The organism is Pseudomonas sp. GV085 (assembly GCF_003050925.1).
Taxonomy (GTDB): domain Bacteria; phylum Pseudomonadota; class Gammaproteobacteria; order Pseudomonadales; family Pseudomonadaceae; genus Aquipseudomonas.
The window spans coordinates 1-115,343 of the sequence record NZ_QAOV01000009.1 but is presented as its reverse complement, the minus strand read 5'-3'; the positions used below and the strand labels follow the sequence as shown (position 1 = coordinate 115,343).

General features: G+C 59.3%; 98 protein-coding genes, 3 tRNA genes and 1 pseudogene (1 of these 102 running past the window's edge). 41 read left to right on the top strand and 61 right to left on the bottom strand.

The genetic code is table 11. The features are described from left to right. The 7 genes from lptA to C8K63_RS19555 all read left to right on the top strand — a co-directional run. A protein-coding gene (gene lptA / locus C8K63_RS19585) for a lipopolysaccharide transport periplasmic protein LptA (RefSeq protein ID WP_108218203.1) crosses the window boundary here: on the top strand, positions 1-12 show its end. Its footprint begins 537 nt before the window's first position; the window shows 12 of its 549 coding nt (coding positions 538-549); the start codon falls outside the window, past its left edge; its stop codon occupies positions 10-12. Further along, entirely contained in the window at positions 12-737 is a 726-nt protein-coding gene (lptB, locus tag C8K63_RS19580) for an LPS export ABC transporter ATP-binding protein (RefSeq protein ID WP_008054366.1), read from the top strand. Before lptA ends, lptB begins: the two co-directional genes overlap by 1 nt. Before the next feature lie 184 nt (positions 738-921). Continuing rightward, positions 922-2,415, top strand: coding sequence for an RNA polymerase factor sigma-54 (locus C8K63_RS19575; protein WP_108218202.1), 1,494 nt, complete (start codon positions 922-924; stop codon positions 2,413-2,415). A 74-nt stretch (positions 2,416-2,489) separates the two neighbouring features. Beyond that, positions 2,490-2,798: a ribosome hibernation-promoting factor, HPF/YfiA family gene (hpf, locus tag C8K63_RS19570; protein ID WP_108218201.1), complete on the top strand. Its 309-nt coding sequence runs from the start codon at positions 2,490-2,492 to the stop codon at positions 2,796-2,798. A gap of 12 nt (positions 2,799-2,810) precedes the next feature. Further along, positions 2,811-3,275 (top strand): PTS IIA-like nitrogen regulatory protein PtsN, encoded by a 465-nt coding sequence (gene ptsN, locus C8K63_RS19565; RefSeq protein WP_108218200.1) that lies wholly within the window; start codon positions 2,811-2,813, stop codon positions 3,273-3,275. Positions 3,276-3,277: 2 nt separating this feature from the next. Beyond that, the gene (rapZ, locus tag C8K63_RS19560) at positions 3,278-4,135 is read left to right on the top strand and encodes an RNase adapter RapZ (protein ID WP_108218199.1); all 858 of its coding nucleotides are present in this window, start codon (positions 3,278-3,280) and stop codon (positions 4,133-4,135) included. A gap of 15 nt (positions 4,136-4,150) precedes the next feature. Continuing rightward, positions 4,151-4,426 (top strand): HPr family phosphocarrier protein, encoded by a 276-nt coding sequence (locus C8K63_RS19555; protein WP_108218198.1) that lies wholly within the window; start codon positions 4,151-4,153, stop codon positions 4,424-4,426. Positions 4,427-4,487: 61 nt separating this feature from the next. On the opposite strand, the gene pmbA is transcribed toward C8K63_RS19555, so the two are convergent. After that, entirely contained in the window at positions 4,488-5,834 is a 1,347-nt protein-coding gene (pmbA, locus tag C8K63_RS19550; RefSeq protein WP_008018721.1) for a metalloprotease PmbA, read from the bottom strand. A gap of 108 nt (positions 5,835-5,942) precedes the next feature. Here pmbA and yjgA point away from each other — a divergent pair, with 108 nt between their 5' ends. Next, a complete protein-coding gene (gene yjgA / locus C8K63_RS19545; RefSeq protein WP_108218197.1) occupies positions 5,943-6,467 on the top strand; it encodes a ribosome biogenesis factor YjgA in 525 nt (174 codons plus the stop codon). A gap of 60 nt (positions 6,468-6,527) precedes the next feature. Here the strand turns inward: yjgA and tldD are convergent, their stop codons facing one another. From tldD to mreB, 8 genes are all read right to left on the bottom strand, one after another. Beyond that, a complete protein-coding gene (gene tldD / locus C8K63_RS19540; protein WP_108218196.1) occupies positions 6,528-7,970 on the bottom strand; it encodes a metalloprotease TldD in 1,443 nt (480 codons plus the stop codon). Positions 7,971-7,982: 12 nt separating this feature from the next. After that, a complete protein-coding gene (locus C8K63_RS19535; RefSeq protein WP_108218195.1) occupies positions 7,983-8,837 on the bottom strand; it encodes a carbon-nitrogen hydrolase family protein in 855 nt (284 codons plus the stop codon). Between the two features lie 70 nt (positions 8,838-8,907). Continuing rightward, positions 8,908-12,711 (bottom strand): YhdP family protein, encoded by a 3,804-nt coding sequence (locus tag C8K63_RS19530; RefSeq protein ID WP_108218194.1) that lies wholly within the window; start codon positions 12,709-12,711, stop codon positions 8,908-8,910. A 75-nt stretch (positions 12,712-12,786) separates the two neighbouring features. Further along, positions 12,787-14,244 (bottom strand): ribonuclease G, encoded by a 1,458-nt coding sequence (rng, locus tag C8K63_RS19525; protein ID WP_007970246.1) that lies wholly within the window; start codon positions 14,242-14,244, stop codon positions 12,787-12,789. A 57-nt stretch (positions 14,245-14,301) separates the two neighbouring features. Further along, positions 14,302-14,898 (bottom strand): nucleoside triphosphate pyrophosphatase, encoded by a 597-nt coding sequence (locus tag C8K63_RS19520; protein ID WP_108218193.1) that lies wholly within the window; start codon positions 14,896-14,898, stop codon positions 14,302-14,304. A 32-nt stretch (positions 14,899-14,930) separates the two neighbouring features. After that, positions 14,931-15,422, bottom strand: a complete 492-nt coding sequence (mreD, locus tag C8K63_RS19515) for a rod shape-determining protein MreD (protein ID WP_007970244.1) — start codon at positions 15,420-15,422, stop codon at positions 14,931-14,933. Beyond that, a complete protein-coding gene (mreC, locus tag C8K63_RS19510; protein ID WP_108218192.1) occupies positions 15,422-16,579 on the bottom strand; it encodes a rod shape-determining protein MreC in 1,158 nt (385 codons plus the stop codon). Before mreC ends, mreD begins: the two co-directional genes overlap by 1 nt. A 143-nt stretch (positions 16,580-16,722) precedes the next feature. Then, complete coding sequence (mreB, locus tag C8K63_RS19505; protein ID WP_002555108.1) at positions 16,723-17,760, bottom strand: rod shape-determining protein MreB; 1,038 nt, start codon at positions 17,758-17,760, stop codon at positions 16,723-16,725. 211 nt (positions 17,761-17,971) lie between these two features. Between mreB and gatC the strand changes: the two genes are divergently transcribed. From gatC to C8K63_RS19475, 6 genes are all read left to right on the top strand, one after another. Further along, positions 17,972-18,259: an Asp-tRNA(Asn)/Glu-tRNA(Gln) amidotransferase subunit GatC gene (gene gatC / locus C8K63_RS19500; protein ID WP_007976465.1), complete on the top strand. Its 288-nt coding sequence runs from the start codon at positions 17,972-17,974 to the stop codon at positions 18,257-18,259. A 16-nt stretch (positions 18,260-18,275) separates the two neighbouring features. Then, positions 18,276-19,727 (top strand): Asp-tRNA(Asn)/Glu-tRNA(Gln) amidotransferase subunit GatA, encoded by a 1,452-nt coding sequence (gene gatA / locus C8K63_RS19495; RefSeq protein WP_108218191.1) that lies wholly within the window; start codon positions 18,276-18,278, stop codon positions 19,725-19,727. Between the two features lie 10 nt (positions 19,728-19,737). Continuing rightward, positions 19,738-21,183 carry an Asp-tRNA(Asn)/Glu-tRNA(Gln) amidotransferase subunit GatB gene (gene gatB / locus C8K63_RS19490; protein ID WP_108218190.1) on the top strand — a complete coding sequence of 482 codons (1,446 nt, stop codon included), beginning with the start codon at positions 19,738-19,740 and terminating at the stop codon, positions 21,181-21,183. Positions 21,184-21,388: 205 nt separating this feature from the next. Then, complete coding sequence (locus C8K63_RS19485; RefSeq protein ID WP_108218189.1) at positions 21,389-21,763, top strand: septal ring lytic transglycosylase RlpA family protein; 375 nt, start codon at positions 21,389-21,391, stop codon at positions 21,761-21,763. Between the two features lie 50 nt (positions 21,764-21,813). After that, positions 21,814-22,875 carry a calcium/sodium antiporter gene (locus tag C8K63_RS19480; protein ID WP_108218188.1) on the top strand — a complete coding sequence of 354 codons (1,062 nt, stop codon included), beginning with the start codon at positions 21,814-21,816 and terminating at the stop codon, positions 22,873-22,875. After that, positions 22,872-23,252 (top strand): carboxymuconolactone decarboxylase family protein, encoded by a 381-nt coding sequence (locus C8K63_RS19475; RefSeq protein ID WP_108218187.1) that lies wholly within the window; start codon positions 22,872-22,874, stop codon positions 23,250-23,252. The genes C8K63_RS19480 and C8K63_RS19475 overlap by 4 nt, the downstream gene beginning before the upstream one ends. A 100-nt stretch (positions 23,253-23,352) precedes the next feature. On the opposite strand, the gene C8K63_RS19470 is transcribed toward C8K63_RS19475, so the two are convergent. From C8K63_RS19470 to C8K63_RS19425, 9 genes are all read right to left on the bottom strand, one after another. Next, on the bottom strand, positions 23,353-24,294 hold the full coding sequence (locus C8K63_RS19470) for an AEC family transporter (RefSeq protein ID WP_108218186.1): 942 nt from the start codon (positions 24,292-24,294) through the stop codon (positions 23,353-23,355). Positions 24,295-24,490: 196 nt separating this feature from the next. Then, positions 24,491-26,044, bottom strand: coding sequence for a galactarate dehydratase (gene garD, locus C8K63_RS19460; protein WP_108218185.1), 1,554 nt, complete (start codon positions 26,042-26,044; stop codon positions 24,491-24,493). An 11-nt stretch (positions 26,045-26,055) separates the two neighbouring features. After that, entirely contained in the window at positions 26,056-27,426 is a 1,371-nt protein-coding gene (locus C8K63_RS19455) for an MFS transporter (protein WP_108218184.1), read from the bottom strand. A gap of 169 nt (positions 27,427-27,595) precedes the next feature. Continuing rightward, positions 27,596-29,041 carry an aldehyde dehydrogenase family protein gene (locus C8K63_RS19450; protein WP_108218183.1) on the bottom strand — a complete coding sequence of 482 codons (1,446 nt, stop codon included), beginning with the start codon at positions 29,039-29,041 and terminating at the stop codon, positions 27,596-27,598. A 73-nt stretch (positions 29,042-29,114) separates the two neighbouring features. Next, the gene (kdgD, locus tag C8K63_RS19445) at positions 29,115-30,026 is read right to left on the bottom strand and encodes a 5-dehydro-4-deoxyglucarate dehydratase (RefSeq protein WP_108218182.1); all 912 of its coding nucleotides are present in this window, start codon (positions 30,024-30,026) and stop codon (positions 29,115-29,117) included. A 450-nt stretch (positions 30,027-30,476) separates the two neighbouring features. Beyond that, entirely contained in the window at positions 30,477-31,226 is a 750-nt protein-coding gene (locus C8K63_RS19440; RefSeq protein WP_177413290.1) for a FadR/GntR family transcriptional regulator, read from the bottom strand. A 205-nt stretch (positions 31,227-31,431) separates the two neighbouring features. After that, a complete protein-coding gene (locus tag C8K63_RS19435; protein WP_108218181.1) occupies positions 31,432-33,159 on the bottom strand; it encodes an ABC transporter ATP-binding protein/permease in 1,728 nt (575 codons plus the stop codon). Positions 33,160-33,256: 97 nt separating this feature from the next. Beyond that, entirely contained in the window at positions 33,257-33,817 is a 561-nt protein-coding gene (locus tag C8K63_RS19430) for a response regulator transcription factor (RefSeq protein WP_007973041.1), read from the bottom strand. Next, positions 33,810-35,072: an ATP-binding protein gene (locus C8K63_RS19425; protein WP_108218180.1), complete on the bottom strand. Its 1,263-nt coding sequence runs from the start codon at positions 35,070-35,072 to the stop codon at positions 33,810-33,812. The genes C8K63_RS19430 and C8K63_RS19425 overlap by 8 nt, the downstream gene beginning before the upstream one ends. Positions 35,073-35,399: 327 nt before the next feature. Between C8K63_RS19425 and C8K63_RS19420 the strand changes: the two genes are divergently transcribed. The 9 genes from C8K63_RS19420 to C8K63_RS19380 all read left to right on the top strand — a co-directional run bounded on the left by C8K63_RS19420 (position 35,400) and on the right by C8K63_RS19380 (position 47,373). Next, positions 35,400-36,116: an SIMPL domain-containing protein gene (locus C8K63_RS19420; RefSeq protein ID WP_108218179.1), complete on the top strand. Its 717-nt coding sequence runs from the start codon at positions 35,400-35,402 to the stop codon at positions 36,114-36,116. Between the two features lie 475 nt (positions 36,117-36,591). Then, on the top strand, positions 36,592-38,217 hold the full coding sequence (locus C8K63_RS19415; RefSeq protein ID WP_108218178.1) for an ABC transporter substrate-binding protein: 1,626 nt from the start codon (positions 36,592-36,594) through the stop codon (positions 38,215-38,217). A gap of 303 nt (positions 38,218-38,520) precedes the next feature. Further along, positions 38,521-40,122: an ABC transporter substrate-binding protein gene (locus C8K63_RS19410; RefSeq protein WP_108218177.1), complete on the top strand. Its 1,602-nt coding sequence runs from the start codon at positions 38,521-38,523 to the stop codon at positions 40,120-40,122. Between the two features lie 173 nt (positions 40,123-40,295). Continuing rightward, positions 40,296-41,729, top strand: a complete 1,434-nt coding sequence (locus C8K63_RS19405; protein WP_108218176.1) for an OprD family porin — start codon at positions 40,296-40,298, stop codon at positions 41,727-41,729. A 78-nt stretch (positions 41,730-41,807) separates the two neighbouring features. Further along, positions 41,808-43,403: an ABC transporter substrate-binding protein gene (locus C8K63_RS19400; RefSeq protein ID WP_108218175.1), complete on the top strand. Its 1,596-nt coding sequence runs from the start codon at positions 41,808-41,810 to the stop codon at positions 43,401-43,403. A gap of 72 nt (positions 43,404-43,475) precedes the next feature. Next, complete coding sequence (locus tag C8K63_RS19395) at positions 43,476-44,486, top strand: ABC transporter permease subunit (protein WP_108218174.1); 1,011 nt, start codon at positions 43,476-43,478, stop codon at positions 44,484-44,486. A 16-nt stretch (positions 44,487-44,502) separates the two neighbouring features. Then, the gene (locus tag C8K63_RS19390) at positions 44,503-45,414 is read left to right on the top strand and encodes an ABC transporter permease subunit (protein WP_108218173.1); all 912 of its coding nucleotides are present in this window, start codon (positions 44,503-44,505) and stop codon (positions 45,412-45,414) included. Between the two features lie 10 nt (positions 45,415-45,424). Beyond that, a complete protein-coding gene (locus tag C8K63_RS19385) occupies positions 45,425-46,393 on the top strand; it encodes an ABC transporter ATP-binding protein (RefSeq protein WP_057716450.1) in 969 nt (322 codons plus the stop codon). Then, complete coding sequence (locus tag C8K63_RS19380; RefSeq protein ID WP_108218172.1) at positions 46,393-47,373, top strand: peptide ABC transporter ATP-binding protein; 981 nt, start codon at positions 46,393-46,395, stop codon at positions 47,371-47,373. Before C8K63_RS19385 ends, C8K63_RS19380 begins: the two co-directional genes overlap by 1 nt. Positions 47,374-47,565: 192 nt before the next feature. On the opposite strand, the gene C8K63_RS19375 is transcribed toward C8K63_RS19380, so the two are convergent. Further along, the gene (locus C8K63_RS19375; RefSeq protein ID WP_108218171.1) at positions 47,566-48,009 is read right to left on the bottom strand and encodes a hypothetical protein; all 444 of its coding nucleotides are present in this window, start codon (positions 48,007-48,009) and stop codon (positions 47,566-47,568) included. Positions 48,010-48,154: 145 nt separating this feature from the next. Continuing rightward, complete coding sequence (locus C8K63_RS19370; protein WP_108218170.1) at positions 48,155-48,409, bottom strand: hypothetical protein; 255 nt, start codon at positions 48,407-48,409, stop codon at positions 48,155-48,157. A gap of 267 nt (positions 48,410-48,676) precedes the next feature. Between C8K63_RS19370 and C8K63_RS19365 the strand changes: the two genes are divergently transcribed. Beyond that, positions 48,677-49,330, top strand: a complete 654-nt coding sequence (locus C8K63_RS19365) for an HD domain-containing protein (protein ID WP_108218169.1) — start codon at positions 48,677-48,679, stop codon at positions 49,328-49,330. Positions 49,331-49,377: 47 nt separating this feature from the next. Continuing rightward, the gene (locus C8K63_RS19360; protein WP_108218168.1) at positions 49,378-49,746 is read left to right on the top strand and encodes a DUF4440 domain-containing protein; all 369 of its coding nucleotides are present in this window, start codon (positions 49,378-49,380) and stop codon (positions 49,744-49,746) included. A gap of 236 nt (positions 49,747-49,982) precedes the next feature. Here C8K63_RS19360 and C8K63_RS19355 read toward each other — a convergent pair whose 3' ends face one another. Next, positions 49,983-51,566 carry a peptide chain release factor 3 gene (locus C8K63_RS19355; RefSeq protein WP_108218167.1) on the bottom strand — a complete coding sequence of 528 codons (1,584 nt, stop codon included), beginning with the start codon at positions 51,564-51,566 and terminating at the stop codon, positions 49,983-49,985. Positions 51,567-52,097: 531 nt separating this feature from the next. Here C8K63_RS19355 and C8K63_RS19350 point away from each other — a divergent pair. From C8K63_RS19350 to C8K63_RS19320, 7 genes are all read left to right on the top strand, one after another. Next, entirely contained in the window at positions 52,098-52,814 is a 717-nt protein-coding gene (locus tag C8K63_RS19350) for an ABC transporter permease (RefSeq protein ID WP_108218166.1), read from the top strand. Positions 52,815-52,834: 20 nt separating this feature from the next. Next, a complete protein-coding gene (locus tag C8K63_RS19345) occupies positions 52,835-53,728 on the top strand; it encodes a glycine betaine ABC transporter substrate-binding protein (RefSeq protein WP_108218165.1) in 894 nt (297 codons plus the stop codon). A gap of 12 nt (positions 53,729-53,740) precedes the next feature. Further along, on the top strand, positions 53,741-54,394 hold the full coding sequence (locus C8K63_RS19340; protein WP_108218164.1) for an ABC transporter permease: 654 nt from the start codon (positions 53,741-53,743) through the stop codon (positions 54,392-54,394). Continuing rightward, positions 54,391-55,548, top strand: coding sequence for a betaine/proline/choline family ABC transporter ATP-binding protein (locus C8K63_RS19335; protein WP_108218163.1), 1,158 nt, complete (start codon positions 54,391-54,393; stop codon positions 55,546-55,548). Before C8K63_RS19340 ends, C8K63_RS19335 begins: the two co-directional genes overlap by 4 nt. Before the next feature lie 814 nt (positions 55,549-56,362). Next, positions 56,363-57,526: a type III PLP-dependent enzyme gene (locus tag C8K63_RS19330; RefSeq protein ID WP_108218162.1), complete on the top strand. Its 1,164-nt coding sequence runs from the start codon at positions 56,363-56,365 to the stop codon at positions 57,524-57,526. A gap of 281 nt (positions 57,527-57,807) precedes the next feature. Next, positions 57,808-58,989, top strand: a complete 1,182-nt coding sequence (locus tag C8K63_RS19325; protein WP_108218161.1) for an alpha-xenorhabdolysin family binary toxin subunit A — start codon at positions 57,808-57,810, stop codon at positions 58,987-58,989. Between the two features lie 59 nt (positions 58,990-59,048). Further along, a complete protein-coding gene (locus tag C8K63_RS19320; RefSeq protein ID WP_108218160.1) occupies positions 59,049-60,062 on the top strand; it encodes an alpha-xenorhabdolysin family binary toxin subunit B in 1,014 nt (337 codons plus the stop codon). 99 nt (positions 60,063-60,161) lie between these two features. On the opposite strand, the gene C8K63_RS19315 is transcribed toward C8K63_RS19320, so the two are convergent. Both C8K63_RS19315 and C8K63_RS19310 read right to left on the bottom strand, forming a co-directional pair. Then, complete coding sequence (locus tag C8K63_RS19315; protein WP_108218159.1) at positions 60,162-60,929, bottom strand: tetratricopeptide repeat protein; 768 nt, start codon at positions 60,927-60,929, stop codon at positions 60,162-60,164. Next, positions 60,930-61,610, bottom strand: a complete 681-nt coding sequence (locus C8K63_RS19310) for a Fe2+-dependent dioxygenase (protein ID WP_108218158.1) — start codon at positions 61,608-61,610, stop codon at positions 60,930-60,932. 207 nt (positions 61,611-61,817) lie between these two features. Between C8K63_RS19310 and C8K63_RS19305 the strand changes: the two genes are divergently transcribed. Then, positions 61,818-64,142 (top strand): TonB-dependent siderophore receptor, encoded by a 2,325-nt coding sequence (locus C8K63_RS19305; RefSeq protein WP_108218157.1) that lies wholly within the window; start codon positions 61,818-61,820, stop codon positions 64,140-64,142. Positions 64,143-64,407: 265 nt separating this feature from the next. Then, entirely contained in the window at positions 64,408-66,936 is a 2,529-nt protein-coding gene (locus C8K63_RS19300; RefSeq protein ID WP_108218156.1) for a sulfite reductase flavoprotein subunit alpha, read from the top strand. A 137-nt stretch (positions 66,937-67,073) separates the two neighbouring features. Here C8K63_RS19300 and C8K63_RS19295 read toward each other — a convergent pair whose 3' ends face one another. The 4 genes from C8K63_RS19295 to ptsP all read right to left on the bottom strand — a co-directional run bounded on the left by C8K63_RS19295 (position 67,074) and on the right by ptsP (position 74,311). After that, positions 67,074-68,615 carry an alkaline phosphatase gene (locus C8K63_RS19295; RefSeq protein ID WP_108218155.1) on the bottom strand — a complete coding sequence of 514 codons (1,542 nt, stop codon included), beginning with the start codon at positions 68,613-68,615 and terminating at the stop codon, positions 67,074-67,076. A gap of 142 nt (positions 68,616-68,757) precedes the next feature. Then, positions 68,758-70,497 (bottom strand): PTS fructose-like transporter subunit IIB, encoded by a 1,740-nt coding sequence (locus tag C8K63_RS19290; RefSeq protein WP_108218154.1) that lies wholly within the window; start codon positions 70,495-70,497, stop codon positions 68,758-68,760. A gap of 11 nt (positions 70,498-70,508) precedes the next feature. Then, positions 70,509-71,450: a 1-phosphofructokinase gene (pfkB, locus tag C8K63_RS19285; RefSeq protein WP_108218153.1), complete on the bottom strand. Its 942-nt coding sequence runs from the start codon at positions 71,448-71,450 to the stop codon at positions 70,509-70,511. Beyond that, positions 71,450-74,311 (bottom strand): phosphoenolpyruvate--protein phosphotransferase, encoded by a 2,862-nt coding sequence (gene ptsP, locus C8K63_RS19280; RefSeq protein ID WP_108218152.1) that lies wholly within the window; start codon positions 74,309-74,311, stop codon positions 71,450-71,452. The genes pfkB and ptsP overlap by 1 nt, the downstream gene beginning before the upstream one ends. A gap of 289 nt (positions 74,312-74,600) precedes the next feature. Between ptsP and cra the strand changes: the two genes are divergently transcribed. Together cra and C8K63_RS19270 are read left to right on the top strand one after the other, a co-directional pair. Continuing rightward, positions 74,601-75,596 (top strand): catabolite repressor/activator, encoded by a 996-nt coding sequence (cra, locus tag C8K63_RS19275; RefSeq protein ID WP_108218151.1) that lies wholly within the window; start codon positions 74,601-74,603, stop codon positions 75,594-75,596. A 3-nt stretch (positions 75,597-75,599) separates the two neighbouring features. Further along, complete coding sequence (locus C8K63_RS19270) at positions 75,600-76,376, top strand: TatD family hydrolase (RefSeq protein WP_108218150.1); 777 nt, start codon at positions 75,600-75,602, stop codon at positions 76,374-76,376. Here the strand turns inward: C8K63_RS19270 and C8K63_RS19265 are convergent, their stop codons facing one another. The 4 genes from C8K63_RS19265 to ampD form a co-directional block, all read right to left on the bottom strand. Then, positions 76,377-76,766: a hypothetical protein gene (locus tag C8K63_RS19265; protein WP_108218149.1), complete on the bottom strand. Its 390-nt coding sequence runs from the start codon at positions 76,764-76,766 to the stop codon at positions 76,377-76,379. 186 nt (positions 76,767-76,952) lie between these two features. Beyond that, entirely contained in the window at positions 76,953-77,657 is a 705-nt protein-coding gene (locus C8K63_RS31270) for a methyl-accepting chemotaxis protein (protein WP_371920781.1), read from the bottom strand. A 1,502-nt stretch (positions 77,658-79,159) separates the two neighbouring features. Beyond that, positions 79,160-79,996 carry a regulatory signaling modulator protein AmpE gene (ampE, locus tag C8K63_RS19255; protein WP_108218147.1) on the bottom strand — a complete coding sequence of 279 codons (837 nt, stop codon included), beginning with the start codon at positions 79,994-79,996 and terminating at the stop codon, positions 79,160-79,162. Continuing rightward, the gene (ampD, locus tag C8K63_RS19250; protein WP_108218146.1) at positions 79,993-80,553 is read right to left on the bottom strand and encodes a 1,6-anhydro-N-acetylmuramyl-L-alanine amidase AmpD; all 561 of its coding nucleotides are present in this window, start codon (positions 80,551-80,553) and stop codon (positions 79,993-79,995) included. The genes ampE and ampD overlap by 4 nt, the downstream gene beginning before the upstream one ends. Positions 80,554-80,805: 252 nt before the next feature. Here ampD and nadC point away from each other — a divergent pair, with 252 nt between their 5' ends. Next, on the top strand, positions 80,806-81,654 hold the full coding sequence (gene nadC, locus C8K63_RS19245) for a carboxylating nicotinate-nucleotide diphosphorylase (protein WP_108218145.1): 849 nt from the start codon (positions 80,806-80,808) through the stop codon (positions 81,652-81,654). Positions 81,655-81,785: 131 nt separating this feature from the next. Here the strand turns inward: nadC and C8K63_RS19240 are convergent, their stop codons facing one another. The 17 genes from C8K63_RS19240 to rlmE all read right to left on the bottom strand — a co-directional run bounded on the left by C8K63_RS19240 (position 81,786) and on the right by rlmE (position 97,860). Continuing rightward, on the bottom strand, positions 81,786-82,091 hold the full coding sequence (locus C8K63_RS19240) for a DUF6388 family protein (RefSeq protein WP_108218329.1): 306 nt from the start codon (positions 82,089-82,091) through the stop codon (positions 81,786-81,788). 132 nt (positions 82,092-82,223) lie between these two features. Continuing rightward, a tRNA-Thr gene (locus tag C8K63_RS19235) sits at positions 82,224-82,299 on the bottom strand. Positions 82,300-82,503: 204 nt separating this feature from the next. After that, on the bottom strand, positions 82,504-84,609 hold the full coding sequence (gene pnp, locus C8K63_RS19230; RefSeq protein WP_108218144.1) for a polyribonucleotide nucleotidyltransferase: 2,106 nt from the start codon (positions 84,607-84,609) through the stop codon (positions 82,504-82,506). 216 nt (positions 84,610-84,825) lie between these two features. Further along, positions 84,826-85,095 (bottom strand): 30S ribosomal protein S15, encoded by a 270-nt coding sequence (gene rpsO, locus C8K63_RS19225; protein ID WP_015093441.1) that lies wholly within the window; start codon positions 85,093-85,095, stop codon positions 84,826-84,828. A gap of 143 nt (positions 85,096-85,238) precedes the next feature. Further along, complete coding sequence (gene truB, locus C8K63_RS19220; RefSeq protein ID WP_108218143.1) at positions 85,239-86,156, bottom strand: tRNA pseudouridine(55) synthase TruB; 918 nt, start codon at positions 86,154-86,156, stop codon at positions 85,239-85,241. 3 nt (positions 86,157-86,159) lie between these two features. Then, positions 86,160-86,561: a 30S ribosome-binding factor RbfA gene (gene rbfA / locus C8K63_RS19215; RefSeq protein WP_007973108.1), complete on the bottom strand. Its 402-nt coding sequence runs from the start codon at positions 86,559-86,561 to the stop codon at positions 86,160-86,162. 159 nt (positions 86,562-86,720) lie between these two features. Next, positions 86,721-89,246 carry a translation initiation factor IF-2 gene (infB, locus tag C8K63_RS19210; RefSeq protein ID WP_108218142.1) on the bottom strand — a complete coding sequence of 842 codons (2,526 nt, stop codon included), beginning with the start codon at positions 89,244-89,246 and terminating at the stop codon, positions 86,721-86,723. Between the two features lie 27 nt (positions 89,247-89,273). Continuing rightward, positions 89,274-90,755, bottom strand: a complete 1,482-nt coding sequence (gene nusA / locus C8K63_RS19205) for a transcription termination factor NusA (RefSeq protein WP_008057419.1) — start codon at positions 90,753-90,755, stop codon at positions 89,274-89,276. Between the two features lie 59 nt (positions 90,756-90,814). Beyond that, the gene (gene rimP / locus C8K63_RS19200) at positions 90,815-91,273 is read right to left on the bottom strand and encodes a ribosome maturation factor RimP (RefSeq protein ID WP_007993601.1); all 459 of its coding nucleotides are present in this window, start codon (positions 91,271-91,273) and stop codon (positions 90,815-90,817) included. A gap of 138 nt (positions 91,274-91,411) precedes the next feature. Next, positions 91,412-91,488: transfer RNA gene (locus C8K63_RS19195), tRNA-Met, on the bottom strand. A 97-nt stretch (positions 91,489-91,585) separates the two neighbouring features. Next, positions 91,586-91,671, bottom strand: a tRNA-Leu gene (locus tag C8K63_RS19190). 22 nt (positions 91,672-91,693) lie between these two features. Then, a complete protein-coding gene (gene secG, locus C8K63_RS19185; protein WP_017336473.1) occupies positions 91,694-92,077 on the bottom strand; it encodes a preprotein translocase subunit SecG in 384 nt (127 codons plus the stop codon). A gap of 4 nt (positions 92,078-92,081) precedes the next feature. Then, entirely contained in the window at positions 92,082-92,837 is a 756-nt protein-coding gene (gene tpiA, locus C8K63_RS19180; protein WP_108218141.1) for a triose-phosphate isomerase, read from the bottom strand. Positions 92,838-92,903: 66 nt separating this feature from the next. Then, positions 92,904-94,241, bottom strand: a complete 1,338-nt coding sequence (gene glmM / locus C8K63_RS19175; protein WP_108218140.1) for a phosphoglucosamine mutase — start codon at positions 94,239-94,241, stop codon at positions 92,904-92,906. Positions 94,242-94,257: 16 nt separating this feature from the next. Continuing rightward, positions 94,258-95,109 (bottom strand): dihydropteroate synthase, encoded by an 852-nt coding sequence (gene folP / locus C8K63_RS19170; protein WP_108218139.1) that lies wholly within the window; start codon positions 95,107-95,109, stop codon positions 94,258-94,260. A gap of 8 nt (positions 95,110-95,117) precedes the next feature. Next, positions 95,118-97,028 carry an ATP-dependent zinc metalloprotease FtsH gene (gene ftsH / locus C8K63_RS19165; RefSeq protein ID WP_108218138.1) on the bottom strand — a complete coding sequence of 637 codons (1,911 nt, stop codon included), beginning with the start codon at positions 97,026-97,028 and terminating at the stop codon, positions 95,118-95,120. 199 nt (positions 97,029-97,227) lie between these two features. Then, positions 97,228-97,860: a 23S rRNA (uridine(2552)-2'-O)-methyltransferase RlmE gene (rlmE, locus tag C8K63_RS19160; RefSeq protein ID WP_108218137.1), complete on the bottom strand. Its 633-nt coding sequence runs from the start codon at positions 97,858-97,860 to the stop codon at positions 97,228-97,230. Positions 97,861-97,965: 105 nt separating this feature from the next. Here rlmE and C8K63_RS19155 point away from each other — a divergent pair, with 105 nt between their 5' ends. Continuing rightward, entirely contained in the window at positions 97,966-98,274 is a 309-nt protein-coding gene (locus tag C8K63_RS19155; RefSeq protein WP_007942889.1) for a YhbY family RNA-binding protein, read from the top strand. A 42-nt stretch (positions 98,275-98,316) separates the two neighbouring features. Here C8K63_RS19155 and C8K63_RS19150 read toward each other — a convergent pair. From C8K63_RS19150 to grpE, 8 genes and pseudogenes are all read right to left on the bottom strand, one after another. Further along, positions 98,317-98,544, bottom strand: a pseudogene (locus tag C8K63_RS19150) (MFS transporter); the annotation flags it as partial. Positions 98,545-98,572: 28 nt separating this feature from the next. After that, entirely contained in the window at positions 98,573-99,049 is a 477-nt protein-coding gene (gene greA / locus C8K63_RS19145) for a transcription elongation factor GreA (protein ID WP_108218328.1), read from the bottom strand. Positions 99,050-99,051: 2 nt separating this feature from the next. Beyond that, complete coding sequence (gene carB, locus C8K63_RS19140; protein WP_108218136.1) at positions 99,052-102,273, bottom strand: carbamoyl-phosphate synthase large subunit; 3,222 nt, start codon at positions 102,271-102,273, stop codon at positions 99,052-99,054. A 117-nt stretch (positions 102,274-102,390) separates the two neighbouring features. Continuing rightward, positions 102,391-103,527: a glutamine-hydrolyzing carbamoyl-phosphate synthase small subunit gene (carA, locus tag C8K63_RS19135; RefSeq protein WP_046038697.1), complete on the bottom strand. Its 1,137-nt coding sequence runs from the start codon at positions 103,525-103,527 to the stop codon at positions 102,391-102,393. Positions 103,528-103,786: 259 nt separating this feature from the next. Beyond that, entirely contained in the window at positions 103,787-104,590 is an 804-nt protein-coding gene (dapB, locus tag C8K63_RS19130) for a 4-hydroxy-tetrahydrodipicolinate reductase (RefSeq protein ID WP_057716481.1), read from the bottom strand. Between the two features lie 10 nt (positions 104,591-104,600). Next, positions 104,601-105,725 carry a molecular chaperone DnaJ gene (dnaJ, locus tag C8K63_RS19125; RefSeq protein ID WP_008047463.1) on the bottom strand — a complete coding sequence of 375 codons (1,125 nt, stop codon included), beginning with the start codon at positions 105,723-105,725 and terminating at the stop codon, positions 104,601-104,603. A 295-nt stretch (positions 105,726-106,020) separates the two neighbouring features. Further along, positions 106,021-107,937, bottom strand: coding sequence for a molecular chaperone DnaK (gene dnaK, locus C8K63_RS19120; protein WP_108218135.1), 1,917 nt, complete (start codon positions 107,935-107,937; stop codon positions 106,021-106,023). 102 nt (positions 107,938-108,039) lie between these two features. Continuing rightward, positions 108,040-108,606, bottom strand: a complete 567-nt coding sequence (grpE, locus tag C8K63_RS19115) for a nucleotide exchange factor GrpE (protein WP_108218134.1) — start codon at positions 108,604-108,606, stop codon at positions 108,040-108,042. Between the two features lie 240 nt (positions 108,607-108,846). Between grpE and recN the strand changes: the two genes are divergently transcribed. After that, positions 108,847-110,520 carry a DNA repair protein RecN gene (gene recN / locus C8K63_RS19110; protein WP_108218133.1) on the top strand — a complete coding sequence of 558 codons (1,674 nt, stop codon included), beginning with the start codon at positions 108,847-108,849 and terminating at the stop codon, positions 110,518-110,520. 75 nt (positions 110,521-110,595) lie between these two features. Here the strand turns inward: recN and fur are convergent, their stop codons facing one another. Continuing rightward, positions 110,596-111,000, bottom strand: coding sequence for a ferric iron uptake transcriptional regulator (gene fur, locus C8K63_RS19105; protein WP_108218132.1), 405 nt, complete (start codon positions 110,998-111,000; stop codon positions 110,596-110,598). 97 nt (positions 111,001-111,097) lie between these two features. On the opposite strand from fur, the gene C8K63_RS19100 reads away from it, so the two are divergent. Beyond that, positions 111,098-111,625: an outer membrane protein assembly factor BamE gene (locus tag C8K63_RS19100; RefSeq protein WP_108218131.1), complete on the top strand. Its 528-nt coding sequence runs from the start codon at positions 111,098-111,100 to the stop codon at positions 111,623-111,625. Positions 111,626-111,776: 151 nt separating this feature from the next. On the opposite strand, the gene C8K63_RS19095 is transcribed toward C8K63_RS19100, so the two are convergent. From C8K63_RS19095 to C8K63_RS19080, 4 genes are all read right to left on the bottom strand, one after another. Beyond that, complete coding sequence (locus tag C8K63_RS19095; RefSeq protein ID WP_108218130.1) at positions 111,777-112,187, bottom strand: hypothetical protein; 411 nt, start codon at positions 112,185-112,187, stop codon at positions 111,777-111,779. A 227-nt stretch (positions 112,188-112,414) separates the two neighbouring features. Continuing rightward, entirely contained in the window at positions 112,415-112,729 is a 315-nt protein-coding gene (locus C8K63_RS19090; RefSeq protein WP_108218129.1) for an RnfH family protein, read from the bottom strand. Continuing rightward, positions 112,722-113,156: a type II toxin-antitoxin system RatA family toxin gene (locus C8K63_RS19085; protein WP_108218128.1), complete on the bottom strand. Its 435-nt coding sequence runs from the start codon at positions 113,154-113,156 to the stop codon at positions 112,722-112,724. The genes C8K63_RS19090 and C8K63_RS19085 overlap by 8 nt, the downstream gene beginning before the upstream one ends. A gap of 7 nt (positions 113,157-113,163) precedes the next feature. Then, on the bottom strand, positions 113,164-114,567 hold the full coding sequence (locus C8K63_RS19080) for a sodium-dependent transporter (protein WP_108218127.1): 1,404 nt from the start codon (positions 114,565-114,567) through the stop codon (positions 113,164-113,166). A 118-nt stretch (positions 114,568-114,685) separates the two neighbouring features. On the opposite strand from C8K63_RS19080, the gene smpB reads away from it, so the two are divergent. Beyond that, positions 114,686-115,168 carry an SsrA-binding protein SmpB gene (gene smpB / locus C8K63_RS19075; RefSeq protein WP_008057382.1) on the top strand — a complete coding sequence of 161 codons (483 nt, stop codon included), beginning with the start codon at positions 114,686-114,688 and terminating at the stop codon, positions 115,166-115,168. The last annotated feature ends 175 nt before the right edge of the window (positions 115,169-115,343 follow it).

Genomic DNA, 115,343 nt, shown 5'->3' with positions numbered 1-115,343 from the left:
AAGGCCCGGTAATGGCAACTCTGAAAGCTCAGCATCTGGCCAAGAGCTACAAGAGCCGCCAGGTCGTGCGCGACGTCAGCCTGTCTATCGACAGCGGTCAGATCGTCGGCCTGCTTGGCCCGAACGGCGCCGGCAAGACCACCTGCTTCTACATGATCGTCGGCCTGGTGCAAGCCGACCAGGGCCGCGTCCTGATCGATGACCTGGACGTCAGCCACCAGCCGATGCACGGTCGCGCAAAGGCCGGTATCGGCTACCTGCCGCAAGAAGCATCGATCTTCCGCAAACTGTCGGTGGCCGACAACATCATGGCCATCCTCGAGACCCGCAAGGAACTCGACAAGGCCGGTCGTCGCAAGGAACTGGAAAGCCTGCTGCAGGAATTCCACATCAGCCACATCCGCGACAACCTCGGCATGAGCCTGTCCGGCGGTGAGCGCCGTCGCGTGGAAATCGCCCGAGCCCTGGCCACCAACCCGAAATTCATCCTCCTCGACGAACCCTTCGCCGGCGTGGACCCGATTTCGGTCGGGGACATCAAGCAGATCATTCACCACCTCAAGGCCAAGGGCATTGGCGTGCTGATCACCGACCACAACGTTCGTGAAACCCTGGATATCTGCGAAACCGCCTACATCGTCAACGACGGCCAACTGATCGCCGAAGGCGACGCTGAAACCATCCTGGCCAACGACCTGGTGAAGGAAGTGTACCTGGGCCACGAATTCCGCCTGTAAGACACCGAGACGCCAGAGCAGTCGACAAGCGCTTGTCTCGATAAAAAATCAACTCTTTTTTATTGTTACAGCGCTCTAGGCAAACCCTTCAGTTTCAGGCATATAATTTGCTTAAGTTTGGCGCCCCGGCGCTCTGTAGTGGATGGCGCGTGTGCGCCGGCGAATAAGGTGTTAAGCCCCTGCCATGAAACCATCGCTAGTCTTGAGAATGGGCCAGCAGCTGACGATGACACCGCAGCTGCAACAGGCTATCCGCCTGCTCCAATTGTCGACCCTGGACCTGCAACAGGAAATCCAGGAGGCCCTGGAGTCCAATCCGATGCTCGAACGCCAGGAAGAAGGCGACGACTTCGATAACACCGACCCCTTGGCCGACAACGCCGAACAGAAGCCCAACACCGACATCCAGGAACCTTCCTACCAGGAAAGCGCCCCGACGGTCGATAACCTCGATGAGGGTGACTGGAACGAGCGCATCCCCAACGAACTCCCCGTCGACACCGCGTGGGAAGACGTTTACCAGACCAGCGCCAGCAGCCTGCCCAGCAATGACGACGACGAGTGGGACTTCACCACCCGCACCTCGGCCGGCGAAAGCCTGCAAAGCCACTTGCTGTGGCAACTGAACCTGGCCCCGATGTCCGACACCGATCGCCTGATCGCCGTGACCCTGATCGACTGCATCAACAACCAGGGCTACCTGGACGAAACCCTCGAGGAAATCCTCGACGCCTTCGATCCGGAACTGGACATCGAACTGGACGAAATCGAAGCGGTCCTGCACCGCATCCAGCAATTCGAGCCCGCCGGCATCGGCGCCCGCAACCTGGGCGAATGCCTGCTGCTGCAATTGCGCCAGTTACCCGCCAAGACCCCTTGGCTGGCTGAGGCCAAGCGTCTGGTCACCGATTACATCGACTTGCTTGGCAGCCGCGACTATAGCCAGCTGATGCGCCGCATGAAGCTCAAGGAAGATGAACTCCGCCAGGTCATCGAGCTGGTCCAGAGCCTCAACCCGCGCCCGGGTTCGCAGATCGAGTCCGCCGAAGCCGAGTATGTCGTTCCTGACGTTATCGTGCGCAAGGACAACGAGCGCTGGCTGGTGGAGCTCAATCAGGAGTCGGTGCCACGGCTGCGGGTCAACGCCCAGTACGCCGGTTTCGTGCGCCGCGCCGACACCAGCGCCGACAACACGTTCATGCGCAATCAGTTGCAGGAGGCCCGCTGGTTCATCAAGAGCCTGCAGAGCCGTAATGAAACCCTTATGAAGGTTGCCACCCAGATCGTCGAGCATCAGCGTGGTTTCCTCGAATATGGCGACGAAGCCATGAAGCCGCTGGTCCTGCATGACATCGCCGAAGCGGTCGGCATGCATGAGTCGACGATTTCACGGGTGACCACCCAGAAGTTCATGCACACCCCCCGGGGCATTTATGAACTGAAGTACTTTTTCTCCAGTCACGTCAGCACCTCCGAAGGCGGCGAATGCTCGTCCACGGCGATCCGCGCGATCATCAAAAAACTGGTTGCCGCGGAAAATCAGAAAAAGCCATTGAGTGACAGCAAGATCGCTGGTTTACTGGAGGCACAAGGCATTCAGGTGGCTCGCCGCACCGTCGCCAAGTACCGCGAATCCCTCGGGATCGCGCCTTCGAGCGAACGCAAGCGGTTGATGTAGGGCCACGCCACAGCGTTCCAGTGGCAGATCATCTGATCTGCCGCTTTATGCACTGGCAACGAAGGAGAAGCTGTATGCAAGTCAACATCAGTGGACACCAACTGGAAGTGACCGAACCTCTTCGCACCTACATCGGCGAAAAACTCGAACGATTGGAGCGACATTTCGACAGGATCACTAATGTGCAGGTCACGATGACCGTCGAAAAACTGAAGCAGAAAATCGAAGCCACGCTGCATATTCCCGGAAATGAAGTGGTCGCCAACGCGGAACATACCGATATGTACGCCGCGATCGACGCACTCACCGACAAGCTGGATAAACAACTCAAAAAGCATAAGGAAAAGACCCAGAGCCTCCTCCAGGGCGCAACCGGTCGTTAACACTCCCAACCCATGATCCGACTTGAAAGTATCCTGACCCCCGGCCGTTCCCTGGTGAACGTGCCGGGAGGCAGTAAAAAGAAAGCCCTCGAACAAATTGCCAATCTGATCGCCCGCGAAGTGCCGGCCCTGGAGATGCAAGATGTCTTCGAGGCGCTGATTGCCCGTGAAAAACTCGGCTCCACCGGTTTTGGCAACGGGATCGCTATTCCACACTGCCGTCTCAAGGGCTGTGTTTCACCCATCAGCGCATTGATGCACCTGGACGCCCCTATCGACTTCGACGCCATCGACGGCGCGCCGGTTGACCTGTTGTTCGTATTGCTGGTCCCGGAGGCTGCCACCGATGCGCACCTTGAGCTGCTGCGACAGATCGCCAGCATGCTCGACCGCAAGGAAGTTCGCGATAAACTGCGTAATGCTGCAAGCAACGAAACCCTGTATCAGGTTGTCCTGGACGAGCAGAACGGTCAGTAATCATGCGCTTGATCATCGTCAGTGGCCGCTCCGGCTCAGGTAAAAGTACCGCCCTCGACGTTCTTGAGGACAACGGCTACTACTGCATCGACAATCTGCCTGCCGGTCTGCTGCCGGAACTGGCCGAACGAGCCTTGATTCATACCGAGCTGCTACAGCCGCTGGTCGCCGTTTCCATTGACGCGCGCAACCTGCCCAGCCACCTGTCACGCTTCCCCGAGCTGCTCGAAGAAGTCCGCAACCGCCACATCCAGTGCGATGTGCTGTACCTGGATGCCGACGAAGAAACCTTGCTCAAGCGCTTCTCGGAAACCCGCCGACGCCACCCCCTGACCAACGCCAACCGCTCGCTGGCCGAAGCCATCAGCGTCGAGAGCGACCTGCTCGGGCCGATTGCCGACCTCGCCGATCTCAAGATCAACACCACCAGCCTGAACCTGTACCAGCTGCGCGACGCCATCAAACTGCGTCTGTTGAATCAGCCCGAGCCGGGCACTGCGTTCCTGGTAGAATCCTTCGGGTTCAAACGTGGCATGCCGGTGGACGCCGACCTGGTATTCGATGTGCGTTGCCTGCCCAACCCTTACTGGAAACCGGAATTGCGCGAGCAGTCCGGGCTCGATCAACCGGTTGCCGATTACCTGGCGGCACAGCCGGATGTCGAAGAGATGTTCCAGGACATTTCCACATACCTGCTAAAGTGGCTGCCTCGTTTTGCCGCCAGCAACCGCGCCTACGTCACCATTGCCATTGGCTGCACTGGCGGACATCACCGCTCCGTCTACCTGACCGAGCGTCTGGGGCAGGCGCTGCAAAAATCCCTGAAGAACGTCCAGGTTCGCCACCGCGACCTCAGCTAAAGGATTCACATCGCGATGCCTGCTCGGGAAATCGAAATCATCAACAAGCTGGGCCTGCATGCCCGTGCTTCTGCAAAATTCGTCGGGGTCGCCGGCCAGTTCAAGGACTGCACGATCAGGGTAGGACGCACACCTGAATCCACAGTAGATGGCAAAAGCATCATGGCCATGATGATGCTCGCTGCCGGTAAGGGCACCAAAATCCACCTGAGCACTGAAGGCGAGCAGGAACAGGAAGCGATGGACGCGCTGGTAGACCTGATCAATCGCTACTTCGACGAAGGCGAATAAACATCAAAAAAAGGCGCGCCACCCGGATGGGTGGCGCGCCTTTTTTGTGTAACGACGAAGTTTAGCTACCCGCCACCGTCATCCGCTCGATCAGCACGGAACCCGTGCGAATGTTGCTGCGCAGTTCCAGATCGTTACCCACGGCCACGATCTGCTTGAACATATCGCGCATGTTGCCGGCGATGGTCACTTCCTGGACCGCGAACTGGATTTCGCCGTTCTCGACCCAGTAACCCGCCGCGCCCCGGGAATAATCGCCGGTGACCATGTTCAGCCCCTGGCCCATCAACTCGGTGACCAACAGTCCGCGTCCCATGCGCCGCAGCAAGGCCGCCTGGTCTTCATCACCATGGGTGACGAACAGGTTGTGCACGCCGCCGGCGTTGGCCGTACTTGGCATGCCGAGCTTGCGGCCGGAGTAGGTACCGAGGATGTACGACACCAACTCGCCTTTTTCGACGAACGGTTTGGCGTAGGTTGCCAGGCCATCGCCATCGAACGCCGCGCTGCCCAAGGCTCGCATCAAGTGCGGACGCTCGTCGATGGTCAGCCATTCCGGAAACAGCTTCTGGCCCAGTGTGCCTTCAAGGAACGACGACTTGCGATACAGGCTACCGCCGGAAATCGCCGACAGGAAACTGCCGAACAGGCCCCCGGCCAACTCGGCGGAAAACAGCACCGGCACCTCGCAAGTCGGCACCGGCCGCGCGCCCAGACGGCTCGCCGCCCGTTGTGCGGCACGCTGGCCGATGCTGACCGGGTCGGCGAGCAGATTGCCCTGGCGGTTCACGTCGTACCAGTAATCGCGCTGCATCTGGCCGTCCGCTTCGGCGATCATCACGCAGCTCAAGCTGTGACGAGTCGATGCGTAACCGCCGATAAACCCGTGGCTGTTGCCATAAACGCGGCAACCCTGATGGGTGCTGAGGGTGGTGCCGTCAGCGTTCTTGATTCGGCTGTCGGCGGCAAACGCCGCGGCCTCACAGGCCAGAGCCTGCTCGATGGCCTGCTCCGGAGTGATGTCCCATTGGTGGAACAGGTCAAAATCCTGAATATCACGGGCCATCAGTGCGGCATCTGCCAGGCCCGAGGCTTCGTCTTCCGAAGTGTGCTTGGCGATGGCCAGTGCAGCGGCGACGGTTTCGCGAATCGCTTCCGGACCACTGGCCGACGTGCTCGCCGAACCTTTGCGCTGACCGACGTACAAGGTGATGCCAAAACCCTGATCGCGGTTGAATTCTACCGTTTCGACTTCACGCTGGCGCACCGTGGTCGACAAGCCCTGCTCCAGTGACACCGCCACTTCACAGGCGCTGGCCCCTTGGCGCCTGGCTTCAGCGATGATCTGCTCGACTTGCTCCTGCAGTGCCGGCAACGCTTGTGGGCCGACGCTTTCAACTGCACTCATGCTGTTCTCCACTCAAATTCTGCTTTCGGTAACGGTCATCGAGCGACCGGGCCGGACAAGCGGCCCCCGACTGGTTATCATGGCGGCGTTTCTTTGCGGACGGCCACCATGGTTGATTCTTACGACGACTCCCTCGATACGGGAGAAAAAAGCAAATCCCAGGTCAAACGCGAGCTGCATGCTCTGGTTGACCTTGGCGAGCGCCTTACAACACTCAAGCCTGACTTGCTGGCAAAACTGCCCTTGACCGACGGAATGCGTCGGGCTCTGGCCGATGCGCCCAAGCACACCGCGAACATCGCGCGTAAACGGCACCTTCAGTTCATCGGCAAACTGATGCGCGATCAGGACACTGCCGCCATTCTGGTTTTGCTCGATCAACTCGATGCCTCCACCCGTCAATACAACGAACGCTTCCATAACCTGGAACGCTGGCGCGATCGTCTGATTGCCGGCGACGATGCCGTTCTGGAAAAATTCGTCGTCGACTACCCGGACGCGGACCGCCAGCAATTGCGCTCCCTGATCCGTCAGGCCCAGCATGAGGTTGCGCAAAACAAACCTCCTGCTGCCAGCCGTAAAATCTTCAAGTACATCCGTGAGCTGGACGAGACTCAACGCGGTCTGCGCTGAGTAACGCCAATCCCCTGTAGGAGCAGCCTTCGGCAGCCCCTACAGAGGATGTCTTCATCCTTATGCGCCCGTGCCACCCACGGTGATCGCATCAATCTTCAGCGTTGGCTGGCCGACACCCACCGGCACCGATTGCCCATCCTTGCCACACGTGCCCACGCCGCTGTCCAGCGACAGGTCATTACCGACCATCGACACCTTGCTCATGGCTTCCGGCCCGTTGCCGATCAGGGTTGCGCCCTTGACCGGAGCGGTGATCTTGCCGTCCTCGATCAGGTACGCCTCGCTGGTGGAGAACACGAACTTGCCGCTGGTGATGTCCACCTGACCGCCACCCAGGTTGGCGCAGTAGATGCCGCGCTTCACCGAGGCGATGATTTCCGCCGGGTCGCTTTCGCCGGCGAGCATGTAGGTGTTGGTCATGCGCGGCATCGGCAGGTGCGCGTAAGATTCGCGACGGCCGTTACCGGTTCGCGCCACGCCCATCAGGCGCGCGTTGAGCTTGTCCTGCATGTAGCCTTTGAGCACGCCGTTTTCGATCAGCGTGGTGCACTCGGTCGGCGTGCCTTCGTCATCGACACTCAATGAACCACGGCGACCGGCCAGGGTGCCATCATCGACAATGGTGCAAAGCTTCGATGCGACCATCTCGCCCATGCGCCCGCTATAAGCCGAACTGCCCTTGCGGTTGAAGTCGCCTTCCAGACCATGACCGACGGCTTCATGCAGCAGCACACCCGACCAACCGGAACCGAGCACCACCGGCAAGGTACCGGCCGGCGCCGGAATGGCTTCAAGGTTGACCAGTGCCTGACGCAACGCTTCACGGGCATAGCCCATGGCGCGGTCTTCGCCGAGGAAGTAACGGTAATCGGTCCGACCGCCACCGCCATGGCCACCGCGCTCGCGGCGACCGTTCTGTTCGACGATCACGCTGACATTGAAACGCACCAGTGGCCGCACATCCGCCGCCAGACCGCCGTCGGTGGAAGCCACCAGAATCCGCTCCCAGACACCGGCCATGCTCACGGTGACTTGCTGGATGCGTGGGTCGAGGGCGCGGGTCGCGGCGTCGACTCGCTTGAGCAAATCGACTTTCTCGGCGCGGGTCAGCACTTCCAGCGGATTGTCCGGCGCATACAATTGTGCGACGTCCTGGCTGGTGAATGCCTGTACGGTGCCATTCTGGCCAGCGCGGGAGATCGAACGGGCGGCCCGCGCCGCCGCGCCCAGGGCTTCAAGAGTAATGGCATTGCTGTAGGCAAAACCGGTTTTTTCGCCCGATTGCGCACGCACGCCGACACCCTGGTCAAGGTTGAAACTGCCTTCCTTGACGATGCCGTCTTCCAGCGCCCAGGACTCGGAGATCTGCCCCTGGAAATACAGGTCGGCCGCATCGATGCCCGGCCCGGCCAGATCGCCGAGCACGCCTTGCAGGCTCTCGATCGTGACGCCACCGGGCGCCAGCAGGTGTTCACTGACTGAGGACAACAACTCGCTCATATGCTTTACGCCTTAAATTCGTCGTTCTGATGCAGGTCGCTGGGCGCCCTGCGAGAAAAATCGCCGGTGACTGGACACCGGCATCCGCGCCCGGATGGACGCCTGTTCGCTGCTGTCGCGTTCGGCCAGCAGTACGGCCTCACCTTGATCCTTTTGCGCCAGCACACGCCCCCATGGGTCGACGATGGCGGCATGGCCAAAGGTTTCCCGCGGCCCCGGATGCGTCCCACCTTGGGCGGCCGCGAGCACATAACATTGCGTCTCGATGGCCCGCGCACGTATCAGCACATCCCAATGCGCCGCGCCGGTCACCGCGGTGAAGGCCGAAGGGGCAGTAATCAGTTCCGCGCCGGCCGCGCGCAATTCACTGTACAGCTCGGGAAAGCGCAGGTCATAGCAGACCGTCAGGCCAACCCGGCCGACGGGCGTGTCCGCCACGACCACTGCGTTGCCATAAGCATAGTCATCGGATTCACGATAACGGCCACGATTGTCCGCCACGTCCACATCGAACAGGTGCAGCTTGTCGTAGCGCGCCACCGTATCGCCCTGGTCATCGACCAGCAACGAACAGGCATGGGCTTTCGCCGCCGGCTGATCCACCGGCGGCAACGGCAACGTGCCGGCCACAATCCATAACTTGAGGTCGCGTGCGGTCTGTTTCAACCAGGGCAGGATCGGGCCTTCGCCCAAGGCTTCGGCGCGCCCGATGTCGGCAACGTCGCGCCGGCCCATGGCGGCGAAGTTTTCCGGCAATACCGCAAGCTTCGCACCACCGGCGGCCGCTTGCTCGAGCAGTCGACGGGCCTGGGCCAGATTAGCCAGCACATCGCTCTGGCTGACCATTTGAATCACCGCTACAGACATGGCGCACTCCTGGAATCGTATGCGGCCATGCTACTCCATAGACTTGCCGAGTGCCTTTTGAAAAAGGACCTCAAAAAGCCTTGTCGAAGGTGATTTTCGGTTCTTTCCACGGCCCTTGGACCGTGTACTTCACACTGGCGAAACGGGAGACCCGGTCGCCGATCAGCTTGTCGATCAGGAACAGTGCCCCGCCGACCGCGGGTGCACCGACGATCAGTGCGGCAATCGGCAGGTTATTGGTCACCGGCAAGGTCACAAGCAGTTTCGCATCGATCTGATCGGCCACCATGTTCAACGTGCCGTCGAGTTCGATGGTGCTCGACGGGCCGGTCAGCCGGATCGGCTCACGGGTGACATATACGCCATTGGTCCCAACCAGCAGCCCCTTGACCCGGTCATAACTCAGACCTTTGCCGAACAGGTCGGAGAAGTCCAGGCGCAGGCGCCGGCCGATGGAGTTGAAGTTGAGCAAACCAAATACCCGCAACGCCTGGGCACTGCCTTCGACCTCGACGAACTGGCCCTGATTGAGCGTCGCATCGAGCGAGCCGGAGAAGCGTTTGGTCGCCACCCAGGCTGGCGAGCCGGGCCAGCGGCCATCGACATCCATATAAAAGTCCCGGCTGGTGACGCTCGGCGCGAACCCCCAGCCCTTGAGCACATCGGCCAGGTTCTTGCCGCTGATGCGTCCCTTGTACCAGCTGTTGCTGGCGCCAGGCACGCCTTCCCAACCACCGCTGCCCACCAACAGTAGGCCCTTGAGGCCCAGGTCCAGCGAGTTGAACACGATGCCCTTGGGCGTAGGACGAATCTTCAGCGACCAGCCCCCCACCAGATCCTGGCCCTGGAATAACTGATTGATGGTGATGTCCATCGCGGGGATTTTCGTCGGGTCCACCGACGCCAGCGGATCCGGCGAGTTTTCATCGGCCAGCACGGCCGGGTCCGGTGCGGGCAGGCGCACGGTTTGCAGATTGATCGTGATTGGCGTGGCTTTCGCATCGGGCAGATTGGCACTGCCCTTGATCTGCTGGCTGTCGAGTTGCAGCGCCCAGGCGGAAGGCTTGCGCGCCAGCTGAATCGAGGCCTGGTCGAGCGTGGTGCCGATACCGCTAAGCTTGTCCACTTTGAAGTCCGCGCCGCTGAGCAATTGCCTGGCGCTGCCGCCGGGATCCTCTCCGGCGTATTTATCCGCCAGATCTTTCCACGGGCCAACGTCCAGTTCCGACAGTACGCCCCGTATCCGCAGGCCTTTGGCGCCAGGCAACACGGCTTCGCCGGAACCGAGGAACAATTCCCCGCGACCGTCAGCGAAATTGCTGGCCGGGGCCGCAAACGTGAAACCCGCCAGGTCCCCGTAGTTGACCCAATAACGCCGTTCGTCGCCCTGCAAGGTCATGCGGAACGTTGTGTCGCGCCCGGCATCGGCGGCCATGCCGAACGGTGCAGGCAAATCGACGGCTACGCCCTTGAGGTTGGAATTGACCAGCAATTGGCTGTCGGCGTCATTGAGGGTCAGTTGCAGTTGATAAGGGATCACGCCACTCACCGGCAGAGGCTGGGTCACCTTCAGCCAGTCGGTCAGTTTCCTGACCTCGACCTGGCCCGACGCGGTCACCCGGGTATTGAGCTTGCCCGGGCTGCCGTCGGCAAAAATCTGTGCGGTGACCGGCTTGTCGAACGCCCGTGCGCTGATGCTCTGTCCACTCAGGCCCTTGGCACTGTCGAAACGGAAATCACCTTTGAGCTGGGTCAGCTCCAGCACAGGTTCAGCCAGTTTCAAGCGTGCCTTGGCGGTCTTGAAATCGACGAGGATCTTCGGCTCCTCGCCTTTGGCCAGCGGGATATCCAGCTTCAACTTGCCTTGCAGATCACCCTCGCCTTCCCACCCGGCAAAGGTTGCCCCGGTACCGATTGGCGCTTCCTGGAGGATTTTCAGGCCATCGCCCAAACCGCCGGCAAATCCGCCATCGAGGAACAAATGAACGTTCTGCCCGGCAGGCACATGGGGAATGTTGACGTAAACATCGTTGACCTGGGTATCGAGCAACTGGCCCTTGCTGGCCAGAATCCGCACGCCACTGTCTTCGACAAACACATCGCCGCTGACCTTGCTGACATGGGGCCAGCCCGGCTGGAAGGCCAGTTCGGCATCGTGAACCTTGAAGTACAGGCTGATGCTGCGATCCTCGTCTGCGGCACCATGGTTGAGCGACCCTTGATACTGGAAGAAGCCTTGGTCCACCGCGCCCTTGAGAATTGCGGTACGCAGCCATTCGTCCAGCGCCGGGCTGAGGACTGTCGGCAAGTACTTGGCGGTGTAGCGACCGTCTCCGTCCACCATGCCAACCCGCAGGTCCATGTAGTCTTCCTGGGTGTGATCGAAATGCAGGCGAATCAGGAAGTCGCCGGCGATCTTGCCTTCCTCGCCCAGCACCTTCAGGTATGGCGCGATCAGGGTGAAACCTTCTTTATCGAGCTTCCAGGTCAGCCGCGCATTGGCCTGAATGTACTGCCATGGCTTGGCGAAAATAGGGTCCAGATGCAGCATGAAATCCTTGCTGTCCATGCGCAATTCGCCGCGCCCCAGGTCACCACTGATGCTGCCGCTGACATTTCGCGCCGCCGGCGCACCGTGATAGGCATCGAAGCCTACCTGGTCGAGATTGGCGGCAAAGCCGAACTTGCTGTCGTCTATGGCATTGGGGCGCAAGTCGACCAGCACGTTACGCAGGCTGCCCGTGACTTTGAGCCGCTCGACGACCGTGGCAAAACCTTCTGGCAACGGCGCCAGAGCGTTGAGCAGCGGGGTCAGCGGAGTGAGATCGACCCGGTCGGCTTGCAAGCGCCAGAGCTCTTCGGTTTTATCAGTGGCCGCGTTTTGCTTGAGTTGCAAATGCGTTTCCCAGCGGGTCTCACCAAGGTTCATCGCCAGGGAATCGAGAATCACCGACGCGCCTTCGGCACTGCGCTGGAAGTAGCCGTTCAGGGCCAGATTGTTGATCTGGATCTGCTTGCGCTCGGCGTAGGCACCCTTGAGTTGTGGTGCATTCAAACGCACCGCAGCACTTTGCAGGGCACCTTTGCCCCAGGTCAGCCAAAACTCGCCGCCGGCTTTGATCTCAGAGAAACTCCACTCTTGGGTCACTCGCTCGGGCAACCATTTCGACCAGTCGCTTTGCGGCAGGCTCAGGTAGACCTCGGCTTCACTGTCCTGCCATTGACTGGCACGAATGCGGGTGCGCAAACTCATCGCCACCGGCTGCCCGTCAGGCAGCGTCAGCCGCGCGTCGAGCCGCTGCCGTGACGCCCCGGTTTTCAGATTGAGGCCGACGTAGGTCAGGGTCAGCGGCGACTGTGCAAACGGCTGCAAAGTCACCTGACTGTCGAGCACCGACAGTTGCTGGATCATCTGCATACGATTGAGCAGCTGTTCCGGATCGGTTGGTTGATCCTGTTGCACGGGCAAACCTTCCAGTGCCCATTGACCGTCGTTACCCTCCTTGACGCTGATCTTCAGGCCGCTGAGTTCCAGATGAGCGATGCGTACCTGTCGCGCCAGAAGACTGGCCCAAAGGTCCGGCACCGCACGCACCTGATCCAGGTGCAAGGCATTGGCGCCCTCACCGACCGTCACGTCGTGCGCCATCAGTATGGGGGCGAATCCACTCCAGTTGCCTTCGAGCTCGCCGATCTGCAACGACATGCCCAAGGCATCGCTGGCTTTGGTTTCGATGTCGGCACGGTACTCGGCGACTAACGGCGTCAGCTCCCGTCCGAGGCTGACGTAGAGCGCCATCAACACCAAAACCAACGCGCACAGGCCCAGACCCCAGCGGGTCAGTGCGGCCAAAATGCGTGTCAGACGGTCCATGTCAGGTGGCCCCCATGGCAAAAGTTTTGCAAAAAGCTGAGGCCAGCCATTCTCGAACAATCAAAACAATAGGCTTCAGAGCAGCACCACGTCGTATTGTTCCTGGGAATACATGGTTTCGACCTGAAAGCGGATGGTGCGCCCGATAAACCCTTCCAGCTCGGCGACGTTGCCCGACTCTTCGTCGAGCAGGCGGTCCACCACTTTCTGGTTTGCCAATACACGATAGCCTTCTGCCTGATAGGCGCGTGCTTCACGCAGGATTTCGCGGAAGATTTCGTAGCAAACGGTTTCCGGGGTCTTGAGCTTGCCGCGCCCCTGACAGGCGTTGCACGGCTCGCACAACACCTGCTCAAGGCTTTCACGGGTGCGCTTGCGGGTCATCTGCACCAGGCCCAGTTCGGTGATACCGATGATGTTGGTCTTGGCGTGATCGCGCTCCAGTTGCTTTTCGAGCGTGCGCAACACCTGGCGCTGGTGTTCTTCATCTTCCATGTCGATGAAGTCGATGATGATGATTCCGCCGAGGTTGCGCAGGCGCAATTGACGAGCGATGGCTGTCGCGGCTTCGAGGTTGGTCTTGAAGATGGTTTCTTCGAGGTTGCGATGGCCGACGAACGCCCCGGTGTTGACGTCGATGGTGCTCATGGCTTCAGCCGGGTCGACCACCAGGTAACCGCCGGACTTGAGCGGGACCTTGCGCTCGAGAGCCTTCTGGATTTCGTCTTCGACGCCATACAGGTCAAAAATCGGCCGCTCGCCCGGGTAATGCTCCAGACGGTCGGCAATCTCAGGCATCAATTCGGCGACGAATTGCGTGGTTTTCTGGAAGGTTTCCCGGGAGTCGATACGGATCTTCTCGATTTTCGGGCTCACCAGATCACGCAGGGTGCGTAGCGCCAGACCGAGGTCTTCGTAGATCACGCTGGGCGCGCTGATGGTTTTGATCTGGGCACTGATCTGATCCCAGAGCCTTCGCAGGTAGCGGATGTCCATGAGGATTTCATCCGCGCCGGCACCTTCGGCTGCGGTGCGCAGAATGAAACCGCCGGCTTCCTTGATCCCTTCCTTGGCCACGCAATCAGTGACCACTTGCTTGAGTCGCTCGCGCTCGGCCTCGTCTTCGATCTTCAGGGAAATGCCGACATGGGCCGTGCGTGGCATGTACACCAGGTAACGCGAAGGGATCGACAGCTGAGTGGTCAGGCGTGCGCCTTTGGAGCCGATCGGGTCCTTGGTCACTTGCACCACCAGGCTCTGGCCTTCGTGCACCAGTGCACTGATGCTCTCGACCGCCGGGCCTTCGCGCAGGGAAATTTCCGACGCATGAATGAACGCGGCACGATCCAGGCCGATATCGACGAATGCCGCCTGCATCCCCGGCAATACCCGCACGACTTTGCCTTTATAGATGTTGCCGACGATCCCGCGCTTTTGTGTGCGCTCGACATGGACCTCTTGCAGGACACCGTTTTCGACCACCGCCACGCGCGATTCCATCGGCGTGATGTTGATCAGGATCTCTTCACTCATGGCAGGGTCTCGTTCAGGCATGTTCACGATAATGGCCGCATCTGTTCAGGACGACGCTTAAAGCGCGTTCCGGGGTTGCCAACAGGGTATGCCGAAATGGCCGAGCAGTTCCGCTGTTTCGCAAAGCGGTAGTCCGACTACCGCTGAATAACTTCCATTGAGTCCGGCGACAAACACCGCACCCAGTCCTTGAATGCCATAACCGCCCGCCTTGTCCCGTGGTTCGCCGCTGGCCCAGTAGGCCGCGGCTTCATCACGACTGATAGCACGAAATCGCACCCGACTGGTGACAACCCGGGACTCGCAGCGTTCGCCATCGAGCACTGCGATCGCGGTCAGGACCTCATGCTCACACCCTGACAACATCATCAGCATGGCGCACGCATCCGCTTGATCAACCGGTTTGCCGAGAATTTTTCCGCCCTGTACCACGGCGGTATCGGCGCCGAGCACGCAGAACGGTTCGTCAGACACGACGACGCCGCGCCCGGCCTCGGCCTTGTCGCGCGCCAGGCGCTCGACATAGGCCGATGGGGATTCTTGAGCTAAAGGAGTTTCATCGATGTCCGCACTCACGGCGGAGAACGGAACGCCGATCTGCGTGAGTAATTCACGCCGACGCGGCGAGCCAGAGGCGAGGTACAACCGTTTCATCAAGACCTCTCCCTGTCTAATGCCTGAGCGAATCAATTGATTTTGTAGCGTCGACGCAATCCGCGCAAACCGAAACTGATCCAGGGCCAGAGCAACGCGCTGACCAGTGCCGGCAGCACCAGCGCCAGCGTCGGCTGACGATTGCCGGTCAAGGCACTGAGCCATAGTTGTACAAGCTGGGCGAGGCCGAAGATCACCAGGATCACCAGGCTCTGTTGCCACATCGGAAACATCCGCAGACGTTGCTGCAGCGCCAGCACCAGGTAGGTGATGAGGGTCAGGATCAAGGCGTTCTGCCCAAGCAAAGTGCCGTAGAGCACGTCTTCAGCCAGCCCCAGACAAAACGCCGTCACCATCCCGACGGTCTGCGGCAGGTTCAACGCCCAGAATGCCAGCAACAAGGCCAGCCACAGCGGGCGCAGGATTTCCATGAATTGCGGCAGAGGCGAAACGCTCAGCAGCAGACCGACGGCGAACGTCAGCCAGACTATCCAGCCGTTTCGGGATGCTTTTACACCGCCCATTATTCTCTCCCCACTGGAGTGGCCGGCGCGGAGACTGGCGGTTTGGCGGCAGGCTTCGCGGCAGCGGGTTGCGCCGCTGGCGGTTTAGCCGCCGCAGGATGCGTGGCCGCAGGCTTGGCTGGCGTGGTGGTTGGCTTGGCTGGCGTGGTGACTGGCTTGGCTGGCGCAGTGGCCGCGGGCGCCACCGTGGCAGGAGCTGCCGGTGCGGCGGCCGGTGCAGCGGGGGCTACCGGGTTGACCAGTTTCGGAACTGTCGCCGGAATGATCGGGCCACCGCCCTGTGCATCCAGGCTTTCCTGAGCCTGGGCGGCATCGTTGGCGCGCTCTTCGGCCGTACGGTTGTCGCTGAACACCAGCAGCAGGTAACGGCTGCGGTTCAAGGCAGCGGTCGGAATGGCGCGGACAATGGCGAACGGCTGGCCGGAATCGTGAATGACTTCCTTGACCGTCGCCACCGGATAACCGGCCGGGAACCGCTGACCGAGGCCGGAGCTGACCAGCAAATCGCCTTCCTTGATGTCGGCGGTATCGGCCACATGCCGCAATTCGAGACGTTCCGGGTTGCCGGTGCCGCTGGCAATCGCCCGCAACCCGTTGCGGTTAACCTGCACCGGAATGCTGTGGGTGGTATCGGTCAGCAGCAAGACGCGGGAGGTGTAGGGCATCAACTCGACCACCTGGCCCATCAGGCCACGGGCATCGAGTACCGGCTGACCGAGGACCACGCCGTCGCGCTCACCTTTATTGATGATGATGCGATGGGTGAACGGGTTGGGGTCCATGCCGATCAACTCGGCCACTTCGACCTTCTCGTTGACCAGGGCCGAGGAGTTGAGCAACTCGCGCAGCCGAACGTTCTGCTCGGTCAGGGCGGCAAGCTTCTGCATGCGCCCCTGCAACAGCAGGTTCTCGGTCTTGAGTTTTTCGTTTTCGGCGACGAGCTCGGTCCGGCTGCCGAACTGACTGGCAATACCTTCCCACAGTCGTCCAGGCAGGTCAGTGATCCAGTAGGCGTCCATCAGCACCAGCGACATCTGGCTGCGTGCAGGCTTGAGCAGACTGAAACGGGCATCGACCACCATCAGCGCGACCGATAGCACGACCAGCACCAACAGGCGCACGCCCAGTGAAGGGCCCTTGGTGAAAAGCGGTTTAATAAGCCGCTCCTTCCAGGCAAAAGTTCTGTTTATTCATGTGGCAGCAATCCGGCCTGGATGCAGACTGACAGAAGATAAACGCGAACAGGCAGCACCGCAAAGTGCCGCCTGCGCGCTCAACAGCATAGAGGCAATCCGGCGACTTATTCGCTGGAAAGCAGGTCCATGGTGTGTTTATCCATCATTTCCAATGCACGGCCACCGCCGCGAGCAACGCAGGTCAGCGGGTCTTCGGCAACGATCACCGGCAGACCGGTTTCCTGGGCCAGCAATTTGTCCAGGTCACGCAGCAAGGCGCCACCACCGGTCAATACCAGGCCACGCTCGGCGATGTCGGAAGCCAGTTCCGGAGGCGATTGCTCAAGGGCGCTTTTCACGGCCTGAACGATGGTCGCCAGGGACTCTTGCAGAGCTTCCAGCACTTCGTTGGAGTTCAGGGTGAATGCGCGCGGAACGCCTTCGGCCAGGTTACGGCCACGAACATCGACTTCGCGAACTTCGCCGCCCGGGTAGGCAGTACCGATTTCCTGCTTGATGCGCTCGGCGGTGGATTCGCCGATCAGGCTGCCGTAGTTACGACGTACGTAGGTGATGATCGCTTCGTCGAAACGGTCGCCGCCAACGCGTACGGATTCGGCGTAAACCACGCCGTTCAGGGAGATCAGCGCGATTTCAGTGGTACCGCCACCGATATCCACGACCATCGAACCGCGAGCTTCTTCAACCGGCAGGCCGGCACCGATCGCAGCGGCCATCGGCTCCTCGATCAGGAACACTTCACGGGCACCGGCGCCAAGGGCCGATTCACGGATGGCACGACGCTCAACCTGGGTGGATTTGCATGGAACGCAGATCAACACGCGAGGACTGGGCTGCAGGAAGCTGTTTTCGTGAACTTTGTTGATAAAGTACTGCAGCATTTTTTCGCACACGCTGAAGTCGGCGATCACGCCGTCCTTCATCGGACGAATGGCAGCAATGTTGCCCGGCGTACGGCCGAGCATGCGCTTGGCCTCGGTGCCGACAGCAACGACACTTTTCTGGTTACCGTGTGTCCGAATGGCCACAACGGAGGGCTCATTCAGGACGATACCGCGCTCGCGCACGTAAATAAGGGTGTTGGCAGTGCCCAGGTCAATGGAAAGATCGCTGGAAAACATGCCACGCAGTTTCTTGAACATGGGGAAAGGACCCTAGGCAACGCGTGGGTAAAAAAGTGCGGCAAACTCTAACAACGACAGGGATTTTGGGCAAGGCGCCAATATGTTAAATTGGCCGCTTTTCTGTGCACCAAGCCCCACAATCGCGGCCTTATGACCGTAGAAGTGCGGTAGTGTTCCGACAATCTAACACACGGACGCGGTCCGTTTTGTTTTCCACTGGAGAATCCCAATGGCGCTTGAACGCTCCGACGTGGAAAAAATCGCTCATCTGGCCTGCCTTGGCCTCAATGATGCCGATCTTCCACACATCACTTCGGCCCTCAACAGCATTCTCGGGCTGGTCGACGAAATGCAGGCGGTCAATACCGACGGTATCGAACCGCTGGCTCACCCACTGGAAGCCAGCCAGCGCCTGCGTGCAGACGTCGTGACCGAGACCAATAACCGCGAGGCCTACCAGTCCATCGCACCAGCGGTCGAAAACGGCCTGTACCTGGTTCCGAAAGTCATCGACTAAAGGGAAAGAGCCTGCAATGCATCAATTGACTCTGGCCGAGATCGCCCGCGGACTCGCCGATAAAAAGTTTTCCTCCGAAGAGCTGACCAAAGTCCTGCTGGCGCGCATCGCCCAGCTCGATCCACAGCTCAACAGTTTCATCAGCCTCACCGAGGACCTGGCGCTGACGCAGGCGAAAGCCGCTGACGCTCGTCGGGCCAATGGTGAGAGCGGCGCCCTGCTCGGCGCGCCGATCGCCCACAAGGACCTGTTTTGCACCCAGGGCATTCGCACCAGCTGCGGCTCGAAGATGCTCGACAACTTCAAGGCACCGTACGACGCCACTGTCGTCGCCAAACTGGCCGCTGCCGGGGCCGTGACCCTGGGCAAGACCAACATGGACGAATTCGCCATGGGGTCGGCCAACGAGTCGAGTTACTACGGCGCGGTGAAAAACCCGTGGAACCTGGAATACGTTCCGGGCGGCTCGTCCGGCGGTTCGGCTGCTGCGGTTGCCGCTCGTCTGCTGCCTGCGGCGACCGGCACCGACACTGGCGGTTCGATTCGTCAGCCGGCGGCCCTGACCAACCTCACCGGTCTGAAACCCACGTACGGTCGCGTTTCGCGCTGGGGCATGATCGCTTACGCGTCCAGTCTCGATCAGGGCGGTCCATTGGCCCGCACCGCCGAAGACTGCGCGATCTTGCTGCAGGGCATGGCCGGCTTCGATCCGAACGACTCCACCAGCATCGATGAACCCGTGCCGGACTACAGCGCCAGTCTCAACGGCTCGCTGCAAGGCCTGCGCATCGGCGTACCTAAAGAGTATTTCAGCGCCGGTCTCGACCCACGCATCGCCGACCTGGTCATGGCCAGCGTTGAAGAGCTGAAAAAGCTCGGCGCCGTGGTCAAGGAAATCAGCCTGCCGAACATGCAGCACGCGATTCCTGCGTACTACGTGATCGCCCCGGCGGAAGCCTCTTCCAACCTGTCGCGTTTTGACGGCGTGCGTTTCGGCTATCGCTGCGAAGACCCGAAAAACCTCGAAGACCTGTACAAGCGCTCCCGTGGCGAAGGCTTCGGGCCGGAAGTTCAGCGCCGGATCATGGTTGGCGCCTATGCGCTGTCCGCCGGTTACTACGACGCCTACTACCTGAAGGCGCAGAAGATTCGTCGCTTGATCAAGAACGACTTCATGGCGGCCTTCAATGAGGTCGACATCATCCTCGGCCCAACCACGCCGAACCCGGCCTGGAAGCTCGGCGCCAAGAACAGCGACCCGGTCGCTGCGTACCTGGAAGACGTCTACACCATCACCGCCAACCTCGCGGGTCTGCCTGGCTTGTCCATGCCAGCAGGTTTTGTCGATGGTCTGCCGGTTGGCGTGCAATTGCTCGCCCCGTATTTCCAGGAAGGCCGCTTGCTAAATGTTGCCCATCAGTACCAGCTGAACACTGACTGGCACACCCGCACCCCAACCGGCTTCTGAGGAGACACACATGCAATGGGAAGTCGTGATCGGGCTGGAGATTCACACCCAGCTCACCACCCGGTCGAAAATCTTTTCCGGTAGTTCCACCACCTTCGGTTCCGAGCCGAACACCCAGGCCAGCCTGGTTGACCTCGGCATGCCCGGCGTACTGCCGGTGCTGAACCAGGAAGCGGTGCGCATGGCGGTGATGTTCGGTCTGGCAATTGACGCAGAGATCGGCCAGCACAACGTGTTCGCCCGTAAAAACTATTTCTACCCGGACCTGCCCAAGGGCTACCAGATCAGCCAGATGGAATTGCCGATCGTCGGCAAGGGCCACCTGGACATCGCCCTCGAAGACGGCACGGTCAAACGTGTCGGCATCACCCGCGCGCATCTGGAAGAAGACGCCGGCAAGAGCCTGCACGAAGAGTTCAGCGGCGCCAGCGGCATCGACCTGAACCGTGCCGGTACGCCGTTGCTGGAAATCGTCTCCGAGCCGGACATGCGCAGCGCCAAGGAAGCCGTGGCTTACGTCAAGGCAGTTCACGCGCTGGTGCGTTACCTCGGAATCTGCGACGGCAACATGGCCGAAGGCTCGCTGCGTTGCGACTGCAACGTGTCGATCCGTCCGAAAGGCCAGGTTGAATTCGGCACCCGCTGCGAGATCAAGAACGTCAACTCGTTCCGTTTCATCGAGAAGGCGATCAACTCCGAGATCCAGCGTCAGATCGAGCTGATCGAAGACGGCGGAAAAGTGATCCAGCAGACCCGCCTGTACGATCCGAACAAGGACGAAACCCGTCCGATGCGCAGCAAAGAGGAAGCCAACGACTACCGTTACTTCCCCGATCCGGACCTGCTGCCGGTAGTCATCGAGAACTCGTTCCTCGACGACGTGCGCGCCACCCTGCCGGAACTGCCACCACAGAAGCGCGAGCGCTTCCAGGAGCAATTCGGTCTGTCGATCTACGACGCCAGCGTCCTGGCCACCAGCCGTGAGCAAGCCGACTACTTCGAACAAGTCGCGAGCATCAGCGGCGACGCCAAACTGGCGGCGAACTGGGTGATGGTCGAGTTGGGCAGCCTGCTCAACAAGCAAGGCCTGGACATCGACCAGTCGCCGGTTTCGGCCGAGCAACTGGGCGGCATGCTGCTGCGCATCAAGGACAACACCATCTCCGGCAAGATCGCCAAGGTGGTGTTTGAAGCAATGGCCAACGGCGAAGGCAGCGCGGACGAGATCATCGACAAGCGCGGCCTCAAGCAAGTGACCGACACCGGCGCCATCTCGGCGGTGCTGGACGAAATGCTCGCGGCCAACGCCGAGCAGGTCGAGCAATACCGTGCGGCAGACGAAGCCAAGCGCGGCAAGATGTTCGGCTTCTTCGTCGGCCAGGCCATGAAAGCCTCCAAAGGCAAGGCCAACCCGCAACAAGTGAACGAATTGCTGAAAAGCAAGCTCGAAGGCTGATCAGGATGGAGCCAGCAATTTTTACTGGCTCCGCGTCCTGTGGCGAGGGAGCTTGCTCCCGCTGGTCTGCGAAGCAGACCCAAATCGGTAACCGCATTTTTTCTACAAGAATGCATTGGCTGATTTTGCGACCGCTTCGCGGCCGAGCGGGACGGGCGGCGATCCGACAAGCTCCCTCGCCACAACTATTTTGGGAGCCTTTGAAATGAAACGTCTATTCGGCGCCTGCGCCCTCCTCTCGCTCCTGGCCGGTTGCGCCAGCACCGACACCGTTGATCCACACGGCTACGACAAAACCGGCGTGGCTTCGTATTACGGCGCCAAACACCAAGGCAAACGCACCGCCAACGGCGAGCGTTTCGACAAGAATTCCATGACCGCCGCCCATCGCCAGCTACCCTTCGGTACACGGGTGAAGGTGACCAATCTGAATAACGACAAATCCTGCGTGGTGCGCATCAATGATCGCGGACCGCACACCCGTGGCCGTCTGATCGACCTGTCCCACGAAGCCGCCGCGCGCCTGGGCATGCTTAAAAGCGGCACCGCACGGGTTCGCGTCCAGGCCCTCGACGACTGACCGATGGAGCCCCGACCATTTTCGGATTAGCCGATTTACCCCTGATCAGCGTGATCGAATTGCTCAGCGGATTGCTCCTGCTGATTGTCGGCGCCGAATTGATGGTGCGCGCCGCCGTACGCATTGCCGCAAGGTTGCACATACGCCCGCTGATCATCGGCCTGACCATCGTCGCCCTCGGCAGCAGCGCCCCGCAGATGGCAGTCAGCCTGCAAGCCACCCTGGCGCACAACGCCGACATCGCGGTCGGCAGCGTGATCGGCAGCAGCATTTTCAACATCCTTGTCACCCTCGGGTTGTCCGCGCTGATCATTCCGTTGAGGGTTTCCCGACAACTGGTGCGTCTGGATATTCCGTTGATGATCGGCGCCAGCCTGTTGGTGTTCGTACTCGCCTGGAATGAAGAACTGACCCGGGCCGACGGCGTGATGCTGATTGCGGCTCTGGCGATTTACCTGGGCTTGTTGCTGCGCCAGTCACGGCACTCGGCACGGCCGGTATCGAGCCATGACCACCACCCGCAAGCGCCATGGCTGAGCAGCCTGCTGATGATCGTCGCCGGACTGGCGATGCTGGTGTACGCCGGGCACTTGTTACTGGGTGCAGCGGTTGCGGTCGCCACCGATTTGGGGTTGTCGGAGCGGATCATCGGCCTGACCATCGTCGCTGTCAGCACCTCACTGCCTGAGCTCGCCACTTCGTTGATCGCCGCAATGCGCGGCGAGCGCGAGATTGCCGTGGGCAACGTGATCGGCAGCAACCTGTTCAACCTCCTGGGCGTGCTCGGCTTTACCGCACTGGTGGCGCCGTCGCCGCTGTCGGTGTCGCCCAACGCCCTGGATTTCGACCTGCCGGTGATGCTCGGCGTCGCGGCGCTGTGCCTGCCGGTGTTTTACTCCGGCTACCGGGTGACCCGCGCCGAAGGCCTGCTGTTTCTGGGTTTGTACCTGGCCTATGGACTGCACGTGGTGTCGTTCACCACCGGCATGCCACTGGCCGGCAAGCTGGAACACTTGATGCTGTTTTTCGTCCTGCCGGCGTTGGTGGCGTTTTTGCTGTTCACGTCGCTACGCGCCTGGCGTCGCCAACACCATAAGAGGGAAGTCCCATGACCGAGAATCAAAAACCCGGCGTTGAAGTCCGCCGCCAAGTGATGGGCGACGCCTTCGTCGACATCGCACTGGGCAACGCCACCGAATTCACCCAGCCGCTGCAGGATTTCGTCAATGAACACGCCTGGGGCGGGGTATGGAATCGCGAAGGTCTGCCGCTGAAAACCCGCAGCCTGATCACCCTCGCGGCCCTGACCGCACTCAAATGCCCGCAGGAATTGAAAGGTCACGTGCGCGGTGCGCTGAACAACGGCTGCACCGTGGAAGAAATTCGCGAGGCGCTGCTGCATTGCGCGGTGTATGCCGGTGTGCCGGCGGCGATCGATGCGTTTCGGGCGGCGCAGGAAGTGATCGACAGTTACCAGAAGCCGGAATAATTTTATTGCTTTGAAAAGATCGCAGCCTGCGGCAGCTCCTACATAGGATTACGTTTTCCTGTAGGAGCTGCCGCAGGCTGCGATCTTTTGACCTTTGCCTTTAAATCCACCCGCCCCACTGCAAGAAGAAGATCCCGATGTTGGTGGTGACAGCCGCCATCAGCGTAGTGATCACGATAATTGCCGCCGCCAACTCGTGATTGCCGTCCGCCGCCCGGGCCATGACGAAACTGGCAGCGGCAGTCGGGCTGCCGAAGTACAGGAACAGAATCCCCAGTTCCGCCCCACGAAAGCCCCACAGCCATGCCCCCAGCGTCGCCAGCACCGGCAGGCCGATCATCTTCAACAGGCTTGAACTCAGCGCCATGTGGCCGCTTTTGCGCAGTGCCGCCAGCGACAGCGTGCCGCCAATGCAGATCAGCGCCAGCGGCAGCGTGGTTTGCGCCAGATACTGGCCGGAGGTCTCCAGCCAGCCGGGCAAGCCGATCTTGAACCAGGCGAACGGCGCCGCCGCAATCACGCTGATGATCAGCGGATTGCTGAACACGCTTTTGCAGATGCTCCAAGGATCGGACTTGATCACCGGACTGTAGACCGCCAGCACGATGGTCGAGAGGGTGTTGTAAAACAGGATCACCAGCGCCGCGAGAATCGCCCCGAGGGAAATCCCGTAGTCGCCGTACATGCTGGCTGCCAGCGCCAGGCCGATGACCCCGTTGTTACCGCGAAAGGCGCCCTGGGTGTAGATCCCGCGATCTTCCCGCGGGCACTTCCAGATCGCCCAGCCCCAGGCAATGGCAAAACACAAAAGCGTCGCCACGGAGAAATAGATCAGCAGCGCCGGCTGCAATGCCGCGTGCAGGTCGGCATGCAGGATGCCCAGAAACAGCAACGCCGGCATGGTGACGTTGAACACCAGTGCCGACGCCGTGTGGATGAAGTTGTCGTTGATCCAGTCGATGCGTTTGAGCAGCACCCCCAGAAACAGCATGGCAAACACCGGCGCGGTGATATTCAGGGTTTCGAGGAAAATTGCCAGCATGCCGGGGGTAACCTTGGTGGGCGTCGTTAGGTGGCTAATGATAAGCCACTGAAGACTTCGGCGCCTGCTAGATCGCCCCTTGAACAGGCAATGAAACACATGTGGCGAGGGAGCTTGCTCCCGCTGGGTCGCGAAGCGGCCCCAAAAAATGGGACTGCTACGCAGTCCAGCGGGAGCAAGCTCCCTCGCCACAGTCTCAGGTAATCGGCGCCGGGTTGAACAGGGTGATGTCGTTATGCAGCTTGTGCTGCTCGGCCCACGTCTGTTTCTTGCCGCTCGCCACATCCAGGTAGTAATGGAACAGCTCCCAGCCCAGTTCCTCGATCGATGCGCGGCCGGTGGCAATACGCCCGGCGTCGATGTCGATCAGGTCCGGCCAGCGTTGCGCCAGTTCCGTCCGGGTCGAGACCTTGACGACCGGGGCCATGGCCAAACCGTAAGGCGTACCACGACCGGTGGTGAATACATGCAGGTTCATCCCCGCCGCCAGCTGCAAGGTCCCACAGACAAAGTCGCTGGCCGGGGTCGCGCAGAAGATCAGGCCCTTTCGCTTGAAACGCTCGCCTGGGCCAAGCACGCCATTGATAGCGCTGCTGCCGGACTTGACGATCGAGCCCAGGGACTTCTCGACAATGTTCGACAACCCGCCCTTCTTGTTGCCCGGCGTGGTGTTGGCGCTACGATCTGCCTCGCCCTTTGCCAGGTAGCGGTCGTACCAGTCCATTTCCCGCACCAGTTCCTGGGCGACGTCCTGGTTTTCCGCGCGGGAGGTCAGCAGATAAATGGCATCGCGCACTTCAGTGACTTCGGAAAACATTACCGTCGCACCGGCCCGTAGCAGCAGGTCCGAGGCATAACCGAGCGCCGGGTTGGCGGTGATACCGGAGAACGCATCACTGCCGCCGCATTGCATGCCAAGGATCAGCTCGGACGCCGGCACGGTTTCCCGACGGCGCTGATCGAGCCTCTTCAAGCGCGTCTCGGCCAGCTCCATGATCTGCTCGATCATCTCGGTGAAGCCGTGGCTGGAATCCTGTAGCCGATACAACCACGGCTCGCTGAGATCCACCGAACTGTCGTTCTCGTGCATCACCTGCCCGGCCTGCAACTTCTCGCAACCCAGGCTGATGACCAAGGCTTCGCCGCCCAGATTCGGGTTACGTGCCAGGTTGCGTACGGTACGAATCGGGATGTAGGCGTCGGTGGCGGTGATGGCCACGCCACAGCCGTAACTGTGGGTCAGCGCCACCACGTCATCGACGTGCGGGTACTTGGGCAGCAACTCGGCCTTGATACGCTTGACCGCATGATCGAGCACGCCGGTCACGCATTGCACGGTGGTGGTGATGCCGAGAATGTTGCGCGTGCCAACGGTGCCGTCGGCATTGCGATAACCCTCGAAGGTGAAACCTTCCAGCGGTGCCTGCGCGGCCGGCACATCGGTGGACAGCGGCAGGCTATCCAGCGGTGGCGCGGTTGGCATGCGCAGTTGATCTTCCTTGACCCAGCTACCGCGGGGAATCGGCTGCAAGGCGTAGCCAATGACCTGGCCGTAACGAATCACCTGGCCACCTTCGGGAATGTCTTCCAGAGTGACCTTGTGGCTCTGCGGCACGAAGTCCAGGGTGACCAGGCCGTCCGAAAATTCGGTACCGGCCGGTACGCCCTGATCATTGACCACGATGACCACGTTATCCCGCTCGTGCAGGCGGATGTAGCGCGGCGAGTCGGAATGTTCAATCAACTGCATGACGCCGCTCCTCAGGAATGCGCTTGAGACAATTTGCCAGGGGCTTCAGTACCGTTCGCGGGCGGCTCTTTGAGTACCACGCGCTTGATCGGGCCCACGATGACCAGATAGCTGAACACTGCGACCAAAGCGTTGCAGCCGACAAACACCAGTGCCCACTTGAACGAACCGGTGGAGCTGATGATGTAGCCGATGACGATCGGGGTGGTGATGGAAGCGAGGTTACCAAAGGTGTTGAACAGGCCACCGCTCAGGCCGGCGATCTGCTTCGGCGAGGTGTCGGACACCACCGCCCAGCCCAGAGCGCCCACGCCTTTGCCGAAGAATGCCAGGGCCATGAAACCGACCACCATCCATTCAACATCCACGTAGTTGCAGGCCACGATGCTGCTGGAAACCAGCAGGCCGGCAATGATCGGCGCCTTGCGGGCGAAGGTCAGGGAATGGCCTTTGCGCAGCAGGTAATCGGAAATCACCCCGCCCAATACACCACCGATGAAGCCGCAGATCGCCGGCAAGGACGCAATGAAACCGGCCTTGAGAATGGTCATGCCGCGTTCCTGCACCAGGTACACCGGGAACCAGGTCAGGAAGAAGTAGGTGATGCCGTTGATGCAGTATTGGCCCAGGTATACGCCGAGCATCATGCGGTTGGTCAGCAACTGCCGGATATAGTCCCACTTCGGACCATCGGTCTTCTTGCCTTTGCCCTTGTCCTGATCCATGTCGACCATACCGCCGTTGTCGGCGATGTGCTTGAACTCGGCATCATTGATCATCGGGTGCTGACGCGGGCTGTGGATAACCTTCAGCCAGATCCCGGAGAAGATGATGCCGATCACGCCCATGACGATGAACACGTGCTGCCAGCCGAAGCTGTAGACGATCCAGCCCATCAGCGGCGCGAACAACACAGTGGCAAAGTACTGCGCCGAGTTGAAGATCGCCGAGGCAGTGCCGCGCTCAGCGGTCGGGAACCAGGCCGCTACGATACGTGCGTTACCGGGGAAGGATGGCGCTTCAGCCAGGCCCACCAGGAAGCGCAGCATGAACAGCGCAACCACTGCCGTGGACATGCCGAACTCGCCGACATAACCCTGCAGCACGGTGAACAGCGACCAGGTGAAGATACTCAACGCGTAGATTTTTTTCGAACCGAAACGGTCCAGCAGCCAGCCACCGGGGATTTGCCCGGCCACGTAGGCCCAACCGAATGCGGAGAAGATGTAGCCGAGGGTAACGGCATCAATGCCCAGGTCTTTCTGCAGGCTGGAGCCGGCGATTGCGATGGTAGCCCGGTCGGCGTAGTTGATCGTGGTCACCAGAAACAGCATGAGCAGGATCAAATAGCGGACGTGAGTCGGCTTTTGGGTCGATTGCATGTAGATGTACTCCCACTGATTATTTTTATGCGCGGGTGAATCTTTGGTGTTTCCTTGTAGGAGCGAGCCTGCTCGCGATGGTGGTCAACGATGACGCGGGGCATCAGGTTTACCGTCGCGACCTCAAGACCATCGCGAGCAGGGCTCGCTCCTACAGGAGGGTGGTGCGTTACGAACCGATGTAGGCAGTCTTCACAACGGTGTAAAACTCTTGCGCATAGCGACCTTGCTCACGTGATCCATAGGATGAACCTTTACGCCCACCGAACGGAACGTGGTAATCCACACCGGCGGTCGGCAGGTTGACCATCACCATCCCTGCCTGGGAGTGGCGTTTGAAGTGGTTGGCGTACTTCAAGGACGTGGTGGCAATGCCCGCCGACAGCCCGAACTCGGTGTCGTTGGCCATGGCCAAGGCTGCTTCGTAATCGGCGACACGGACGATGTTGGCCACCGGGCCGAAGATCTCTTCCTGGCTGATACGCATCGAGGCTTCGCTGTCGGCAAACAGGGTTGGCGCGAGGAAGTAGCCCTCGGTGTCGCACGTCACCAGACCACCGCCGCTGACCAGACGCGCACCTTCGGACTGGCCGATGTCGATGTACTTCATGTCCTGTTCAAGCTGAGCCTGGGAAACCACCGGACCGATATCGGTACCGGCTTTCAAGGCGTGACCGACCTTGATCGACTTCATGCGCTCGGCCATGGCTTCGACGAACTGGTCGTGGATGCCGGCGGTGACGATAAAGCGGCTGGAAGCGGTGCAACGCTGGCCGGTGGAGTAGAACGCGCTCTGTACCGACAATTCGACCGCTTGCTTGAGGTCGGCGTCGTCGAGAATGATCTGCGGGTTCTTGCCACCCATTTCCAGCTGAACCTTGGCCTGGCGCGATACGCAGCTGACGGCGATCTGACGACCCACGCCCACGGAACCGGTGAAGCTGATGCCATCGACTTTCGGGCTGTTGACCATTGCATCGCCCACCACGCGACCGCTGCCCATCACCAGGTTGAACACACCGGCCGGGAAGCCTGCGCGGGAGATGATTTCGGCCAGGGCCCAGGCGCAACCCGGAACCAGGTCCGCCGGCTTGAGCACGACGCAGTTGCCATAGGCCAGGGCCGGAGCGATTTTCCATGCAGGGATGGCAATCGGGAAGTTCCACGGGGTGATCAGACCGACCACGCCCAGGGCTTCGCGAGTGACCTCAACGTTGACGCCCGGACGCACCGACGGCAGGTAGTCGCCGGACAGGCGCAGGCATTCACCGGCGAAGAACTTGAAGATGTTGCCGGCGCGGGTCACTTCACCGATGGCTTCAGGCAGGGTCTTGCCCTCTTCCCGGGCCAGCAGGGTGCCGAGCTCTTCGCGGCGGGCGAGGATCTCGGTACCGACTTTGTCCAGGGAATCATGACGCGCCTGAATGCCGGATGTGGACCAGGCCGGGAACGCGGCACGGGCGGCGTCGATGGCGGCGTGGACCTGAGCCAGATCAGCCTTGGCGTAGTCGCCGATGGCGTCGGTCAGTTCGGACGGGTTGATGTTGGTCGAATAGTCGCCGCCGGCAACCCACTCGCCGTTGATGTAGTTATCGAAACGCTTTGAATCAGTCACTGGACTGCCCCTTGATAAAAAGACCTCACGCAAAAAGCCGCCGATTGCTCAGCGGCCCTGGTTTTATCGAGTGTTACTGCGCGCCCTGCTTGTCGATCAGCGCAGCGAGCATTTCGTACTCTTCACCGGTCAGATCGGTCAGCGGTGCGCGCACAGGACCTGCGTCGTAGCCGGCAATTTTTGCCCCGGCCTTGACGATGCTCACGGCATAACCGGCCTTGCGGTTGCGGATGTCCAGGTACGGCAGGAAGAAGTCGTCGATGATCTTGCCGACGGTGGCGTGATCTTCACGAGCGATCGCGAGGTAGAAGTCCATCGCGGTTTTCGGGATGAAGTTGAACACCGCCGAGGAGTAGACCGGTACGCCCAGGGCCTTGTAGGCGGCGGCGTAGACTTCGGCGGTCGGCAAGCCACCCAGGTAGCTGAAGCGATCACCGAGGCGGCGACGGATCGACACCATCAACTCGATATCACCCAGGCCATCCTTGTAGCCGATCAGGTTCGGGCAGCGCTCGGCCAGACGTTCCAGCAGCGGCGCGGTCAGGCGGCAGACGTTACGGTTGTAGACCACCACGCCGATGTTGACCGATTTGCACACCGCTTCAACGTGGTCGGCAACGCCGTCCTGGCTGGCTTCGGTCAGGTAGTGCGGCAGCAGCAACAGACCTTTGGCGCCCAGACGCTCGGCTTCCTGAGCGTATTCGATGGCTTGACGGGTCGAACCGCCCACGCCGGCCAGAATCGGCACGCTGGTGGCGCAGGTGTCGACGGCGGTCTTGATGATTTCCGAATATTCGCTGGCCGCCAGAGAAAAGAACTCACCGGTGCCGCCCGCAGCGAACAGCGCCGAGGCGCCGTATGGGGCCAGCCATTCGAGACGCTTGATGTAACCCGCGCGATTGAAGTCGCCCTGAGCATTGAAATCGGTAACCGGGAAAGACAGCAGACCGGCAGAGAGGATGGACTTCAGTTCTTGTGGATTCATTATTCGAACACCCTGGATAGCGACGTAGTGTGAGAAAACCGTTCAGCCCGCGCTGAAGTTGTAGGTCATCGTACAACTTAAAATACAACCGTCAACTGCATTTCATCGCCGCGGGTGAAAATTGTTCGACAAAAATGCGTTTAACCCTTGTTTTACAGGGCTTCCATGGAAGGGAGAACAGGGACGATCACACCTCGAAAAATAGGCGCTCAGGAGATACGTTGTCGGAAGATAGGGACAGGAATAACTGGAGTGAGGCCAGTTTTCTGGGCCGAGAAAAGGTTTGTGGAGTGGCGGGTGGCCCCTTCGCGAGCAGGCTCGCTCCCACACTGGATCGGGAGCGAATCCAGGACCCGGGAATATCCACGATCAACTGTGGGAGCGAGCCGGCTCCGGGCGGCGCTCCGACGAAGACGGAATATCAGACTATGAATCGCTGAAACAGAACGCTTAGCCCCGCTGCGCCTCAGCCTCTTCATGCGCATGACGCAACCGCTCACGGCTGTTGGTCAGGTGCAAACGCATGGCGGCCCGGGCCGCATCGGAATCCTGACGGGCAATGGCGTCGTAGATTTCCTCGTGCTCACGGCTCAGGCGACTCATGTAGTGCTGCTGGTCATCATGGGCCAGGCGCGCGGAATTCAGCCGTGTGCGCGGAATGATGCTGGTGCCCAGGTGGGTCATGATGTCGGTGAAGTAGCGGTTGCCGGTGGACAGCGCGATTTCGAGGTGGAAGGCGAAGTCCGAAGCCACGGCGTCACTGGCGTGAGCGACGCTTTCATTCAACGCATCGAGGGCGGCGCGCATGTTGGCCAGTTGTTCCGGACTGCGACGTTGCGCCGCCAGCCCGGCGGACTCCACTTCCAGGCTGATGCGCAGCTCCAGGATCGCCAGCACATCGCGCAAGGTCACCACGGTCGCCGGGTCGATACGGAAACCGCTCGGGCTCGGCGTGTCGAGCACGAAGGTGCCGATACCGTGGCGGGTTTCCACCTGCCCTGCCGCCTGCAAACGGGAAATCGCTTCGCGCACCACGGTGCGGCTGACGCCATGGGCATCCATGATGGCCGACTCGGTGGGCAACTTGTCGCCACGCTTGAGATGACCGTCGCGGATCTGCTCGGACAGCACCGTCACCAGTTCCTGAGCGAGGCTGCGGCGCTTGCGTGGGAGGCGTGGTGCGTCGTTCAGGTTTTCCATGGTGAACATCTGTCTCGAAAAGTTCGGCTGCTGAAAGCACATCATAGCGCAACGCGGTTGTACGATCACCTTGACCTTGTAGGAGCGAGCTTGCTCCGGGCGGCGATCCGACGATGGACTTGAACGCACCGCGTTTATTCAGAATGCACGCGTTATCGTTAGCCTCCATCGCGAGCAAGCTCGCTCCTACAAGGAATCGGGGTGTTCAGGCGGTTACGGCCTGGTCCACCAGATGGCCATTCTCGATACGAATGTGCCGCGGGTGGAAGCGCTTCAAGCTGCTGCGGTGGCCGACGCTGACAATGCTCAGCCCCGGCAACTCATCGATCAGCGCCTGATACAGCGTGGCCTCGTCCTCTTCGTCCATCGCCGAGGTCGCTTCGTCCATGTACAGCCATTGCGGTGCATAAAGCAGCGCACGGGCAAAGGCCAGGCGCTGCTGCTCACCCGGTGACAACATGCGCTGCCAGTGGTTGGCTTCGTCGAGACGGGCAGTCAGGTGCGGCAAGCGACAGGTTTCCAGGACCTGCACGTAGCGTTCGTTCGGATAGATATCGCCAGCCTGTGGATAACTGAGAACATCACGCAGGGTGCCAATCGGCAAATACGGTTTTTGCGGCAGGAACAGATAACGCGCCGCTGGCAGGCGAATACTGCCGTGGCCGGCCGGCCACAGATGGCCCATCGCCCGCAGCAGGGTCGACTTGCCGCTGCCGGAACGACCGCTGAGCATCACACGGTCGCCCTCCTCCACGGTCATGTCGGCGTTGGTCAGCAGGTGACGACCTTCAGCCAGGTCGAGGCCGAGGTTGTGCACCTTCAGCACCGAGCCCGAATTCTGTACGTCGATGGCCGGCGCACGCTCTTCGTTGTCACGCATGGCCTGGTGGAAACTCAGCAGACGATCGCAGGTGGCGCGCCAGGAAGCGAGGCTCTGGTACGCGCTGATGAACCAGCTGAAACTCTCCTGCACATTGCCGAATGCCGAGCTGATTTGCATCAGCTCGCCCAGTTCGATCTTTCCGGAGAGGTAACGCGGCGCGGCAACCATGAAGGGGAAAATGATGGCGGCCTGGCTGTAACCGGCGGTGAAGAACGTCAGGCGCTTGGACACTTTCATGATGTCCCAGAAGTTATGCCAGACCATCCCGAAGCGACTGCTCAACCGACGATTTTCGTTCGGTTCGCCGTTGTACAACGCGATGCTTTCGGCATTCTCGCGAATCCGCACCATGGAGAAACGCAGGTCGGCTTCGAAGCGTTGTTGTTGGTTGTTCAGGCCGATCAGGCGACGACCGATCAAATGCGTCAACCAACTGCCCACCACGGCGTAAACCAGGACACACCAGAACATGTAGCCGGGAATGGTGATGCCGAATACTTCAATGCTGCCCGACACGCCCCACAGAATGATCGAGAACGACACCAGGCTGACGATATTGCGCAGCAACCCGATCCCCAACTCAAGGGTGTTGGAGGTGAAGTTGTTGAGGTCTTCGGAAATCCGCTGGTCCGGGTTATCGGTGTAACCGCCCTGCTCCAGCTGGTAGTAGTTTTTATCACCCAACCAGCGGGCGAAATGCTTTTCGGTGAGCCATGCCCGCCAGCGGATCGTCAGCATCTGCGTCAGGTAGAGCCGATACACCGCACCGACGATCGCCACCGCCGCAATCGCGCAGAAGTACAGGATCAGTTGCCAGAACGCCGCTTCGTCCTTCTTTTGCAGGGCGTTGTAGAAATCCTTGTACCAGGTGTTGAACCACACCGAGATCCCCACGCTGATCAGCGACAATGCAATCACCGCGATCAGCAGTGTCCAGGCCTTGACCTTCTCCTCACTGCGCCAGTAAGGCGTGATCATCGCCCACACTTTGCGAAAAAACTGCCCGCGCACGGCGTCGTTGACCGCGGAGTACTCAGCGTTCTGATTCATGGATAAGGCTCGATAGAGAAAAGAACACAAACGAACCGATCATAGATGATCGGTTCGATTTGTCGCGAGATATGGCCCGCATTCGTTCAGCTCAGGTTCAGCGGCGAACGGGACGCTTCTGCAGTTTGCGCTGCAGGGTGCGGCGGTGCATGCCCAGGGCACGGGCGGTGGCCGAGATGTTGCCTTCGTGCTCGGTCAGCACGCGCTGGATGTGCTCCCACTGCAGGCGGTCCACGGACATCGGGTTTTCCGGCACCAGGCTGTCGAGGTCAGCGTGTTCGGACAGCAGCGCCGCCAGTACGTCGTCGGCGTCCGCCGGCTTGCACAGGTAGTTGCAGGCACCGCGCTTGATCGCCTCGACGGCGGTGGCAATGCTCGAATAGCCGGTGAGGATCACCACGCGCATTTCCGGGTCCATTTCCAGCAATTTGGGCAGCAGCACCAGGCCGGAATCGCCGTCCATCTTCAGGTCCAGAGCGGCGTAATCCGGCAGGTCGGCCTTGGCCAGCTCCAGGCCTTCTTCGGCGGAACCGGCAGTGCTGACACGAAAACCGCGGCGGGCCATGGCGCGGGCCATGACGCGGGTGAACGTGGCGTCGTCATCGACCAGCAGCAAATGCGGCAGTTCTTCGCCTTCGACTTGGATCTCTTCACTCATGTTCGTCTCCTCGGGCGACACGGGGCAGGCGCAGCTCGGTGAGCGTGCCGCCTTCCTCATGGCTGTAGAGTTTCACTGAGCCGCCGGCGCGTGTCACGCTGGCCTTGCTCAAAAACAGGCCCAGGCCGAAGCCTTTGCCCTTGGTGGTAAAAAACGGTTTACCGATTTGCTCGGCGATGGCCAGCGGCACGCCGGCACCATGATCACGAATGCTGATGGTGAGGTTTTCCCAATCCCAGTCCAGCGTCACTTGCAGCCCTTCGGGGCAGGCATCGGCGGCGTTGTTCAACAGATTCAGCAAAGCCTGGGTCAGGTCTGGCGGCGGCGCCATGCGTGGGACCGGACCCTGGCCGAGGCGCTGGAAGCGATAACTGGCTTCCGGGCGCATCAGGTGCCAGCGATTAAGGGCTTCATCAAGCCAATCGGTGACGTCCTGCATCTCCACCGCCAACCGGCGATTGGCCTCGGCGGCGCGCACCAGATGCTGCAAGGTCTCTTTACACAACTTGACCTGATCCTGCAGCACGCTCAGGTCATCCTGCAACATCGGGTCATGGTGGTCCTGACGCATTTCCTTGAGTAGCACACTCATGGTCGCCAGCGGCGTGCCCAGTTCATGGGCCGCACCGGCGGCCTGGGTGGCGACGGCCAGCAGTTGTTGATCGCGCAGGCCTTCTTCGCGACGAATGGCGCGCAGCTCTTCCTGACGGCGCAGCTCTTCGGCCATGCGCGCGGCGAAGAACGTGATCACGGCGGCGGCGAGGGCGAAGCTCAACCACATCCCGTACACCTGCAGGTTTTCCCGAGCGATCGGGAAGGTTTGCAGTGGGTAGAACTGCGCCAGCAACAGCGTGTACATCGTCAGCGCGATACCCGACAGGACCACCGAATAACGCCATGGCAACGTCACCGCGGCAATGGTCAGCGGCACCAGGTAATAGGAGACGAAAGGGTTGGTCGAGCCACCGGAGAAATACAGCAAGGCGCTGTGGATAAACAGGTCGCAGGCCAGTTGCACGGCGTATTCGAGCTCGGTTACCGGCCACGAGGTACGCAGGCGAATCGCCGTGAACAGGCACAACAGCATCGAACAACCGAGGGTCGCAGCCAGTTGAAACCAGGGCAGCGGCAACAATTCGAGCCAGTAGGCCAGGCCCACGGAGCCGGCCTGTGCGGCCAGCACCAAGGTGCGGATGAACGTCAGCCGCCAGAGGTTCTGGCGAGTGGCAGAAGTGATTTGAACGGGGGCGAGCATGAGCTCTCCTGATGAGCGCTCCAGGCGGATCGCAGGGAGTATAACCAAGCGCGGGGGCTGACAGGCAAAAGTGCGGCAAACGGCCACACGCATGGAATGCTTCAAGACGCCTCCTGTAGGAGCTGGCTTGCCAGCGAAGGCGGTGTGTCAGCCAAGATAATTACAGATCGTGATGCCCTCTTCGCTGGCAAGCCAGCTCCTACAAGGATTACAGGTGCCTCGATCTGTATAGAAGTTGTAACTGTGCGAACCGGAGCATAAAAGCTAGAGTCTGATGGTTTCACGCAGGCCCGGACCATACCCCTGCGCACCTTTCAAGGAGCCTTCATGTACAGATTCCGCCGCAGCGCCGCCCTCCTCGCCCTGAGTGTCGGCACCGTCGCCAGCCTCCCGGCCCTGGCCGCCGACGAGCTGCATTACAACCAGATTTCCCTGCGCGCCGAAGTCAGTCAGGAAGTGGCCCGCGACTTGATGATCGTGACCCTCTACACCGAAGAACAGAACAGCGACCCGGCCAAACTCGCCGCCGACGTCAGCACTGCAATGAACAAGGCGCTGGCCCAGGCCAGGAAAGTCAAGGACATCACCCTGCGTCAGGGCAGTCGCAACAGCTACCCGACCTACGATACCAAGGGCCAAAAAATCACCGGCTGGCGCGAGCGCGCCGAATTGCGCCTGGAGAGCTCGGACTTCGCCGCGCTGTCGAAGCTGACCGGCGAACTGCTCACCGACCTGAAAATGGGCGGCATGGACTTCGCCATCGCCACCCCGACCCGCAAAGCCAGCGAAGACGCCCTGCTCAAGGACGCCGTGACCGCCTTCAAGGCCCGCGCCCAACTGGCCACCGACGCCCTCGGCGGCAAGAGCTACAAAATCGTCAACCTGAACCTCAACAGCAACGGTTATCCACAGCCTTACCTGCGCGCGCCGATGATGATGAAAGCCGCCGCCATGGACGCCGCACCGGTGACGCCAGATGTTGAAGCCGGCACCAGCCAGGTCAGCATGACCGCCGATGGATCGATTGAAGTGCTGATGCCTTGAATCGATAGCCTCTGAATAAAAAACGGCGATCACTCACATGATCGCCTTTTTTATTCAGAGGCTATTTTCAGGCATGAGCTATAAATGAAGAGCCCACTGAGAAAAGCCGACAGTTGCACCGGGTGCAACTGAGATTGATTGGCCACTATCGGTGCAACAATAACCACTCTTATTTACGCCATACCCACCTCACAAAACGGGGGTATAAATAAGTAACACTTCGCCCTGATCGGGAGCACCCTGCGCTCAGGACGCACCGTGAAAGTGCGTCGTTTGCACCGTGAAAATGCCGCGCAAACGGTTAAATGCGGCAAGTTTTATACAAATGCGACATTAAGGTACGTTCGTACCACCGTTTCAGGCTTGTAGTCACTCTGGATCTTGCATTGGGTATGGCCCCTGCATAAGTATCCGCAGGCACGACTCACGAGGTCGTCCTCTAATTCCAAAAATGACAACAAATCATGAGGCCACCATGCTTAAACACGCGGTCATTCCGTTTTTAGTTGGCGCAAGCTTGCTAGCCAGCGCACCGTTCGCCCAAGCAGCGACTAACCTGGTGTTCTGCTCCGAAGGGAGCCCGGCCGGTTTCGATCCAGGTCAATACACCACCGGAACCGACTTCGACGCCTCTGCAGAAACCATGTTCAACCGCCTGACGCAGTTCGAGCGCGGCGGCACCGCCGTTATTCCTGGTCTGGCAACCAGCTGGGACGTCTCCGATGACGGCCTGACCTACACCTTCCACTTGCGTGAAGGCGTCAAGTTCCACACCACCCCGTATTTCAAGCCGACTCGTGAGTTCAACGCCGACGACGTGCTGTTCACCTTTAATCGCATGATTAACAAGGATGATCCGTTCCGCAAAGCCTACCCGACCGAATTCCCGTACTTCACCGACATGGGGATGGATACCAACATCACCAAGATCGATAAAGTCGACGACAAAACCGTCAAGTTCACCCTCAAAGACGTTGATGCCGCGTTCATCCAGAATATGGCCATGAGCTTCGCCTCGATCCAGTCCGCCGAGTACGCTGCCCAGCTGCTCAAGGAAGGCAAGGCTGCCGACATCAACCAGAAGCCGATCGGCACCGGCCCGTTCGTATTCAAGAGCTACCAGAAAGACTCCAACATCCGCTACACCGGGAACAAGGATTACTGGAAGCCTGACGACGTGAAGATCGACAACCTGATCTTCGCCATCACCACCGACCCGTCGGTACGTATCCAGAAGCTGAAGAAGAACGAGTGCCAGGTCACCCTGTTCCCTCGTCCGGCCGACCTGAAAGCGCTGCGTGAAGACAAAACCCTGAAGCTGCCTGACCAGGCTGGTTTCAACCTCGGTTACATCGCCTACAACGTGATGCCCAAGGTCAAGGGACAAACCGATGCGAACCCGCTGGCCGAGCTGAAAGTGCGCCAGGCGCTGGACATGGCGGTCAACAAGCAACAGATCATCGACTCCGTGTACCAGGGCGCCGGCCAACTGGCCGTCAACGCCATGCCGCCGACCCAGTGGTCCTACGACACCACCATCAAGGATGCGCCGTACAACCCTGAGAAAGCCAAAGAGCTGCTCAAGGAAGCCGGCGTGAAAGATGGCACCGAAATCGTTCTCTGGGCAATGCCGGTACAGCGTCCATACAACCCGAACGCCAAACTGATGGCAGAAATGCTGCAGTCCGACTGGTCCAAGATCGGCCTCAAGGTCAAGATCCAGAGCTACGAGTGGGGCGAGTACATCAAGCGCTCCAAAGGTGGCGAGAACCAGGCGATGCTGATTGGCTGGAGCGGTGACAATGGTGATCCGGACAACTGGCTGAACGTGCTGTTCGGCTGCGACTCGCTGGAAGGCAACAACTTCTCCAAATGGTGCGACAAGAAGTTTGACGACATCGTCAAGCAAGCCAAGCGCACCTCAGACCAAAGCAAGCGCACCGAGCTCTACAAACAAGCGCAACACGTGCTCAAAGATGCTGTGCCTATGACACCTATCGCTCACTCGACGGTGTTCCAACCCATGCGCGCCAACGTGCAGGATTTCAAGATCAGCCCATTTGGCTTGAACTCCTTCTACGGCGTCAGCGTCAGCAAGTAAGGCATTGCTACGGTGACGTTTCTGACGTCGCCGTAGCTTTATCTACCGAGAAAGCAGGAATTTGCCTACATCCAAATCCGCAGCTGACTACAGCATCGGGGGAGGACGCGCCGCCATTTCCTACGAGCCTTTAGGACTTTTCGCATTTACTGCCGGACCCATGGCTCATACCGTCGGGATCCGACCAGCGCATGCGTGGGTCATCGGTTACTGCTGCGTGCATGGCTTGAAATCAATGATGCCTCTACGTCCGCGGACGGGACGATGGCTCATTGACAACACTTTGAGAGAAAAGGAAGCGTTATGCGCCATACCTTGGTTTTATCCGCATTGCTGGGCACCGGTCTGTTGGCCGCCACTTCCATCAGCCAGGCCGCCAACAACAGCCTGGTGTTCTGCTCCGAAGGCAGCCCCGCCGGTTTCGACACGGCGCAGTACACCACTGCGACCGACAACGACGCCGCCGAACCGCTGTACAACCGGTTGGCAGAGTTTGAAAAAGGCGCGACCAACGTCGTACCGGGCCTGGCCACGAGCTGGGATATTTCCGAGGACGGCCTCAAATACACCTTTCACCTACGCGAAGGGGTGAAGTTTCATACCACCAAGTACTTCACGCCGACCCGCGATTTCAATGCCGATGACGTGCTGTTCACGTTCAATCGCATGCTCGATCCGCAACAACCTTTCCGTAAGGCTTATCCGACAGAGTTTCCGTACTTCAACGGCATGAGCCTGAACAAGAACATCGCCAAGGTCGAAAAGACCGGGCTGCTGACCGTGGTCATGACGCTCAATAGCGTGGACGCCGCGTTCATCCAGAACATCGCCATGAGCTTCGCCGCGATCCTCTCCGCCGAGTACGCCGACAAGCTGCTGGCCGAAGGCAAGCCGAGCGACATCAACCAGAAGCCGATCGGCACCGGGCCGTTCGTGTTCAAGAGCTACCAGAAAGACTCGAACATCCGTTACACCGGCAACAAGCATTACTGGGACCCCAGCCGGGTCAAGCTCGACAACCTGATTTTCGCCATCAACACCGACGCCTCGGTGCGCGTGCAGAAACTCAAGGCAGGCGAGTGTCAGATCACCCTGCACCCGCGCCCTGCCGATGTGACCGCGCTGAAGAACGACCCGGCCCTGCAACTGATCGAGAAGCCTGGTTTCAACCTCGGCTACATCGCCTACAACGTGCGCCACAAGCCGTTCGACCAGCTCGAAGTGCGCCAGGCGCTGGACATGGCGGTGAACAAGCAAGGCATTCTCAATGCCGTTTATCAGGGTGCGGGGCAACTCGCGGTCAACGCCATGCCGCCGACCCAATGGTCCTACGACGACACAATCAAGGATGCCGCCTACAACCCGGAAAAAGCCAAGGAGCTGCTCAAGGCTGCCGGCGTCAAGGAAGGCACTGAAATCACCCTCTGGGCCATGCCGGTCCAGCGTCCGTACAACCCCAATGCCAAGTTGATGGCCGAGATGCTCCAGGCTGACTGGGCGAAGATCGGCCTCAAGGTCAAGATCGTCAGCTATGAGTGGGGCGAGTACATCAAGCGCACCAAGAACGGCGAACACGACATCAGCCTGATCGGCTGGACCGGTGACAACGGTGATCCGGACAACTGGCTCGGCACCCTCTACAGCTGCGACGCCATTGGCGGTAACAACTACTCGATGTGGTGTGATCCGGCCTACGACAAGCTGATCAAGCAGGCCAAGGTCGTCACCGACCGCGACCAGCGCACCCTGCTCTACAAACAGGCGCAGCAGTTGCTCAAGCAGCAAGTGCCGATCACGCCAGTCGCCCACTCAACGGTCAACCAGCCGCTGAGCGCCAAAATCGAAGGGTTCAAGGTGAGCCCGTTCGGCCGCACTGTTTTCTCGGGTGTCAGCATAGAAAAATAACCGATTAGCCAGAAATGCCGGGGGGCGGATTTTCCGCCCTCACGCAGACGCTTTGCCGTCTTTCGCCAATTTGGCCGACAGCAAACGTTTGCGATGCCGTGAATGAGTTCTAAACCAATAGCCGGATCACAAAAAAAGACCGGCATAAAAAAAGAAAGTAAGGAGCTTTACCCATGAAACTGAGCAGCACCGCGCTATTGGCCTTGGCCATCAGCAGCGTAACCGCCACGGCTTACGCAGAAACCCAAAGCCAGGCTTTCACCCCGGTTACCGTGAACGAAAAAAACGCCCAGAGCGAAGCCACCGGTTTTGTCGAAGGCCAGTCGATCACCGGCACCACGCGTAACTGGTACGCCAATGAGCAACTGCATCGCGGTGGCAAGTTCACCTACAAGAAAGACGGTGTTTCGACCCCGACCGATCGCCGGATCAACTGGGTCCAGGGCACCATCCTCAAGTACAACTCGGGCTTCACCGAAGGCACCGTAGGCTTCAGCACTGAAGTCGCCGCCTACAACGCCGTTGCCCTGGACCGGGACCGCAAAGACCTGGCGTCCAACAACGGTGGCGCACCTGGCTCTCGTCCAGGCGCGGGCAACAACCGCACCCTGACCAAGGAAGGCGGCGACGCTCAAGGCCAGTGGAGCAAACTGGGCCTGGCCAACGTCAAGGCCCGTGTCTCCAACAGCACCCTGACTGCCGGCCGCATGAACTTCAGCAGCCCGATGGTCGACGTGATCGGCAACCGTGCACTGCCTTCGAGCTTCCAGGGCGTAGCCATCCACAGCGAAGAGCTGAACAACCTGGCCTTCGACCTGGCCACCTTCGACCGCAACTCGCCGCGTACCGAAGAAAGCCTGCGCAAATTCCGCACCGAATACGCCAACGGCATCGTCGAAACCGACCACGTCCACACCGGCGGCATTACCTATACCCCACTGGCCAGCCTGACCACCAGCCTCTGGGCGACCCAGGCTGAAGACATCTGGAACCAGTACTACTTCGGCGCCTCTCACGTTCTGGGCGACAGCCAGGTACTGAGCCTGACCACCGGCCTGAACTACTACAAAACCAAGGAAACCGGTAAAGCCCTGATCGGCGATATCGACAACGACACCTACTCGCTGTCGTTCGGCCTGACCCACCAGGCCCATACCCTGACCCTCTCGTACCAGGAAGTGAACGGTAACGAGTACTTCGACTACCTGCACGAAACCAACGGCATCTACCTGGCCAACTCCCTGCTGTCGGACTTCAACGGCCCGAACGAAAAATCGTTCCAGGTTGCCTACGGTCTGAACATGGCCGAATACGGCGTACCAGGCCTGAAGTTCAACATTTACCAGGCTCGCGGCTGGGGTATCGACGGCACTCACTACACCGGCAACGGCGGCGTGGCCGGCAAGGGTTACGACGGCATCCAGTCCCAGGATGGCGAACACCACTATGAATACGGCATCGGCGCAACCTACGCCGTGCAGAGCGGCCCGCTCAAGGCCACCACGATCCGCGGCACCTACACCGCTCACCGTGCCAGCGAAAACCAGGCTGACGGCAGCATCAACGAGTTCCGTCTCGTGACCACCGTTCCGTTCAACATCTTGTAATACCGCTGCCGAACGGCTGATTCAATGACGAATCGGCCGTTCGGCTTTTGTCCTTTAACCGATTGCAGAGGGTTCTTGATGAAAATGCTTCCCCTACGTGCGGCCATCGCGGCTGCGTTGCTCAGTGTCGCTGTCGGTGTCTCGGCCAAACCCCTGGTGGTTTGTACCGAAAACAGCCCCGAAGGCTTCGACATGGTCCAGTACACGACTGCAGTCACAGCCGATGCGGTGGCCGAAACCATCTTCAATCGCCTGGCAGACTTCAAGCCCGGCACCACCGACGTGATTCCGGCACTGGCTGAGTCCTGGGACATCAGCGAAGACGGCCTGAGCTACACGTTCCATCTGCGCAAAGGCGTCAAGTTCCACACCACCGAATACTTCAAGCCGACCCGCGACATGAATGCCGACGATGTGGTCTGGAGCTTCCAGCGCCAACTGGACCCGAATCATCCATGGCACAAGCTGTCGAGCGTGGGCTTCCCGTACTTTGAAAGCATGGGTTTCAAGGAACTGCTCAAGAGCGTCGAGAAAGTCGACGACAACACGGTCAAGTTCACCCTGACCCGTCCTGAAGCACCGTTCCTGGCCGACATTGCCATGGCCTTCTCTTCGATCTACTCCGCCGAGTACGCCGACCAGTTGCTCAAGGCGAACAAGACCGGTGACCTGAACAACAAGCCGGTCGGCACCGGCCCGTTCGTCTTCCAGCGTTACAACAAGGATGCCCAGGTTCGCTTCAAGGCCAACCCGGACTACTTCCGCGGCAAGCCTCCGGCTGATGCGCTGATCCTGGCCATCGCCACCGACAACAACGTGCGCCTGCAGAAGCTCAAGGCCAACGAGTGCCAGGTCGCGCTGTATCCGAAACCGGATGACATTCCGAGCATCAAGAAAGACGACAAGCTGAAAGTCGATGAGCTGAATGCGATGACCGTCGCGTACATCGCCATCAACACCACGCACAAGTACCTGAGCGATGTACGGGTGCGTAAAGCCATCGACATCGCCTTCGACAAGGAAGCGGCTGTCAACGCGCTGTTCGGCAAGGGCAATGCAACAGCCGCCGTAAACCCGTTCCCGGACACCCTGCTGGGCTACAACCACACACTGAAGAACCCGGCCCGCGACCTGGAGAAGGCCCGTGCCCTGCTCAAGGAAGCCGGCGTACCGCAAGGCACCACCTTCACCCTGTTCACCCGCAACGGAGGCGGTGCAACCAACCCGAACCCGATGCTCGGTGCGCAGATGATGCAGGCCGACCTGGCCAAGGTCGGGATCAAGATCGACATTCGCGTGATGGAATGGGGCGAAATGCTCAAGCGTGCGAAAAACGGCGAGCACGACATGGTTTCCGCCGGATGGGCGGGCGATAACGGCGATCCGGATAACTTCCTGACGCCTATGCTCAGTTGTGAGGCGGCCAAGAACGGCGAAAACTACGCACGCTGGTGCAATGACAAGTTCCAGGCCCTGATCGATCAGGCCCGGGAAAAAACCGACCCGGCCGAGCGTGCAGCCCTGTACGAGCAGGCCCAGGTTATTTTCAACCAGGACCAGCCGTGGATCAGTTTGGCGCACACTAGAATGTTTACCGCAATGCGCAACAACGTAGAGGGCTATCACATTAGCCCCCTCACCACGAATAACTTCGCCACCACCCAGGTGAAGTAATAAGAAAACTCCCGGCATGCCTGACCCAGGCATGCCGGGCACGCCTAACCGGCTGATGAGGTACAACACACGATGTTTAGTTTTATTGCCCGCCGACTGGGGTTACTGATCCCCACGTTCTTCGGTATCACCTTGCTGACTTTCGCGTTGATTCGCATGATCCCGGGCGACCCCGTGGAAGTCATGATGGGAGAACGTAGGGTCGATCCCGAAATGCACGCTCAGGCAATGGAACGCCTAGGTCTGAACAAACCCCTGTATGCCCAATACCTGGATTACATCGGCAAACTGGCCCACGGCGATCTCGGTGAATCCCTGCGTACCCGTGAAAGCGTCTGGAGCGAATTCACCTCTCTGTTCCCCGCGACCCTGGAACTGTCCTCGGCTGCGCTGTTGTTCGCCGGTGTCCTGGGCCTCCTGGCCGGAGTGATCGCGGCACTCAAGCGAGGATCCCTGTTCGACCATGGGGTGATGGGCATCTCCCTGGCGGGATATTCGATGCCGATCTTCTGGTGGGGCCTGATCCTGATCATGTTCTTCTCGGTGTCGCTGGGCTGGACCCCAGTGTCCGGGCGGATCGACCTGCTCTACGACATCGAGCCACGCACCGGCTTCATGCTGATCGATACGCTGCTGGCCGATGACGTCGGTGCGTTCTTCGATGCCCTGCACCACCTGATCCTGCCGGCCATCGTGCTGGGCACCATCCCGCTGGCGGTGATCGCGCGGATGACCCGTTCCTCGATGCTCGAAGTGCTGCGTGAAGACTACATTCGCACCGCCAAGGCCAAAGGCCTGTCGCCGTCGCGCGTGGTGTTCGTGCACGGTCTGCGTAACGCGCTGATTCCGGTACTGACGGTGGTCGGCCTGCAAGTCGGCACCCTGCTGGCCGGTGCGGTCCTGACCGAAACCATCTTCTCGTGGCCCGGCATCGGCAAATGGCTGATCGAGGCCATTGGCGCCCGGGACTACCCAGTCGTACAAAACGGCATCCTGTTAATCGCCTGCCTGGTGATTCTGGTCAACTTCGTAGTGGACATCCTCTACGGCTTTGTCAACCCACGCATCCGTCATCAGCGCTGAGATCATGACCATGACCATGACCACTCCAATTCCATCGGTAGCAGTCGATCAAAGCCTGCTGTACCCGTCTCCGTACAAAGAATTCTGGCAAGCGTTCTCCAAGAACAAAGGCGCCGTCGCCGGCCTGATGTTCATGCTGCTGGTGATTTTCTGCGCGATCTTCGCCCCGTGGGTTGCCCCCCATGACCCGAGCGAGCAATTCCGCGACTTCCTGCTGACCCCGCCGGCCTGGCTGGAAGGTGGACAGTTGCAGTTCCTGCTCGGCACCGACGAACTGGGTCGCGACCTGCTGTCGCGTCTGATCACTGGCTCGCGCCTGTCCTTGATGATCGGCTTGTCCTCGGTGGTGATGTCGCTGATTCCGGGGATCCTGCTGGGTCTGTTCGCCGGGTTCTTCCCGCGCGTGGTCGGCCCGACCATCATGCGTCTGATGGACATCATGCTGGCCCTGCCGTCCCTGCTGCTGGCCGTGGCGATCGTCGCCATCCTCGGCCCTGGCCTGATCAACACCGTGATCGCCATCGCCGTGGTGTCCCTGCCGTCCTACGTTCGTCTGACCCGCGCTGCGGTGATGGGCGAGCTGAACCGCGACTACGTGACCGCCGCGCGCCTGGCCGGTGCCGGCCTGCCGCGCCTGATGTTCGTTACCGTGCTGCCTAACTGCATGGCGCCGCTGATCGTTCAGGCCACCCTGAGCTTCTCTTCGGCGATCCTCGATGCCGCCGCACTGGGCTTCCTCGGCCTTGGCGTACAACCGCCAACCCCTGAGTGGGGCACCATGCTGGCTTCGGCCCGCGACTACATCGAACGCGCCTGGTGGGTGGTGAGCCTGCCTGGTTTGACCATTTTGCTCAGCGTGCTGGCAATCAACCTGATGGGCGACGGCCTGCGCGACGCGCTGGACCCGAAACTCAAGAACGCCGCCTGAGGAGATTCCCATGTCACTGTTAGAAATCAAGAATCTCAACGTTCGCTTCGGCGACAAAAATGCCACGCCAGTGGTCGATGGCCTCGACCTGCAAGTGGACAAGGGCGAAGTGCTGGCCATCGTTGGCGAGTCGGGTTCCGGCAAGTCCGTGACCATGATGGCGCTGATGGGCCTGATCGAGCATCCGGGGATCGTCACCGCCGACGCCCTGAATTTCGACGGCAAGAACATGCTCAAGCTCAACAACCGCCAGCGTCGACAGATCGTCGGTAAAGACCTGTCCATGGTCTTCCAGGATCCGATGACCGCGCTGAACCCGAGCTACACCGTGGGTTTCCAGATCGAAGAAGTGCTGCGCCTGCACCTGAAAATGTCCGGCAAGGCTGCCCGCAAACGCGCCATCGAACTGCTGGAAAAAGTCGAAATCCCGGGTGCCGCCAGCCGTATGGACGCCTACCCGCATCAACTGTCCGGTGGCATGAGCCAGCGTGTCGCGATTGCCATGGCGATTGCCGGCGAACCGAAACTGCTGATCGCCGACGAACCGACCACGGCGCTGGACGTGACCATTCAGGCGCAGATCATGGACCTGCTGCTGGCGCTGCAGAAAGAGCAGAACATGGGCCTGGTGCTGATCACCCACGACCTCGCCGTCGTGGCCGAAACCGCCCAACGCGTGTGCGTGATGTATGCCGGCCAAGCGGTCGAAGTCGGCCAGGTGCCGCAACTGTTCGACATCCCTGCGCACCCGTACAGCGAAGCGCTGCTCAAGGCGATTCCGGAACACAGTCTGGGCGCCTCGCGCCTGTCGACCCTGCCGGGCATCGTTCCCGGTCGCTACGACCGTCCGCAGGGTTGCCTGCTGTCGCCGCGCTGCCCGTACGTGAAAGACAACTGCCGTCAACAACGTCCGGCACTAGACCAGAAAAGCAACAGCCTCGCTCGCTGCTTCTACCCGCTGAACCAGGAGGTGGCGTAATGGCCGTCGTTCTTACCGCCCGCGACCTGACCCGTCACTACGAGGTCTCCCGAGGCCTGTTCAAGGGTCACGCTACTGTGCGCGCCCTCAACGGCGTGTCATTCGAACTGGAAGCCGGCAAGACCCTTGCCGTCGTCGGCGAGTCGGGTTGCGGCAAGTCCACCCTGGCCCGTGCCCTGACCCTGATCGAAGAGCCGTCCTCCGGCTCCTTGAAAATCGCCGGGCAGGAAGTCGCCGGTGCCGACAAGGCCCAGCGCAAACAACTGCGCAAAGACGTGCAGATGGTGTTCCAGAGCCCGTACGCATCGTTGAACCCACGGCAAAAAGTCGGCGATCAACTGGGTGAGCCGCTGCTGATCAACACCAACCTGAGCGCCGCGGAGCGTCGCGAGAAAGTCCAGGCGATGATGAAGCAGGTGGGCTTGCGTCCCGAGCACTACCAGCGTTATCCGCACATGTTCTCCGGTGGTCAACGCCAGCGGATCGCCCTGGCCCGGGCGATGATGCTGCAACCGAAAGTGCTGGTGGCGGACGAACCGACCTCGGCGCTGGACGTGTCGATTCAGGCGCAGGTGCTCAACCTGTTCATGGATTTGCAGCAGGAGTTCAACACCGCCTATGTGTTCATCTCCCACAACCTGGCAGTGGTACGCCACGTTGCCGACCACGTGATGGTGATGTACCTCGGTCGTCCGGTGGAAATGGGGGCGAAAGAGGACATTTACTCCCGTCCCCTGCACCCTTACACCCAGGCGCTGTTGTCGGCGACGCCAGCCATCCACCCGGATCCGAACAAGCCGAAAATCAAGATCGTCGGCGAATTGCCCAACCCGCTGAACCCGCCGTCCGGCTGCGCTTTCCACAAGCGCTGCCCGTACGCCACCGAGCGTTGCAGCACTGAAGAGCCGGCCCTGCGCCTGCTTGACACTCGCCAGGTGGCTTGCCACTACGCCGAGCAATTCCTCGACGGCGCGGCATAAAAAACTGTAGGAGCCAGCCTGCTGGCGATAGCGGCAGACCCGTCAACATTTCTGTTTACTGGCACACCGCAATCGCCAGCAGGCTAGCTCCCACAGGGATTGAGTTGCTCAGATTCTTGATGCGTTGACCCAACCCCTTCCGCCTCGATTGCGCATCAGTCAGGCAGAGGGGTTTTCTTTCATTTGGCAACTTTATGCTTTCGTTTTTCGGCAATCCTTCAGCAGGTTTCTTGCTTTCAGCGTCCAAGGCATCCTTCCTGAAAAATCCCCCTTCCCCATGACCATTATCACGCCGGTCCCATTTCCTCCTTCCTTGGCAGAAAACCTGAAACCAATCCTCACTTCCTCTTTAACCATGTCTGGCATTATTTCAAGACTGCCCTCCAGCGTTTCCCATGTAAGACTGCCCCTTACGACGTAATACGCGGAGATATCTCCCTCGGGAGCAAGAGAATAGGAGCCCGCCAATATCCTGGCATCCGGAAAATAAAAAACGATGCTTCGGCCTTCATCATCTTCTCCCTGCAACAAGAAATCCCTATCTTCCTTCGATCCCAGAAACTGCACCTTAGTGGTCTCGAAAAACTCTTGTTGCGGCGTTCCCTTAAAACTGGCGCTCAATTTACCTTCAGTCATGACTTCATCCTCGCCTCAGATCTCAGGCGCTCTTTGATATCGTAAAGCGCCGAAGCCCTGTTTATAGCACCCAAAACAAAAGCCGCTACTGTCATATCTGACAGTAGCGGCTCTGTTTGCATAAAACAGGTCGATCAAAGGTCACTCAAGTCTGGCTGTCACCTTCTTCTTCATCGGAGTCCGGCTCGTCGGTGGTCGAGTCATCGTCGTTGTCAGCGCCCCCCTGCCCCTGATCTCCCGGTTCCGATTCGGACTTGGCAAGCATCAACCCCGCATAACCCGCCTGCCCGCTCGAGGCCTGCTCTCCATGATCAATACACTCGGCCCACGCCATCGAGGTTCCGAGCGAGAGCATCACCAACACCTTCAACAGCAGTAAAGCGCGTAACAATCTGTTCATAGCCGATTCCTTCCTTTCGTGGAGTGCCTGTCTGGCGCTGAGTCAAATCTAGTTCCGATCAGTCGGGTTCTCCAGATTGGACGTTGTCGAACCCGCGGAAATGCCCTTGGATTGGAGACTGGTTTGGAATAAAGGTTATGCCGAAAAGATCAAAGCGTGTTCCGCCTTCCAGAACGCTTGTACACCCGCAGAATTCCTCGCAGGATTCGCGGGATATACGCAGGACAGAACTTCCCGCGATCGGCACGTTTAATCAAAGGACACAGCATGATCAGCAGCGCCTTCGCACCGATGCAATCACTCGCCACCACCCTGCTGCCCCACGCCCTGGAACCCTCGGAAGACGGCGCTCACGACCTTTCGCACCTGCAACGGGTCTGGCACAACGCCCACTTGATTCAGGCACAGGAAGGTGGCGATCTTGAGGTGCTGCTGGCGGCGGTGCTGTTGCATGATTGTGTAGCAGTGGAAAAGAACTCGCCGTTGCGCTCGCAGGCATCGCAATTGGCAGCGCGCAAAGCGTCAGGGGTATTGGCGAAGATGGATTGGCGCGAGACAAAAATCGCCGCCGTCGCCCACGCCATCGAAGCCCATAGCTTTTCCGCCAACATCCCGCCGACCTCGCTGGAAGCGAAAATCGTGCAGGACGCCGACCGCCTCGACTCCCTGGGTATGCTCGGCGTCGCCCGCACCTTTTACGTTGCCGGGCGCATGGGCAGCGCCCTCTACGACCCGCAGGACCCACAGGCCAATAACCGCGACTATGACGACACTCGCTTCTGCATCGACCATTTCCAGACCAAGCTGCTGCACTTGGCAGACGGTTTCCAGACTGCGACAGGGCAACGTCTGGCACAGGTTCGTCATAAGCGTTTGAAGGGGTTTCTGGAGCAGTTCAAGGAAGAGATCGGGATTGGCTGATACGCCAGGAGCACTGAACCTGCATAACTCAGGAAAGGACAAGCGCCATGGATCTGTCGCAAACACTGCTGCAACTTGAACGACGCCTCCTGTCACACACGACTCGACGAAATGCTGAAGAAATCTCACGCCTGCTCGCGGATGACTTTATCGAGTTCAGCGCCAGTGGCGGCATCTGGAGCAAGGCCGAAGTGGTCGAGCAGTTGCCCCATGAGTCGTTTATCCAACGGAGCATCAGCCATTTTGCCATCAAGCCATTGTCAGAAGAGACCGCCTTGGTGACTTATCATTGTTACGTCGACAGCCACGGCCATCCCGGCGCAGTCCACAGTCTGCGCAGTTCCATCTGGCGTAATCGGGGCGAGCAGTGGCAGATGGTTTTCCACCAGGGGACATTGATTCCCAGTGAACAATGACGCAGGCATTCATGGCGAATCCGGATCCCTCGCGAGTCAGAGAGTGTTGTGAACGCCCCGGATTACTGTAGGAGCGAGCCTGCTCGCGATGGACGTCAACGATGACACGCGCAGCCTGAATAAATGCGGCGGGTCTGAACTCTTCGCGAGCAAGCTCGCTCCTACAGGGGATTGCGTCAGGTAACAAAAAACCCCGCAGCTTTCGCGACGGGGTTTCTGGCCTTTCAGCTCAGTGCTTAATGGTGTTCACGGGTCGCACGGAATTTAACATCCGGCCAGCGCTCTTCCATCAGGGCCAGGTTGACCCGCGTAGGCGCGAGGTAGGTCAGGTGACCGCCGCCGTCCAGTGCCAGGTTTTCCACAGCCTTGTTGGAGAATTCCTCAAGCTTCTTCTTGTCGCTGCATTCGATCCAGCGCGCGGAATAAACGGTGATCGGCTCGTAGGAGCATTCGACCTTGTATTCCTCTTTCAAACGGCTGGCGACCACATCGAACTGCAGCACACCGACGGCGCCGAGGATGATGTCGTTGCTGCGCTCCGGGAAGAACACCTGGGTCGCGCCTTCTTCGGCCAACTGCTGCAAGCCCTGGCGCAGTTGCTTGGATTTCAGCGGATCCTTCAGGCGTACGCGGCGGAACAGTTCCGGGGCGAAGTGCGGGATGCCGGTGAAACCCAGGACTTCGCCTTCGCTGAAGGTGTCGCCGATCTGGATGGTGCCGTGGTTGTGCAGGCCGATGATGTCGCCGGCGAACGCTTCTTCCAGTTGCTCACGTTCGGAGGAGAAGAAGGTCAGCGCGTCGCCGATCCGCACGTCCTTGCCGGTGCGCACATGGCGCATCTTCATGCCTTTTTCGTATTTGCCGGAGCAGATACGCATGAAGGCGATGCGGTCGCGGTGTTTCGGGTCCATGTTCGCCTGGATCTTGAAGATGAAGCCCGAGAACTTCTCTTCCACCGGCTCCACGGTGCGCTCGTTGGCCACGCGTGCCAGTGGGCGCGGCGCCCAATCAACGACGGCGTCGAGTACGTGGTCGACACCGAAGTTGCCCAGTGCCGTACCGAAGAACACCGGGGTCAGCTGACCGTCGAGGAACTCCTGCTGGTTGAATTCGTGGCAGGCGCCCTGCACCAGTTCCAGCTGTTCGATGAAACGCTCGTACTCGTCACCCAGATGGGCGCGGGCTTCATCGGAGTCGAGCTTCTCGATGATTTTCACATCGGTGCGCTCATGACCGTGACCAGCGGTGTACACGATGATGTAGTCATCGGCGAGGTGATACACGCCTTTGAAGTCGCGGTAGCAACCAATCGGCCAGGTGATCGGCGCAGCCTTGATCTTGAGGACGGCTTCGATTTCGTCGAGCAGTTCGATCGGGTCACGGATGTCACGGTCGAGTTTGTTGATGAAGCTGACGATCGGCGTGTCACGCAGACGGCAGACGTCCATCAGGGCGATGGTCCGTGGCTCTACACCTTTACCGCCGTCGAGAACCATCAACGCCGAGTCCACCGCGGTCAGGGTGCGGTAGGTATCTTCGGAGAAGTCTTCGTGGCCCGGGGTGTCGAGCAGGTTGATCATGTGATCGCGATACGGGAACTGCATGACCGACGTGGTAATGGAGATACCACGCTGCTTTTCCATTTCCATCCAGTCGGAGGTGGCATGGCGGTCGGATTTACGCGATTTCACCGTACCGGCTACCGCAATCGCCTTGCCCATCAGCAAGAGCTTCTCGGTGATGGTGGTCTTACCGGCATCGGGGTGGGAAATAATGGCGAAAGTGCGGCGTTTCGCGACTTCGGCGGCCTGTTTGGTCATGGGAAATCGCCTGGCAGGTGATTCAAAAAAGGGCGGCGAGTATAGCGCAAATGCAGTCTTACGGACCACCGCCCGTAGGACACGATCCGCCGTAGGAGCTGCCGCAGGCTGCGATCTTTTTAGCGATTTAAACCACGCCGAAGATCAAAAGATCGCAGCCTGCGGCAGCTCCTACGGGTGGCCAAATGGTGTGGAACGTGGGAACCTTTTAAAGCTCGGAGACGTCCACTCCCCCGTTACGACCACTCGTCGGGGGTCTGAAACACCTGCAATTCGGCCTGACGAGGCTGTGCTCATGGCTCTATAGCCGTGCGCCTACCTTCTGTAGGAGCGAGCTTGCTCGCGAAAAACGTCCAGACAACGCGTACATACAGGTACCCAGCGTTATCGTTGACGCCCATCGCGAGCAAGCTCGCTCCTACAGTGGAACGCGCTTGGCATGAGCTGCTTCTCGCGAACACTTTTTCGGCCGCCAGGAATGGTGTTGCCACACGAAAAAGTGTTCGCCGACTGAAAAAAAGGAGTCCGCCTGTGGCTATCCACTATGGCAAAGGGCTGATAGGAGGCGCGCTGGTAATCGCCCTTCTGGCCCTGCTGATCCAATGGATCGGCATCGACACGATCGAACACTACCGCGACGATTTGTTGTTTTACCTGCAAGCCCATCTGATTCTCGTCCTCGCTTCCATGCTGGCCGCCCTTGTCGTGGGCATTCCTGCCGGCATCCTCCTCAGCCGCCCTTCCATGGTCGGCCGTGCCGAACGCTTCATGCAGTTCTTCAACATCGGCAACACCGTTCCGCCCCTGGCCGTCCTGGCCATCGCCCTCGGTATCCTCGGCATCGGCAGTGGCCCTGCCATTTTCGCCCTGTTCCTCGCCTCGCTACTGCCCATCGTGCGCAACACCTACGAAGGCCTGAAAAACGTTCAGGGTTCGCTCAAGGAAGCCGCCGTCGGCATCGGCATGACCCCGTTCCAGGTACTGTGGAAAGTCGAATTGCCCAACGCCGTGCCGATCATCATCGGCGGTGTGCGCGTGGCCCTGGCGATCAATGTCGGGACGGCGCCGCTGGCGTTCCTGATCGGCGCCAACAGCCTTGGCAGCCTGATATTCCCCGGCATTGCCCTGAACAATCAGCCGCAGTTGCTGCTCGGTGCCGCGTGCACCGCGTTACTGGCCCTGCTGCTGGACGGTGTGGTCACTCTCGGCAGTCGCCTCTGGCTCGAACGCGGCTTGCGCCTGTCTTAAGCCCCGGCAAAGGAATCGTCATGAAAACATCAAGCTTATTACTAGGCTGCGTCCTGCTGTGCGCAGGATTTGCCCAAGCCGCGGAAAAACCCTTGATCCGCATCGGCGCCCGGGTGTTCACCGAACAGACCCTGCTGGCGGAGATCACCTCACAGTACCTGCGTACCAAGGGTTACGAGGTGCAAGTGACCGGCGGCCTGGGCAGCAATCTGGCCCGCAGCGCCCACGAAAGTGGCCAGCTGGACATGCTCTGGGAATACACCGGCGTTTCGTTGGTCGCCTACAACCATGTCACTGAAAAACTCGACAGCGAACAGTCCTATACCCGGGTAAAAGAACTCGACGCAAAAAAAGGCCTGGTCTGGCTCACCCCGTCGAAATTCAGCAACACCTACGCCCTCGCCCTGCCGAAGAAGGTCGCCGACCAATACCCGCAAATCAACACCATCAGTGAACTGAACACGGTGCTGCGCAAGGAAGCCGAGACCAACAACCTGGTGGCGCTGGATACCGAGTTCGCCAACCGTTCGGACGGGCTCGACGGCATGGTGCAGCTGTACGACATGAACCTCACGCGCAAAAACATCCGGCAGATGGATGCGGGTCTGGTCTACACCGCGCTGCGTAACGGCCAGGTGTTTGCCGGTCTGGTCTACACCACCGACGGTCGTCTCAACGCCTTCCAGCTGAAACTGCTGGAAGACGACAAGCATTACTTCCCGGACTACACCGCCGCACCGGTGGTACGTCAGGCCTACCTCGATGCGCACCCGCAATTGGCCGCACAGCTCAAGCCGCTGGCTGAACTGTTCGACGACAACACCATGCGCGAACTCAACGCGCGGGTCGACGTCGAGCATCAGAGCCCTTCAGCCGTTGCCGCCGATTTCCTGCACCAACACCCGATCAATTAAGGAGGAAAAGTCATGGAATTCCTGAACGCCTTTTCCCATCTCGACTGGCAGCAGGTGATCCACCTGACCTGGCAGCACATCACGCTGGTCGGTATCGCCGTGACCCTGGCGATTCTGGTCGGCGTGCCGCTGGGCATTCTGATGACACGTTTCCCGAGCCTCGCCGGGCCTTTGCAAGCCAGCGCCACGGTGCTGCTGACCGTGCCGTCGATTGCCCTGTTCGGCCTGCTGCTGCCGTTCTACTCAAAGTTCGGCCAGGGCCTGGGGCCGATGCCGGCGATTACCGCGGTTTTCCTGTACTCGCTGCTGCCGATCATGCGTAACACCTACCTGGCGCTGACCAATGTCGAGCCGGGCATCCGCGAAGCCGCGCGCGGCATCGGCATGACGTTCGGCCAGCGCCTGCGCATGGTCGAACTGCCCATCGCCGTACCGGTGATCCTCGCCGGTGTGCGCACTGCAGTGGTGATGAACATCGGTGTCATGACCATCGCCGCCACCATCGGCGCCGGAGGCCTCGGCGTACTCATCCTCGCCTCCATCAGCCGCAGCGACATGTCGATGCTGATCGTCGGCGCCGTACTGGTCAGTGTGCTGGCGATCATCGCCGACCTGATCCTGCAAGTGCTGCAACGCTCGCTGACTCCAAAAGGACTGCTCAAATGATCGAACTTCAAAACCTCAGCAAGACCTTCCAAAGCAACGGCAAAGATGTGAAAGCCGTGGACTCGGTGAGCCTGACCGTCAATGAAGGCGAAATCTGTGTGTTCCTCGGACCATCGGGTTGCGGCAAAAGCACCACGCTGAAAATGATCAACCGCCTGATCAAACCGACCTCGGGCAAGATCCTGATCAATGGCGAAGACACCACCGGCCTCGACGAAGTAACACTGCGCCGCAACATCGGTTACGTGATCCAGCAGATCGGTCTGTTCCCGAACATGACCATCGAAGAGAACATCGTGGTCGTACCGAAACTGCTCGGCTGGGACAAGCAGAAATGCCACGACCGCGCCCGTGAGTTGATGAGCATGATCAAGCTTGAACCCAAACAATACCTGCATCGCTATCCGCGGGAATTGTCCGGAGGCCAACAACAGCGGATCGGCGTGATTCGCGCACTGGCCGCCGATGCGCCGCTGCTGTTGATGGACGAACCCTTCGGCGCGGTCGACCCGATCAACCGCGAGATGATCCAGAACGAGTTCTTCGAAATGCAGCGGGCGCTGAACAAGACCGTGATCATGGTCAGCCATGACATCGACGAGGCGATCAAGCTCGGCGACAAGATCGCGATCTTCCGCGCCGGCAAGTTGTTGCAGATCGATCACCCGGACACGTTGCTCGCGCACCCGGCGGATGAGTTTGTCAGTAACTTCGTCGGCCAGGACAGCACACTCAAGCGCCTGCTGCTGGTGAAGGCGGAAGATGCGGCGGATAACGCGCCGTCGGTGAGTCCTGAGACTCCGGTGGCCGATGCGCTGGAATTGATGGACGAGCATGACCGACGTTATGTGGTGGTCACTTGTGCCGAGAATAAAGCCCTGGGTTACGTACGACGTCGCGACCTGCACCGTCAGACCGGCACCTGCGCACAGTACCAACGCGAGTTCAACGCCACGGCGGCGTACGACGAACATTTGCGCATTCTGCTGTCGCGCATGTACGAGTTCAATCGGGCGTGGTTGCCGGTGATGGATGCCGAACGAGTGTTCCTTGGCGAGGTCACGCAGGAGTCGATTGCGGCTTACTTGAGCTCCGGACGTTCGCGGGGGATGAAAACCAACATCGTGTCGCCTGCCGAGGCAGTGGTCGCCTGATCACTCATATCGCCCGGTAAAAAACCCAAAACCTGTAGGAGTGAGCCTGCTCGCGATAGCGCGATGTCAGTCAACGACGATGTTGGCAGTGAAAATGCCATCGCGAGCAGGCTCGCTCCTACAAGGTTTGTGCATTTTTTGAGTAATCGGCAGGCCGGAAAAAAATATCAACAGCAGCATCTGCAAAAGCCATCCGGAAACACACTCTGAAATAGTCAAATCCCCTCTCAGCCTACCTTTTCGCTGCCAACGTCGCCCATATTGTCGCCATCGTACTTCCTAGTGACTTAGCGTACAAAAGCGTCGAACGTGCAGGTATTTTTAACACTTCACAATTCCTCGGGAACATCTGCCCGTCATCTGTGTCGGTTACAAAGAGTAATGCTCGTAACGCGCGTCAGAAGAGTGCAAAAACGCGACATTTTTTGTTGATCTCAGGCCCCTCACGCCCTAAAGTTCGCGCCGAACGTCCATGCTGGAAACGATCCATCCGGCTCAAGTACTGACGACGAGACAGCAAGGCCAAGGGAAAGCTGCACTTCCCATGGCCTTTTTGCTTTCGGCGACATGCCTTGGGAAGTAGGCGAACCAAAGTGGGGATACGGAGGACGTTCAGGAGGGTGTGTCATCAATGAATTCACGAGTGCGCCGGAGCGCGCGCCATGCTGCGTTGCAGGCCTTGCGAAGGGAGCGGCCATTAGCGGCGGCCTGCGCCTTGCCTGGCACGCGCTCAGGCGCAACGCACTCGCGAATTCATTGATGACACACCCTCGCACCCATTGATAATTTTAGTTTGCCAGTAGGAGTTCCCAGCATGCCGATCCAGGTCGAAGATTATTTCGCGCGCGCCACTTTTGACAAAATGAAGGCGTTCGCCGACAAGCAGGAAACCCCGTTCGTGGTGATCGACACCGCGATGATCAGCCAGGCCTATGACGACCTGCGCGCCGGTTTCGAATTCGCCAAGGTCTACTACGCGGTCAAGGCCAACCCGGCCGTCGAGATCATCGACCTGCTCAAGGAGAAAGGCTCGAGCTTCGACATCGCCTCGATCTATGAACTGGACAAAGTGATGGATCGCGGCGTCAGCGCCGACCGTATCAGCTACGGCAACACCATCAAGAAATCCAAGGACATCCGCTACTTCTACGAGAAGGGCGTGCGCCTGTTTTCCACCGACTCCGAAGCCGACCTGCGCAACATCGCCAAGGCCGCACCGGGTTCGAAAGTCTACGTGCGCATCCTGACCGAAGGCTCGACCACTGCTGACTGGCCGTTGTCGCGCAAATTCGGCTGCCAGACCGACATGGCCATGGACCTGCTGATCCTCGCCCGTGACCTGGGCCTGGTACCTTACGGCATCTCGTTCCACGTGGGTTCGCAGCAGCGCGACATCAGCGTATGGGACGCGGCCATCGCCAAGGTCAAAGTGATCTTCGAACGCCTGAAGGAAGAAGACGGCATTCACCTGAAGCTGATCAACATGGGCGGTGGCTTCCCGGCCAACTACATCACCCGCACCAACAGCCTGGAAACCTACGCTGAGGAAATCATCCGCTTCCTCAAGGAAGACTTCGGTGACGACCTGCCGGAAATCATCCTCGAGCCAGGCCGTTCGCTGATCGCCAACGCCGGCATCCTGGTCAGCGAAGTGGTGCTGGTCGCGCGTAAATCCCGTACCGCGGTAGAGCGTTGGGTGTACACGGATGTGGGCAAGTTCTCCGGCCTGATCGAAACCATGGACGAAGCCATCAAGTTCCCGATCTGGACCGAGAAAAAGGGCGAGATGGAAGAAGTGGTCATCGCCGGCCCGACCTGCGACAGCGCCGACATCATGTACGAAAACTACAAGTACGGCCTGCCGCTGAACCTGGCCATCGGTGATCGCCTGTACTGGCTGTCGACCGGTGCCTATACCACCAGTTACAGCGCTGTTGAGTTCAATGGCTTCCCGCCGCTGAAGTCGTTCTACGTTTAAATTCTGCCCGCTGTACAAAAAAGGCCTGTGAGTAATCACAGGCCTTTTTTTTATTTCCACCATTTCATCTTGAGAGCGATTCCAAAGCGACTTCACAACACATTAAGTTTCGATATCAGAAAGCTGCATTTTATCCAATAGAAACAGCAAAGCGCAGAGTTTCACCCCCTACCCGACACACATTGAAATTCTTCCAGACTTAACTTTAACCACAACCACCATTACTTTCTCAGCGGCAACAACAAGGACCTCCATGACGAAAAAACATAAAAGGGATTTTCATGTTAGCCATTCAAGAACAGACCATTACCGCCGAAGAACTTAACTCACTGACATCAGATTTCATGGGGGCCGTTTCCGGCACCCTCGAAGGTGTCGAGCGTGAACAAGGATTATTGGTTACAAACGACGATATCAGAAAAATCAGACGCTACGTCAATGCCGGACTGGCACTGCCCATCGAAATTGATGAAATAGAACAGATACACAAATACGACCAGCTGAATATTGTCGGACTTAAATCCGCCGATATGCAAAAATTGTATAAATCCATGAGAAATCATGCTGAAACCTGGTCGCCGCTGGAATCAAACATGAAGAGAGTTGGTTCGGATCTTCATGTATTTGCCGACAATTTCACTTCAAGCAGTCAATCCATCATCAACTACCTGATGACACTACCCAGCTACATCAGTGGAATCGGAAAAATCGGCAGCCTGAGCCCGGAGGAAATCGACAATCTACCGAAAATCCAATTGACTGGAGATGAGAAACGAAAAATTCCGGCATTACTGGGACTGGTTGAAGAGCTTAAAGCAGTTATTACCGAACACAGCGCAAGCACGCAGATCACCAAAGCCCAGATCACCGAATTCAAACGGGAAATCAGCAACTCACTGAAACCGGCACTGGGTTTGAAAATAGCCCTGTGCAACAGCCACAACTTCGACGAAAAAATAAAACTGTTCAATCAAAGGATTGAAATTCTCAACCAGCGCATCAACGAAAAACTCGCGGAAATCGAAGAATACACCAAAAGTAAATGGTGGGGACTCATCGGTGGCGCAGTTGGCTTTATCATTGCTTCTACAATATATGGAGACAAGGCCAACAAGGCTCGTAATGAACTGGATCTGCTAACAACCGAACGACGTGAAATCGAAACAAAAATTGCAACCACCAATGCGACCCTCGCATCGTTGCGGGCATTCGAAACCAGCCTACAGGACCTGCATGTCAGGATCGAAGGTGCTGCTGGCAGTTCATCGAACCTCGAAAGTCTCTGGGAGTTGATACAGGCGTATATCGACTCTTCCAGTAAAAGACTCGATGGCGTTACCAATGCCATGTACTTGGTGTCGTTTGTCTCCAGGCTAACCACGATGATGGATAACTGGTCGGCGATAAAAAAACAGGCGGGCGATTTATTGACAGCCTTTAACAACGCCACCCGAAACGCCTGAACTCCGCAAGTGCAAACTCCCCCCTACCATCAATCTTCCTTTTTAAAGACAGGACAATCATGACCGTACATACACTAGACACCTCATTTCAATACCCAGCACCCGACATGAAAAAAATCAAGGAGAACAGGGAAGCACTCAATTATAAAATCCGTACATTGAGCACAATTTATTTACCCGTACTCAGGGAGCAATTAGAATCGCTACAGGAAGAAATAAACTCAACCGACAAGCAGGCACTCAGCACCCTGACTCTGATCCCCACGGTGCTACCCATTAGCGAAATCCAACGCTTTCATACCATCATTGAAAGACTGAAATTAGAAATACCTACACCGGAACAGCAGGAGGCGATAGACAGCTTCTACGATGAGATCAAAACATTAATTGAAAACGGGACATCCGAAGCATTAAAGCTTTCGACTGCACTCAACAACAACCTGACAAACCTGAAAGCAGTGACACTCAGCGACAACCAATACCGAATCAAAGAGCTGGAAACTTCAATCAGCAACGCCACTCCGTATATCCAAGTAGAAGAAAGTGCAATAGCAGGACTACTCAAAGACGAATCAGAACTGAACGAGGCGATAAAACTCATTGAAGCAACAGATACCTTCTCGCTCATCAAGGAGTTTTTTCTAACTACTGAAAAACTCGCCAACCTCAACCTGTCCGCGCCTCAAATCGAACTTGTCAAGGCAGGCATTGCTGCTGCCGGCAAGATCCTCAACTTAATCAGCGACAGAATAAAGTATGACAACTTGATCCAGGCCAGAAGCCAGATTCAAAAACAACTGGATGACCGCCGCCGCAATCTGGCTCGCATCAGTCAAGATATAAAAATTCTACTGGATCAAAAAAATCAGTTGGAGGAATTTCAATCCGTACAAACACCCAGAGAATCCTACATACAAGAATTGAGTGTTCTCGTCGACGTAATTAATAAGTTCCTGAAACTTACCGAACATGACGAGAGCGACGATCTCGAGTCGGTGGTTAAACGCTTCATTGAACAATCAGATATTTTCATGAAGCATATGAAGCCTCTGCGCGGGGAATGGAAGAGCTAAACCGGTTTCGATCCGGTTGTTTGCGGCAACTTCGATTAATGCGAGCGAAAACCCTGAGCTGCCTTTTCGCTCGCCTCAATGACTGTCATACCCACATGCTCATGCCAGCGCCTGATTTTGCAATTGCACGGCACGCTGTTCAAAGCACGGCGCCAATGCCCGCAGATCCGGGTGAGGAGCGTGTAACAGTGCCTGGCCGCTGACGCGCAGGAAGTTCAGGTTCCCTGCCGCCAATGCCTTGTGCAACCACACCAAGGCCTCTTCGATTTTCCCGTCCTGCGCCAGAACAGCCGCATAGCTGAATTGCCCGCGGAAATCCCCACCCTTGGCAGAACGTCGATACCACTCGAAAGCGGCATCCGGGTCGGCCTGGCAAAATCGGCCTTCCTCCAGATAGCGCCCCAGCAGGTTCATCGACTTCGCATGGCCAAGGTCCGCCGCACGCCGATACCAGCTAAGCGCCAGCGCCTGATCCTCGGCTACACCGCGCCCGGTGGCCAGCAGATTGGCGAAGTTGTACATCGCCCAATCCAGCCCTCCTTCAGCTGCGATCCGATAATGCCGCGCCGCAATCGTGGCGTCGGCAACACAGCCCCAGCCATGTTCATGACAACGACCGAGCATGTTGCGCGCCATCAGGTGCCCCTGGCGCGCGGCTATGCCGAACCAGTTCAGCGCCAGCGCCTGGTCCGGCGCGATACCCTGGCCGTCGAGCAGGATCTGCCCGAGCAAGGCCTGGGCTTCGACTTCACCTTCCCGAGCGGCAATCAGGATGGCCTGGGCCGCGCGGGCCGGGCTTTCGTCGAGCATGGACCGCAGGCGCTCACCGTCGAGCAATTCCTCGCGGCGTAAACGAAAATCCGCCACTTACACCTCGACCCAGCGACGCAGCAGATTGTGATAAGTGCCGGTCAGGCGGATCAGTGACGGATGATCGGGCACATCACGGGTCAGTTGCTGGATGGCTCCGTCCATCTCGAACAACAGGGCGCGCTGGCTGTCTTCGCGCACCAGGCTTTGCGTCCAGAAAAACGAGGCGAGTCGCGTTCCGCGCGTCACCGCATTGACCTTGTGCAGACTGGTGCCGGGGTACAGCACCATGTCACCGGCAGGCAGCTTCACCCGTTGGGTGCCGAAGGTGTCCTGGATTTCCAGTTCGCCACCGTCGTAATCCTCGGGCTCGCTGAAGAATAGCGTGGCGGACAAGTCCGTACGCACCCGCTCGATGCCGCCTTTGGGCTGACGCACCGCGTTGTCGATGTGGAAGTCGAAACTGCCACCGGCGGTGTAACAGTTCACTAACGGAGGAAAGACTTTGTGCGGCAGTGCAGCCGACATGAACAGCGGGTTTTTCCACAACCGCTCCAGCATCGCCGCGCCGATCTCCTTGGCCAGCGGATGCCCTTCAGGCAGCTGCAAATTGTGCTTGGCCTTGGCCGACTGGTAGCCGGCGGTGATCTTGCCATCAGCCCAATCGGCGTGTTCCAGAGCTTCGCGAATGCGCTGCACCTCGTCTTTTTCGAACAGGCCGGGAATGTGCAGCAGCATGACAAAGACACCTGAAAACAAAGGGGCGCCAATGGTATTGATTCTTATTGCCCGTGTAAAACACATCTGACGAGTGAGTCAGCAAAAACCGTAAGGGTAAATTGTAAAGAATGTAAATTTAGTGCGAATAGTAATATTTATCAATTGTTACAAATACGTATTTACCCTATATTCCGCCGCCTCAAATCCTTGGGGAGGGGAATTCAAATGTCGCGTCAACAACCACAAGTACCGGTCAGTTCACCACGTTTGCTCGCATCGGCCATCGGCATGGCGATTACTGCCGGCTCTGCGGGCCACATGGTTTTCGCGGCGGAAAAAACCGACGAAAAAGCACCGGACAAAGTGATTTCGCTGGGCGCCACCGCCATCACCGGTGAAGCCCAGGACGAGACGACCTACAACGTCGAGAAAGCCTCCTCGCCCAAGTACACTGCGCCGCTGATCGACACACCGCGCTCGGTGACCGTTGTTCCGCAACAAGTCCTGAAAGACACCGGCTCGCTCAACTTGCAGGACGCGCTGCGCACCGTTCCGGGCATCACCTTCGGTGCCGGTGAAGGCGGCAACCCGCAGGGCGACCGCCCATTCATCCGCGGCTTTGACGCCCAGGGCGACACCTATCTGGACGGCGTACGCGATACCGGCTCCCAGAGCCGCGAGATCTTCGCCGTTGAATCGATCGAAGTCAGCAAGGGCCCGAACTCCGCGATCGGCGGCCGTGGCGCAGCCGGCGGCAGCATCAACCTGGTCAGCAAGAAAGCGCACCTGGGCGATTCGCTCGACGGTGGTTTCACCTGGGGCTCCGACCAGACCCAGCGCTACACCTTCGACGGCAACTATCAGTTCACCGACACCGCCGCTGGCCGTCTGAACCTGCTGAGCCACGAGAGCAATGTCGCCGGGCGTGACAGCGTCGATTACGACCGTTGGGGTGTGGCACCGTCCCTGGCCTTCGGCCTGGGTACGGACACTCGCGTCAACCTCGACTACTACCACCTCGAAAGCAACGACACGCCGGACTCGGGCATTCCGTACTCCATCCCGGCCGCAGGTTCCGCTGCACGCACAAAGGCCAACCCGGACAAGCCGAATGACGGTGGTGACAGCAGCAATTTCTACGGTCTGACCGACCGCGACTTCCGCAAGACCCGCACCGACACCGCGACCTTCGCCATCGAGCACGACCTGAGCGACTCGCTGACCATCAAGAACACCCTGCGTCACGGCTCCAGCATGCAGGATTACATCCTGACCCAGCCGGACGACAGTAAAGGCAACGTCAACAACGGCAGCGTCTGGCGCCGGGCGAACACCCGCGTGAGCAACACCGAGACCACCACCAACCAGACCGACCTGTTTGGCGATGTCTACATTGCCGGGTTCAAGAACAGCTTCTCCACCGGTGTCGAATACACCCACGAGGAAAGCGAAAAGTCCTCGTACAACGTCAACACGGACACCACCCCGGGAACGGCAGCGGTGACCACCAACTGCTCACCGGCACTGATCGGCGCGCCAAGCGGCTTCAACTGCACCTCGCTATCCAACCCGACCCCGAATGATCCGTGGAGCGGTGCCATCTCGCGCAACTATGCCGGCACCGACACCAAGGCCAATACCTATGCGCTGTATGTGTTCGACACCCTGACGTTGTCCGAGCAGTGGCTGATAAACATGGGGCTGCGTTACGACCATTTCGACACCGAATACAAGACCTTCAACGGTTCCAGCGTGACCACGTCCAAGGGCGATGACACCAGCGAATTCGTCACCGGTCAGTTCGGCGTGGTGTACAAACCAGCGGATAACGGCAGCATCTATGCCTCCTACGCGACGTCTGCCACTCCGCCGGGCAACACCCTTGGCGAAGGTTCGGAAGGCAACCCGTTGGGTGGCACGCCGGATCGAAACGGCAACCTGCTGAAAAGCGACATGGAGCCGGAAACCACCAAGAACTACGAAATCGGTACCAAGTGGGATCTGCTGAACAATCGCCTGTCGTTGACCGCCGATATCTTCCGCACCGAGAAAGACAACGCTCGTGTGCAGACCAACACCACCACGTTTGAAAACGTCGGCAAAACCCGCGTTCAAGGTATCGAACTGTCAGCCAGCGGCAAGCTCACCGACAAATGGCAAGTCTTCGCCGGCTACGCCTACATGGACAGCGAGCAAATCGATGGTGGTGACCTGCCGGCCAACAAAGCCAACGATGGCAACGAATTGCCTAACACGCCGAAAAACAGCGCCAGCCTGTGGACGACCTATCAGGTCACGCCAAGGCTGACCATCGGTGGCGGTGCGTTCTATGTCGATGACGTGTTCGGCAGTGCCGCCAACACCACCATGGTTGATTCCTACGTTCGTTACGACGCGATGGCAGCCTACAAACTGACCAAGAACGTCGACCTGCAACTGAACGTGCAGAACCTGACCGACGAAACCTACTACGACAAGGCGTTCTCGACTCACTTCGCCAACCAGGCGGCCGGTCGTACCGCGTTGCTGAGCACCAACTTCCACTTCTAACGGAAATGTGACCAACAACCTCCTGTAGGAGCGAGCTTGCTCGCGATGGACCGGAGAACGACGCGGGGTGTCAGGCTTTACGCGTCATCGTTGACGACCATCGCGAGCGAGCTCGCTCCTACAGGAGGGGTGAAGGTTGAAATCAGCGGTAGCCCCGTTCATCCACATGAATGGGGCCTTTGTGCGTAAAAAAGAATGCTTCTCGACAACCCCACGGCATAATGCGCGCCGTGATGAATCAACTTGAACGAACAAGGCGAGCGACGTGTTGAAGAAAACCCTGTTCCAGTTGCACTGGTTTTTCGGCATCAGCGCCGGGCTGGTCCTGGCCCTGATGGGCATCACCGGGGCGACGGTGTCGTTTCAGGATGAAATCCTGAGCACACTCAACCCTTCCGTGTTGCAGGTCGAAAAACAGGTCGCCGGTGTCCTGCCGCCCGCCGAACTGGTGGAGCACATCGAAGCCGCGTCAAGTAAAAAAGTCTCGATGCTCACGGTGGAAACCGACAGCGGCGATGCCGCCAAAGTGTGGTTCACCCCGCCACCGGGTGAACGCCGTGGCGAGATGCGCTACTTCGATCCGTACACCGCCGAGCTCCTGGGCGACGCTACCGGCCAGGGCTTCTTCGGCCTGATGCTGCAACTGCACCGCTTCCTCGCCATGGGCGACACGGGTCGGCAGATCACCGGCGCCTGCACACTGATTCTGGTGTTCTTCTGTCTTTCCGGGCTGTACCTGCGCTGGCCCCGCCAGTGGAAAAGCTGGCGCGCCTGGCTGACCCTGGACTGGAAGAAAAAGGGTCGCAGTTTCAATTGGGACCTGCACTCGGTGGCTGGCACCTGGTGCCTGGTGTTTTACCTCCTGGCGGCGTTGACCGGGTTGTCCTGGTCCTACGAGTGGTACAACAAGGGCCTGACCCGATTGCTCTCTGACTCACCGCAGAACGAGCGCGTTCGCGGCGGACGTGGCCCGGCGCCGGAAGGTCCTGCACCAACAGCCGATTACTCGGCCATGTGGAGCAGCATCTACAGCGCGGCCGGCCCGCAACTCAGTTCTTATAACGTGCGTATGCCGCCAGTGGCCGGCCAACCAGCGACCGTTTACTTCCTGCTGAAAACCTCGCCGCACGACCGCGCCTTGAACCAGATCACCCTCGACCCGGCCACCGGCGTGGTCAAACAGGTTGATCGCTACAGCGACAAGAGCCTCAAGGCGCAACTGCTGACCAGCATTTATGCGCTGCACGTCGGCAGCTACTTCGGCATCGTCGGTCGGATCATCCTGACCCTCACCGCGCTGAGCATGCCGCTGTTCTTCGTCACCGGCTGGTTGCTGTACCTGGATCGTCGCCGCAAAAAACGCCAGATCAAAGATGCACGCCAAGGCCTTGTACAACCAGGCAGCGATGCATCGGCCTGGCTGATCGGTTTCGCCAGCCAGAGCGGGTTCGCCGAGCAGCTGGCCTGGCAGACCGCCGGGCAATTGCAGGCCGCAGGGCTACCGGTGAAGGTGCAGCCGCTGGCGGACGTCAGCGAGCAGGACTTGCAGGACTCGTACAACGCACTGTTCGTCGTCAGTACCTTCGGTGACGGCGAAGCGCCGGACAGCGCCAGGGGTTTCGAACGCAAGGTACTGGGCCGCACGCCAAGTCTGGAGCACCTGAACTACGCGGTCCTCGGCCTCGGCGACCGGCAATATCAACACTTCTGCGGATTCGCCAAACGCCTGCACGCCTGGCTCGGCGAGCACGGCAGCAAGACCTTGTTCGCCCCGGTGGAAGTCGACAGCGGCGATCCTTACGCGTTGCGCCACTGGCAACAGCAACTGGGCCAACTGACCGGCCACGCCCCCGTCGACACCTGGCAAGCGCCCAGCTACGACAACTGGACCCTGGCCCGTCGTGAACTGCTGAACCCGGACAGCAGCGGATCCCCCGTGTACTTGCTGGGCCTCAGCGCACCAACCACCAGCAGTTGGCTGGCAGGCGACCTGGTGGAAGTGTTGCCGCGCAATTGCCCGTGGGTCATCGAGCATTTCCTCGACGGTCTGGGAATTCACGGTGAGACCAAGGTGCACCTCAACGGCCTGGAGGAAACCCTCCAACAGGCCCTGGCCAGCCGCCAGTTGCCGGAGAACCGCGCCCATCTGGTCGGCCTGCACGCGCAGGCGCTGGCTGAGGCCCTCGTGCCGTTGGCCATGCGCGAGTATTCCATTGCGTCGATCCCGGCCGATGGCATGCTCGAGCTGATCGTGCGCCAGCAAGTGCATGCCGACGGCAACCTCGGCGTCGGTTCCGGCTGGTTGACCGAACACGCGCCTGTAGGCTGCTCCATCAGCCTGCGCGTACGGCGCAACAGTGGTTTCCATCTGCCGGCCCAACCGGCGCCGATGATCCTGCTGGGCAATGGCACGGGGCTGGCCGGGTTGCGCAGCCTGCTCAAGGCGCGAATTGCCGACGGTCAGCAACGTCACTGGTTGCTGTTTGGCGAGCGCCATCGCGAGCACGACTACCTGTGCCGAAAGGAGCTGGAGGAGTGGCTGATCAATGGTGATCTGGCGCGCCTCGACCTGGCGTTTTCCCGCGATCAGGCCGAAAAGATTTACGTACAGGATCGCCTGCGTGAATCGGCAGCCGAGCTCAAGAAGTGGTTGGCGGACGGTGCGCTGATCTACATCTGCGGCAGCCTTCAAGGCATGGCTTCGGGCGTGGACCAGGTGCTCGACGAAGTGCTGGGCGCCGCCGAAGTGGAGCGCCTGATCGAACAGGGCCGCTACCGCCGCGACGTGTACTGATTAACTGATTAACTGATTTCCCTGTAGGAGCGAGCTTGCTCGCGATGAACCTGAGGATAACGCGCTCATCCTGTATGAACGCGTCATCGTTGACGACCATCGCGAGCAAGCTCGCTCCTACAGGGACCCAGAATCATTCAAACCGGTTGCAACTTCTGCTCGAATACAGACACCCCATCCAGGTCCCGCAACACCACGCTCAACTCCCCCGTTTGCCCATCGATATTCACCTCGCCAAAAAACTGAAACCCGGCAAACGGCGAGACGTTCTGCGCCGGCGGCGCCTTCTCGAACACCGCTTCAGGACCAAAGGTTTTATCCAGCGGGTTCGGTCCGAAGCTACCGGCATTCAGCGGTCCGGCGACGAACTCCCAGAACGGCTCGAAGTCCTGGAACGCCGCCCGGTCGGGGTGGTAATGATGGGCCGCGCAGTAATGCACATCCGCGGTCAGGAACAGGAAATTGCGCACCTGCTGCGCCCGCAGAAAACCCAGCAGTTCGGCGATTTCCAGTTCACGGCCCTGGGCCGGGCCGGGGTCACCGTTGGCCACCGCTTCCCAACGCGCGACACCGGGGCTGACCTCGCCGTCGGGCACGCCGAGGCCGATGGGCATGTCAGCGGCGATCACTTTCCATTGCGCGTTCGAGGCCTGCATTTCGCGCTTGAGCCAATCCAGTTGCTCACGACCGAGGAACGGTTTTTCAGCGCCCAGATTGTCATCGTTGGCCCCGCGATAGCTGCGCATGTCCAGCACGAACACATCGAGCAGCGGACCGTAACCGAGCTTGCGATAGATCCGCCCGCCGCCATCGGCGCTCTGCAAACGCATCGGCGCGTATTCAAGCCAGGCCTGGCGTGCGCGGCCCACCAGGCTGTGGATATCTTTGTCCTGATAGCGCGCATCCAGCTGCTTGCCCGGCGACCAGTTGTTCACTACTTCGTGGTCGTCCCACTGCCAGATCTGCGGGACCTCGGCATTGAACCGACGGAGGTTTTCGTCCATCAGGTTGTAACGGTAATTGCCACGGTACTCATCGAGAGTCTCGGCGACTTTGCTCTTGGCCTCGGTGGTGATGTTGCGCCACACCCGTCCGCCTTCCGTGGTGAGCTGCGCCGGGACCGGGCCATCGGCGTAAATGGTGTCGCCGCTGTGGATAAAAAAGTCCGGTAGACGCCGGCGCATCGCCTCGTAGATGCGCATGCCGCCAATGTCCGGATTGATGCCGAAACCCTGGCCGACGGTGTCGCCACTCCAGACAAAACGGAGGTCGCGCCGGGTCTGTGGCACGCTGCGCAAGTGACCGAACCAGGGCTCGCTGGCAACGCCACTCTGGGCGTCTTCAAACTGCACACGGTAGAAAATCGCCTGGCCGGCAGGCAGCCCGGTGAGTTCGACCCTGGCAGTGAAATCGGTGCGCGCATCGGCCAGGGGCGAGACGAAGCGCCGAGGGTTGGGAAACAGGCTACGGGTGTCCCACTCCACCGCCATGCGTGCAGGGCGGTCGCAGCGGCTCCAGATGATCGCCCGGTCGCCCAACAGGTCGCCGGACTGCACGCCGTCGGTGAGTTGTGGCCGATCCTTGACCGAAGCGATCACCGCCGGCGCCAACCCCGGCAACAACAGCCCGGCGCCGACCGCTTGCATCACACGACGGCGCCCGAGGTTGAAATCGCTCATGGTGTTCTCCCTGGAAAAGGAAAAACTAAAGCATGGCTGGATGAAATCGAGGTGACAGAGAAAAGATCGCAGCCTGCGGCAGCTCCCACACTGGCAGATTGTGAACCCCTGTAGGAGCTGCCGCAGGCTGCGATCTTTTGACCTACGCCTTGGCCGGCTCCAGTGCCAGCTCCACCGCCTCCGGCTGTTTCACCAGCGCATACACCACCGCCGTCAACAGGCTCCCCGCCACAATCGCCAACAAATAAAGCAGCGCATGGTTGATCGCATTGGGGATCGCCAGCACGAACAACCCACCGTGGGGCGCCATCAGTTTGCAGCCGAAATACATCGACAGCGCACCGGTCAACGCACCGCCGGCGATGCTCGCCGGAATCACCCGCAGCGGGTCTTTCGCCGCAAACGGAATCGCCCCTTCGGAGATGAAGCACAGCCCCAGCACCAGTGCGGCCTTGCCGGCTTCGCGCTCAGTCTGCGCAAACTTGCGCCGCGCAATGAACGTGGCGATGCCCAGGCCAATCGGCGGCACCATGCCCGCGGCCATGGTCGCCGCCATCGGCGCGTAACTCTGCGACGCCAGCAACCCGACCGAGAACGCATAGGCCGCCTTGTTGATCGGTCCGCCGAGGTCGACGCACATCATGCCGCCCAGCAATACACCCAGCAGAATCGCGTTGGTGGTGCCCATGCTGTCGAGGAAATGCGTGAGCCCGGCGAGCATGCCGGCGACCGGTTTGCCGACCACATAGATCATCACCAGACCGGTGAACAGACTCGCCAGCAACGGAATGATCAGGATCGGCTTGAGCGCCTCAAGACTTTGCGGCAAACGCGCATAGCGGTTGATCGCCTTGGCCGCATAACCGGCCAGAAAACCGGCAATGATCCCGCCGATGAAGCCTGCGCCCAGGGTGCTCGCCAGCAAACCACCGATCATCCCCGGCGCGAGGCCCGGACGGTCAGCGATGGAATAGGCGATATAGCCTGCCAGCAGCGGCACCATCAGCTTGAACGCGGTGTCGCCACCGATCTGCATCAACGCCGCCGCCAGCGTGCCCTGCTCCTTGAATGCGGTGATGCCAAATACGAACGACAGGGCGATCATCAAGCCGCCGGCCACCACCATCGGCAACATGAATGACACACCGGTCAGCAGGTGTTTATAGGCGCCGGTTTTCTCTGATTTGGCTGGGCCCTTGGCGCTGCTCGAAGCGCTTTCCTGCTGGCCTTCGGCCAAGGCTTTTTTCAAAGTCGTTTCAGCTTGCTTGAGAGCGATACCGGTGCCACAGCGGTAGATTTTCTTGCCGGCGAAACGCTCGGTGGCGACTTCGATATCAGCCGCCAGCAGCACCACATCGGCCTCTGCGATCGCTTGCGCGCTCAATGGATTGCGCGCGCCGACCGAGCCCTGGGTTTCCACTTGCAGGTCATAGCCCAGTCGTTTGGCCGCTTGCTGCAAAGCTTCGGCAGCCATGAACGTGTGAGCGACACCCGTCGGGCACGCGGTAACGGCCACCAGTCGCGGCGTGTTCCGGACAACCGCCACCGGCTCGACGACGGTCTCTTCGGCGACGTAAACCTGAGCGTCCTGCGCACCGCGCCGCAACACGGCTTCCACGTCTTGCAGGGCCTGAGCCGGGGTGCTCTGGAACAACCGCTTACCGACAAACCGCGACATGTCCACCGGCGCGCTGGTTACCAGCAGCACCCACTCGGCTGCGTCGAGGATGGCCGCCGACAGTTGTTTTTCGGGATGGGCGGCATCGGTGATTTCGACACTGGTGCTCCAGCCCTGACGCTGAGCCGCGGCATCAAGCAGCCGGGCACACAGCACACTGGTGACCATGCCGCTCGGGCAGGCCGTAATGATGGCTAACTTCATGACAAACCCTCTTATTGTTCTGTCAGGGGACGCACGCGCACACCCTGTTCGAGCAGCGCCAGTTGCGCTGCATCGCCAATGCCGAATCCGATCTGGGTCACTGCCAGCGCGGCAATCGCCGTGGCGGTGCGCAAGGTCTGCTCCGGCGTATCGGCACTGAGCAAACCGTGGAGCATCCCCGCCAGCAACGAATCACCCGCGCCCACCGTACTGGCGACGCTGACCTTGGGCGGAGTGGCATGCAATGCCGAGCCGACGCTGAACCAGTTCACGCCCTCGGCACCATGGGAAATCACTACATGCTCGATGCCCTGGGCGTGCAGGCGCTCCGCCGCTATGGCCTGGGAACTGACCGACACGACTTCGCAGTCCAGCACCTCGGCCAGTTCTTCAGTGTTGGGCTTGATGAGCCAGGGTCCCGCTTTCAGCGCCGCACGCAACGCATCGCCGCTGGTGTCGAGGGCAACGCGCAGCCCCAGGCTTTTCAAACGCAGGATCAACGCCTGCAACCACTGCGCGCTAACGCCCAGGGGCAAACTGCCAGCAACCACCACCGCATCGTGACCCGGCGCAATCTGCTCCAGTCGCTCCATCAACGCCTGCTGCGCCGCCTCGCTGACCTGCGGCCCCGGCCCGTTGATATCGGTGATGCGCCCGTCGCTTTCCGCCAGTTTGATGTTGCTGCGGGTCTCGCCTGGAACGCGGATGAAGGCGTCGACAAAACCGCGCCTGGCGAACAGCGTTTCGAACGCTTGCAGGTTGTCTTCGCCGAGAAAGCCACTGACGGTCAATTGATGCCCGAGATCGGCCAGCACTTGCGCCACGTTCACGCCTTTGCCAGCGGCGTGGGTGTGCATTACTTCGCTGCGGTTGACCTGGCCGGCTTCAAGGCGCGGCAACTGGACGGTCAGGTCCAGCGCCGGGTTGAGGGTCAGGGTGAGAATCCGGGCCATTACAGGGCCTCCACTAATGCGCGCACTTCATTGGCGCTGCCCACGGCCAGGGCCTGTCGGGCAAGGGTTTGAGTCTGAGTGAAGCCCAGTTCGCGTATTCGCGCCTTGACTTCGGCAATGCTGCGAGCGCCGACGCTAAGCTCGTCCACGCCGAGGCCGACCAGCACCGGCACCGCCAGCGGGTCGGCCGCCAGCTCGCCGCACACACCGACCCATTTGCCGTGGGCATGGGCCGCGCGCACGGTGATGTCGATCAGTTGCAGCACCGCCGGGTGCAAGCCATCGGCCTGGGCCGACAGCGTCGGATGGCCACGGTCGATGGCCAGGGTGTATTGCGTCAGGTCGTTGGTGCCGACGCTGAAAAAGTCGACCTCTTTGGCCAGCACCGGCGCCAGCAATGCCGCCGACGGCACCTCGATCATAATCCCCAGTTGCAGGTCGGCAACCGGAATTTCCCGGCGCAAACGTTCGGTCATGTCACGGGCCTGACGCCACTCGTCGACGCTGCCCACCATCGGGAACATGATCCGCAGCGGCCGGTTGTCGGCCGCCCGCAGCAAGGCGCGCAATTGCGCTTCCATGATCTGCGGGCGCTGCAAGGTCAGGCGTATGCCGCGCACGCCGAGGAAGGGGTTTTCTTCCTTCGCAATCGGCCAGTACGGCAGCGGTTTGTCACCACCGACATCGAGGGTGCGCACCACCAGCGGTCGCCCGGCCAGACCGTCGAGGACACGGCGGTACTCGACTTCCTGGGTCGCTTCGTCGGGCGCTTGCGTGTGGGCCATGAAAATCAGTTCGGTGCGCAACAGGCCAATGCCTTCGGCACCCTGCTCCACCGCGCCGGTCACGCCAGCGCTTTCACCAATGTTGGCGAACACTTCTACGGCGTGGCCATCGCTGGTCAGCGCGGGTTCATGACGCCGTTCAGCAGCCGCCTTCAAGCGTTGCTCGCGGGTATCGCGTTCGGCGGTGGCGCGCTGCAAGGTCGCCGCGTCGGCGTCCACATGCAGGCGACCACGCTGGCCATCGAGCAGCAATGGCGTACCCGGCGCCAGCAGCAACACGCCGGGGCCGGCGCCGACCAGTGCCGGAATGCCCAAGGCCCGGGCAACAATCGCACTGTGCGCCGTAGCGCCACCCCGGGCGGTGAGAATCCCGGCCACGCGAGCCGGATCCAGACGCGCGACGTCGGACGGGCCAACCTCGTCCATCACCAGAATGTACGGCTGATCCGGTTCGCTCGGGGTTTCGATGCCACTGAGCTGCATCAGCACCCGACGCCCGATGTCGCGCAAGTCGGCTGCGCGCTCGGCCAGCAAGGCATCCTGCAAGGCTTCCTGCTGCCGGGCCGCCGCTTCAATCACAGCCATCCACGCCGCCTCGGCGCTTTCGCCCTGCTTGAGGCGCGCATCGACCTCATCGGTCAGTTCCGGGTCGTCGAGCATCTCTTGGTGGGTGATGAAGATTTCGCGAATGGCCTTGCTTTTGCTGCGCTCGATCAAGCCCTGAATGTCACGACGCACCTGCGCCAGGGCTTGCTGGAGACGCTCACGCTCGATGCCGGCGGACTCGCCGCGCAACGGGTAATCGATGGTTTGCAGCACTTGAATATGCGCCGGGCCGATGGCAATCCCCGGGGCGGCGGCAATCGCCTGGACCACGCTGCCTGACACCGGGGCGAGGATCACTTCGGCCATATCGGCAACGACTTCGCGTGCCTGGCTTACTGGCGGCAGCGGTTCGACTTCCTCACCGAGGCCCTCTTCGATGGCCGCCAACAGGGCCGGCAACGCGTCAGCCGCGATGCCCGGTTCGGCAATGATTTCCAGAACCTGCCCCCGACGGGCGCCGAGGCTGAGCAACTTGCTCAAGCTCTTTACCGACACCGCGCTGTCGTGACCATCGACAATGCGCACGCGGATGTCACCTTCAAAACTCTTTGCCAGTTGCGCGAGGATTTTCGCCGGCCGCGCATGCAAACCGTGGGCGTTGGCCAATGCAATTCGCGCGCTGGGCCAGTCGGCGGGCACTTCACCACCGAGCACTTCGAGGACTTTGCGGCTGCTGGTGGCGCGCCCCAACTCATGGCCACGCCCTTCGATCAACAACGCGCACAGGCGTTCGAGCAGCACTTGATGGGCCTCACCGAGGCTGGCCAGGCAGAACAGTCCATTGAGCGGCTGGCCGAGATAGCGCAGCGGTTTGTCCGGGGTGACGAAGGCCAGGCCCGGTCGCTTCACCGTCTGCTCGCTGTGCAGCCACCACAGGCCATCGCCCAGGGGCAGCGCTTCAACCTGCTGCAGCACGGCAGAAAAACCATTGCTCACGCAGTCGGCCTGCCGCAGCAAACGTGCGCCGCGCCAGACCAGCTCTTCGAAATCTTCGGCCGCCACACCCAGGCCGATCATCTGTGCGTCCAGCGCCAGTTCTTGCGGCGCGCCTTGCAACAACTTCAGCAAGGCTTCGGCGGAACCGGCGCGGCGCAGGGCCTGGCCCAGATCCGTCTCGCCAAGGGCGCGGGTGAGCAATTGCAACAAGCGCAGATGTTCATCGGATTTGGCGGCAATACCGATCGCCAGGTAAACGATATGACCATCGCCCCAGTCCACACCTTCAGGGAACTGCATCAGGCGCACACCGGTGGTGAACACCAGCTCGCGGGTTTCAGGCGTACCGTGGGGGATGGCAATACCTTGACCGAGAAAGGTCGAGCCCTGGGCTTCCCGCGCCTGCAAACCGGCAAGGTAGCCCTCGGCAACCAGACCGTCGGTGACCAGGTGCCCGGCCAGCAATTGCAGCGCTGCGGACTTATCCACGGCCGACTGGCCCATGGAAATCTGCTCTACAGTGAGCTCGAGCATGCTTTCTCCTTTTTGGCGCCTTGGGGCGCCAGGTATTGTTTTGAATGAGCCAGCTTAGGCGCTTGGTCATCATTTTGGCGGTTTCATGGCAGAACCGGCCAAAGGCGCCTATAACGTAGAAAATACGCTTGCTGAAACGTTTAATCTAGATTGGATGGCACGTTACTCGATAATGTCCCATCCTTGAAGCTCAACTTGTCGGATGCGTTGTGACAATGGTCGCCTGCCTTAATCGGTTAGGATTGACGAAAATGTCGAGGCAATCTCGAAAAAACAAGGAAACAGCGGGTTGAAACTCAGTGATATCGCCCAGTTGGCTGGTGTGTCCGTCACCACCGCCAGCTATGTCATCAATGGCAAGGCCGAACAACAGCGCATCAGCAGCGCCACCGTCGAACGCGTGCGCGCGGTCGTCGAACTGCATGGCTTCACGCCTAATCCACAGGCCGCCGGCTTGCGCAGCCGACACACGCGCACATTGGGCTTCATTCTGCCGGATCTGGAAAACCCCAGTTACGCGCGAATCGCAAAATTGCTGGAGCAAGGTGCGCGAGCCCGGGGCTATCAGTTGCTGATCGCCAGTTCCGACGATGCACCGGACAGCGAACGGCAATTGCTGCAACTGTTCCGCGCCCGGCGCTGCGACGCACTGATCGTTGCCAGTTGCCTGCCGACCGGCGACGACAGCTATCGCCAATTGCAGGCCAAGGGCCTTCCGATCATCGCCATCGACCGGGTCATGGAGCCCGAGCATTTCTGTTCGGTGATCAGCGACGACCGCGAGGCCAGCCAGCAACTGACCCGCAGCCTGCTGGAGCCGCTGCCCAGGCAAATCGCGCTGATCGGCGCCCGCCCGGAGCTGAGCATCAGCCAGGAACGTGCCGCTGGCTTCAAAGAGGCTCTCGCCGGGTTCAATGGCGAGGTGCTGATCGAAGAAGGTGAATCCTTCAGCCGCGAGTGCGGTCAACAATTGATGGACGAGTTGCTGCAGCGCTTGGGCCATTTGCCCGATGCCCTGGTGACCACTTCCTACGTGCTGCTTCAGGGCGTGTTCGATGCGCTGCACGACTTCCCGCTGAGAAACCGCCCGCTGCGCCTCGGCACATTCGGCGATACCCAATTGTTGGACTTCCTGCCACTGCCGGTCAATGCCATGGCCCAGCAACATCAGCTGATCGCCGACAAGGTCCTCGCGCTGGCCCTGGCAGCCATCGAGCAATCGGATTACCGGCCCGGCGTGCAAGCCATCCCGCGCACGTTCAAGCAGCGTATTCTTCAGGACTGAACCGTGGAGCTGATCGACACCCACACCCATCTGGATTTTCCGGACTTCGACGCCGACCGTCAGGCGCTGCTGGCCGAAAGCCGCGCCCTCGGGGTGCGGCGAATCGTGGTGCTGGGGGTTTATCAGGCCAACTGGCAGCGGGTCTGGGAGCTGGTGCAGAGTGATCCCGACCTTTACGCCGCGTTCGGATTGCACCCGGTGTATCTGGACGACCATCGACCGCAACACCTGAGCGAACTCGGTGACTGGCTGACTCGATTGGCCGGCCATCGGCAACTGTGTGCGGTGGGCGAGATCGGCCTGGACTACTTCATCGAAACCCTGGACCGCGACCGCCAGCAGGCGTTGTTCGAGGCGCAATTGCAACTGGCGGTGGATTTCGATCTTCCGGCATTGATCCATGTGCGGCGCAGCCATGCGGCGGTGATTGCCACGCTCAAACGGTTTCGCCCGAAACGGGCCGGCATCATCCACGCCTTCGCCGGCAGCCAGGAAGAGGCCCGCGAATACATCAAGCTCGGTTTCAAGCTCGGCCTTGGTGGCGCCCCGACCTGGCCGCAGGCGCTGCGCATGCACCGAGTGCTCGGTGCACTGCCTCTGGATTCGGTGGTGCTGGAAACCGACTCACCGGACATGCCCCCTGCCATGTTCCCCGGCCAGCGCAACAGTCCGGCACACTTGCCGGCGATCTGCACGGCACTGGCGCAATGGATGGCGATCAGCCCGCAACGACTGGCGGCTGCCAGCACCGCCAACAGCTGCGAAGTGTTCGGCTGGTAATCAGTCGACGTGAGCCCTGGCGGCCTCCAGGATCAGCGTCAGGTGCTGGCGTCGGCGGAAATAACGGACCACCGCAAAGTACACGAATATGACGATCAGCGAAGCATTCAGCTGTTCGATGACGCTGAGCATCCCCAACCACTCCATCACCAACGCCACCAGCAAGGCAGTGCAGACCATGATCCGCAGGCTGGCGCGCAACAGCGAAAAAGAGTCGAGGGACTTGAAGCGCCTGAACTGTTCCGGACAACGTAACTGAACGCGTTTCTGACAGTGAGTACAGGTAAACGCTTCATTGATCGCGATGGCATTGAGTTGCCAGGGTTGAAGCCGCAATGTGCGCTGACAATGCGCACAGCGCCCCTGGATCCCTATTGTTGCAGCAGACATAACCGGGTTTCCTCCATGAAGTAAGCCGCGTAACTCTTCCTTGATTGACATCCAAAATCCAGCGCACGGAGAGAATCAGGAGAACTCCCACCCGTAAAAGGAAAAAGTATTACGAAACTTTCTTACAATACACCAAACCTTGTAGGAGCGGCGGTGCGGCGATCCTACAGAGTCCCCTGGAGTTTTTCAGACCCGGAATGCACTGATCAACTGTTTCAACTCCACGACCTGGGCCGACAACGCCCGGCTGGCATCTTCGGTCTGATGTGCACCTTCAGCGGTACGCTCGCCGGCGCGATTGATCTCGACGATGTTCTGGTCGATGTCGTGGGCTACGGCGGTTTGTTGCTCCACGGCGGCGGCAATCTGCTGGTTCTGGTCGACGATCATGCCGACCGCGCCCAGGATGTTTTCCAGCGCCCGCTGGACCTTCTCCGACTGCCCCACCGTGCCGTTGGCCATTTCATGGCTGGTGCCCATGGCCTTGACCGCCGCGCCGACACCGCCATGAAGCCTGGCGATCATCTGCTCGATTTCTTCGGTCGATTGCTGGGTTCGTTTGGCCAGGGTCCGGACTTCGTCGGCTACCACGGCGAAACCACGGCCCTGCTCACCGGCCCGTGCGGCCTCGATGGCGGCATTGAGCGCCAGCAGATTGGTCTGCTCGGCGATGCTCTTGATCACTTCGAGCACGCGGCTGATGGACTGACTGTCGTTGGCCAGTTGATTGATCACCAGCACCGATTGATCGATCTCGCTGGCCAGCGCGGCAATGCTGCCTTGCTGCGACTCCACCAGACCACGACCACTGATGGTCTCATCGTTGACACTGTGGGCACTGCTCACCGCCGCGGCGGCACTGCGCGCAACCTCCTGGGAGGTGGCCGACATCTGGTTCATGGCCGTGGCCACTTGTTCAATCTGCATGCGCTGCCCGGCGACGGCCTGGTTGCTTTGCGCGGAAACGTTTTCCACTTGCCCGGCCTGACGCTCGACTTCGCTGACGGTCTGCCCCACCCGCTCGATCAGGTCATGGATTTTCTTCACGGTGCCGTTGAACACCTCGCCCAGCTCCCCCAGTTCATCGCGGCTGTGGGCGCTGAATGTCACGGTCATGTCGCCGGCCGCCACCTTGTCCATCACCGCCCCCAGGCGCTTGAGCGTGGTGCGGGTCGAGACATAGAAAGCGCCGTAGAGATAAAAGATCAGCACAAATACGACTGACAGCGCCACGGCCTGCAAGACCATGTGCGTGCGGTTCTGGTCCAGGCGTTGCTGTAACTGCGGGCCCATATACTTCAGGGTCGCCTCGTTGAGTTGGTAAGTCTGGTCCATCAGGGTGCTGACCTGATCGTAAAAGCCCTGCCACGGCGCGTCGAGGGTGTCGGCCATGATCACTTGCTCTTCGAACAGCTCGCTGGCTTTCTTCATGGATGCCCGGCTGCTATCGGCCTGAGCCGCCAAGGTATCGCGTGCGGCATTGCTGGAACCCAGGGCATCCTGCAGTTTCAGGCCATACTCGGCCTGGAGCTTTTCAATCTGCGCCAGCAATTCATCGAAACGGGTACTCGAAGCCGAGTTGATGAAACCCTGCCCCAACGAATAGGAACCCATTGCCCGACCTTCGCCCAGGAGCTGGGTGACCCGTGGCGTGACAAGTGTGATGAGCTCGCTCAACTGACGCATGTCGCTCTGGTTGTCGCGACTGAGGCCGGCCTGACCGGTGATGAGCTGGCTGAAAATCTGCGCGCTGCCGACCAGTTTGCCGATCAGGGCACTTTTGCTTTGCAGGGAGTTTTCCGTTTGCTGGGCCTTGAACGCGGCGATCATTTCATCGCGTTTGCCATCAAACACCGCGACCTGCTCCGGGTCGCTGGTCATCGCCGTCAGCCCTTGCAGGCGAGTCAGAATATTCTGCTCAAGGGCGCTGATTTTCGATTCGACATTGCCAGCCTTGCCGGACTGGCCGAGGCTGACATTGATCTGCACCAGGTTGTTCAGGGTTTCCAGATCGCGCCGCAGCGTCAGGCTGCTGCCCAACAGGTCGAGACTTTGCAGTTCGATGCGCGTGCCCTGGAACTCGCGGTAGGAGTCACGTACCAGATAGAAGTTGGTCACCAGCATCGGCACCAGGAACAGTACGCTGATCAGGCTGAACTTCATGCCGAAGCTCAGGCGGTTCATCAGTGCGACAGCGGGATAGAGCAAGCTCTTCACTGGATGTCTCCCTTCGATTTCTTATTTTTTTTATTGGCGGGCGCAGACAGACGGCAGATAGCCACTATTCGGCGCTATCTCTGTATAACTGAAATCGGCAGGGGGGTTTGTAACTTAAGGTTAACGACAGGGCGAAGCACTTCGGACAAGTGATCGCCCTGTGGCTCAGTGCAGGACTAAGGCAGGACCGTCCACAGCGCAAACCCGGCATACCAGAGCACTGCGGCACGCAGCAGCAGTTCCCAGATGCGGTCCAGGTTGTTGATACCTTCTGCGCCAGCCACCGGCGCCGGAATTTCACCGGCCACCAGCCCGACTTTCACGATCAATTGCGCGGCGCTGATGTTCCAGTTCAGCAGCTCATGCAGCATGACCCGGCTGACCGCGACAAAATTGCCGACCAACGCCAGGCTCGCCGCCAGCAGACGCACCGGCACCCAGTCGAAGGCGTGACGCAGTTGCCCGGCGCGTTCGACCACCGCCGGGTTTTTCCCGTGTTCTTCGGCCAGCGCCAGCAACCGATAGCTCAGCGCCGCGACCGGCCCCAGCAGGAAGTACCAGAAAATCACCGCGAAAAAACTATGGTAGGCCTCCCACAGCAAATGCCCTTCGACCTGTTCCAGCAGTTGCTCGCCATTGTCGGCGCCAATGTCCAGATCGCGCTTGGCGACATGGGCCGCTGCTTGCAGGTCCTCCCGACGCCAGGCATCGCGGAACGGCCCGAGATCGCCCAGCAGATCACCGCGCCCCAGGCTGTAAATCACCACCAGCAAATGAACCGGCAACGCCAGCAATCCGTAGGCCACCGGCTCGATGACGACCAGCAGCAAACCCAGTAACGCCACCGGCAACAAGACCAGTACCGACAACACCAGCCAGGGCCGGCCCGAAAGTCGCGGGCTGGCCTCAAGCTTGTTCAGCTCCTGTGTCCAGCCACTGTCACGCTGAACCCGATGACGCAAGGCCGAGAACTTCTCGATCCACACCGCCAACAGCAACACCAGAAAACTCATCGTCCTTCCTCTTGTGCCAGGGCGGCACGATAGCGTGCCCAGTCGAACGCCGGCCCTGGATCGGTTTTGCGCCCCGGTGCAATGTCGCTGTGCCCGCAGATGCGCTCTGTAGTGATTGCCGTGAACGCCTGCTGCAACTGGCGGGTCAGGGCTGTCAACGCGCTGTATTGCGCGTCGGTGAACGGTAGATCATCCGTGCCTTCCAGTTCGATGCCCACGGAAAAATCGTTACAGGTGTCCCGTCCCTCGAAGCTCGAAACACCCGCATGCCACGCACGCTCGAGGCATGAAACGAACTGGGTGACGGTACCGTCACGCTCGATCAGAAAGTGCGCGGACACCCGCAAATCCGCGATCCCTTCAAAATAGGGATGTTCGGTGACATCCAGACGATTCTGGAAAAACTCCTGCACCTTGCCGGTGGCGAACTGCGCCGGTGGCAGGCTGATGTTGTGGATCACCAGCAGGGAAATTTCGCCTGTGGGGCGCGCATTGAAGTTGGGTGAGGGGCAGACATGCACACCTTGAAACCAACCGCTCGCGGGGTCCAACTGCATACCGATTCCTTCGACGTCGACTGTGTTGGCACAGTATGCCGTGATAATCCCCCGGGGCGCGATCACTTGCCGCGATTGAGGCGCTGGAGGTTGCCGATCTCAAACCGGCGTTTGTTCGCAATCGTCGGCCAACGCCAACAACGGCAGGGATTCGACCAAATGCAGGCGCCAGCACCAATGTAACGCGCTGATGCCTTGGGTTGGTCGCTGCCATGGCCCTATAATCGAGCCACTTTGTTTGTGGAGTCCGTTATGCCGAATCTACGTCTCGCCGATCTGACCGCCGAAATCGAAGCCAACGTGCGCCGTGCGTTGCGTGAAGACATCGGCAGCGGCGACATCACCGCGCAGTTGATCCCGGCCGAACGCCTGGCCAAAGCCACCATCATTACCCGCGACGCGGCCGTCATCAGCGGCACAGCCTGGGTAGATGCCGTGTTTCGGCAACTGGACCCACGGGTGGCGGTGCACTGGCAAGTTGCCGACGGTGAACGGGTGAAGCCCAATCAGGTGCTGTTCCACCTCGAAGGCCCTGCGCGCTCGCTGCTGACCGGCGAACGCAGCGCCCTGAACTTCCTGCAATTGCTCTCCGGCGTGGCGACCCGCGCGCAATACCTGGCGGACTTCGTGGCCGAAACCCAGGTCAAACTGCTCGACACCCGCAAAACACTGCCGGGGCTGCGCCTGGCGCAAAAGTACGCCGTGACCTGCGGCGGTTGCCATAACCACCGCATCGGCCTTTATGACGCCTTCCTGATCAAGGAAAACCACATCGCCGCCAGCGGCGGCATCGCGCAGGCCATCGCCGCCGCGCACAAGATCGCCCCGGGAAAACCGGTCGAGATTGAAGTGGAAAGCCTGGGTGAACTGAAAGAAGCGCTGGCGGCCGGTGCCGACATCATCATGCTCGACGAACTGAGCCTGGACGACATGCGCGAAGCCGTGCGCCTGAATGCCGGCAAGGCCAAACTGGAGGCCAGCGGCGGGATCAACGAAAGCACGTTGCTGCCGATTGCACAGACCGGGGTGGATTACATTTCGATCGGTGCGATGACCAAGGATGTGAAGGCGGTCGATCTGTCGATGCGACTGAGTCTCTGATCACACGTATGTGAGTTGCCGAAACTGTAGGAGCGAGCTTGCTCGCGATGGTCGTTAACGATAACGCTTGTTTACTGGTTAAACATGGCGCTCTCGGGACCATCGCGAGCAAGCTCGCTCCTACATGATTGTCAGACCACCAGATTGTTCATCTCGCAGTACTCTTCCCACTCGACGCCTAGCACCTCGGCCGCTTCTTTATGCAGCTTCAGGCGTTCTGTCTCGTACTCTTCCGGTGTCGAGGTGTATTTGAGGCTCAACTCCCACGGCTGCAGGCCCTGGGCTTCGGCTTCGTCCTCGAACGCCCACTGAATCTGGTCCTTCTGATCATCGGCACTCAGGTCCTTGATCTCGTCCATTAGTTCGTGGTTATCAAGCACGTACTTCTTCAGCGCTTCTTCGTGTCTGGCTTCTTGGGTCAATTCTTTTATTGTCATGGCGTTCTCGTTGATCTGGGGAATGGAAGATGGATCTGGATCATCAAGGATCTCTCTGACGCAAAAAACCGTATGAAGCGCGGTTTGTCTGGCCTTCAGAACCATTCGGGATCATCTGAAAACAAGTCTTGCTGGTGCCCGAGACAGGAATCGAACCTGCGACCTTCGCGTTACGAGTGCGCTGCTCTACCGGCTGAGCTACACGGGCGGTGGGCTAAACCTAGCACTGACCACAGAGCCAGGCAACTGACTGCACCACAAAAGCAAAAGATCGCAGCCTGCGGCAGCTCCTACATAACGTCCGCGCGTAGGAGCTGCCGCAGGCGGCGATCTTTTGATCTTTTTTGCACATAGCAAAACGCCCCGAACCAGTCGGGGCGTTTTGTTGTTCAGCGATCAGACGCGGGAAGGTTTAAACGCCCGAAGCCTTGGCTGCTGCCACGTCTTTGATGGACAGCTTGATACGGCCGCGGTTGTCCACGTCCAGTACCAGCACTTCCACTTCCTGGCCTTCTTTCAGGATGTCGGTCACTTTCTCGACGCGAGCATCGCTCAGCATGGAGATGTGAACCAGACCGTCCTTGCCAGGCAGGATGTTGACGAATGCGCCGAAGTCGACGATGCGCTCAACCTTGCCGACGTAGATCTTGCCGATTTCGGCTTCAGCGGTGATGCCCAGAACGCGCTGACGAGCAGCTTCTGCCGCTTCCTTGGTTTCGCCGAAGATCTTGATCGAACCGTCGTCTTCGATGTCGATCGAAGCCTTGGTCTCTTCACAGATCGCACGAATGGTCGCGCCGCCTTTACCGATGACATCACGGATTTTGTCGGTGTCGATTTTCATCGCGATCATGGTCGGAGCGTTGGCCGACAGTTCGGTACGCGACTGGCCAATGATCTGGTTCATCTGGCCGAGGATGTTCAGGCGCGCTTCCAGGGCTTGGCCCAGAGCGATTTCCATGATCTCTTCGGTGATGCCCTTGATCTTGATGTCCATCTGCAGCGCGGTGACGCCTTTGGCGGTACCGGCTACCTTGAAGTCCATGTCGCCCAGGTGGTCTTCGTCACCCAGGATGTCGGTCAGGACGGCGAATTTCTCACCTTCTTTAACCAGACCCATGGCGATACCGGCAACCGGCGCCTTCATCGGCACACCAGCGTCCATCAGGGCCAGGGAAGCGCCGCAAACGGAAGCCATCGAGCTCGAACCGTTGGATTCGGTGATTTCCGAAACCACGCGGATGGTGTACGGGAACACGTCAGCGGCAGGCAGCATGGCCGAAACCGAACGACGGGCCAGACGGCCGTGACCGATTTCGCGACGACCAGCGCCACCCATGCGACCACACTCGCCTACCGAGAACGGAGGGAAGTTGTAGTGCAGCATGAACGGGTCTTTCTTCTCGCCTTCCAGGGTGTCCAGCAGCTGTGCATCACGGGCAGTACCCAGAGTCGCGACTACCAGAGCCTGGGTTTCGCCACGGGTGAACAGAGCCGAACCGTGAGTCTTCGGCAGAACACCGACTTCGATGTTCAGCGGACGTACAGTCTTGGTGTCGCGGCCGTCGATACGTGGCTTGCCGTTAACGATGTTTTCGCGAACGGTGCGGTATTCGATTTCGCCGAAAGCGGCTTTGACTTCGCTGGCAGAAGGCTGGCCTTCTTCACCGGACAGCTTGGCAACGACCTGGTCCTTCAACTCACCCAGGCGAGCGTAACGGTCGGCCTTGACGGTGATGGTGTAGGCCTGGGAGATCGCTTCGCCGAACTCGGCACGGATAGCGCCCAGCAGTTCGGTGGCTTCTGGCGCAGGAGCCCAGGTCCAGGTTGGCTTGGCAGCTTCGGCAGCCAGTTCTTTAACAGCGTTGATCACAACCTGGAACTCGTCGTGAGCAAACAGTACCGCGCCCAGCATCTGGTCTTCGGTCAGCTCTTTGGCTTCCGATTCAACCATCAGCACAGCGTCCGAAGTACCGGCAACGACCATGTCCAGGCTCGAAGCTGCCTGTTGCTCGTAAGTCGGGTTCAGCAGGTAGCCGGTGCTTTCGTGGAAGGCAACACGGGCAGCGCCGATCGGGCCATCGAAAGGAATGCCGGAGATCGCCAGTGCAGCCGAGGTACCGATCATCGCAGCGATGTCCGGATCGGTCTTCTTGCTGGTGGAAACGACGGTGCAGACAACCTGCACTTCGTTCATGAAGCCTTCCGGGAACAGCGGACGGATCGGACGGTCGATCAGTCGGGAAGTCAGGGTTTCTTTCTCGGAAGGACGGCCTTCGCGCTTGAAGAAACCGCCAGGGATCTTACCGGCAGCGTAAGTCTTTTCCTGGTAGTGAACAGACAGAGGGAAGAAGCCCTTGCCTGGATCGGCTTGCTTGGCACCGACTACGGTCACCAATACGCTGACGTCGTCGTCAACGGTGACCAATACTGCGCCGGAGGCCTGACGGGCGATACGGCCAGTCTCGAGGGTAACGGTCGACTGACCGAACTGGAATTTTTTGATTACCGGGTTCACGGTGTCCTACCTTCTTTGTGGCTCTTGGGGAACTGGTTTCTTGCGAAATTCTTGGGCAACGCCGGGAATCGGCCCGACCGGTTGTCCGGGGTGTACTCACACAGGTAAAGCGGTAAAGCAGACATCCAGATAAAACTTGAGGCTGGAAGCCTGCCATGCGCTGGCGGGAAACCCGCTGACGCACGACAGACAACCAACCTCTAGCGCAATCGCTTATTAGCGACGCAGACCCAGGCGACCGATCAGAGTCTGATAGCGACCCAGATCCTTGCCTTTCAGGTAGTCCAGCAGCTTACGACGCTGGTTAACCATGCGGATCAGACCACGACGGGAGTGGTGGTCTTTACCGTTGGCCTTGAAGTGACCTTGCAGCTTGTTGATGTTGGCGGTCAGCAGTGCAACTTGCACTTCTGGCGAACCAGTGTCACCAACAGCTTGCTGGTAGTCAGCTACGATTTGAGCTTTTTCTTGAACGTCGAGAGCCATGAGGCAATCCTTTTATCAGGAAACTGTTTGTCGAAAAACAGTTTCAACAGGCCAGGGACAAATCCCTGTATCTAAAAATGAGTAGTGACCGTGCCTGTTGACAGCCACCCTCGCCAGCCTGCTGTTACGCAGACTGGTTTCGGTCACTCTGACCGAATCAAACGACGCGGCGCGATGCGCCCGTCTTCGCTCACTTCACCGATACCGATGAAGCGACCATTGTGATCCTGTACCCGCACCATGCCGAACTTCGGAGCATCCGGGGCACGTACCGGCTGGCCGTTGAGCCAGTAGAACGCACTCGCTTCCGAGAACTGCAACAGTGGCCAATCCAGCAGGCCGCTGTCCGATGGCATCAGGAAGCGATCGACCGCTTCGTTGCCGCCTTCGGCATGTACTGCTTCCAGCTCTTCCAGGGTAACCGTCTGCGCCAGGGTGAATGGCCCGGCCTGGGTACGTCGCAGTTCCGCAACGTAAGCGCCACAACCGAGTTGCTCACCGATATCCTCCACCAGGGTGCGGATATAGGTGCCTTTAGTGCAATCCACCGCCAGCCGCGCAGTATCACCTTCGAAGGCCAGCAATTCCAAGCGCGTAATAGTAACAGAACGCGGTTCGCGCTCCACTACTTCGCCTGCACGCGCCAGCTTGTACAGCGGCTGGCCATCGCGCTTGAGTGCCGAGTACATCGGCGGTATCTGACTGATTTGCCCACGAAATTTTGGCAGTACAGCCTCGATGTCGGTGCGACCAACGGTCACCGGACGCTCCTGCAAAACCTCACCTTCGGCATCCGCCGTGGTGGTGGTCTTGCCCAGTTGCGCCAGGGTTTCGTAACCCTTGTCGGAATCGAGCAGGTATTGCGAGAACTTGGTCGCCTCACCAAAACACAGCGGCAACACGCCGGTGGCCAGGGGATCGAGACTGCCGGTGTGTCCGGCCTTCTCGGCATTGAGCAACCAGCGAACCTTCTGCAGGGCCGCGTTGGAGGTGAACCCCAGCGGCTTGTCGAGCAGGATGATGCCGCTGACGTTACGACGGATACGTTTGACCTGAGCCACCGATTACTCCTTGGTGTCTTCGGCTTCTGCCGCAACCGGATGCTGATTGTCTTCAGCCACTGCGCGCTCGATCAGGGCCGACAGATGCGCACCGCGTACGACGCTTTCGTCGTAGTGGAAGTGCAGCTGTGGAACGCTGCGCAGCTTCATCTCGCGAGCCAACTGCATGCGCAGGAAACCGGCGGCGGAGTTGAGCACCTTGATGCTTTGGGCAATTTCTTCAGCGCTGTCCTGGCCCATCACGGTGATGAAAATCTTGGCGTGACCGACGTCACGGCTGACTTCCACAGCGGTAATGGTGACCAGGCCGACGCGCGGGTCTTTGACTTCACGACGGATCAGTTGTGCCAGCTCGCGCTGCATCTGATCGCCGATGCGTTGGGTACGGCTATATTCTTTTGCCATGTCTTGTTACCTGTTACTGCCCCACGGTGAAACCCGTGAGGTCTGAAAGCGGCAAACGCCCGGCCTGACAAAAGCCAGACCGGGCGTTGCGTTTAGAGTCCTGTTGACGAGTTGCGCACTTGCATGCGGCTAGCCGTCACGGCTCCTGAAGTGCGCGAATTAGAGGCTGCGAGCAACCTGCACCTTCTCGAAGACTTCGATCTTGTCACCGACCTTGACGTCGTTGTAGCTCTTCACGCCGATACCGCATTCCATGCCGGCACGCACTTCGGAAGCGTCATCCTTGAAGCGGCGCAGGGATTCCAGCTCGCCTTCGAAGATAACGATGTCTTCACGCAGTACGCGGATTGGACGGTTACGGTGCACAACACCTTCGATCACCATGCAACCGGCGATCGCGCCAAACTTCGGCGAACGGAACACGTCACGCACTTCGGCGATACCCAGGATGTTCTCGCGAACATCGCTGCCGAGCATACCGGTCAGGGCTTTCTTGACGTCTTCGATGATGTCGTAGATCACGTTGTAGTAACGCATATCCAGACCTTCCTGCTCGACGATCTTGCGCGCGCCGGCATCGGCACGCACGTTGAAGCCGAACAGTACAGCGTTGGAGGCCAGCGCCAGGTTGGCGTCGGATTCGGTGATACCACCGACACCGCCACCGACCACACGCACTTGCACTTCGTCGTTACCCAGGCCGTTCAAGGCACCGTTCAACGCTTCCAGCGATCCACGGACGTCGGATTTGAGGACGATGTTGAGCGTCTTCTTCTCTTCCTGGCCCATGTTTTCGAAGATGTTTTCCAGCTTGCCGGCGTGAGCACGAGCCAGTTTGACTTCGCGGAACTTGCCTTGACGGAACAGAGCCACTTCACGGGCTTTCTTCTCGTCGGCAACCACGCTCATCTCGTCGCCAGCATCCGGGGTACCGTCCAGGCCGAGGATCTCGACAGGGATGGCCGGACCGGCTTCCTTGATTGACTTGCCGTTCTCGTCGAGCATGGCACGAACGCGGCCATAGTTCGAACCGACCAGGACCATGTCGCCCTGACGCAGGGTACCGTCTTGAACCAGAACGGTAGCCACCGGACCACGGCCCTTGTCGAGACGGGATTCAACCACGACGCCACGGCCAGGAGCCGATGGAGTTGCAGTCAGTTCCAGAACTTCGGCTTGCAGCAGTACCGCTTCGAGCAATTCGTCGACGCCAGTACCCATCTTCGCCGAAACCGGTACGAACGGCGTGTCACCGCCCCACTCTTCCGACGTCACGCCGTGAACCGACAGTTCGCTACGGATGCGATCGAGATCGGCGCCCGGCTTGTCGATTTTGTTCACTGCTACTACCAACGGTACGCCAGCTGCCTTGGCATGCTGAACGGCTTCGATGGTTTGTGGCATCACGCCGTCGTCCGCTGCAACCACCAGGATCACGATGTCGGTCGCCTTGGCACCACGGGCACGCATTGCGGTAAACGCGGCGTGACCAGGGGTGTCGAGGAACGTCACCATGCCACGGTCGGTTTCAACGTGGTACGCGCCGATGTGCTGGGTGATACCACCGGCTTCGCCAGCAGCAACCTTGGCACGACGGATGTAGTCGAGCAGGGAAGTCTTACCGTGGTCAACGTGGCCCATGACGGTCACGACTGGTGCACGGGAAACTGCCTCGCCTTCAAACTTCAGGGACTCGGCCAGGGAATCTTCCAGGGCGGTGTCGCTGACCAGGGTCACTTTGTGGCCCAGCTCTTCAGCAACCAGTTGGGCAGTTTCCTGATCCAGTACCTGGTTGATGGTCGCTGGAGTACCCAGTTTGAACATGAACTTGATGATTTCAGCAGCCTTGACCGACATCTGCTGGGCGAGATCGCCAACAGTGATGGTCTCGCCGATCTTCACTTCGCGCACGACAGGGCCGGTCGGGCTCTGGAAACCGTGGGCGTTGCGCTTCTTCAGCTTGGCCTTGCCGCGACCACCACGACGGAAGCCATCGCTTTCTTCGTCGGTAGTACGTGGGGCAACGCGTGGAGCCGGCGCCTTTTCCTTGACCGAAGCACGATGCGGAGCGTTTTTGCGCTCGCCGTCGCCGCTACCGCGACGACTGTTGTCATCGGCACGTGGCTTGTCCGGACGGCGCTGTTCGTCACGCTTGCGGGTATCGACCGCAGGAGCTGGAGCGGCTGCCACAACCGGTGCGCTTTCGCGAACTGGCTCGGCCACCACAGCAGTCGCTGCAACAGGTACGGCTTGAGCGGTCGGCGCAGCAGCAGGCTGGCGACGCGCTTCTTCTTCGGCGCGACGCTTGGCTTCTTCTTCAGCCTTCTGACGAGCAGCATTTTCTACTGCGCGACGTTCATCCAGTTCACGCTTGCGCTCGGCTTCGATTTCTTCCGGGCTGCGCTGTACGAAGACTTTCTTCTTGCGTACTTCAACGCTGATGCTCTTGCTGCCAGCAACCCGCAGGGTGCTGGTGGTTTTACGCTGCAGCGTAATCTTGCGTGGTTCTTCCACTTTCGCCTTGTGGCTGCTTTTCAAGTGAGTCAGCAACGATTGCTTCTCACTGTCAGTCACACTTTCTTCGGCGGCGGTGTGCGGCAGACCTGCCTCACGCATCTGCTGCAACAGGCGCTCTACCGGTGTTTTGACCTCATCGGCCAGTTGTTTCACCGTGACTTGCGTCATGCACTTCTCTCCTCAGGCCGCGCCTAATTACTCGAACCAGTGGGCTCGGGCGGCCATGATCAACTTGCCGGCACGATCATCGTCAATGCCGTCGATGTCGAGCAGGTCGTCAATAGACTGCTCGGCCAGGTCTTCGCGGGTAATTACGCCGCGCACCGCCAGTTCCATCGCCAAATCCTTGTCCATACCCTCAAGCGAGAGCAGGTCTTCGGCCGGATGGGCGTCTGCCAGCTTTTCCTCAGTAGCGATGGCTTTAGTCAACAAGCGATCCTTGGCCCGAGCGCGAAGCTCGTTGACGGTGTCTTCGTCAAAGCCGTCGATGTTGAGCATTTCTTCCAACGGTACGTAGGCAATCTCTTCCAGGCTGGTAAAGCCTTCGTCCACCAGCACCTGTGCCAGATCTTCGTCGACTTCCAGCTCGTCGATGAAGTTGCGCAGGATGTCGCCGGTTTCCGCTTGCTGTTTAGCCTGGATGTCCGATTCGGTCATCACGTTCAGGGTCCAGCCAGTCAACTGGCTGGCCAGACGCACGTTCTGACCACCGCGACCGATGGCCTGAGCCAGATTGTCTGCGCCAACGGCGATGTCCATTGCGTGGGCATCTTCGTCAACGATAATTGCCGCAACCTCGGCCGGGGACATGGCGTTGATCACGAACTGAGCCGGGTTGTCGTCCCACAGAACGATGTCAACACGCTCACCGCCCAACTCACCCGACACTGCCTGGACGCGCGAACCGCGCATACCGATGCAAGCGCCTTGCGGGTCGATGCGTTTGTCCTTGGAGCGAACGGCGATCTTGGCACGCGAACCCGGATCACGGGACGCAGCCATCACTTCGATCAGGCCTTCGGCAATTTCCGGCACTTCGATGCGGAACAACTCGATCAGCATTTCCGGCGCGGTGCGCGACAGGATCAACTGCGGGCCGCGGTTCTCGGTGCGGATTTCCTTGAGCAGCGCACGCAGACGCACGCCAACCCGGAAAGTTTCGCGAGAAATGATGTCTTCACGGGCCAGCAACGCTTCAGCGTTGTTGCCCAGATCAACGATCACGTTGTCGCGGGTGACTTTTTTCACGGTGCCGGAGATGATTTCACCCAGGCGCTCGCGGTAAGCGTCAACAACCTGAGCGCGCTCGGCTTCGCGAACTTTCTGCACAATGACTTGCTTGGCAGTCTGTGCAGCGATGCGGCCGAACTCGATGGACTCGATTTTCTCTTCTACGACATCACCGACCTTGGCGCCAGGATGCGTTTCGGCAACCTTGCTCGGCCAGGTTTCGATGGCCGGATCGTCCAGGTCTGCTTCTTCGACGACCGTCCAGCGACGGAATGTCTCGTATGCACCCGTGTGGCGATTGATTTCCACACGCAGATCAACTTCGTCTTCGAAACGCTTTTTTGTAGCAGTGGCCAGAGCCAGCTCCAGCGCTTCAAAAATCACGTTTGCCGGTACGCCCTTTTCATTGGATACCGACTCAACAACCAGCAGTACTTCTTTGCTCATCGTACGCCTCGCCTTTCGCAAGCCATTGGATCCGCGGGATCCGCAGTATCTGGCACGCCTCAGTCAAAACTGGGAATAATGTTGGCCTTGTCGATCATATCGATCGGCAACAGGAACTCATGGTCTTCTACCTGCACCACGACATCCTGCTCTTCTACGCCGCGCAGAAGGCCCTGAAAGTTGCGTCGTCCTTCAAAAGGCGAGCGCAGCTTGATCTTCACTTGTTCACCGGCAAATTTTGCAAACTGCTCAAGAGTGAACAGCGGGCGTTCCATGCCAGGCGAGGAAACTTCAAGGGTGTATTCAACGGCGATTGGATCTTCAACATCCAGCACACCGCTGATCTGACGGCTGACGATGGCGCAATCGTCCACCAGCACGCCGCCTTCTTTATCGATATAAACGCGCAACATCGAGTGACGACCCTGAGCCGAAAACTCGATACCCCAGCATTCATAGCCTAGGGCCACGACCACCGGGGCCAGCAAGGCCTGCAACTCTTCTAGCTTGCTCGACACCTGAACCCCCTAGTGCATGTATGTGCATGCTATGCAAAATAAAAAAATGGGCGAAACGCCCATCCTTGAAACGCCGTCGAACAGCGGCGTTGAAAGTGTCCAGCTAACAAAAAGCCCCTTAAAAGGGGCTCCTTAAACTGGTTGCGGGGGCCGGATTTGAACCGACGACCTTCGGGTTATGAGCCCGACGAGCTACCAGACTGCTCCACCCCGCGACAAAGCTGGGGCGGAAGTATACGACCGATCCCCTACAGGGTCAATGTAACCTTCCACCTGCAAGAAAGCCCGCAACAGCGGGCTCTCCTGACTAATTGGTACCGAGAAGGGGACTCGAACCCCTACACCCTATGGGCACAACCACCTCAAGGTTGCGTGTCTACCAATTCCACCACCTCGGCAATACTACGTTTGAAACCCTTCTTACTTCTGCTCTTGAGCTGGAGGTACGTCAGTCGCTGGAGTAGCCGACTTTTGCTCTTGAAGCACCGGGACATCATCAGAAGCCGGTTGTTGCTTTGGAACTTCCAGTACCGCTGGATTTGGGAGACCTACTTGAGTCAGCTGGTGAGCCTTCTCTTTAGCAAAGTAACCTAACCCCAAGCTGGTTATGAAAAAACCTGCGGCAAGTATAGCAGTAAACTTACTAAGAAAGGTAGAGGAACCTTGGCTTCCGAACACAGTATTTGAAGCACCTGCTCCGAAAGACGCGCCAGCATCCGCACCTTTACCCTGCTGCAGCAAAACCAGAGCTACTACGCCCAATGCACCCAGCAGATGAAAAACGACTACGACTGTTTCCAGCATTTTTTCAGTTTCCCGCGGCGCGACAGATCGCACCGAACTCATCTGCATTCAGGGAAGCCCCACCAATCAGGCCCCCATCGATATCCGGCATGCCGAACAGTTCGACCGCATTGGCCGCCTTCACGCTGCCGCCGTATAGAAGCCGCACACTTTGCGCGACTTCAGAATTCTTTTCCGCCAACCTGGCGCGAATGGCTGCATGCACATCCTGCGCCTGTTGCGGCGAAGCAGTCAGCCCGGTGCCAATGGCCCAGACCGGCTCGTAAGCGATCACTGCCTTTGCAAACACACCGACACCCAGCTCGTCGATGATGCTGTCCAGCTGCGCCGAAACAACCTCGATCGTTTTCCCGGCTTCGCGCTGCTCAAGGGTTTCCCCTATGCACAACACCGGGATCAAGCCGGATGCCTGTGCCGCTGCGAACTTGCGGATCAGCACTGCGTCCTGCTCGCCCATTATCTGGCGGCGTTCGGAGTGCCCGACAAGCACCAGGGAACAACCTGCATCCACCAACTGACTCGGTGCAACCTCACCGGTCAACGCACCTTGTCCGGATTCCACCGCAGAGTCCTGCGCGCCGACCGAAATCGACTTTCCCTGCAAGCCATCAATCACTTGATTGATATGCAGGCAGGACGGGAATACCGCTACATCAACACCGCTCGGCAAGGCCAAGTCACGAAGGCCGTTGATCAGCTCAGCGACGCTGGCGCGGGTACCGTGCATCTTCCAGTTACCAGCTACCATAGGGCGACGCATGCTGTACCTCGTCGGTCAAAGTGGGCGCAGATGTTACCCAACACAATCATGGCTGGCAAGCCGAAATCAGGCAGAAACTTCAGTTACCAGTTTCGCCAGCTCTTCGGCATAGCCACGAACCTGCGTTTCGTCTTCGCCTTCGACCATCACACGCACCAGTGGTTCGGTTCCGGACTTGCGCAACAACACACGCCCCCGACCTGCCATGGCCTTGGTCACACGCTCGCTGGCTTCCTTGACCGACGGATGATCGAGAGGGTTTGCGCCGCCACCGAAGCGAACGTTGATCAGCACCTGAGGGCATTTGCGCAGCGCCTGACGCGCTTCAGCCAAACCTTGCGCACGGGCTTTCAACGCCTTCAGCACCTGCAACGCGGCGATAATCGCATCACCCGTGGTGGTGTAATTGAAGCAAACGATATGACCCGAATTTTCGCCACCGACCAGCCAGTTGCGCTCCAGCAGATCAGCAATCACATAACGATCACCAACATTGGCGCGGACAAATGGAATCGCCAGGTCGGCCAAGGCCAACTCCAATCCCAGGTTGCTCATCAGCGTACCGACTACACCACCTTGCAGCTTGTCTCGCTCATGCAGGTCGCGAGCAATGATGAACAGCAACTCATCGCCATCGACGATGGCCCCTGTGTGATCCACCATCAATACCCGGTCACCATCACCATCGAAGGCGATACCCAGATCGGCGTGTTCAGCCAGCACAGCGGCCTGCAGTTGCCCCATATGGGTCGAGCCGCAGTTGTCATTGATATTCAAACCATTGGGCTGCGCGGACAAGACCACGACCTCGGCACCCAACTCACGAAACACACTCGGAGCCACTTTATAGGTCGCACCATGGGCGCAGTCGATCACAATCTTGAGGCCGGTAAAGCTGGTACCGGTCGGCACACTGCTCTTGCAGAACTCGATATAGCGACCCGACGCGTCATTGATTCGCGACACCTTGCCGATCTTGCTCGACTCAACCACAGTCATTGGCGTATCGAGCAGCTCTTCGATCATGTGCTCGACTTCATCCGGAAGCTTGGTGCCATTGCCGGAGAAGAACTTGATGCCATTGTCATCATGCGGATTGTGCGACGCACTGATCACGATGCCAGCTTCGGCATGAAAGGTACGCGTCAGGTAGGCAATGGCCGGGGTCGGCATAGGCCCCAGAAGCATCACATCGGCACCTGCCGACGTCAGCCCTGCTTCAAGCGCAGACTCGAACATGTAGCCGGAGATCCGGGTGTCCTTGCCTACCAATACCTTGCAGGCACCCATCTTGCGGAACGCCATACCTGCAGCCCAGCCGAGCTTGAGCATGAAATCAGGAGTGATCGGGTATTCACCGACACGCCCACGAATACCATCGGTGCCAAAATATTTTTTGCTCATAAGTGCTCCATCATTCTTATTCGGCTGATTCCACTGCGGCAATCATCCGCACCACATCCATTGTTTCGGCTACATCATGGACGCGCAATATACGCGCACCTTTCGTTGATGCCAGCGCCGCAAGCGCCAAACCACCATACAGTCGGTCCCCCACCGGACGATTCAACGCCTGACCAATCATGCTCTTTCGCGAAACCCCGACCAACAGGGGCCGCCCCAAGGCATGCAGGGCTTGCATATGTTTGAACAAGCTCAGGTTGTGCTGCAAGGTTTTGGCGAAGCCAAAGCCCGGATCAAGAATGATCCGTTCGGCTGGAATACCCGCCAATGAACACTGATGCATGCGTTCGGCGAGAAACTCACCGACTTCCCTTGTAATGTCCTGGTACTGCGGATTGTCCTGCATATCGCCCGGCTCTCCCAGCATATGCATCAGGCAAACCGGTAGCCCGGTGGCCGCTGCAGCATCCAGGGCACCATCGCGACGCAACGAACGCACGTCATTGATCAACCCGGCACCCAGGCGCGCAGCCTCACGCATGACCGCTGGCGTGGAGGTGTCGACCGAGATGATGACGTCCAGCTCGCGACTGATGCGCTCGACAATGGGCGCTACACGTTCCAGCTCCTCCAGTGGCGACACCGCCCTGGCACCAGGACGGGTGGATTCGCCGCCGACATCGATCAGCGTCGCGCCGGCCGCCACCATGGCTTCGGCGTGGCGCATTGCCGCGTCGAGCTGGCTGTATTGGCCACCATCGGAGAAGGAATCAGGAGTGACATTGAGAATACCCATGACATGCGTCTGGGCCAAATCAAGAACCCGGTTGCCGCAAGGCAACCGGGTCGAGGACTGAACAGAAGTCATTTCAAACCTTATACGTCAGCAGCAGGACCGCCGATCGGTGTTTCCGGACGCTCATCCTGCACCACCGGAGGGGTGCCGGAAGTACCCGTGCCACCCGACCAGTCGCGCGGCTCGCGAGGTGTACGACCCGCCATGATGTCGTCGATCTGCTCGGCATCGATCGTTTCGTACTTCATCAAGGCATCGGCCATCGCATCGAGCTTGTCGCGGTTGTCCGTGAGGATCTGCTTCGCCGTGCCGTAGCACTGATCGATGATGCTGCGTACTTCGGAGTCGATCAGCTTGGCTGTATCACCAGAGAAGCTTGCATTCTGACCGCCACCGCCGCGACCAAGGAACACTTCACCCTCTTCTTCGGCATACATCAATGGGCCGAGTTTCTCCGAGAGCCCCCATTTGGTCACCATGTTCCGCGCAATCTGGCTGGCGCGCATGATGTCGTTGGAAGCACCGGTGGTCACGCCATCGAAGCCCAGGGTCATTTCTTCAGCGATACGACCGCCGTACAGCGAGCAGATCTGGCTGATCAACGCACGCTTGGACAGGCTGTAACGATCTTCTTCCGGCAGGAACATGGTCACACCCAGCGCACGACCGCGCGGAATGATAGACACCTTGTACACCGGATCATGCTCAGGCACGACACGCCCCACAATGGCGTGGCCGGCTTCGTGATAAGCCGTATTCTGTTTTTCCTTCTCGGACATGACCATGGATTTGCGCTCGGCGCCCATCATGATCTTGTCTTTGGCCAGCTCGAATTCTTTCATTTCGACGATGCGCTTGCCGGCGCGGGCAGCGAACAACGATGCCTCGTTCACCAGGTTCGCCAGGTCAGCACCGGAGAAGCCTGGAGTACCACGAGCGATCACAGCCGGGGCAACGTCGTCGCCCATCGGCACTTTGCGCATGTGCACCTTGAGAATCTGTTCGCGACCACGGATATCCGGCAGACCGACCACAACCTGACGGTCGAAACGGCCCGGACGCAGCAACGCAGGGTCCAGTACATCAGGACGGTTGGTTGCGGCGATCACGATGATGCCGTCATTCATTTCAAAGCCATCCATCTCCACCAGCAATTGGTTGAGAGTCTGCTCGCGCTCGTCGTGACCACCACCCATGCCAGCACCACGATGGCGACCGACCGCATCGATTTCGTCGATGAAGATGATGCATGGAGCATGCTTCTTGGCCTGTTCGAACATGTCTCGAACACGGCTGGCACCGACACCGACGAACATTTCGACGAAGTCGGAGCCGGAAATGGTGAAGAACGGTACTTTGGCTTCGCCGGCGATGGCCTTGGCCAGCAGGGTCTTACCGGTACCCGGAGGACCGACCATCAGCACGCCGCGAGGAATGCGGCCACCCAGGCGCTGGAACTTGCCCGGATCGCGCAGGAACTCGACCAGCTCACCGACTTCTTCCTTGGCTTCGTCGCAACCGGCAACGTCAGCCAGGGTAGTTTTCACCTGATCCTCGGAGAGCAGGCGCGCCTTGCTTTTACCGAAGCTCATCGGCCCGCCCTTGCCACCGGCACCGCCCTGCATCTGCCGCATGAAGAACATGAACACGGCGATGATCACGAGGATCGGGAAGCTGGCAACCAGAAGCTGAGTCCAGATGCTTTGCTGTTCAGGCTGCTTGCCTTCGACCACGACGTGGTTATCCACCAGGTCGCCGATCAGGCCGTTGTCCTGGATCGCCGGGCGAATGGTCTTGAAGCTGTCGCCATCGTTGCGCTTGCCGGTAATCACGTAGCCATCAACCGCCACGCGTTCGACCTTGCCATCCTTGACCTGCTGGATGAAGTCGGAATAGTTGAGGGTCTGCGGCTCGTTAGGGCTGGAGAAGTTGTTCATCACCGTCACCAGGACAGCCGCAATGATCAACCACAGGATCAGATTCTTTGCCATATCGTTCAATTAACTACCCTCTGAAGCAAGCTCCGCTACTGGCGCGCGCTTCGCATGATATTCACCGGCCTAACTTACTACATTACCTACGACTTGGCAGGCGCCGTCTGTAACCCTTTGTGAAACACTTCCTACACAATATTCGCTAATTCTGACAAGGCGTAATACAAAAATCCTATCGCCCCGATCGAAAATTCACTCAACCCTCACTGCGTCCGCGGAAACCGCGGCCCAGCAGGTACTGCTCGCGAGAACGGTCGCGCGACGAGTTCGGCTTGCGCATCTGCACCTTCTCGAACTGCTGGCGAACGCTCTTGTGGAACTCGTCGAAGCCTTCGCCCTGGAAGATCTTGATCAAAAAATCACCACCGGGTTTGAGCACCCGCGTCGAAAGATCCAGTGCCAACTCGCACAGGAACATCGCTCGCGGCATGTCCACGGCTGGTAATCCACTCATATTGGGGGCCATGTCGGAAATCACAAGGTCTACTTCCTTATTTCCGACGGCATCGAGGATCTGAGCCAGTACGGCATCCTCGGTAAAGTCGCCCTGAATGAAGGTCACGTCCGGAATGCTGTCCATTTCCAGAATGTCAGAAGCGATCAGTGTGCCCTGCCCACCAATCAGACGACTGGTCACCTGGGACCACCCACCGGGGGCCGCACCAAGGTCGATTACGCTCATGCCCGGACGGATCAGACGATCCTTTTCTTGGATCTCCAGCAGTTTGTAGCTGGCGCGGGAACGGTACCCGTCTTTTTGTGCCATTTTGACGAATGGGTCGTTGAAATGCTCTTGCAGCCATTTAAGACTTGTCTTGGAACGGGCCACGGGCCACCTCGAAAATAAAACGGGTCGTGATTAACTGGGCGGTCCCGGACTCGCTCGGGTAAACTGGCCGCCGCTTTTTACAAGATCAGACGCAGGGGTCAGATTATGCCGCTCACTCAAGAGCAGAAGAAACAGTACAAATCCATTGGCCACCATCTGAAACCGGTTTTGATTGTGGCAGACAATGGTTTGACTGAAGGTGTGTTAGCCGAACTCGAACGCGCTTTGGCGGATCACGAGCTGATCAAGATCAAGCTCAACATCCTCGATCGCGAATCGCGCCTGGCGTCCATTGCAGAGCTCTGCAAGGTCGGCAAAGCGGATCTGGTTCAGGTCATCGGCAAGATGGCACTGATCTACCGCAAGAACTTCAGCGTCAACAAGCAGCTGTCGAACGTCCATCGCTTCAAGTGATGGCAAGGGTCAAGGGTGTGCTTCGCGCACCCTGCCGCTCCACCCGCGAAAATCCCGCCATAGACTGACAAGGCCCTCGGCCTTAATCAGCACCAAAGCCTGAAAAATCATGCACGCTGCGGCAAGTCCCGCCATCGGCGCCTTCAGCATGACTGCAATTTCGTCGATCAGCAGCGGTGCCAGGCCAATTCGACCCGGCACCGGCAACAGACCCATTTGCAACAACCACAGGCCGCCGACCTACAATATCCGGGTCAGCTGCCAAGGCATGGCGCCCGTACGAAACGGGCGCCGGCCTTCAGATGTGGCGAACCTCGACAATCTCGTACTCGATAACGCCGCCAGGCGTTTTCACGGCGACCACATCACCCTCTTCCTTGGCAATCAAGGCGCGAGCCAGTGGCGAGCCGACCGAAATCTTGCCGAGTTTGAAGTCAGCCTCATCCTCACCCACGATGTGGTAAGTGACGCGCTCATCCGTCTCGACGTTGGCGATTTCAACGGTGGTGCCGAAAATCACTTTGCCGGTGTGCGGAATGCTCGTGACATCAATGATGACCTGATTTTGAATCCGGCCTTCGATGTCGCGGATCCGCGCCTCGACCATACCCTGCTGCTCGCGAGCAGCGTGGTATTCGGCGTTTTCCTTCAAGTCACCCAACTCGCGGGCCGTACCGATGTCCTGGCTGAGCTTCGGACGAACGACCTTGGTCAGGTGAGTGTGCTCTTCTTCCAGGGCGCGAGCGCCCTGAACGGTCATTGGGTACTTCGTTATGCTCATGCCTTCAATCCTGCGTGTAGATCCTGCAAGCGGCGCACAGTCTTCTCGGGACCGAACTTCAGCGCTTCACAGATGGCTTCGCCAGCAGCAATAGTGGTAGTGCAGTAAATCTTGTGCTGCAGGGCATTACGACGAATGGAGTACGAATCTGCGATCGACTGACGCCCTTCGGTAGTGTTGATGATCAGCGTGACTTCGTCATTCTTGATCATGTCGACCACGTGCGGACGACCTTCGGTCACCTTGTTCACACGGCGCACTTTCAGGCCTGCCGCTTCGATCAGTTTGGCAGTACCGGCAGTGGCAACCACTTCGAAGCCCAAGTTGATCAGATCGCGGGCCACGCCCGCAACCAGCGGCTTGTCGTCGTCACGCACGCTGATGAACGCGGTACCGCCGGTCGGCAGCACTTCGCTGGCACCCATCTGGGCCTTGGCGAACGCCTCACCGAAGGTGTCGCCCACGCCCATCACTTCACCGGTGGACTTCATCTCTGGGCCGAGGATCGGGTCAACGCCAGGGAATTTGGCGAATGGGAACACCGCCTCTTTCACGCTGTAGAAGTTCGGGATGATTTCCTTGGTGAAGCCGATTTCCTTCAAGGTCTTACCGGCCATGACGCGAGCCGCGATCATTGCCAGGGAAACACCGATGCACTTGGACACGAACGGCACGGTACGGGAAGCGCGCGGGTTGACTTCAATGACGTAGATGTCGTCGCCTTGCAGCGCCAACTGAACGTTCATCAGGCCGACCACGCCCAGTTCCAGGGCCATTTTCTTGACCTGTTCGCGCATCTCGTCCTGGATGTGCGCCGGCAGCGAGTACGGCGGCAGCGAGCACGCAGAGTCACCGGAGTGAACACCAGCCTGCTCGATGTGCTGCATGATCGCGCCGATTACCACGTCCTTGCCGTCGCAGACCGCATCAACGTCCATCTCGATGGCGCAGTTGAGGAAGTGGTCCAGCAGCACCGGGCTGTCGTTGGACACTTGAACCGCTTCGCGCAGGTAGCGCTTGAGTTCTTCTTCTTCGTAGACGATTTCCATCGCACGGCCGCCCAGTACATAGGACGGACGCACCACCAGCGGGTAACCGATCTTGGTGGCGGCACGAATGGCTTCGTCCTCGCTGCGCACAGTGGCGTTTGGCGGCTGACGCAGGTTCAGGCGCTGGACCATCTGCTGGAAGCGCTCACGGTCTTCAGCACGGTCGATTGCATCAGGGCTGGTACCGATGATCGGCACGCCGGCGGCTTCCAGAGCGCGAGCCAGTTTCAACGGGGTCTGGCCGCCGTACTGGACGATCACACCTTTTGGCTTCTCGACGCGGACGATTTCCAGCACGTCTTCCAGGGTCACTGGTTCGAAGTACAGGCGATCGGAAGTGTCGTAGTCGGTGGAAACGGTTTCCGGGTTGCAGTTGACCATGATGGTCTCGTAACCGTCATCGCGCAGGGCCAGTGCCGCGTGTACGCAGCAGTAGTCGAACTCGATGCCCTGGCCGATGCGGTTCGGACCGCCACCCAGGATCATGATCTTGTCGCGACCCGATGGCGCCGCTTCGCACTCTTCCTCGTACGTCGAGTAGAGGTAAGCAGTATCGGTGGCGAACTCGGCAGCGCAGGTGTCGACGCGCTTGTAGACCGGGAAGATTTCCAGCTTGTGACGGTGAGCGCGCAGGCTCTTCTCGGTCACACCCAGCAACTTGGCCAGGCGCATATCGGAGAAGCCTTTGCGCTTGAGGCGGAACATCAGATCGCGGTCGATGCTGGTCAGACCCAGGGTCTTGACCTTCTCTTCTTCCTTGATCAGGTCTTCCATCTGCACCAGGAACCAAGGGTCGATCATGGTCATGCCGAAGATGTCTTCGACGGTCATGCCGGCGCGCATTGCGTCCGCCACGTACCAGATACGCTCGGCGCCCGGCACGGTCAGCTCGCGCTTGAGTACGCTCATGCTTTCCGGATTGGCCAGATCAACTTTCTCGTCCAGACCGCAAACGCCAACTTCCAGACCGCGCAGGGCTTTCTGCAGGGATTCCTGGAAGGTACGGCCGATGGCCATGACTTCACCCACCGACTTCATTTGAGTGGTCAGGCGGGCGTCGGCTTTCGGAAATTTCTCGAAGGCAAAACGCGGCAGCTTGGTCACGACGTAGTCGATGGACGGCTCGAAGGACGCCGGGGTCTTGCCGCCGGTGATGTCGTTCGACAGCTCGTCGAGGGTGTAACCCACAGCCAGCTTGGCCGCGACCTTGGCGATCGGGAAGCCGGTGGCTTTCGAAGCCAGTGCCGAGGAACGCGATACTCGCGGGTTCATCTCGATCACGACCATGCGACCGGTGTTCGGGCAGATACCGAACTGAACGTTGGAACCGCCGGTTTCCACGCCGATCTCGCGCAGTACCGCCAGGGAGGCGTTACGCAGGATCTGGTATTCCTTGTCGGTCAGGGTCTGTGCCGGAGCCACGGTGATCGAGTCACCGGTGTGCACGCCCATCGGGTCGAAGTTTTCGATGGAGCAGACGATGATGCAGTTGTCCTTCTTATCGCGGACAACCTCCATCTCGTACTCTTTCCAGCCGATCAGCGATTCGTCGATCAGCAGCTCTTTGGTCGGCGACAGGTCCAGACCACGGGCGCAGATTTCTTCGAACTCTTCACGGTTGTAAGCGATACCGCCACCAGTGCCGCCCATGGTGAAGGACGGACGGATGATGCACGGGAAGCCGAGCTTCTCAAGGACCGCATTGGCCTCTTCCATGCTGTGGGCGATACCGGAACGCGGGCACGCCAGGCCGATGGATTTCATCGCCTTGTCGAAACGCGAACGGTCTTCAGCCTTGTCGATGGTGTCGGCGTTGGCACCGATCATCTCTACGCCGAACTTCTCCAGAACGCCTTCGCGCTCCAGGTCCAGGGCGCAGTTCAGAGCGGTCTGGCCACCCATGGTTGGCAGCAGCGCGTCCGGACGCTCTTTCTCGATGATCTTGGCAACGGTCTGCCACTTGATCGGCTCGATGTAGGTGGCGTCGGCCATGGCCGGGTCGGTCATGATGGTGGCCGGGTTGGAGTTCACCAGGATGACGCGGTAACCCTCCTCGCGCAGGGCTTTACAGGCCTGGGCGCCGGAGTAGTCGAATTCGCAGGCCTGGCCGATCACGATCGGGCCAGCACCGAGAATCAGGATGCTTTTAATGTCTGTACGTTTTGGCATGGGTTTGTCACTCAAATCCGCAGGTCAGTCGGCAAGCCGTCTTGTTCAATCTTTGAGCCTTGAGGGGGCCACCGATGTCGGGACCGCCCTCAGGCTTTGCTACATCAGGGCGAGCGATCAGCGTCGCTTGGCCATCTCGGTGATGAAGCGATCGAACAATGGCGCTACGTCGTTCGGGCCAGGGCTGGCTTCCGGGTGACCCTGGAAGCTGAAGGCGCTCTTGTCGGTACGCTCGATACCTTGCAGGGTGCCGTCGAACAGCGATTTGTGGATCGCGCGAACGTTGGCCGGCAGGGTCGCTTCGTCTACGGCAAAACCGTGGTTCTGGCTGGTGATCATCACCACGCCGCTGTCCAGGTCCTGGACGGGGTGGTTGGCACCGTGATGGCCGTGACCCATTTTCAGGGTCTTGGCGCCAGAGGCCAGGGCCAGCAGTTGGTGACCGAGGCAGATACCGAAGACCGGAATCTCGGTTTCCAGCACGTCCTTGATCGCCTGGATCGCATAGTCGCAAGGCTCCGGATCACCAGGGCCGTTGGACAGGAACACGCCGTCCGGCTTCAGTGCCAGCACATCGGCAGCAGGGGTTTGCGCAGGCACGACGGTCACGCGGCAACCGCGCTCGACCAGCATGCGCAGGATGTTCACCTTGACGCCGTAGTCGTAGGCAACCACGTGGTACGGCAGCTCGGAGGCTTCGATGGTTGCGTGGCTGTCGGTTTTCAGATCCCAGACAGTCGAGCGCCACTCGTAGCTTTCCTTGGTGCTGACGACTTTCGCCAGGTCCATGCCCTTGAGGCCAGGGAAACCCTGGGCGGCGGCGATGGCAGCGGCTTCGGAAATGTTGTCACCGGCCATGATGCAGCCGTTCTGCGCGCCTTTTTCACGCAGGATGCGTGTCAGGCGGCGGGTGTCGATACCGGCGATGGCCACAACGTTGTTGGCCTTCAGGTAGTCGGACAGGGACATCGTGTTACGCCAGTTGCTCGCCACCAGTGGCAGATCACGGATGACCAGGCCGGCAGACCAGACGCGGTTGGACTCGGCGTCTTCCGGCGTGGTGCCGGTGTTGCCGATGTGCGGGTAAGTCAGGGTAACGATTTGTTGGGCGTAGGAAGGATCGGTAAGGATTTCCTGATAGCCGGTCATTGCGGTGTTGAACACCACCTCACCAACGGTTTGACCGTCGGCTCCAATGGCTTCGCCGCGAAAAATGCTGCCATCAGCAAGGGCGAGTATGGCTGGCTTAGTCAAGAAGACCTCCCGTAAATAAAGCCTGAAAGGGCGATCGCAGGTTGTAAAAAAGCGGAGTGACGTATGGACACGTCACCCCGCTTCTTCACTGAATTAATCTGCGCGCTTTTAGTGGACACACTAAAGCTGTAGCTTACAGAAAAAGGCCTTTTTGGTCTACCGCCAATGAGCCTTAAAGGCTGGAGAATGCGACAGGACGTCGCTTGGCGGAACAAAACCGGGCTCAAACGCGGTGCGCGAGCCCGATTTCGGGTGCATCTTAACGCAGATCGAGCACGTCTTGCATGTCGTAAAGGCCAGGCTCGCGCCCATCCAGCCACAACGCAGCACGCACCGCACCCTTGGCGAACGTCATGCGACTGGACGCCTTGTGAGTGATCTCGACACGCTCGCCGTCGGCGGCGAACAGTACAGTGTGATCACCGACGATGTCGCCGGCACGCACCGTGGCGAAACCGATGGTTTCACGATCACGGGCGCCGGTCTGGCCCTCACGACCATACACCGCCACCTTTTTCAGATCGCGACCCAATGCATCGGCAATCACCTCACCCATGCGCACGGCAGTGCCGGACGGCGCATCGACTTTGTGCCGATGGTGAGCTTCGGTGATTTCGATGTCGACATCGTCGCCCAATACGCGAGCCGCCGTGTCGAGTAACTTCAGGCACAGATTGACCCCGACACTGAAGTTGGCCGCGAAGACAATCGGAATGTCCTTGCCCGCCTCCGCCAGCAACTGCTTTTCTTCAACGCTGAAACCGGTGGTACCGATGATCATGGCCTTGCCGTGTTTACGGCAGAAGGCGAGGTTCTTCAGGGTCACCGTCGGGTGCGTGAAGTCGATCAGCACGTCGAACTCGTCGACCACCCGATCCAGGTCTCCGGACAGAGGCACACCGATACGACCCAGCGCAGCCAGCTCACCGGCATCCGCGCCGACCAGCGTGCTGTCGGGACGATCCACCGCCGCCGTCAGACCGGCGCCCGGGGTTTGCTGCACCGCTTCAATCAGGGTCTTGCCCATGCGCCCGGCGGCGCCCATCACTGCAATACGTCGCATGCCTGTCTCCTTACAAATCGCCGAAGAAGCGCTTTACGCCTTCGAACCAACCGGTGGTTTTTGGCGAATGGCTGTTGTCGTCCGCCAGGGAGCTACGGAACTCCTCAAGCATTTCGCGCTGGCGACGACTCAGGTTGACCGGAGTCTCGACCGCCACACGGCACATCAAGTCACCCGCACCGCCGCCACGCACAGGCGCGACACCCTTGCCACGCACACGGAACTGCTTGCCGGTCTGAGTCCCCTCAGGGATCTTCAGCTTGACCCGGCCATCAAGGGTCGGAATCTCCAGCTCGCCACCCAGCGCCGCATCGACGAAGCTGATCGGCACCTCGCAGAACAGATGCTTGCCGTCACGCTGGAAAATCGCGTGTTCGCGCACATTGATCACCACGTACAGATCGCCAGTCGGGCCACCTTGAGCACCCGCCTCGCCTTCGCCGGACAGACGAATGCGGTCACCGGTATCGACTCCGGCCGGCACTTTCACCGACAGGGTCTTGTACTCTTCGACACGACCTTCGCCGTGGCAGGAATCGCACGGATCGGAAATGATCTTGCCCTGGCCATGGCAGCGCGGGCAGGTCTGCTGCACCGAGAAGAAACCCTGCTGCATGCGTACCTGGCCGATACCGCCGCAAGTCGGACAGGTCACCGGCGCAGAGCCTTTCTTGGCACCGGAGCCGTCGCAAGGCTTGCAGTTGACCAGCGTCGGAACGCGGATATTCACGGTCGTACCGCGCACCGCCTCTTCGAGGTCCAGTTCCAGGGTGTAGCGCAAGTCACTGCCGCGTTGAGCGCCACCACGGGAACCGCCGCGACCGCCACCGAAGAAATCACTGAAGACATCGCCAAAGATGTCGGAGAAGTTCTGACCGCCAAAACCGGCACCGCCGCCACCCATGCTCGGGTCGACACCGGCATGGCCGTACTGGTCGTAAGCCGCACGCTTGCTGGAGTCGGACAGCACTTCGTAGGCCTCGTTGGCCTCCTTGAACATCTCTTCCGACGCCTTGTCATCGGGATTACGGTCCGGGTGGTGCTTCATCGCCAGGCGACGGTAGGCCTTCTTCAGGTCTGCTTCGCTTGAGCCACGCTCAACACCCAACACTTCGTAATAGTCACGCTTTGCCATAAGTCTTTGCACTCTTGAGGACGTCCGACAAAACCCTCCTGAGTCTGTCGAACTCGTTGAGCCCCAATGCAGGCCCGGACCCAACTCACGTCAATTCAACGATCCTGGTCTTTGATTCTTGCGGTACTTGCGGCGCGAAAAGCAGGAGCATTCCCGGCCATACCGCCAGCAGGCGAACGCTGTCGCATGCTGTAAAAATTCGCGTATTCCAGATACGCCAACGCGGGAGCAAGCTCCCGCGCGGCGACATCCTACCAGTCACCGCCTGAAGGCAGTCAACCGGCCGACCAACAACTTACTTGTGGTCTTTGACTTCTTCGAACTCGGCGTCGACAACGTCGTCAGCCTTTTGCGCCTTGTCGTCGTGCGGTGCTGCGCCTTCAGCAGGCTGAGCCTGTTCGGCGTACATCTTCTGCGCCACTGGAGCGGAGACTTTCGACAGTGCTTCAACCTTGGCGTCGATAGCAGCCTTGTCGTCGCCTTTGACGGCGGCTTCCAGGGCAACTACGGCAGCTTCGATTGCAGTCTTCTCTTCCGCGGTCACTTTATCGCCGGCATCGGTAACCATTTTGCGCGTCGAGTGAACCAGTGCGTCGCCCTGGTTGCGGGCAGCGGCCAACTCTTCGAACTTGCGGTCTTCCTCGGCGTTCGCCTCGGCATCACGCACCATGCGCTCGATTTCTTCGTCGGACAGACCGGAGTTGGCCTTGATCACGATCGACTGAGTCTTGCCGGTAGCCTTGTCCTTCGCACCAACGTGCAGGATGCCGTTGGCGTCGATGTCGAAGGTCACTTCGATCTGCGGCACGCCACGTGGAGCTGGTGGAATGTCGGCCAGGTCGAACTTGCCCAAGGACTTGTTCTGTGCGGCTTGCTTACGCTCGCCCTGCAGCACATGAATGGTCACGGCGCCCTGGTTGTCGTCGGCAGTCGAGAACACTTGCGATTTCTTGGTAGGAATCGTGGTGTTTTTCTCGATCAGCGCGGTCATCACGCCACCCATGGTTTCGATACCCAGGGTCAGCGGGCTGACGTCGAGCAGCAGAACGTCTTTCACGTCACCGGCCAGTACCGCGCCCTGGATAGCAGCACCCATGGCAACCGCTTCGTCCGGGTTGACGTCTTTACGAGCTTCTTTGCCGAAGAACTCGGTTACCAGCTTCTGAACCAGTGGCATACGGGTCTGACCGCCCACCAGGATCACGTCGTTGATCGCGCCAACGTCGATACCGGCATCTTTCATTGCGATGCGGCAAGGTTCGATGGTGCGCTGAACCAGATCTTCCACCAGCGCCTCGAGCTTGGCGCGGGAGATCTTCACGTTCAGGTGCTTTGGACCGGTCGCGTCTGCAGTGATGTACGGCAGGTTCACGTCGGTCGACTGGCTCGAGGACAGTTCGATCTTGGCTTTTTCAGCGGCTTCTTTCAGGCGCTGCATGGCCAGCGGGTCACCCTTGAGGTTCATGCCGCTTTCTTTCTTGAATTCGTCGACGAGGTAGTCGATCAGACGGATGTCAAAGTCTTCACCGCCCAGGAACGTGTCACCGTTGGTGGCCAGTACTTCGAACTGGTGCTCGCCATCGACTTCAGCGATCTCGATCACGGAAACGTCGAAAGTACCGCCGCCCAGGTCGTAAACGATCACGGTGTGATCGCCCTTGGCCTTGTCCATGCCGTAAGCCAGAGCGGCTGCGGTTGGTTCGTTGATGATACGTTTTACGTCCAGACCGGCGATGCGGCCGGCGTCCTTGGTGGCTTGACGCTGGCTGTCGTTGAAGTAGGCCGGAACGGTGATCACCGCTTCAGTCACGGTCTCGCCGAGGTAGTCTTCGGCGGTCTTCTTCATTTTCTTCAGGATTTCAGCCGAGATTTGTGGCGGTGCCATTTTCTGGCCGTTCACTTCAACCCAGGCGTCGCTGTTGTCAGCCTTGACGATCTTGTAAGGGACCATCTGGATGTCTTTCTGCACGACTTCTTCGTCGAAACGACGACCGATCAGACGCTTCACCGCGTAGAGGGTGTTATGCGGATTGGTCACGGCCTGACGCTTGGCCGACTGGCCAACCAGAATTTCGCCATCGTTGGCGTAAGCGATGATCGACGGCGTGGTACGCGCGCCTTCAGCGTTTTCAATAACTTTTGCCTTGCCGTTTTCCAGCACGGAGACGCAGGAGTTGGTAGTCCCCAGGTCGATACCGATAATTTTGCCCATGTTCACTCTCCCGAAACTTTGGATTTGGTTGCCGCAGCAGTGGTGGCTAACTGCGGTAGCACTTAAACGCTTGACTTATAAATGGGGGCCTTGCGGCGGATTTCAAGCCTGCTCGTCAATCGAAGGCGAAACCGGCGCAGGCGCCTTGCTGACCACGACCATCGCCGGGCGCAGCAAGCGACCATTGAGCTGATAGCCCTTCTGGAACACCTTCAGAACACTGTTCGGCTCGACATCGGCGCTTTCCTGCATGGCCATCGCCTGATGTTGAACGGCGTTGAACGGTTCGCCATGCGGATCGATCGCTTCAAGCTGATAACGCTTGAGGGTGTCCTGGAACATTTTCAGGGTCAGCTCGATGCCTTCGCGCATCGGACGGATGCTTTCGTCGTCCGGGCTGGACAATTCCAGGCCGCGCTCCAGGCTGTCGACGATCGGCAGCAGGTCGCTGGCGAATTTTTCCAGCGCGAACTTGTGAGCCTTCTCCACATCCTGCTCGGCGCGACGGCGGACGTTCTGCAGATCGGCGGCTACACGCAAAGCCTGATCCTGAGCGCCTGCCAGTTGCTCTTCGAGCACTTGTACACGAGCCGCCAGGTCTTCACCCGAAGCCTCGGGCGCCTGGTTGGCGTCTGGGTTTTGCGTATCCACTGTCTGTTCGTCAGCCATAGATTTCTCCTTTCAATATCGTCCGCGAGCTCAACTCGCGCTTCTGCCCAGCTATATGGGGCCGCAAAATCCGGCTTCAAGGGGCACCGACGATTAACCCTACAAAAAACAACTGCTTTGTCATTCCCGGTCGCGATAAGGCTTTCGTCGGGTCGAGCGAATCGAGATAACGAGGGGCATTGTCAGCCAGAAACAAAACACTGTATAAATAACCAGACCTAACACCTGGGAGCGGCCCATATGCTGGTGCACCTGTCCGTACACAACTACGCCATCGTTGAACATCTCGATCTCGAACTCGATCGCGGGATGAGCGTGATCACCGGGGAAACCGGCGCGGGCAAGTCGATCATGCTCGACGCGCTGGGCCTTACCCTGGGTGATCGCGCCGACAGCGGCGTGGTTCGCCCCGGCGCCGACAAGGCCGACATCCTGGCCACCTTCGATCTGGCCGACATTCCGGAAGCCAGCGCCTGGCTGGCCGAACGCGACCTCGAAAGCGAGGGCCCGTGCATCCTGCGCCGGGTGATCACATCCGAAGGACGCTCGCGTGGCTACATCAACGGCACGCCCTGCCCGCTTGGCGATCTCAAGGCGCTGGGCGAGCTGCTGATCGACATTCACAGCCAGCACGAACACCAATCCCTGCTCAAGACCGACACCCATCGCCGCCTGCTCGACGAGTACGCCGGGTCCACGGACCTTGCCCGCCAGGTGCAGCTTGCCGCACAGCGCTGGCGCCAGACTCGCCAGGAGCTGGATCGCCTTTCCAACTCCGGCGACGAACAACGCGCTCGCCACCAATTGCTCAGCTACCAACTCGAAGAGCTGGAAAACCTCGGCCTTGGCGACAACGAACTGGAACAGCTTGAACAAGAGCACAAGAACCTGACCAACGCCGAGACCTTGTTGGGTATTTGCCGGCAAGTCGTCGAACAGTGCAGCGAAAGTGATTCCGGCAATGTGCTGAACGCACTCACTGCCAGCCTCAACCGCTTGTCCAGCGTCAACAACTCGATCGGTGCACTCGGCGAGGCCAGCAGCCTGCTGACCAGCGCGCAGATCCAGGTAGAAGAGGCCGTGGGCGAACTGAACCGCTTTCTCGACAACTTCGACGCCGATCCGGCGCGCCTTCAATACCTCGAAGAGCGGCTCGATGCGATCTATACAATGGCCCGCAAGCACCGCATCCAGCCGACCGAAGTCGCTGAGATGCAACAGAAGCTGCTCGATGAAATCGAAACCCTGAATGCCAACGACGAATCCATCGAGCGCCTGAGCGACGAACTTTCTTCCTACGCTCGCCATTATCAGGAAAAAGCCCGAGAGCTCAGCGATCTGCGCCATCAAGCCTCGAGCAGCCTGGCCAGCGCGGTGGAGCAGGAAATCCAGCGCCTGGGCATGCCTGGTGGGCGCTTCACCATCGAACTGCGTCCAAACAGTAGCGACGAACTGCTGCCTAACGGACTTGAACAGGTTGAATTACTGGTCAGCGCCAACCCGGGCCAACCATTAAAAGCTTTGGCAAAAGTCGCATCCGGGGGCGAACTGTCGCGGATCAGCCTGGCGATTCAGGTCATCACCGCACAGACCTCCCGCGTACCGACCCTGGTATTCGACGAAGTCGACGTCGGTATTGGCGGCCCGACCGCGGAAATCGTCGGCCAATTGCTGCGCAGGCTCGGCGAGCGCGGGCAGGTGCTGACCGTGACCCACTTGCCGCAAGTGGCGGCGCAAGGTCATCAGCATCTATTTGTGCATAAAGTGCGCGGCGAAGATGCCACCCGCACTGCCGTTTCCAGATTGAGCAAAAACGACCGCGTCGAAGAAGTCGCACGGATGCTGGGGGGCATTGATCTCACCAAGGAGTCCCTGGCTCACGCCAGGAAAATGGTGGTTGCCGCAAAAGCTTGAATAAAGGCAGAAAGCACGAAGGCGACCCTGGGGTCGCCTTCGTTCGTTTCGCGAACTGATGCCCGCGCGACAAGCTTACTTTTTCTTGCGCACGTATAGCACCAAGTTGTGACCCGCCAAATCGAAGCCGTGCTTCTCGACAATCGCCGCCTGAAGCTTCTCGATTTCCGGATCAAAGAACTCGATTACCTCACCGTCATCGACATTGACCATATGGTCGTGATGCTTGCCGTCGTCCAGCTCGAAGACCGCATGGCCTCCGTCGAAGTTGTGCCGCACCACCAGGCCAGCTGCCTCGAACTGGGTCAGAACACGGTAAACCGTGGCCAGACCGACATCCTCACCAGCCTCCATCAGCGCCTTGTAGACGTCCTCGGCACTCATGTGGCGCTTCTCGGCGGAATCGAGCATTTGCAGAATTTTGACCCGTGGAAGGGTCACTTTGAGGCCGGCTTTACGTAGTTCGCTATTTTCAACCATGGTCAGCTTTCTCGCGATGCTGCTTCGCAGCTTCTCTTAATACGGGTATGATCGGCGTTTACGTTGTCCCAGCCAAGATAGTGGAAGTCGCCCACCGATGCAAAACACCAAGCTCTTGCTAACCAGTTTCACCCTTGTGGGACTGCTCGCACTCGCCGGTTGTTCATTCCCCGGGGTTTACAAAATCGACATCCAGCAGGGCAATGTCGTCACGCAGGACATGATAGACCAGTTGCGCCCGGGAATGACCCGTAAGCAAGTACGATTTATCATGGGCAACCCTCTGCTGACTGACACGTTCCATGCCGATCGCTGGGATTATCTGTACAGCCTGCAACCCGGTGGCGGTGAACGCCAACAGGAACGCATCAGCGTTATCTTCAACCCAAATGACCAGCTTGTCAGCCTCTCCGGTGATTTCATGCCAGGCGTGAGCCGCGACGAAGCAATCCTTGGTAAGGACAGCGGCACGACAGTGGCTGCCCCGGCAGAAAACGTCGAGAAGCCAAAACCGGAAAAACCGGTCAAGCCAGGTTCGTTGCTGGATCAGATCCAGAAGGACGTCGACGGTGTAGAAACCGCTCCAGTCCCGACGCCTGAACCGCTGGACACCTCGCCGCAGTAATTGGCGAATGATGCCGCTTGCCTGGGCATTCAAGCTCCAGCAAGGCTGCTCTGAAAATCCGCTACCAGACCTCTGGCGGCGGATTTTTTTATGTACCGGCAATAGTGATCGATCCGGATCGCTTGCCGGAATCACTATCGATGATTCCCGCTTATTTAATACACATCAGCATAAAGTCTTGGGAAGCATCACCGGAAGGGCCCTTCATTCCTGCCAGTTGAGTGATCACACTCAAATTATCCTCCTTGGGTGTAGACCCAAGTCGCGCCCGCCCATAATAAATATCATCTTCGGAACGGCTGTTCGTAAGGGATACAGAGCAGAACCGTGGAGCCTGGAAGAAGACATCCGACTTGAAGCTAACCTTATAGTTCGCAAAATAATCAGGCTGGGAGAAGTACTCTACCGCAGAGATCCACTCGGGTGCCTGAGCCACCACCTTGCCTTGTGCACTTATCGTGGCGGTTAACACATTGGAGGCTGCACTGGCCGGCATGACAGTGAAAGCCGCCCCCATTGCTGCCAGCACACTTATATGCTTCAACGACTTGATCAAGTCCATTTCAGATTTATCCCTAAATGAGTTTATTTGCCCCTCACATAACGAGGGCAAGACTTGATTTAGGCTTAATCGGAACCACATTCAATCAAGATTGAAGCAAAGAGAAAATTCTCTTAAATACTCAAACCAATCCTACATTCCCCCGATAAAAAGCCTACAAAGCATATTTACACTCAGGGATTGAACCACCTGTGGGCGGAAATTTTAGTGCCTGGCGCGCAATTCAATCATTGATTCCGCGCCTTGGCCTCGGCCGCTTTTGCTGCACGCAGGCGACGGACCTCTTTCGGATCCGCCAGCAGCGGCCGGTAGATTTCGATTCGGTCCCCCGCCTGAATCGTTCGAGTGTCCGGGTCGGTGATCACCTTGCCAAAGATACCCACCGGGCAGGCGGCAAGATCCAGCTCAGGAAACTCTGCCCCTACACCAGACTTGAGCACGGCCGCCCGAACCGTAGTGCCGACCGGCACCGCGAGTGAAAGTAGCACCTGCCTGTCTACAGCGGCGTACACCACTTCGATATCGATCACGGCTTCAACCATGAATCTGCTTGGCGCGCTGACAGAACGCATCCACCAGCGTATTGGCGGCCTGATTGAACAATGGTCCCAGAGTGGCGCGAACCAGCGGCCCGGCATAATCGAACGACAGATCAAGACTGATCTTGCAGGCCTTCTCGCCCAGCGGCTTGAACACCCACACACCATGCAATTGATTGAACGGGCCTTCTTCAAGATTCATTTCGATCGATTGACCGGGAACCAGAGCGTTGCGCGTCACGAAGTGCTGACTGAGGCCACCCTTCGCTACACCAACGCTCGCCCGCATATGCTCAGGTGAGCTCTCCAGGACTTCGGCGGACGAGCACCACGGCAGAAACTCCGGATAGCGCGCCACGTCGTTGACCAGGTCATACAGCGCTTGTGCCGGGTATGGCAGCAAGGCCGAACGTGAAATGTGTGTCGTCATGTCAGCGTCACTTCCACAGCTGGGCGGCAAACACTACGAGAATGCCGATGGGCGCCACATAGCGCATCAAGAACAAGGACAGGCCAAACAGCGCAGGGTTGCGGATCGACAACTCGTCGCGCACCGCTTCACGCCCCATGATCCAGCCCGCAAACACCACGAAACACAAACCGCCAAGCGGCAACATGAGTCGCGAGGTGAAGAAATCGATCACACCGAAGAAGTCGAGACCACCGGCGGCTCCCCATTGGTAGAGGTGGAACATCCCGCCTTCGTTCACGAAGAACTTCGCCTCCTTCCAGATATTGAAAGAGAACACCGTGCCCAGGCCGACAAACCAGCAGCTGAAAGCCAGCCAGAATGTAACCCATGCACGGCTCACTTTAGTGCGCTCGACCAGGTAAGCCACCATCGGTTCAAGCAGGGAAATCGCCGAACTCCAGGCAGCGACCGCCACCAGCACGAAGAACACCACTCCCATCAATTGCCCGAACGCCACGTTACCGAAGGCAAACGGCAGGCTGACGAACATCAGCCCCGGCCCTTCGCTCGGATTCAGGCCCGCCGCGAAAACAATCGGAAACAGTGCCAGGCCGGCCACCAGGGAAACGAAGGTATCAAGTAGCGCCACACCAACGACCGTCCCTGAAATCGACGAGTTCTTTGGCATGTAGGCGCCGTAGATCATGATCGAGCCGACGCCCACGCTCAGGGAAAAGAATGCATGCCCCATCGCGGGCAACAAGCCGTCCAGGACCTTTTCCGGGTGGAAGTCGAACATGAAATGCACGCCTTCCATGAAATGCCCGGTGGTCATGCTATAGCCCAGCAGCACCAGGATCATCACGAACAACAACGGCATCATGATGCGCAAACTGCGTTCAAGCCCGGCAACCACGCCCTTGGCGATCACCACCGCTGACAACAGCATGAAAATCGTGTGCCAAAGTGTCAGGCGCCAGGGATCGGCGATCACATTGCCGAAGTAAGCCCCCACCTGATCCGGGGTCACTCCCTGGAAGTCGCCACGCCCCATATCGATGATGTAATCCAGCGACCAGCCGCCGACAACGCTATAGAAAGACAGGATCAACAACGCTGTGATCATCCCGGCAAATGCGCCCCAGGACCATTTCGTCGAGTGCCCCGCCTCGATCGCCAGCGTCTTCAAGGCATTGGCCGGGCTCTGCCGGGCACGCCGGCCGATCAGGGTTTCGGCCAGCATGACCGGTACGCCAATCAGCGCGATGCAGGCCAGGAACATCAGCACGAAGGCGCCGCCGCCATAGACGCCAACCATGTACGGGAATTTCCAGATACTACCCAGCCCCACGGCCGAACCGGTCGCGGCGAGTATGAAGACCCAGCGGCTAGCCCAACTGCCGTGGACAGAAACCTTGTCTGTCGACATCGTTATCACGCCCAAGCGTTCAAAAAAGAGGCCGCATTGTCCGGGATTCAATCAACCTGCTCAAGCACGTAGCAACACCGTAGCCGACTCGCGTGCAACTCCCTATAATGCCGCCCCTATGGCTAAACAGAAGAAACACCCAACAGGGACCATCGCGCAAAATAAAAAGGCGCGACACGATTACTTCATCGAACATCGGTTCGAGGCTGGTCTGGTCCTGGCCGGCTGGGAAGTAAAAAGTCTGCGGGCAAGCAAGCTGCAGCTGGTTGACAGTTACGTACTGCTCAAGGATGGCGAAGCCTGGCTGCTCGGCAGCCACATTACGCCCCTGACGACCGCCAGTACCCACGTCATCGCCGACCCGGTGCGCACCCGTAAATTGCTGCTCAATCGGCGCGAGCTGGAAAAGCTGGCCGCGGCCGTGCAGCAAAAGGGTTATGCCTGCGTGTGCCTGTCCTGGTACTGGAGCAAGCACATGGTCAAGTGCGAGATCGCGCTGGGCAAGGGCAAGAAGGAATACGACAAGCGTGATACCGAGCGCGAACGCGACGCCGGTCGCGAGCTGCAACGTGCGGTGCGCAACAAGGGCAAGGAAGACTGATTTTTCTGCCTGCGAATTGCGGCGCGAATAAAAAGATCGCAGCCTGCGGCAGCTCCCACACTGGCAGATTGTGAACCCCTGTAGGAGGGGCCGCCTCGTCTTCGACGCCGCGCTGTCGCGCAGCAAACTGAGGGAGCTAGAGTTGAAGAGCGTGCGCGGGGCAGAGACCGTCATT

Excerpts from the sequence above, each read along its gene's own strand:
- lptB (WP_008054366.1), top strand. The coding sequence starts at position 12 with ATGGCAACTCTGAAAGCTCAGCATCTGGCCAAGAGCTACAAGAGCCGC.
- C8K63_RS19575 (WP_108218202.1), top strand. The coding sequence starts at position 922 with ATGAAACCATCGCTAGTCTTGAGAATGGGCCAGCAGCTGACGATGACA.
- hpf (WP_108218201.1), top strand. The coding sequence starts at position 2,490 with ATGCAAGTCAACATCAGTGGACACCAACTGGAAGTGACCGAACCTCTT.
- ptsN (WP_108218200.1), top strand. The coding sequence starts at position 2,811 with ATGATCCGACTTGAAAGTATCCTGACCCCCGGCCGTTCCCTGGTGAAC.
- rapZ (WP_108218199.1), top strand. The coding sequence starts at position 3,278 with ATGCGCTTGATCATCGTCAGTGGCCGCTCCGGCTCAGGTAAAAGTACC.
- C8K63_RS19555 (WP_108218198.1), top strand. The coding sequence starts at position 4,151 with ATGCCTGCTCGGGAAATCGAAATCATCAACAAGCTGGGCCTGCATGCC.
- pmbA (WP_008018721.1), bottom strand. The coding sequence starts at position 5,834 with ATGAGTGCAGTTGAAAGCGTCGGCCCACAAGCGTTGCCGGCACTGCAG.
- yjgA (WP_108218197.1), top strand. The coding sequence starts at position 5,943 with ATGGTTGATTCTTACGACGACTCCCTCGATACGGGAGAAAAAAGCAAA.
- tldD (WP_108218196.1), bottom strand. The coding sequence starts at position 7,970 with ATGAGCGAGTTGTTGTCCTCAGTCAGTGAACACCTGCTGGCGCCCGGT.
- C8K63_RS19535 (WP_108218195.1), bottom strand. The coding sequence starts at position 8,837 with ATGTCTGTAGCGGTGATTCAAATGGTCAGCCAGAGCGATGTGCTGGCT.
- C8K63_RS19530 (WP_108218194.1), bottom strand. The coding sequence starts at position 12,711 with ATGGACCGTCTGACACGCATTTTGGCCGCACTGACCCGCTGGGGTCTG.
- rng (WP_007970246.1), bottom strand. The coding sequence starts at position 14,244 with ATGAGTGAAGAGATCCTGATCAACATCACGCCGATGGAATCGCGCGTG.
- C8K63_RS19520 (WP_108218193.1), bottom strand. The coding sequence starts at position 14,898 with ATGAAACGGTTGTACCTCGCCTCTGGCTCGCCGCGTCGGCGTGAATTA.
- mreD (WP_007970244.1), bottom strand. The coding sequence starts at position 15,422 with ATGGGCGGTGTAAAAGCATCCCGAAACGGCTGGATAGTCTGGCTGACG.
- mreB (WP_002555108.1), bottom strand. The coding sequence starts at position 17,760 with ATGTTCAAGAAACTGCGTGGCATGTTTTCCAGCGATCTTTCCATTGAC.
- gatC (WP_007976465.1), top strand. The coding sequence starts at position 17,972 with ATGGCGCTTGAACGCTCCGACGTGGAAAAAATCGCTCATCTGGCCTGC.
- gatA (WP_108218191.1), top strand. The coding sequence starts at position 18,276 with ATGCATCAATTGACTCTGGCCGAGATCGCCCGCGGACTCGCCGATAAA.
- gatB (WP_108218190.1), top strand. The coding sequence starts at position 19,738 with ATGCAATGGGAAGTCGTGATCGGGCTGGAGATTCACACCCAGCTCACC.
- C8K63_RS19485 (WP_108218189.1), top strand. The coding sequence starts at position 21,389 with ATGAAACGTCTATTCGGCGCCTGCGCCCTCCTCTCGCTCCTGGCCGGT.
- C8K63_RS19475 (WP_108218187.1), top strand. The coding sequence starts at position 22,872 with ATGACCGAGAATCAAAAACCCGGCGTTGAAGTCCGCCGCCAAGTGATG.
- C8K63_RS19470 (WP_108218186.1), bottom strand. The coding sequence starts at position 24,294 with ATGCTGGCAATTTTCCTCGAAACCCTGAATATCACCGCGCCGGTGTTT.
- garD (WP_108218185.1), bottom strand. The coding sequence starts at position 26,044 with ATGCAGTTGATTGAACATTCCGACTCGCCGCGCTACATCCGCCTGCAC.
- C8K63_RS19455 (WP_108218184.1), bottom strand. The coding sequence starts at position 27,426 with ATGCAATCGACCCAAAAGCCGACTCACGTCCGCTATTTGATCCTGCTC.
- kdgD (WP_108218182.1), bottom strand. The coding sequence starts at position 30,026 with ATGAATCCACAAGAACTGAAGTCCATCCTCTCTGCCGGTCTGCTGTCT.
- C8K63_RS19440 (WP_177413290.1), bottom strand. The coding sequence starts at position 31,226 with ATGGAAAACCTGAACGACGCACCACGCCTCCCACGCAAGCGCCGCAGC.
- C8K63_RS19435 (WP_108218181.1), bottom strand. The coding sequence starts at position 33,159 with ATGAATCAGAACGCTGAGTACTCCGCGGTCAACGACGCCGTGCGCGGG.
- C8K63_RS19430 (WP_007973041.1), bottom strand. The coding sequence starts at position 33,817 with ATGAGTGAAGAGATCCAAGTCGAAGGCGAAGAACTGCCGCATTTGCTG.
- C8K63_RS19425 (WP_108218180.1), bottom strand. The coding sequence starts at position 35,072 with ATGCTCGCCCCCGTTCAAATCACTTCTGCCACTCGCCAGAACCTCTGG.
- C8K63_RS19420 (WP_108218179.1), top strand. The coding sequence starts at position 35,400 with ATGTACAGATTCCGCCGCAGCGCCGCCCTCCTCGCCCTGAGTGTCGGC.
- C8K63_RS19415 (WP_108218178.1), top strand. The coding sequence starts at position 36,592 with ATGCTTAAACACGCGGTCATTCCGTTTTTAGTTGGCGCAAGCTTGCTA.
- C8K63_RS19410 (WP_108218177.1), top strand. The coding sequence starts at position 38,521 with ATGCGCCATACCTTGGTTTTATCCGCATTGCTGGGCACCGGTCTGTTG.
- C8K63_RS19405 (WP_108218176.1), top strand. The coding sequence starts at position 40,296 with ATGAAACTGAGCAGCACCGCGCTATTGGCCTTGGCCATCAGCAGCGTA.
- C8K63_RS19400 (WP_108218175.1), top strand. The coding sequence starts at position 41,808 with ATGAAAATGCTTCCCCTACGTGCGGCCATCGCGGCTGCGTTGCTCAGT.
- C8K63_RS19395 (WP_108218174.1), top strand. The coding sequence starts at position 43,476 with ATGTTTAGTTTTATTGCCCGCCGACTGGGGTTACTGATCCCCACGTTC.
- C8K63_RS19390 (WP_108218173.1), top strand. The coding sequence starts at position 44,503 with ATGACCACTCCAATTCCATCGGTAGCAGTCGATCAAAGCCTGCTGTAC.
- C8K63_RS19385 (WP_057716450.1), top strand. The coding sequence starts at position 45,425 with ATGTCACTGTTAGAAATCAAGAATCTCAACGTTCGCTTCGGCGACAAA.
- C8K63_RS19380 (WP_108218172.1), top strand. The coding sequence starts at position 46,393 with ATGGCCGTCGTTCTTACCGCCCGCGACCTGACCCGTCACTACGAGGTC.
- C8K63_RS19375 (WP_108218171.1), bottom strand. The coding sequence starts at position 48,009 with ATGACTGAAGGTAAATTGAGCGCCAGTTTTAAGGGAACGCCGCAACAA.
- C8K63_RS19370 (WP_108218170.1), bottom strand. The coding sequence starts at position 48,409 with ATGAACAGATTGTTACGCGCTTTACTGCTGTTGAAGGTGTTGGTGATG.
- C8K63_RS19365 (WP_108218169.1), top strand. The coding sequence starts at position 48,677 with ATGATCAGCAGCGCCTTCGCACCGATGCAATCACTCGCCACCACCCTG.
- C8K63_RS19360 (WP_108218168.1), top strand. The coding sequence starts at position 49,378 with ATGGATCTGTCGCAAACACTGCTGCAACTTGAACGACGCCTCCTGTCA.
- C8K63_RS19355 (WP_108218167.1), bottom strand. The coding sequence starts at position 51,566 with ATGACCAAACAGGCCGCCGAAGTCGCGAAACGCCGCACTTTCGCCATT.
- C8K63_RS19345 (WP_108218165.1), top strand. The coding sequence starts at position 52,835 with ATGAAAACATCAAGCTTATTACTAGGCTGCGTCCTGCTGTGCGCAGGA.
- C8K63_RS19340 (WP_108218164.1), top strand. The coding sequence starts at position 53,741 with ATGGAATTCCTGAACGCCTTTTCCCATCTCGACTGGCAGCAGGTGATC.
- C8K63_RS19335 (WP_108218163.1), top strand. The coding sequence starts at position 54,391 with ATGATCGAACTTCAAAACCTCAGCAAGACCTTCCAAAGCAACGGCAAA.
- C8K63_RS19330 (WP_108218162.1), top strand. The coding sequence starts at position 56,363 with ATGCCGATCCAGGTCGAAGATTATTTCGCGCGCGCCACTTTTGACAAA.
- C8K63_RS19325 (WP_108218161.1), top strand. The coding sequence starts at position 57,808 with ATGTTAGCCATTCAAGAACAGACCATTACCGCCGAAGAACTTAACTCA.
- C8K63_RS19320 (WP_108218160.1), top strand. The coding sequence starts at position 59,049 with ATGACCGTACATACACTAGACACCTCATTTCAATACCCAGCACCCGAC.
- C8K63_RS19310 (WP_108218158.1), bottom strand. The coding sequence starts at position 61,610 with ATGCTGCTGCACATTCCCGGCCTGTTCGAAAAAGACGAGGTGCAGCGC.
- C8K63_RS19305 (WP_108218157.1), top strand. The coding sequence starts at position 61,818 with ATGTCGCGTCAACAACCACAAGTACCGGTCAGTTCACCACGTTTGCTC.
- C8K63_RS19295 (WP_108218155.1), bottom strand. The coding sequence starts at position 68,615 with ATGAGCGATTTCAACCTCGGGCGCCGTCGTGTGATGCAAGCGGTCGGC.
- C8K63_RS19290 (WP_108218154.1), bottom strand. The coding sequence starts at position 70,497 with ATGAAGTTAGCCATCATTACGGCCTGCCCGAGCGGCATGGTCACCAGT.
- pfkB (WP_108218153.1), bottom strand. The coding sequence starts at position 71,450 with ATGGCCCGGATTCTCACCCTGACCCTCAACCCGGCGCTGGACCTGACC.
- ptsP (WP_108218152.1), bottom strand. The coding sequence starts at position 74,311 with ATGCTCGAGCTCACTGTAGAGCAGATTTCCATGGGCCAGTCGGCCGTG.
- C8K63_RS19265 (WP_108218149.1), bottom strand. The coding sequence starts at position 76,766 with ATGTCTGCTGCAACAATAGGGATCCAGGGGCGCTGTGCGCATTGTCAG.
- C8K63_RS31270 (WP_371920781.1), bottom strand. The coding sequence starts at position 77,657 with ATGTCGGCCACCTCCCAGGAGGTTGCGCGCAGTGCCGCCGCGGCGGTG.
- ampE (WP_108218147.1), bottom strand. The coding sequence starts at position 79,996 with ATGAGTTTTCTGGTGTTGCTGTTGGCGGTGTGGATCGAGAAGTTCTCG.
- ampD (WP_108218146.1), bottom strand. The coding sequence starts at position 80,553 with ATGCAGTTGGACCCCGCGAGCGGTTGGTTTCAAGGTGTGCATGTCTGC.
- nadC (WP_108218145.1), top strand. The coding sequence starts at position 80,806 with ATGCCGAATCTACGTCTCGCCGATCTGACCGCCGAAATCGAAGCCAAC.
- C8K63_RS19240 (WP_108218329.1), bottom strand. The coding sequence starts at position 82,091 with ATGACAATAAAAGAATTGACCCAAGAAGCCAGACACGAAGAAGCGCTG.
- rpsO (WP_015093441.1), bottom strand. The coding sequence starts at position 85,095 with ATGGCTCTCGACGTTCAAGAAAAAGCTCAAATCGTAGCTGACTACCAG.
- rbfA (WP_007973108.1), bottom strand. The coding sequence starts at position 86,561 with ATGGCAAAAGAATATAGCCGTACCCAACGCATCGGCGATCAGATGCAG.
- infB (WP_108218142.1), bottom strand. The coding sequence starts at position 89,246 with ATGACGCAAGTCACGGTGAAACAACTGGCCGATGAGGTCAAAACACCG.
- nusA (WP_008057419.1), bottom strand. The coding sequence starts at position 90,755 with ATGAGCAAAGAAGTACTGCTGGTTGTTGAGTCGGTATCCAATGAAAAG.
- secG (WP_017336473.1), bottom strand. The coding sequence starts at position 92,077 with ATGCTGGAAACAGTCGTAGTCGTTTTTCATCTGCTGGGTGCATTGGGC.
- tpiA (WP_108218141.1), bottom strand. The coding sequence starts at position 92,837 with ATGCGTCGCCCTATGGTAGCTGGTAACTGGAAGATGCACGGTACCCGC.
- glmM (WP_108218140.1), bottom strand. The coding sequence starts at position 94,241 with ATGAGCAAAAAATATTTTGGCACCGATGGTATTCGTGGGCGTGTCGGT.
- folP (WP_108218139.1), bottom strand. The coding sequence starts at position 95,109 with ATGACTTCTGTTCAGTCCTCGACCCGGTTGCCTTGCGGCAACCGGGTT.
- ftsH (WP_108218138.1), bottom strand. The coding sequence starts at position 97,028 with ATGGCAAAGAATCTGATCCTGTGGTTGATCATTGCGGCTGTCCTGGTG.
- C8K63_RS19155 (WP_007942889.1), top strand. The coding sequence starts at position 97,966 with ATGCCGCTCACTCAAGAGCAGAAGAAACAGTACAAATCCATTGGCCAC.
- carB (WP_108218136.1), bottom strand. The coding sequence starts at position 102,273 with ATGCCAAAACGTACAGACATTAAAAGCATCCTGATTCTCGGTGCTGGC.
- dapB (WP_057716481.1), bottom strand. The coding sequence starts at position 104,590 with ATGCGACGTATTGCAGTGATGGGCGCCGCCGGGCGCATGGGCAAGACC.
- dnaJ (WP_008047463.1), bottom strand. The coding sequence starts at position 105,725 with ATGGCAAAGCGTGACTATTACGAAGTGTTGGGTGTTGAGCGTGGCTCA.
- dnaK (WP_108218135.1), bottom strand. The coding sequence starts at position 107,937 with ATGGGCAAAATTATCGGTATCGACCTGGGGACTACCAACTCCTGCGTC.
- grpE (WP_108218134.1), bottom strand. The coding sequence starts at position 108,606 with ATGGCTGACGAACAGACAGTGGATACGCAAAACCCAGACGCCAACCAG.
- recN (WP_108218133.1), top strand. The coding sequence starts at position 108,847 with ATGCTGGTGCACCTGTCCGTACACAACTACGCCATCGTTGAACATCTC.
- fur (WP_108218132.1), bottom strand. The coding sequence starts at position 111,000 with ATGGTTGAAAATAGCGAACTACGTAAAGCCGGCCTCAAAGTGACCCTT.
- C8K63_RS19100 (WP_108218131.1), top strand. The coding sequence starts at position 111,098 with ATGCAAAACACCAAGCTCTTGCTAACCAGTTTCACCCTTGTGGGACTG.
- C8K63_RS19095 (WP_108218130.1), bottom strand. The coding sequence starts at position 112,187 with ATGGACTTGATCAAGTCGTTGAAGCATATAAGTGTGCTGGCAGCAATG.
- C8K63_RS19090 (WP_108218129.1), bottom strand. The coding sequence starts at position 112,729 with ATGGTTGAAGCCGTGATCGATATCGAAGTGGTGTACGCCGCTGTAGAC.
- C8K63_RS19085 (WP_108218128.1), bottom strand. The coding sequence starts at position 113,156 with ATGACGACACACATTTCACGTTCGGCCTTGCTGCCATACCCGGCACAA.
- C8K63_RS19080 (WP_108218127.1), bottom strand. The coding sequence starts at position 114,567 with ATGTCGACAGACAAGGTTTCTGTCCACGGCAGTTGGGCTAGCCGCTGG.
- smpB (WP_008057382.1), top strand. The coding sequence starts at position 114,686 with ATGGCTAAACAGAAGAAACACCCAACAGGGACCATCGCGCAAAATAAA.